Genomic DNA, 113,325 nt, shown 5'->3' on the forward strand with positions numbered 1-113,325 from the left:
GACCCGAGCGCGTCCAGCCCTTCGATCAGGCCGATCGCCATCAGGTCGTTGTAGGCGAGCACGGCGGTGACGCCGCTGCGGCGTACCTGTTCGGCCAGGGCGCCGCCGCCGGTCTCGGTGGGCTGGTTGGGTCCGAGGACGGTGAGGTCCGCTCCCCCGCCCCGGGCGGCGGCGGTCGCGGCGCGGCGCATCTCCCGGGCGGTCCAGGAGCCGCGCGGGCCGCCGAGCAGCGCGATCCGGCGGTGGCCGAGCCCGAGCAGGTGCTCGATCGCGGCCCGGGTGCCCTGCCCGACGTCCATCATCACGCAGGGCAGGCCGGCGACCTGGCGGTTTATCACCACCACCGGGACCTCGCGGCTGACCTGCTCGATCAGGCTGTTGCTCATCCGAGGGCTGCACAGCAGCACGCCGTCGACCTGCTTGGCCAGGGCGTGGACCAGGTCCTCCTCGGCGACCGGGTCCTCGTTGGTGTCGGCCACGAACACGTGGTAGTCGCGGTGCCGGGCCTGCCCCTCCGCCGCCTTGATCAGTGGCGGGAAGAACGGGTTGGCGATGTCGGCCACGATCAGGCCGATGTTGTGCGTACGGCCGGTGATGAGGGCCCGGGCGGCCCGGTTGGGCCGGTAGCCGAGGTCCTCCGCGCAGGCCAGCACCCGGACCCGGGTCTCCGGGTTGACCAGGTGCGGGGCCGAGAACGTCCGGGACACGGTGGAGATGTGCACACCGGAGGCGCGGGCGACGTCCCGGATGGTGGCTGGCACGGCGGGCTCCCTCGTCCGATGTGGTGGGGGTCACGGGTGCCGCCCATTAATGCAAACGGTTGCGCCCGTGTCAACGGTCCATTGTTGCGGCTCGATTGCGGCGACGGTCCCGGTGGGCGCGCGAAACCTCATCAATGCGGATGGATAGGGCGGCTTGGCCGCCATCCGTTGACGACGCATCCACCGTCGTGGTTTCTTCGGCTGCAAACCTTTGCAGCCGACTGCCAGGGAGGCCGACGTCATGTCACCACCGGCCCGGGAACGGGTCCGCCACGCCCTGGTGGGTGCCGGGGCGCGCGCCGAGATGTTCGTCCGCGCCCTCGCGCTCGACCACGCCGACACCGCCGAGCTGGTCGCGTTCGCCGACGTCAACCAGCGGAGGATGGACGCGCACAACCGCTGGCTGGCCGAGCTGGGCCACCGGCCGGTGCCCACGTACGCCGCCGGTGACTTCGCGGCCATGCTCGCCAAGGAGCGGGTCGACGTGGCGCTGGTGACCAGCGTGGACGCCACTCACGACGAGTACGTGACGGCGGCGCTGCGCGCCGGCTGCGACGTGGTCGTGGAGAAGCCGATGACCGTGGACGCGCAGCGCTGCCGCCGCATCCTGGACGCGGTCGCCGAGACCGGCCGGCGCGTGACTGTCGCGTTCAACTACCGCTACAACCCGCTGCACGAGCAGGTCCGGCGGCTGCTGGCCGACGGCGCGGTGGGCGAGATCGGGTCGGTGCACTTCGAGTGGCTGCTCGACGTGCGCCACGGCGCCGACTACTTCCGCCGCTGGCACCGCGACAAGTCCGTCTCCGGCGGGCTGCTCGTGCACAAGTCCGGGCACCACTTCGACCTGGTCAACTGGTGGCTGGACGCGCGTCCGGTCGAGGTGCACGCGTACGGCCGGTTGTTCTTCTACGGCGCGGACGGCCGACGCCACGGCTACGCCCGCGACTACGACCGGGCGCACGGTTCCCCCGCCGCCGACGGCGACCCGTTCGCGCTGCGCCTGGCCGACCACCCGAGGCTGCGCGAGCTGTACCTCGACGCCGAGGCCGAGGACGGCTACCACCGCGACCGCAACGTCTTCGCCCCCGGCGTGACCATCGAGGACGACCTCGCGGTGCTGGCCCGCTACGACACCGGCGCCACAATGACCTACCACCTCACCGCGTACGCCCCCTGGGAGGGCTACCGGGTCATGGTCAACGGCAGCCGGGGCCGCCTCGAACTGGAGGTGACCGAGAGCGACCACGTCAGCCCGTCCGTCGCCGGTGCACTCAAGGGCTCGGCGCTGCACGGCGACGAGGCCGCCGTCGAGCAGGGCGCGGCCCGGCTCACGCTGCGCCCGTTCTGGGCGCCGCCCCAGGAGATCCCGGTCGAGGGCTGGACCCGGCGCGGGCACGGCGGCGCGGACGCCCGGATGACCCGGGTGCTGCTCGGCGGCGAACCCGACCCGCTCGGCCGGGCCGCCACCGCCCGCGACGGCGCGCTGGCGCTGCTCACCGGTCTCGCCGCCAACCGCTCGCTGGAGACCGGCGCGCCCGTCCGGGTCGCCGACCTGCTCACCCTGCCCTGACCGAGGAGCCCCCGCTGTGCCGATCATCCCCCGCGGCGACCTGCTGCTGCCCGCCGAGCCCGGGCTGCGCGCCCTGGCCCGCGAGCTGTACGCGCTCGCCGCCGAGCAGCCGATCATCTCGCCGCACGGGCACGTCGACCCCGGGCTGCTGGCCGAGGACCAGCCGTTCCCCGACCCGGCCCGGCTGCTGATCGTGCCCGACCACTACCTGACCCGGATGTTGCTCAGCCAGGGCGTACCCCCGGCCGACCTGGGCGTGCCCAGCATCGACGGCAGCCCGGTGGAAACCGACGGGCGGACCATCTGGCGGCGCTTCGCCGCGCACTGGCACCTGTTCCGCGGCACCCCGTCGCGACTGTGGCTGGAGCAGACGTTCCGGCACGTGTTCGGCGTCGACACGCCGCTGAGCCCGGCCACCGCCGACGCCGTCTACGACGCGCTCGCCGCGCGCCTGGCCGAACCGGGGTTCCGGCCCCGGGCGCTGTTCGAACGCTTCGGCATCGAGGTGCTCGCGACCACCGAGTCCCCGCTGGACGACCTGGGCCGGCACGCCAAGCTCGCCGCCGACGGCTGGGGCGGACCCGGCGGCCGGGTGGTCACCACGTTCCGCCCCGACGACGTCGTGGACATGGAGTTCGGCAACTGGTCGGCCAACGTGGACCGGCTCGCCGAGGTCTCCGGCGAGGACACCGGCACGTACGCCGGTTACCTGGCCGCGCTGCGGGCACGGCGGGAGGCGTTCGCCGCCGCCGGGGCCACCTCCACCGACCACGGGCACCCCACCGCCCGTACCCTCGATCTCGGCCCGGCGCAGGCCGCCGCGCTGTACGACAAGGGCCGGCGCGGCCTGGCCGACGCCGCCGACGCGGAGGCGTTCCGGGCACACATGCTGCTGGAGTTCGCCCGGATGTCGCTCGACGACGGCCTGGTCATGCAGCTGCACCCCGGCGCGGTCCGCAACCACAACCGGTGGCTGCACGCCCGGCACGGCCGCGACGTGGGCGGCGACGTGCCGCAGGCCACCGAGTACGTGCACGGCCTCGCCCCGCTGCTCGACGCGCACGGCAACGACCCCCGCCTCACTGTGGTGCTCTACACGCTCGACGAGGACACGTTCACCCGGGAACTCGCCCCGCTCGCCGGCGGGTACGCGGCGCTGCGCCTCGGCGCGCCCTGGTGGTTCCTGGACTCCCCCGAGGTGCTGCGCCGGTTCCGGGAGGCGGTCACCGAGACGGCCGGCTTCTACAACACCGCCGGGTTCGTCGACGACACCCGCGCGTTCTGTTCCATCCCGGTACGCCACGACGTGGCCCGCCGGGTCGACGCCGGCTTTCTGGCCCGCCTCGTCGCCGAGCACCGCCTCGGCGAGGACGAGGCCGCCGAGACGATCGTCGACCTGGCGTACCGGCTGCCGAAGCAGGTCTTCAAGTTCGGAGGCGGACCCGCATGACCACAATCGTCGACGTCGAGGTGCACGACGTGCGCTTCCCCACCGCCGCCAGCGGCGACGGCTCGGACGCCATCAACAGGGGCGACTACTCGGCCACGTACGTGGAGCTGACCACCGACGGCGGGCCCACCGGCGCCGGGTTCACGTTCACCAACGGCCGGGGCAACGAGATCACCTGCGCGGCGGTACGCGCGCTCGCCCACCACGTGCGGGGACGCACGATCGCCGAGATCGCCGCCGAACCGGTGGCGTTCTGGCGCTCGCTCACCGCCGACGTGCAGCTGCGCTGGCTCGGCCCGGAGAAGGGCGTCATCCACATGGCCACCGGCGCGCTCGTCAACGCGGTCTGGGACCTGCGCGCCAAGCTCGCCGGCAAGCCGATGTGGCGGTTCCTCGCCGAGGCCCCCACCGACGAACTGGTCGCGACGATCGACTTCCACCACATCACCGACGCGCTCACCCCCGACGAGGCGGCGGCCATCCTCGACAAGGGACGCGACGGCCTGGCCGACCGGCTCGCCGCGCTGGAGCGCGACGGGTTCCCCTCGTACACCACGTCGGTCGGCTGGCTCGGCTACCCGGACGAGCAGGTGCGCGCGCTGACCCGCGAGGCGTACGCGCAGGGGTGGCGCGCGATGAAGATGAAGGTCGGCGGGCGAATCGAGGACGACCTGCGGCGGGCCCGGATCATCCGGGCCGAGATCGGGCCGGACGCGCTGCTGATGATGGACGCCAACCAGGTGTGGGACGTGGACGAGGCGATCGCCGCGATGGGCGTGCTCGCCGAGGTCGACCCGTACTGGATCGAGGAGCCCACGCACGCCGACGACGTGCTCGGGCACGCCCGGATCGCCCGCGCGGTGGACGAGCTGACCGGCGGCCGCTGCCGGGTCGCCACCGGCGAGGTCGCCGCCAACAAGGTCATCTTCAAGCAACTGCTCCAGGCCGAGGCGATCGGCGTGATGCAGATCGACGCCTGCCGCGTCGGCGGCGTGGACGAGGTGCTCGCCGAACTGCTGCTGGCGGCCAAGTTCGGCGTGCCGGTGTGCCCGCACGCCGGTGGCGTGGGCCTGTGCGAGTACGTGCAGCACCTCGCGATCTTCGACCACCTGCGCGTCGGCACCAGCCTGGACGGACGCATGGTCGAGTACGTCGACCACCTGCACGAGCACTTCACCGACCCGGTACGCACCCGGGGCGGGCGCTACCTGTTGCCCACCGCGCCCGGTTACAGCGCCACCATGCACCCGGAGTCGATCGCGCGGTTCCGCTTCCCGGACGGCCCGGCATGGCGCTGACCACCGACCGGCTCGGCCTGGCCACGCTGCGCCGCCTGCCGCAGGAGTCCCGGCCACTGCTGCGCCCCGGCACCGTACCGGCCGGCATCGTCCACCTCGGCCTCGGCGCGTTCCACCGCGCCCACCAGGCCGTGCACACCGAGGCGGCGGTCGGCGCGGCCGGCGGCGACTGGGGCATCGTCGGCGTCGCGCCGCGCAGCACCGGCGTGGTCGACGCCCTCGCCGCGCAGGACTGCCTGTTCAGCGTCACCACGCTCGCCGCCGAGGGCGCGTCCACCCGGGCGATCGGCGCGCTGACCGGGGTACGGCACGCCGCGAGCGACCCGGACGCGGTGGTCGGCCTGCTCGCCGACCCGGCGATCCGGGTGGTCACGCTGACGGTGACCGAGAAGGCGTACCGGCTGGACCCGGTGACCGCCGCGCTCACTGTGGACGCGGACCTGACCGCCGACCTGACCACCGGCCGTCCCCCGCGTACCGTGCCGGGCCTGCTGGTCCGCGGGCTGCTCGCCCGCGCCGCCGCCGACGCCGGGCCGCTGGCGCTGGTGAGCTGCGACAACCTGCCCGCCAACGGGCGGCGACTGCGCGGACTGGTGGAGCAGTGCCTCGCGCTGGCCCGGGTGCCGGACGCCACAGCCGAGCGGGTGCTCACGGCCGTCACCTGCCCCGGCACCATGGTGGACCGGATCGTGCCGGCCAGCACCGACGAGACCCGGGACGCCGCCCGGCGGGCGCTCGGCGTGACCGACCTGGCGGCGGTCGCCGCCGAACCGTGGTCGCAGTGGGTGATCGAGGACGACTTCCCCGGCGGGCGACCGGCCTGGGAACGCTCCGGCGCGGTACTCACCGACGACGCCGGCCCGTGGGAGCGGCTGAAACTGCGGGCACTCAACGGCGTGCACTCCGCCACCGCGTACCTGGGGGCGCTGGCCGGCGCGGAGACGGTGGCCGAGGCGCTGACGCTGCCGCACCTGGACGCGGTGCTGCGGCGGCTGCTCGCCGAGGAGATCGCGCCGAGCTTCACCCCGCCGCCCGGCGCGGACGTGGCCGACTACGGCGAGCAGGTACTCGCCCGTTTCGCCAACCCGGCGATCCGGTACCGGACGACGCAGGTCGCGATGGACGGCTCGCAGAAGCTGCCGCAGCGGGTGCTGCACACCGTCGCCGACCTGCGGGCCGCCGGCCGGTCGGCGCGGTGGAGCGCGCTCGTGGTGGCCGCGTGGCTGCGGTTCCTGCTCGGGTACGCCGACGACGGCCGGCCGCTGCCGCTGGACGACCCGCTCGCCGACCGGCTGCGCGCCGCGCTCGCCGCCGGAGCGCACACCCCGGCCGGGGTGGTCGACGCGGTCTTCGCGGTGCGCGAGGTGTTCCCGGCCGACCTGGCCGACGACGACGAGTTCCGCGCCGACGTGACCGGCTGGCTCACCGCGCTGGAACGGCACGGCGTCCGGGCGACCCTGGCGGACGCCCGGTGACCAGCGGGTGGGCAGCGACCCGCCGGGGGTCGCCGGTGCGCGGCAACGACCCGCCGCGGGTGGCGCTGATCGGGGCGAACGGGCACGGCCGCTGGCACCGCCGGACCATCGCGGAACTGCACGCCGCCGGGCGGGCGCGCCTGGTCGCGCTGGTCGACGTGCGGCCGTTGGAGGCCGAGCCGGACGCGCCCGTCCCGCCGGAGACCGGCGTCTTCACCGACCACCGGACCATGCTCGCCGAGTCCCGGCCGGACGTGGTGGTGGTCTGCACGCCGCCGCACACCCACCTGCCGATCGCGATAGACGTACTCGCCGCCGGGGCGGACCTGCTGCTGGAGAAGCCGCCGGTGCTCGACCTCGCCGAGCACCTGACGCTCGCCGCCGCCGCGGACGTCGCCGGCCGCGCCGTGCAGGTCAACTTCCAGGCGCTCGGCTCGGCCGCGCTCACCGAACTGACCGGCGCGCTCGGGCGGCTCGCCCCGGTCACCGGCATCGCCACACTCGCCGCCTGGCAGCGCCCGGACGCCTACTACGCCCGCTCCCCCTGGGCCGGGCGGCGGTCGGTCGACGGCCGCCCGGCGCTGGACGGCGCGCTGGCGAACCCGCTCGCGCACGCGCTGATGCAGTGCCTCGCCGTCGCCGAATCCGTTACCGGCGCGCCGGTACGCCCGGCCCGGATCGAGGTCGAGCGCTACCGGGTCCGCCCGATCGAGGTGGACGACACCGCGGTGCTGCGGCTGACCCCGCACGCCGGACCACCGGTGCTGGCCGCGCTCACCCTCGCCGCCGAGGAACACGTCGCCGGGGAGGTGCTGGTCACCGGCGAGCGAGGGCGGGCAGTGCTGGAGTACCCGACCGACCGGCTACGCCTACCCGGCGACAACGCGCTCCGCCCGGTGCCCGGCCGCCGAGGGCTGCTGGCGAACCTGCTCGACCACCGCGCGGACGGCACGCCGCTGATCGCGCCGCTGGCGCGTACCGAGCCGTTCACCGCGGTGCTGGACGCGCTGCGGGACGCACCCGTTCCGGCGCTGCTCGACGGGGACCTGGTGCGCGAGGCGGGCGACGGCCCGCAGCGGGTGCGGATGGTGCGGGGCGTCGGCGCGGTGCTGCGGACCGCCGCGGAGACCGGCGCGCTGCCGTCGGAGGCGGGCGTGCCGTGGGCGCTCCCGCCGCACGTGGTGGACCTGCCCGCGCAGTGAATGTCCCCGAGAGAACGGAACGAGTCATGCGTACCCGAACCGCAGTCGTCGCGGCGCTGACCGCCGCGCTCGTCCTCACCACCGCCGCGCCCGCGCCGGCCGCACCCGGCGGTCCGTCCCGGGCCGCCGAACTGCTCGGCCGCCAGACCCTCCCGGCGAACGACGGCTGGGCCGCCGCGGGCACCGGCACCACAGGCGGGTCGGCCGCCGCGCCGGACCGGGTACGCGTCGTGCGTACCCGGGCCGAGCTGGTCGCCGCGCTCGGCGGCGACAACGCCACGAACGCCGCCGACGCCAGCCCCAAGATCGTGTACGTGGCCGGAACCGTCGACGGTTTCGAGGGCCCGGACGGCACCCCGCTGGACTGCGCGGACCTGGCCGACCCGGAGTACTCGCTGCCCGCCTACCTGGCCGCGTACGACCCGGCGACCTGGGGCCGGACGAACCCGAGCGGGCCGCTGGAGGCCGCGCGCGTGCGGTCGGTGGCCGCCCAGACCCGGCAGACCCAGATCAACGTCGGCTCGAACACCACGATCGTCGGGCTGCGCGGCGCCCGGCTCACCGGCCTGACGCTGATGATCGACAGGGTGGACAACGTGATCGTGCGCAACATCGAGTTCGCCGACGCCCGGGACTGCTTCCCGGCCTGGTCCCCGACCGACGGCGACACCGGCAACTGGAACTCCCAGTACGACCAGATCTCGGTCCGGCGCAGCGAGCACGTCTGGATCGACCACAACACGTTCACCGACGGCGACAACCCGGACAGCGCGCAGCCCGTCTACTTCGGCCGGCCCTGGCAGGTGCACGACGGCTCGCTGGACGTCACGCACACCGCCAGCCTGGTCACCGCCTCCTGGAACCGGTTCACCGGCCGGGACAAGGTGATGCTCATCGGCTCGTCGAACACGGTCGGCCCGGACGTGGGCCGGCTCAACGTCACCGTCCGGCACAACCTGTTCGACGGCACGCTGCAACGGCTGCCCCGGGTGCGGTTCGGCCAGGTCGACGTGCACGAGAACCACTACCGGCTCGGCGGTCCCGGCTTCGCGTACGCCCTCGGCGTCGGCGTGCAGTCCGCGCTGTACGCGGAGAACAACTTCTTCACGCTCACCGGCGACACCACCCCGGCCGACCTGCTGTACGACTGGGGCGGCACCGCGCTCACCGAGCGGGGCAGCTGGGTCCGGCAGGGTGACCGCCTGCCCCGGCCGGTGGACCTGCGCGCCGCGTACAACGCCGCCCACGACCCCGACCTCGGCGGCGACGCCGGGTGGACGCCCACGCTCCGCGCCGCCCGGCCGCTGCCGGCCCCGCTGGTCCCGTTCGTCGTGGACGCCTGGGCCGGCGCCGGCCGGCTGCCGCTCTGACCTCCGCCGGAGCCCACCCGGCGACCGGGCCGGCGTCCCCCGGGGACGCCGGCCCGGCGTCGTCACCGGCCCGCCGGCTGACACGCCGCCCCCGATGCGCAATGATCACGTTTGACGGACACCGCCGCCGGGGGAATGAACCGGCGGCCACCGGGGACAACAGGGTGAGAATCAGGCGGTGACAGCGCTAGTGGGCGCCCAGGTCCGGGGACGGGCACGGGACGGAGGGCCGGACGTGACGGGTGGGGCATCCGGCGACGTCGGCCCGGTTCTCACCATCGACCTGCCGGCCGACCCGGCCCTGCTCGCCACCACACGGGAACGGCTGCGCGGCTGGCTGCACGCCCAGGGCGTGAGCGAGTGGGACGTCGACACCGTTCTCATCGCCACCGGCGAGGCGTGCGCCAACGCCATCGAGCACGGCTACCGCTTCGCCCGGGAGGGCATCACCACGCTGCGGGCCGAGCTGCTCGGCGACCGGCTGGAGATCGAGGTACGCGACCGGGGCGGCTGGCGCGCGGCGGACGGCGACGACACCGGCGACCGCGGCCGGGGACGGCTGATCATGGCGCGGGTGATGGACGAGGCCACCATCGTCGGCACGCCGGAGGGCACCTGCGTACGCCTGGTCAAGCGCCTCACCGGCGACGCGAGCGGCCCGGCGGGCGCCGGATCTAGCGAAGATCAGCTATAAGGGACGCATGGAGTTCCCCGCCTACCTCGCCACCATGCCGATGCACGCGATCACCGAGATCCACGGTGAGCCCGGCCTGCTGGCCCGGTTCCGGCTGGAGATCGAGGCGTTCGACGAGGCCGCCCGCGACCGGCTGACCGAGGCGCTCGACCTGGCCGCCGACCTGCACCGCGACGACCGGCGGGTACGCGAGCCCTACCTCAACCACCTGCTACGCGTGGCGATCCGGCTGATGCACCACTACCAGGTGCGGGACGTGGACGCGATCGTCGCGGGTCTGCTGCACGACGCGGTCGAGGACCACCCCGCCGAGCTGGCCGGGCTCGATCCCGACACAGGGGCGGAGGCGACCCCGGCGGCGCTCGCCGCGCTGTCCGACCGGTTCGGCGCGCGGGTCGCCCGGCTGGTCGCGGCGGTCACCAATCCGGCGTACGACCCGGGCCGGGACCGCGACGAGCAGTACCGGGAGCACGTGGCGGCGAGCCTCGAACGGGAGCCGTGGGCGCGGGTGATCAAGGTGTCCGACTTCACCGACAACGGTGTGGGCGTGATCCACACGGTCGGGCCGAAGGTGACCCGCGCCGCCACCAAGTACCGCCCGCTGGTGCCGGTCTTCCGCGACCTGGTGGCCCGCCCGGACACACCACTGTCCCCACCGGTCAAGCAGCACATCCTCGCCCAGCTCGACCTGGCCGAGGAGCGCTTCAGCGCCATCCTCGACCACCCCGCCTGACCTCCGCCCCACCCCGTCGATCATGAAGTTAACCGCCCGGAGAGCGCTCTCCACCCCCGCCAACTTCATGATCACCCCCCCTCCCCGACCCTGCCCGGCCCGCCCCGAACCGCTGCCGCGGCGTTGATCAAGGAGTTTGTGGCTCTGCGGGAGCCTGATCCGGACGCAAACTCCTTGATCACCGCCTGGTGTGGGGGCCGGGCGGCACGCCGGCGACGGGCCCCGGCGCGGCGGCCAGGCGAGGGCGGGGCGGGTGGGCGCGCGGCGAGGGCGGGTGGTCCGGGGTGGGTGGCTGAGAGGGCGGGTGGCGGGGTCAGCCGGCGGAGGGTGGGGTGCCGACCCGTCGGCCGAGCACCGCGGCTACCCGGTCGCGCAGGGCGGACAGCCGGTCCGGGTGGTCGCGCAGCACCACCCGCAGCGTCTCGTGACCACCGGCGGCGACCGCGCCGAGCACGTCCAGCAGCGTGCCGAGCTGGGCGGACGGCTCGTCGGCGAGCAGGTCCGCCGCGTCGGCCACGACCACCGTCAGCGGGCCGGCGTCGAGGCGGTCGGCGAGCGCGTCCGCGAGGGCGTCCCAGTTGCGGCCGTACCAGCCGGGCAGCGCCAACGCCTCGGCCAGCGCCTCGTGCAGCCCGGCCCGGGTACGCGCCCGCGTGCCGGACATCAGCACGCCGCCCGGCAGCGCCCCGCCACCCGGCAGCGCCCCGCCGCCCGGCAGCGCCCCGCCACCCGGCAGCGCCCCGCCGCCCGACTGCGGGCCACCGTCCGACCCCGGTACGGTGGCGCCGCCGTCCGGCTCGGGCGGCGCGCCGTCGTACACGAGCCAGGCTGGTGCCTGCGGGGACGCCGCACCCATGGATCCGTCCTTTCCCGACGGCGCCGGCCGGGGTGGCCCGGCCGGCGCCGAGGCGGCTCAGAGCCGGTAGAAGTTGGCGTAGTGGTCGGGCGAGAACCAGGTCACGCCGGTGCTCTTGTTGACCACGATCCGGTACGCGTCCCGGGAGGCGTTGCAGGCGCGCGGGTAGACGTCGTACTCGTAGTAGGTGGCACCGGAGGGCAACTGGCCCTCGTAGTTGTAGAACCGGCCGCCGGCGAAGTTGCACTGCCCGCCGCTCCACGAGTACCAGCCGCGGCTCGTCGGGAAGCTCTTGGCGGACCAGCCGGAACGGGCGGTGCGCGCGTCGGCGCAGCGGGACTGCGTGCAGGAGCCGTAGACGGCGGCCGCGGCGGGCTCGGCGAGCCGGGTGGAGAGCGTGGACGGGGCGACGAGCGCGGCGGCGGCCACGGCGGTGACCAGGGCGGACGCGGCGAGGGCGCGGCGTACGCGGGTGACGGCGGCGCGGAACGGGGTCAAGGGATCCTCCTTGAGCGAGCCGGCAGGACATCGACCAGCATCGTTTCCTGGTCGCCGCTCAGTCTGTCGAGGATCCTGCCCGCCGTACAGCCCCGATCCGGCGACGGCGCCCCGAACCCCGCGTGAACACACGATGGCGGGTGCGGACGGGCGACCCGAGCCGCCCGTCCGCACCCGCCGCGTGGATCAGTGCGTGAACGCCTGGAACTCCGCGATCCGCACGTTCTGCGCCTGCGGGCTGGCGGTGGCGCAGTCGGTCGCCGCCCGCGGGTCGTCGTCCTGCTCACCGGCGTAGTCCGGCGCGCCGGTGCACTGGTTGGTCAGCACCTCGACCCGCAGGTGCGTGGCCTTGGTGCGCGGGATGTCGAACGACCGCATGATCAGCTCGGGCGCCCGGGGACGCGGCGCCACAGCCGGGAACGCGTCCGGCCGGCTGGTGTAGACCGGCCGGAAGTCCGCCGCGTCGGCGCAGGTCACCGGCCCCGTCGCGGTGCACGCCAGAACCCGGAACTGCCGCACCGCGGAGTACCGGCTCTGGGTGCCGGCATCCGCGTCACCGGTGACCGGCGGGCGCAGCATGGCACTCACCTGCACCCGGCGTACCTGCTGGACGTCACCGGCCAGGTCGACTGTGACCTGCCGGCCGGCGACCGGCGCACCGAGCGAGGCCCAGTTGGTGGCCTCGTCGTCGTCGGCGATCTGCGGCAGGTTGATCCCGTCGCCGCTGACCGCCGCGCCCGCGGTGGCCGAGGCCAGGTTGGGCCGCAACGTCACCGGCAGCGTCCGGTTCTGGCCCGCCTTGACCTTCACCGGGCCGATGCGGGTGTGGCCGTAGCCGGGCGCCCGCACCACGAACTCGTACGTGCCGGGGACGAGATCCACCCGGTCGGTCAGCGGGGTCGCCGCGTCGGTGTCCGCCACCGGCACCGCCCGCGCCTGGTAGCGCCCGACGAACAGCTGCGCGCCGGCGACCGGCCCGCGCTCGCCGACCGGCAGAAGACGCAGCGAGCCCTCCCGCGCGTACGGCGAGGTGAAGCCCGGCGTGGGGTCGGCGTCGGTGTGGCCGACGCTGGCCGCGGTCTCGCCGAGACCGCGCCCGGCGAACGCGTTCCAGAGCAGGTCCTGGTTGGCCCCGCCGAAGCGGATCCGGTCGGCGGCGAGCATCGCGTCCCGGGCGTCGACCATGCTGACCTGGCTGACCGACATGAGCAGGAACGAGTCGAAGACCAGCTGGATCCAGCGCCGGTTACCCGGGCAGGCGGTCACGTCGCGGGCGCCGGTGGCGCACGCCTTCTGCACGGCCGGGGTGCCGCTGCCCCAGCGGCGCATCATGGCCGCGCGGATGTCGGCGTTGGTGGCGCTCCACAGCTCACCGGAGGCGTGCACCTGGAGGCCGACGAAGTCGTAGTCGACCGAGCTGTAGTTCAGCGGGCTGTCGCTCATGTTGTAGTTGCGGATGCCCGCGTTCGGGTCCCCGGTGGTGTACTCGCCGATGGTGAAGCCGCGCCGGCCGGGTGCGGCGTACCCGTGCTCGAACAGGTACTCCATGGCGAGCTGGTCCGACCAGCTCTCGCTCATGCCCTGCGGCGAGCTGACCCCGGCGCTCGGGCCGGCGATCATGCGGTTGGTGACCGCGTGGCCGTACTCGTGGGCGATCACCGACATGTCGAAGTCGCCGTCCACGCAGGGCGCGTAGAACGAGCCCGCCATCGGCTGCCACAGGTACATGTTGGTGGTCGGCGCGACGCCGTCCGGCGGGGTGATCTGGTTGGCGTTGTTACGCGCCGCGAACGCGGGCGGACCGCCGCTGATGCCGCCGGCCTGCGCGTTGCCCTGCTCGGGGTCGTTACCGAGACCACCACGGCCGAGGTTGTCCTGCTGCATGTTCCAGGTCTCCTCGGTGAACCCGAGGTGATACGTCCAGTCGTGCATCCGGTTGTGCATGGCGAACAGGTTCGCCCGCGCCGCGTCGATGTCGTTCGCCTGCGGCGAGGTGAACACCTCCGGGTTGCAGCGCTGCTCCTGCCACTGGTTCGTCCACGGGTAGTCGTACCTGCGGTCCGGGCGGGGCGTCGCGGTCTCGGTGCCGACGCTGAACGGGTCGTTGCTGTTCCAGTTCTGCACCGCGATCGCGTTGTTGCCCTTGGTCGTGGTGGTGGACCGGCCGGTGGCCGGGTCCACGTCCCACGCCGGCTGCCCGGGTACGCCCACCACCTCGGCGCAGCCGCGCGCCGGCACGGCGCACCACCGCTTGCGGGTGTCGGCCGAGGACCCGTCGACACGCGGCGAGTTCGGGAAGACCTCCCACGAGGGGTGGTCGGCGTCGTGGTCGATCAGGTCCTCGCGAACGAGCACCGCGCCGTCGCGGGCGTCCACGTAGGTGGAGTAGGCGGCCGGGTCCGCGCCTGTGGTGTCCGCGCCGAGGACCACCTCCCACGCCGCGCGCGGCCCACGGTCCGCGGTGGGGACCGCGACCAACGAGGTACGCACGACCTGCGCGTCGGCACGGCCGGCGTCGGCGATGGCCGCCTTGCGGGCCTGCTCGGCGCTGATCGTCGCGGGGGCCGGCGTACCGGCGTCACGGGCCAGCGAGGAGCTGACGTGCCACACCGCTCCGTCGCGTACGCCGATCGACAGCATGCCGTCGACGGCGGCCGGCAGATCGCCGAAGCGCTGCCGGAACAGGACGGTCGCGCCCTGCCCCATCGGCGCCACGGTGAGCAGTTCCAGCGCGGCGGCGCCCTCGGCGGTCAGGCCCAGCACGTCCCGGTTGGCTGCCACGTACGCGCGCGCGGCGGCGGCCGGGTCGGCGGGCAGGCCGGTGGCGAGCGGCTTGCCGGTCGAGGTGAGGGTGGCCGGCGTACCGAAGTCGGTCCAGCGCACGCGCGCGCCGAGCGCGGCGGCCCGGTCCCGCTGCCGCTCGCTGGCGGCGACGCGGCCCTTGCGGTTGTCAGTGGCCTTGGTGTCGTGCCGGTCGCCCGGCAGGTGGTCGGGTGGCGCCTGGGTACGGGTCTGTTCCCGGGGTGCCGCCTGGCCGCCGCCAGCGGCGGTCAGGACCAGACCGGCTGCCAGCAGCAGCGCGGTGGTCCCCGTCAACGCACGGGATGGTGTGCGCACGGTCCCTCCTGTCATCGTCGAACGGCGATGTCCGTTCCGCCATCCGACCAGGACGATCAACCGTCCGACACCATCCGAACATCCATAAATGTTGCTGCGTCGATTTCTCGGCGGCACCCACGGCGCCTCCGGTCGAGCAGATCCGAGACTCATATCTCACCAGACGAGATACGAATGGATCTTGGTACGAAACGGCCCCTATGAGGGCCCTTTCGTACCAAGATCTCCACAGCGTCAACAGCTCTCAGGTCACGTTCTCTTCTCCTGGTGTTCGTCGTCGTCCCCGCGTCGGCGCAGTGCCCACCCGCCGACCCGGCCGGAGAGCTTGCCGGTCGCCCATTTGGCCCGGTCGAAGGTGTCGTTGCCGAGGCGCCGGGCCGCGTCCACGCCGTCTGCGCCGGTCTCGAGCGCCTTGTCTCTCGCCTCCTTGGCAGCGTCCGTCCATCGTCTCGCCTCCGAGGGCTGCCCATCACCCTCGATCCCGAGCCGCCCGTGGAAGTCGACGATGGCAGCCGAGACGTGGTTGCTCGACTTCACCACCGCCGGTGAGTCCATCGGGTTCAGCAGCACCTTGGCGTTCGCTCTGCCCGCAGCCGCTTCCATGCGAGCCAGCAGACGCTCGGTGCACCGGGAGATGAGTTCGAGCCGGTTCTGCCGGGCGTTCCTCAGCCCGACGCGATGCCCGTCCAACTCGTCCGGCGACGCATCGAGCACCCGGTCGAGTTCGAGCACGGCGATCGCGTCCTGCAGTTGGAAGCAGCGGGCCAGGACGACGAGCCACTCCTGTGCCTTGGACTCCGCTTCCCTGGCCGCCTTGGCGAGATCACCGATAGCGGCTTTACGCTCCAACTTCTCCGCGAGCGCGTCGAGTTGACGCAACGCGTACGCCTGGGTTTCCGCGATCGTCGCCGGCGCGCCCTGCACCTTCGACCACGTGACCTCGTCGACCCGGCCCCGCTGCTCGCGGATGGTCATGGACTCCTCGATGACGAAGCCCACGCCGATCATCCGGGCCAGCACCGCGTCCTTCTGGGCGCGGAGCACATCGTCGACCTTCTCGTCGATCGTGGCGAGATAGTCGGTGATCTCCTTCATGCTCTGCTGCATCGCAAGCTGCGCCATGAGTCCCGCAGCACCGGCCAGCAGCGCCGGATTGCCGGCCATTGACACCTTGTCGATCTGGAGCCATTTCTGGATCGAGCCTGGATCTCCCACCATCGCGTGGCTGACACCCGGGGTCTTGGTCGGCATCAAACCGTGTTTGTGCACGAGTTGGGCCGATTCCTTTGTCAGCTGCACCCAACGACCCGAGTGGGCGGCGATCTCGGAACCAGCCTGTGCCGCTGTCGCCCCGACCTTGAGGACAGATCCGAGCCGAGGCAGCCCGAGGTCTCTGGACGGCAGGCCCTCGGAGACGAGGAAGCGCTCGACAGCCGTCGGATCTCCGATGACCGCCAGCCCGTCGCCGTCGCTGACCAGCTGGATCTCGTTACCCATTCTCGGCTCCTGACAGGTGGGGAGGGTGGAGAGCGATGTTGTGCACCCTGTTCGCAGCTTGAGGTGCAGACGGTCAGTGGTCTCGGTGAGGAGTTGGGTGCTCGTCGGCGATCAGGTCGGCGATCACCTGGCCGAGATCCTGGCCGGGGGCGTGGATGCCCGCGACGGCGAGCACGTCGGCGTCGCGGCGCAGCTCGTCGGCGAGCTGGGCGGTGGTCAGCGCACGCGGCTGTTCGGGGCCGTCGACGTGGTGACACGACAGATCCCGTGCCCCGCACCGGTCGAGCAGCCAGTCCCGCAGCGCCTTGCGCTGCATCGCGTCCCAGCCCTCGGTGGCCCACCGCCGCTTGTACTCCGGCCGCTCGATCAGCCCGACGGTGCGGTTGCCCTCGATGACCGCGATCCGCCGTTCCACGATCGCCCGGTACTCAGGCCTCCAGTACGCCGGCAGCTCGGTGATCGGCTTCGACCGGTGGCGCTCGAACCACTGCGTCTCCAGGCCCTCGTCACGCATCTTGCGCGCGAGCACGATCTCGAACGCCCGCTCCCCCGGCGTTTGCATCGGAGGCCGGACGCTCTCCGGCGCGGTCAGGTCGTCGTCCAGCAGCCCGTAGAGCGAGTAGACCTGCCAGTCCAGCTCCTCCTGCAGTCCGATCATCACGCCACGAACGCAGTGCCACTCGTAGCCGGCGGCATCCAGCCGCTTGCGGGTCGGCACCCCGGAGGCGGCAACCGCCGCCGGGGTCACCCTGGCGAGCCGCCGCGCCAGATCGTCGATCTCCCGGCTCAGTTCCACCGGGTACGCCGCCGAACGGTCGAAGACCGTCTCTTCCGGATCGGGCAGGCAGTGGTGACGCGTCGCCACGAACGCGGCGGCCAGCGACCAGGAATGCGCACACTCGCCCTTCGGCAGCGGATGGTGGCAGCGCATCTCATCGACCGGACCGGCCCGCTCCCGCGGGTCCTTCTCCCGCCTCTCGGCCTGCTTCTGCAGGTCGGACAGGAGCAGTTTCCGGTCGATCACGCGACGACTCTAGCCGTCCCGCCGCCGGGACCGCGGCAGCCGTAAGTACCGATCTCCTCGACAGACCGCTACCGATGGCTTCCCTCTCAGCCTCGGACGTGGGCTCACGCCGTCGCATCGAGGAAGGTGGCCACCACCCGACGGAAGTCGTGCGGATTCTCGACCCACGGCAGGTGACCGGATCCGGGGAGGCTGACCCGCTCGCAGTTCGGCAGCGCCTGCTCCAGCGAGTCGACGCCCCAGCGGGGGCGGATGTCCTCGGGGCCGTCGATGATCAGCACGGGGAGGTCGAGTGCCCGGCACCGCACGGCGATGTCGGATTCCCTGAGCTCCTGCTTCACCTCGGCGTTGATCACCCGGTTGCAGTCGTGGTTGACGCCCAGCCACGGCGTGGCCATGCCCTCGGCGTGCGTCATCGCGGCGTCAGGATCGGCGAAGTCGGCCGACCACTGCAGGATCGCCCGTTCGCGTTCCTCGGCAGGAGTGCGGGTGCGTGCACCCAGCGCCTCCCACCGGTTCAGATGAGGCCCGAGCCGCCGCCTGAGATTCCGCTCGTAGTGCGGATGCCAGCCGCGTTCGGAGTCGATGCCGGTGCCGGACACGTAGATCAGGTGACTGACCCGCTCCGGGTACTCGATCGCGTACCGCAGCGCCAGGTGCGCGCCCCACGAGTGGCCCAGCACTGCCGTTCGCGGTCCGGCCAGGTGTTCGCGTACCGCGTCGAGGTCGGCGACGAAGCGGCCGATCGTGTACGGACCGCGCCGCTGGGAACGCCCGCAGCCACGCTGGTCCCACCGAACGACACGGGCGTGCCCGTCGAGCAGCCGGGCGACCGGGCCGAGGTAGTCCCAGATGCCCGGGCCGCCGTGGCAGAGCACCAGCGGCGCGCCGGCACCGACCCGGTCGGCCCACAGGCGACAACCGTCTTCGGTACGCACGTCCGCAGTCATCGACGACAGTATGGCGAGCCGGCGAGCCGACACCGTCCGGTCAGTCCTGGGTGCCGGCGAACAGGGTCCAGGCGTCTATCTCGGTCGGCGCCAACGGCCGCGCCGGCAGATACGACGCCAGGTCGCGGAAGTCCGCCACCGCGTTGTGCACGCACACCGCGAGCGAGAAGTGCAGCAGTTCCCGCACCGCCTGCGCATCGGGCGCGGTCACGTCGTCGAGCAGCGGACTGCGGACGTCGAGCGCGAACACCACGTGGCAGGCGCTCTGGTCGGACTTGACCACGCAGTAGTAGCGCCCGGCCTCCGCCAGCCGGTTACGGATGTTCGCCCAGGCCATCGCCCCGGAGATGTCGGGCACGTCGGCGCCGGCCACGCAGGCCATCCGGAAGACCCAGCGGGCCGGGTCTTCCGGTGACACCGCGCCGTAGACCAGCACCAGGCCGCCGCGGTGGAACACGGTGAAGCCCTGCACGTCCGGGGTCAGGTGCAGGAAGTCCGGGGTCCAGACCCGGTCGTACTGCCGCTCGGCGAGGGACCGCAGGAACTGCACGGTCTGGCCGGCGGCCTGACGAGCGTCTACGCCCATGCGTTCTGGTCCTCCCCCGAGGGATCACGGAAGCTCACGCTATGAAGCGGCACGGACACGGATCAAGGTGCGGCGATCGAGTCTGGATGGTCGGTCCCGTGAACGGGACCGAACCCGCTTCGAGTCCCACGGATAGGACTACAGGGCGGCTCGTCCGATCGGTCAACACCCGACGCGCGGCTGCGCGCGTACACCGGCCGGGGTTGTTAGCGTGGATTGCGGACCGCACGGCGGTCCGGCCACCCCTCGCCCGACGGCCCGCGCGTCCCGGTGACGCCGCGGGACGCGGTGCTGCGATCCGGCATGGAGGGGGTGCGATGACCGCGGTGCCGGAGGATCCGAGGCCGGGTGACCGCCGGCCCGCGCCCGGCGCGCCGGTCGACGGCTGGCGGCGGCGCTGGAGCGTACGGACGCGGGCGCTCGGCGAGGCGGCGCGCGTGCGGACCCGGCGCTTCTGGGACGGTGCGCAGCCGACGCTGCGGCAGCTCTGGTGGACCGAGGAACCGGTGACGCCGGTGACGACAGTCGACCGGCGCGTACCGGAGCCGCTCGCGGTGCCGGCGCAGGGCCAGGTGTACGTGTTCCTGGTCCGCGCCACCTACACCTGGTCGTCGGAGACCGCCCGGCCGGAGCTGTTCGGCTGGTACGTGGACTACTTCCAGCAGCAGGCCGCGCAGCGCCTGCACCGGCTGGCCGTCCGGTGCGCGGTGGAGGTGCCGCCGCACCGCCCGCGCGACCTGCACGCCGCGTTGACCGCCGCGCTGGCCGAGGACGACCCGTCGCCCTGGACGTACGCGCGCGGCGAGGTGACGTTCGCCTGCGAGCCGGACGTCACAGTGCACCTGGACGAGCGGGCGCGCAAGCTGCTCCAGCCGTACTGGGAGCAGCGCATCGCGCTGGAGTGCGAACGCGACCTGGCCCGGCGCCGCGCCGAGTACGCGGAGGAACGCGACCGGCGCGACCGCCCGCCGGAGCAGGCGAGGACGGCGGGCGAGGCGGGACGGGCGCGGCGTGGATCGCGGCCGGACGGACCGGTGGAGTCGTTCACCCCGCTGGAGCCGCTGCTCCCCCCGCCCGCACCGCGCTCGGCCCCGGGGCAGCGGCCCCGCGCCGGCGAGCCGGAGCCGCCCCAGGTCTGAGCCCGGCGGCGTCAGCCCGGAACGGCGGCCGTCTCGGGGCGGGCCTGCCGGGCGGCCAGGTACGCGGCGATCCCGGTGTTGTCCTCGGTGGCCAGGAACGCGCCGCGCGCGTTGACGAGCGCCTCGTCGGCGTGGGTCAGGCAGCCCCACACCGTGTCGCCCCACGGGTCGGCGAGCTTGACCTCGGCCGGCTCGGTGCAGGGCTCGCCTCGTGGTCCGCCGATCCGGCAGTGGCCGGGGGCGCCGTCGCGGCGGGCGGCGACCTGGGCGGCCCGGCGCACCGGGGCGGGCCGTCCGTCCGGCTCGACCTGCGGGGCGGGTACGCCCGGTGGGTGGGCGAACAGGATCGTGTTGCCGTCGGGGTCGACGGTGCGGCACTCGCCGCCGGGAGCGTTCTCGACCCGGTGGCCCGCCGCGACGAGGCGTTCGGTGGTCGCGGCGACGTCGTCGACGTGGAGGTACAGCGTGGCCGGGGCCGGGGCGCCCTCGACGATCAGCAGGGTCAGGTCGCCGCAGCGCAGACACGACCGGCCGTCCTCGCCGGGCTGCCGGGTGTAGCCGAACAGCGCGTAGAACCGGCCGGCCGTGGCGGCGTCACCGACGTTCAGCACCGGGGCCTGACCCTGAACTCCGCTGCGCACCGCGCCACTCTACCCATTGGTGCTCGTAAATCACGTCTTGCAGATCGGGTTTTCATCCCGGCCGGCGGGTGTCCCGGGTCAGCAGCCGTTGGTGCTGGTCTGGTTGCGCTTCAGCCCGTCGGACCAGGTGACGCCCTGGACGACCGCCACCACCACGCTGCCGTCGTGGATCTGCTCGTAGTGCAGGTGCGGGCTGAGGTCGTACTTCGCCGACGTCGCGCCGACCCGGCCGATGACGTCGCCGCGCTTCACGGTGTCGCCCTTGGCCACCGCGCGCGAGTTCAGGTGGGCGTACCGGGTGCGCCAGCCGTCGCCGTGCCCGATGACGATGGTGTTCCCGTAGCCGGAGGTGGTGGAGTAGTACGACTCCAGGACGGTCCCGGCGGCGCTGGCGACGGTCCGGCGGTTGAGGTCGTCGGGGCTGCCGTTGGCGTCGTAGTGGTTCCAGTCGATGGCGTGGGCGGGGCTGTGCCCGTTCCAGTTGCTGCCCTGCCAGGTCTGGCCGCACAGGAACGGCATCCGGAAGCCCGGCCGGGCGGCCTGCGCGGGCTGCACGCCGAGCATCGCCCCGGCGACGACAGCGGTCGTGAGCAGCGCCGGCACGCGCCACCGGGCGACGGTGGTCGTCAGCGACATCGTTCCCCTCCTCGCATCGAGTGATCCGGGTCGATGCTATGGGCCGCGCGGACGTCGGGTAAATAGCTACACGGATGAATGCCCGGCCAAAACTTTCCTACGGTCAGCCGACCAGGGCGGCGTACCGGCCGCGCCGGTCCAGCAACGCGTCGTGGGTGCCGGACTCGACGATCCGGCCGTGGTCGAGCACCGCGATGCGGTCGGCGTCGCGGACGGTGGAGAGCCGGTGCGCGATTGTCACCACGGTGCGGCCCCGGGCCAGCTCGTCCAGCGCCCGCTGGACCGCGCGCTCGGTCTCGGTGTCCAGCGCGCTCGTCGCCTCGTCCAGCACCAGGATCCGCGGGTCGCGCAGCAGGGTCCGGGCGATCGCCAGGCGCTGCTGCTCGCCGCCGGAGAACCGGTGGCCGCGCGAGCCGACCATGGTGTCGTACCCGTCGGGCAGCGCGGCGACGAGGTCGTGGATGCGGGCGGCGCGGGCGGCGGCCTCGATGTCGGCATCGGTGGCGTCCGGGCGCGCGTACCGGAGGTTGTCCCGCACGGTGCCGTGCAGCAGGTACGTCTCCTGGCTGACCACGCCCACGACGGCGGCCAGGTCGGCCGGGCGCAGGTCGCGCAGGTCGATCCCGTCGATGGTGATGCGGCCGGCGTCCGGGTCGTGCAGCCGGCTGATCAGCGCGGCGAGCGTGCTCTTGCCGGAGCCGGTCTCCCCCACCAGGGCGAGGCTGGTGCCGGCCGGGACGTCCAGGCTGACGCCCGCGAGGGCGGCGGTGTCGCTGCCCGGATAGCTGAAGGTGACGTCCTCGATACGTAGGTGGCCGCGGGCGGTGGCCGGGTCCAGCGGGACCGGGCGGGCCGGCTCGGCGACCTCGACGGGCAGGTCGAGGTATTCGAAGATGCGGGCGAACAACGCCAGCGACGCGGTGAGCGTGACGCCCACGTTGAGCAGGCCCATCAGCGGCCGGAACAGGTTGCCCTGCAGGGCGGTGAACGCGACGAGCGTGCCGATGGTGAGCGTGCCGGCGGTGCCGGGCAGGCCGGCGCCCAGGTAGATCACCGCGGGGATGGCGGCGAAGACGATGCTCATGGCGGCCATCCGCCAGCGTCCGGCCAGCTCGGAGCGCAGCTCCAGGTCGACCAGGCGGCCCGAGGAGGCGGTGAACCGGTCGACCAGGGCCGGGCCGGTGCCGAGCGTCTTGGCCAGCCGTACGCCGCTGACCGACAGCCCTTCCTCGATGGTCACGGTGAGGTCGGCCAGTTCGCGCTGGCGCTGGGCGGTGATCTCCCGGCGCAGCCGGGCGACCCGGCGGGTGAGCCAGAGCGCGGGCGGCAGCACGACCGCCGAGACGAGGGTGAGGCGCCAGCTCAGCGCCAGCATGGCGATGGTGGTGGCGACCACTGTGGTGAGGTTGGCGGCGATCGAGGTGGCGGTGGAGGTGACCACCGCCTGCATGCCGCCGATGTCGTTGGTGATGCGCGACTGGACCTCGCCGGTGCGGGTGCGCACGAAGAAGCCGATCGACTGCCGCTGGAGGTGGGCGAAGACGTCGGCGCGCAGCCGGTGCATGACCTCCTGGCCGACGCGGGTGGAGATCCAGGTCTGGGCGACGCCGAGCACGGCGGTGACCGCCGCCACCACGACCATGCCCGCGACCAGCCAGGCAAGCAGCGTCAAGTCACGCTCGGGCAGGGCCCGGTCGATCACGGCACGCAGCAGGAACGGTGTGGCCATCGCGATGATCGAGGACGCCACGATGATCGCCACGACGGTGGCGAGCGGGCCCCGGTGGGCGGTGAACAGGCCGCCGATCCGGCGCAGGGACACGTCGCGGGCCTGGGCCTTCTCGGCGAGGGAAACGGTTCGGCCGTCGCGGCGGCCGTCGGGGATGCGATCCAACTGTGCTCCTCATGTGGGGGACGAATGCCGAAGTACCAACAATGCTGAGGTTACCTCAACATGAGGGAACAACACGAAAGGCTGTTACCGTATTCCCCGTGGACGGCAGCGACGAGAGCCTGGCCGAGACGTTCTGGGCGGTGACCCGCCGGCTGCGGCACCAGACCAAACGCGCGCTGGAGCCGTGGGAGATCAGCCCCGGGCAGGCGCGGGCGCTCGGCGTGCTGATGCGCCACGGCGCGCTGCGGCCCGGCGCGCTCGCCGAGCACCTGCGCATCGCGCCGCGCTCGGCCACCGAGGTGGTCGACGGGTTGCAGGAACGTGGCCTCGTCGAGCGCCGGCCCGACCCGGGCGACCGGCGGGCCACGCTTGTCGCCCCCACCGCCGAGGGCGAGCGGGTGGGCACCGCCATCCGGCAGGCGCGGGCCACCGAGGCGGAACGGTTCTTCGGCGCGCTCGGCCCCGACGACCGGGCCGAGCTGGCCCGGATCCTGCGCCGCCTGCGCGAGGACTGAGCGCACCCGGGGCGCGGCCCGGCGAGGCCGGAGGCGGCAGTCGGAGGACCGGCGCCCGGGGCCGTCAGCGCAGGCCGGCGGCGATCGCGTCGACCAGCAGCGCGCCGAGCGTGCGGGCCATCACGGCGCGGGCGGCGTCGACGTCGAGCCCCATCGAGTCGCGCATCATCGACCAGGCCGACCAGGTGCCGGCCACCGTGAGCGCGTCGAGCAACTGTTCCCGGCCCGGCCCGGCCTGCGCCAGCTCCGGGGCGAACACCGCCTCGATCTCCTGCCGGACCCGGGCGACCGCCGCCTCCCGGTTGCGGCGCAGCTGCGGGGAGAACGGCTCCCGCAGCGCCGACGCGCGGGCCGAGGGCGCCAGCACCTCCAGCAGCCGGGCACGCTGGTCGCAGAACGCGGCGATCCGGGCGGTCAGCGGCAGCTCCGGCGGCACCGGCCGCCAGAGCGCGGCCTGCCGCTCGCCGACCCGCCGCCCGGTCGCGGCGAACAGCGTCTCCATGTCCTTGAAGTTGGTCCAGAGCGTACGCAGCGACACCCCGGCCCGCTCGGCGATCCGTTCCCCGGTGGGCCGCAGGTCACCGGAGTCGATCAGGGCGAGGTGCGCCTCCACGATCGCGGCCCGGGTCCGCTCGGCCCGCGCCGCCCGGCCGTCCACCCGCTCCGGCGGGTCGGTCTCCAGCTCGATCATGGGTACGGGCTCTCCTGTTGCTCGTCTGCCGGCGGCCACTCTACGTGCGTGCCGCCGGGCGACCGGCACCCGGCCACCCGGCGACAGCACCGCGGTCAGGACGTCGGCACGGCGTCCGCCGGCGGGTTCGTCGGCGGCTCGGTGAACTCGGTGACCGCGCCGTCACCGTCGTCGGTGGTGTACGCGGGACCGAAGTACTCCTGCGCGCCGTTGCTCACCTTGGTCAGCCGGACGCCGCCGTAGCCGGCGTGCACGCCGTCGGCGTACCGGAAGGGGACCAGGCCGGGCCCGCGGAAGCCGCCCTTGCGCACGGCCTCGACCAGCTTCTCCCGGGTCGGGTCCGGCCCGGCGGCGAGCATCGCCTGGACGAACGTGTACGCCATCGAGTAGCCGTAGATCGCGTTGCCGTCGACCGGGTTGCCCGCGTTGTACTTCTGGTGGATCTTGGTGAACTCCTGGATCCACGGGTTCGCGGTGTCACTCACGTTCGGCAGGTAGTTGTCGGCCACCATGCCCTCGAGGATCACCTTCTTGTCGCCGAGCTGCGCGGACAGCGTGGTGTAGTCGGCGCCCACGTTGGACACCACCCACTGCGCCTTGAAGCCCTGCCCGGCGGCCTGGCCCATGGCGAGCGCGGTGAAGCCGGGGATGGTCGCCGAGATGACCACCTGGCAGCCGGCCGCGCGCAGCGCGCCGATGGCCGGGCCGACCTGCTGGTTGGTGGTGGTGTACGTCTGCTTCGCCGCGACCGGGCCGAGGACCTGCTCGACCCCGGCCAGCGAGTCCCGCCCGAAGTCGTCGTTCTGCCCGAAGTGGCAGACCTTCGCGCCGGGGAACTCCCGCTTGACGTAGCCGGCCAGGATCTTGCCCTCGACGGTGTAGTCGGGCTGCCAGCCGAACGTGGTCGGGTACTTGTCCGGCTGGTTCCAGTTGCGGCTGCCGGAGGCGACGAACAGGTCCGGCACCTTCTGCGTCTTGACGAACTCCAGCACGTTCGTGTGCGTGGGCGTGCCCAGGCCGCCGAGCAGCGCGAAGACCTTGTCGTCGAGCACCAGCTTGCGGACCACGTTCTCGGTGTTGGCGGGGTTGTAGCCGTCGTCCATGACCTTGTAGACGATCTTCCGGCCGTGCACGCCGCCCTTGCTGTTGACGTGCTCGAAGTACGCCTTCGTGGCGGCGGAGATCTTCGAGTAGCCGGGCGCGGCCGGTCCGGTGAGCGGTTGGTGGGTGCCGATGACGACCTCGGAGTCGCTGACGCCGGGGACGTTCTCGGCGGCTTGCTTCTCGTCGTCGGCGCAGGCGGGCAACGCGGCCAGCAGGGCCAGGCCGGCGGCGGCCGCGAGAACGCGGCGGGTGGTGGGGCGCATGGTTCTCCAATCCGGTGCGACGGTGCGAACGGTGGGTGGAACCGGTGGGGTCAGCGGTCCGGCGACCGGCGGGGCGCGCGCCGGCTGCGGACGGCCGCGCGCAGCCGGGCGCCGACGGCGCGCACGCCGCCCTGGAGGCCGCCCGGGGCGGCGAGCATGACGACGATGAGGATCAGGCCGAACACGGCGAGCGCGAGGTTGCCCTCCAGCCGCTGGGCCAGCCCGGCGGAGAGGTCGAGGTGTTCGGTGAGCAGGCCGGGCAGGTCCTGGAGCGCCACCAGCAGCACCGCTCCCCAGACCGCGCCGGCCAGGCTGCCCAGGCCGCCGATCACGATCGCCATGAGCAGGAACAGCGACAGGTCCAGCGGGAACTTGCCGGGCGCGACGGTGGCGGTGAGCATGGCGTACACGCCGCCGCCCAGGCCGGCGCAGGCGGCGCTGACCACGAACGCGAGCACCTGCGTGCGGGCCACCGGGATGCCGGCGAGCCGGGCCGCGACCTCGTCGTCGCGGACCGCCCGCAGGGACCGGCCGAAGCGGCTGCGCACCAGGTTGGCCAGCAGCAGCATGGTGAGCAGCGCGGCGGCCAGCGCGATCCAGGCCAGCCAGCGTTCCGGCTGGAAGTAGGCGCCGAGTGCCGCCGGTGGCGTCTGCGCCGGGAACGGCAGTCCCTGCTCGCCGTTGAACACGCCGGTGAAGATCGTGGTGACCGCCGGGACGAGCGTCGCCACGGCCAGTGTCACGCCGGCCAGATAGGGCCCGCGCAGCCGGGCCGCCGCCAGCCCGACCACGAGCCCGCCGAGCGCGGTCACCGCTACGGCGGCGAGCAGCGACGCGGGCAGCGTCCACCAGCCGCGTACGGCCCGCTCGTCGAGGGCCTGCTGGGTCAGGGCCATGGTGTACGCGCCGGTGGCCATCAGCGCGCCGTGCCCGAGGGAGAGCTGGCCGTTGAGCCCGACCAGCACGGTGTGCCCGGCGGTGACGCAGAGGAACGCGCAGACGCGCGCCACCTGGAGGTTCTGGTACGGCGCGAGCTGGTTGGTGACCAGCACGACGAGCGTGCCGAAGAACACGGCCACCGCCAGGTGACGCAGCAGTGTGGAGCCGCGCGCCTCGCGTCCGGCCGGTGCGCCGGGGAGCAGCCGCCGCAGCGCCGACGGTGCGGCGGGGGCGACCTCGGTGGGGGTGCTCGTCACACGTGCCTCGCTCTCGCCGCGGAGAAGAGCCCGCCGGGGCGGACCAACAGGACGGCCAGCAGCAGCACCAGGACGGCCAGCGGGGTGGTGTCCGGCCCCAGGTAGCCGGTGACGTAGGACAGGATCAGCCCGACCAGCAGGCCGCCGACGACGGCGCCGACCGGGCTGTCCAGGCCGCCGACCACGGCGGCGGTGAACGCGACCACGAAGACCAGGTCCATGGCGTGCGAGTGCAGGCCGAGTCCGGTGGGGACGACCAGCATCCCGGCCAGCGCACCGACCCCGGCGGCGAGCGCCCAGCCCAGGGTGAGCATCCGGCCGACGCTGACGCCGAGCAGCCGGGACACCTCGGGGGCGAACGCGGCGGCCCGCATCCGCAGGCCGACCGGGGTACGGGTGAACAGCAGCGCGAGCAGCGCCACCACCGTGAGCGCCGAGCCGAGCACCCACAGGTCGTACGGGGACAGCGCGGCCACCCCGGCGATGGTGAGCGCGTCGGTGTCGAACGGCGCCGGGGCGGGCCGGTAGTCGTTGCCGAAGACCATGCCGAGCACCGCCTGGATGACGAGCACCAGGCCGAGCGCGACGATCACCTGGTTGAGCGGGCCGCCGGGGCCGGCGAACCGCATCAGCACCCGCTCCACCAGCGCGCCCAGGGCCAGTCCGGACAGGATCGCGGCGGCCAGGCCCAGCCAGTACGAGCCGGTGGCGGAGACGACCGCGTACCCGACGTAGGCGGTGGCCACGGCCATCGCGCCCTGGGCGAAGTTGACCACCCGGGCGGCCCGCCAGATGAGCACCAGCGCGAGCGCGAACGCCGCGTAGACCGCCCCGGCGGCGAGCCCGTCGAAGGTGAGGAACCAGAACCGCTCCATCCGCGCCCCTTCCTAGAATCCGAGGTACGCGTGCCGGAGCTGGTCGTCGTCGCGCAGCCGGGCGGCCGGCGCGGCCGTCACGACCTGCCCGAGCGACATGACGATGCCCTGGTCGGCGACGGACAGCGCGGTGCGCACGTTCTGCTCGACGAGCAGCACGGTGAGCCCTCGTTCGTCGCGCAGCCGCCGCAGCAGCGCCATGATCTGCGCGGCCACCTTGGGCGCCAGCCCGAGCGACGGCTCGTCGAGCAGCAGCAGCCGGGGCCGGGCGATCAGCGCCCGGCCGATCGCGAGCATCTGGCGTTCCCCGCCGGAGAGCTGGTGTCCGGCGTGGTCGCGTCGGCGGGCCAGCGCGGGGAACAGCTCGTACACCTCGTCCAGCGCGCGCCGGGCGTCGGCCCGGTCGCGCCGCCACAGCCCGCCCAGGCGCAGGTTCTCCGCCACCGTCAGCTCGGTCACCACGCCGCGCCCCTCCGGCACGTGTGCGAGGCCGCGCCGGACCAGGTGTTCCACCCGGACGCCGCGCAGGTCCTCGCCCGCGTACCGGATCCGGCCGCCGGTGGGCCGCAGCAGGCCCGAGAGGGTACGCAGCAGCGTGGTCTTGCCCGCGCCGTTGGCGCCGAGCACGGCGGTGACGGTGCCGGCCGGGACGGTGAACGCGACGTCGCGCAGCACCGGCACCGGGCCGTAGCCGCTGCTGAGCGACTCCACCTCCAGCACGGCGGTCACAGCGTGCTCCCCTCGGCCGGCACGTCGGCGCCCAGGTACGCCTCGGTGACCCTTGGGTCGTCGCGGATGCGCTCCGGCGGGCCGGCCGCGATCACCTTGCCGAAGTCGAGCACCACCAGTTCGTGGCAGACGGACATGACCAGGTCCATGTGGTGCTCGACGAGCAGCACGGCACAGCCGGCGTCGCGTTCGGGCAGCGCGCGGACCAGGTCGGCCAGCTCGGCCACGTCGTCGGCGCCGAGACCGCCGGCCGGCTCGTCGAGCAGCAGCAGCCGGGGACGGGCGATCAGTGCGCGGGCCAGCGCGACCCGCTTGCGGACCGGGTACGGCAGGGTGGCCGGCGCCGCCTGGGCGTACTTCCCGATGCCCAGCTCGGCGAGCAGGTCCAGCGCCGCCGCGCGTAGCCGCCGCTCGTCGTTGTCGCTGCGGGGCAGGCCGAACAGCGCGGAGGCGAAGCCCGCGCGGGCGGTGTGGCTCGCGCCGGCGACCACGTTCTCCAGCACGGTGAGCCCGGCGAACAGCCCGACGCCTTGGAGCGTGCGGGCGATGCCGAGCCGGGTGAGGGCGTGCGGGCTGGGCCGGAACGGCCGGCCGTCCAGGGTGAGCGAACCCTCGGTCGGCCGGACGAAGCCGCAGACCACGTTGAACAGGGTGGTCTTGCCGGCGCCGTTGGGCCCGATCACGCCGACGACCCGGCCGGGCGGCACCCGCAGCGAGACGTCGTCGAGGGCGACCAGGCCGCCGAAACGTACGCCGACGTGGTGCAGTGCCAGGCCGTCGACGGCTGTGGCCGGTGGGCTCATCGTCACCTCGTGCCGGTCGACGGAGCGGGAAAACTAATTACACCGGGAGTGTACTTTTCTCTGCCGCCGCGTCAATGCCTCGACGATCACGGTTCATCTGCCGGGGTTACCGGCCTCCAACGTGCACTGTCTGTGTGATCATCTCGGCATGCGGTCGCGGGCGCGGCGCAGGAACGTCTGCTCCGCCGCGTTGCCCGTACCGGCGATCGCCGCGTCGTACGCCGCCCGGGCCTGCGCCGGGCGGTCCAGGCGGCGTAGCAGGTCGGCCCGGATCGCGTGCCACACGTGGTAGCCGCCCAGGTCCAGACCGTCCACAGCGGCCAGCCCGGCCGCCGGTCCGCGTACCTCGGCCAGCGCGACGGCCCGGTTCAGCGCCACCACCGGCCCGGGCGCGACGGCCGTCAACTGGTCGTAGAGCGCCAGGATCTGTCCCCAGTCGGTGGCGGCGGCGGTGGGCGCGTCCGCGTGCACCGCGCCGATCGCGGCCTGGATCTGGTACGGGCCGGGCCGGCCCCGCCGCAGGCACCGGCGGACCAGGTCCTGCCCCTCGGCGATCAGCTCCCGGTCCCACCGGCCGCGGTCCTGCTCGGACAGCGACACCGGCACCCCGTCCGGGCCGGTCCGGGCGGCGCGGCGCGCCTCGGTGAGCAGCATCAGCGCGAGCAGGCCGAGCGCCTCCGGCTCGTCCGGCATCAACGTCACCAGCAGCCGGCCCAGCCGGATCGCCTCGGCGCCCAGCTCGGCGCGGCCCAGCCGCTCCCCCGCGCTCGCCGTGTGCCCCTCGTTGAAGATCAGGTACACCACGGCGAGCACCCCGCGCAGCCGGTCCGGCAGGTCCGCGTCGCGCGGGACCCGGTACGGGATACCGGCGTCGCGGATCTTCGCCTTGGCCCGGACCAGGCGCTGGGCCATGGTCGTCTCCGGCACCAGGAAGGCCCGCGCGATCTCGGCGGTGCTCAGGCCGCCGAGCAGGCGCAGCGTCAACGCCACCCGGGCGGGAGCGGCGAGCGCCGGGTGGCAGCAGGTGAAGATCAGGCGCAGGCGGTCGTCGGGCACGGGCCCCTCCTCGGCGGGCGGGTCGGCGGCGTGCAGCAGGGCGGCCTCGGCGTGCCGCGCCTCCCGGGTCGCCTCGCGCCGCAACCTGTCGATCGCCCGGTTCCGGGCGGTGGTGATGATCCAGCCGGCCGGACTGGGCGGCGGTCCGTCGGCGGCCCAGCGCGTCACGGCGATCGCGAACGCCTCCTGGACCGCCTCCTCGGCGAGGTCGATGTCGCCGAGGAGACGGACCAGGACGGCTACCGCGCGGCCGTACTCGGCCCGGAAGACGCGTTCGACGTCGGTCATCCCTCGCCCTGGAACGGGCGGACCTCGATCGGCAGCGTGGTGGCCAGGGCGTAGCGGCGGCCCCAGTCCAGCGCGGCGTCCAGGTCCGGCGCCCGGATGACGGTGACGCCACCCAGGTACTCCTTGCCCTCGGCGAACGGCCCGTCGGTGACCAGCACCTCGTCACCGGCCGGGCGCAGCACGGTGGCGGTCTGCGGGTCGTGCAGGCCGTTGCCGAACACCCAGCACCCCGCCTCCCGCAGGTCCCGGCCGATGGCCTCGACCTCGCGCATCACCCCGGCCAGGAACTCCGGGTCCGGACGGCCCTGGCCCGCCGGCTGGTACATGCTGATCAGGTACTGCTTCATCGGTTTCTCCTCGTCACCGCCGGACGGCCCCGCGCCGTCCCTTCACCCTCCACACGAACGGTGGACGCCCGTTTCGACACGCCGGGCCGGGTGAATCCGGCCGGGAGCGGGGTACGCCGACGCGTGCGCCGCCACCGGGTCGTCGTCGTGGGCGCCGGGTTCTCCGGCCTGGCCTGCGCGCTCGCGCTGGACGCGGCGGGCGCGCAGGTGCGGGTGCTGGAGGCGCGGGACCGCGTGGGCGGCCGGACACTGAGCCACCCGCTGCCCGGCGGCGGCTGGCTGGATCTCGGCGCGCAGTGGATCGGCCCGACCCAGGACCGGATGTACGCGCTCGTCGCCGCGTACGGCCTGACCACGTTTCCCTCCCCCGCGCACGGCGAGCCGACGCTGCTGCTCGGCGGGCGCCCGGCCACCGGCGAACCGCCCGGGCTGTCCGGGCTGCTCGGGACGCTCGACGAGATGGCGGCCGGGCTCGACCCGGCCGCGCCGTGGCGGGCGGACGACGCCGTCCGGTGGGACCGGATCACGCTGGGCGGCTGGCTCGACGCGAGCGCGGCCGACCCGGTCACCGCCCGGTACGCGGGCCGGCTGCTCGCCGGTGGGCTGCTGGCCGCCTCACCGGACGAGGTCTCGCTGCTGCACATGCTGTTCTACCTGCGCAGCGGCGGCGGCACCCGGTCGCTGCTCGGCATGGCCGGTGGCGCCCAGCAGGACCGGCTGGTCGGCGGCCCGGCCGTGCTGGCCGAGCGGATGGCCGCCGCGCTGCCGCCGGGGAGCCTGTGCCTGCGCGCGCCGGTGGACGGCGTCGCGCAGGACGGCGACGGCGTGCGGGTGCGCGCCGGCGGCGAGACGTACCGCGGCGACGCGGTGGTGGTCGCGCTGGCGCCGGCGCTGGCCGGGCGCATCCGGTACGACCCGCCGCTGCCGCCGCTGCGCGACGGGCTGACCCAGCGGATGCCGATGGGTGTGGCGCTCAAGGTGCACGCGCTCTACCCGGAGCCGTTCTGGCGCGCCGACGGCCGTTCCGGCGTGTCCAGCACCGACACGGGGCCGCTCACCGAGACGGTGGACAACTCGCTGCCGGACGCGCCGGGCGGGGTGCTCACCGCGTTCAGCTACGGGGCGCAGGCCCGGGCGCTGCGCCGGCTGCCGGACGACGCGCGCCGGGACGCGCTGCGCGAGGCGCTCGCCGCGATCTTCGGCCCGGCCGCCGCGCGCCCCGACGACCTCGTCGAGTACGACTGGTCGGCCGACGAGTGGACGCGCGGCTGCTTCTGCGGAGTGCTGCCGCCCGGCGCGTGGTGTGCGTACGGCCCCGAGTTGCGGACGCCGGTGGGCCGGGTGCACTGGGCCGGCACCGAGACCGCGACCCGCTGGAGCGGCTACCTGGAGGGCGCGGTGACCGCCGGCGAGCGTGCCGCCTCCGAGGCGCTCGCCCAGCTCGGCTGAGCACCCTGTTCAGTGAAATTCTTCGATGCGCTCTATTGAAAAGTTTCTCCGCCCTGTGACCTAATGACGACAGTTCCTTTCGTCATACTCCCGCCGCCGGAGCGCGGCAACCCCCAGGGAGGACAGATGCACAGTTCGATCCGATCGGCGCTGCGCGCGGCCGGAGCCGCGCTGCTCGCCACCGCCACCGTCGCCGCGGCGACCCTGTTCGGGGCGGCCCCCGCCGGCGCCGCCCCGGCCGGGCTGCCCGGCATGGACGTGTCCAGCTACCAGGGCAACGTGAACTGGTCCGGGGCGTGGGCCAACGGCGCCCGGTTCGCGTACGTCAAGGCGACCGAGGGCACGTACTACACCAACCCGTACTTCGCCCAGCAGTACAACGGCTCGTACAACGTCGGGATGATCCGCGGCTCGTACCACTTCGCCCGCCCGGACACCACGAGCGGCGCCACCCAGGCCAACTACTTCGTCGACCACGGCGGCGGCTGGTCGAAGGACGGGCGGACGCTGCCCGGCGCGCTGGACATCGAGTACAACCCGTACGGCGCGACCTGCTACGGGCTGAGCCAGGCGTCGATGCGCAGCTGGATCGCCTCGTTCGTCAACCAGTACTACGCCCGCACCGGCCGGTGGGCCACCATCTACACCACCACCGACTGGTGGAGCACCTGCACCGGCAACACCTCGCAGTTCGCCGCCAACAACCCGCTGTGGATCGCCAGGTACTCCAGCAGCGTCGGCACGCTGCCGGCCGGCTGGGGCACGTACTCGTTCTGGCAGTGGTCCTCCTCCGGCCTCTTCCCCGGTGACCAGAACGTGTGGAACGGCTCGCTCGACCGGCTGCGCGTCCTGGCCTGCAACGGACCCTGCTGACCCCGGCCCGGGCGTGGCGGGCGGTGCCGGTCCCGCCACGCCCGGCCGTCTCTCTTCCCCAGGAGGCTGCGATGCCTGCCCATGTCCCCCGGCGGACCGTGCTGCGCGGCGCGGTCCTGCTCGGCGCCGCCGCCGGCGTCGGCGCGCTGACCCAGATCGGCTCCGGCCCCGACGCGCGGGCCGCCGCCACCCGGGTCGACCAGCCGACCATCGCCAACTGCGCGACCTGGGGCGCCCGCCCGCCCTCGTCGCCGGTGAGCGTGCTGTCCAGCCGACCCAACAAGATCATCGTCCACCACACGGCGTTCCCGAACACCACCGACTACAGCCTCGCCCAGGCGTACCGCAACTCCCGCGACATCCAGAACCTGCACATGGACAGCAACGGCTGGCTCGACTCCGGGCAGCACTTCACCAACAGCCGGGGCGGCTACCTGACCGAGGGCCGGCACGGCAGCCTCTACGCGCTGCTGCACGGCCAGACCATGGTGCAGGGCGCGCACTGCGTCGGGCAGAACAGCCAGGCCATCGGCATCGAGAACGACGGCATCTACGTGGACGTCCAGCCGCCCCAGGCGCTCTGGAACAGCCTGGTCACGTTCTGCGCGTTCACCTGCCAGCAGTACGGCATCGCGCCCACCGAGATCTACGGGCACAAGGACTTCAACGACACGCAGTGCCCGGGCCTGCTGCACGGCCGCCTGCCGGAGCTGCGCCGTACCGTCGCCGCCCGTCTCGGCGGCTGACCACGGGGGTACGCGGGGCGCCCGGGTGCGACGGGCGCCCCGCGTCGTGTCAGCGTTATTCCTCGCTTATATAAGCGTCGCCTGATATACATGGGTCGTGCACGCCTTCGACGTCCTCGGCGACCCGGTCCGCCGCCGGATCCTGGAACTGCTCGCCCACGGCGAGCAACCCGCCGGCGCGCTCGGCGAGACCGTGCGGCGCGAGTTCGGCATCAGCCAGCCCGCCGTGTCCCAGCACCTCAAGGTGCTGCGCGAGCACGGCTTCGCCACTGTGCGCGCCGACGGCACCCGCCGGCTCTACGCCGTGGACCCCGGCCCGCTGCGCGAGATCGACGCGTGGCTGGACGGGTTCCGCCGCTTCTGGACACCGCCACTGGCGGCGCTCGCCACCGAGCTGGCCCGGGGCCGCCGCGAACGACGGCTGCGCGAGGACACCACCGACGACGAGAGGACCGACCCATGATCGACGTGAGCGGACAGATCAGCGCCGTCGAGCGCCACATCGGCGCCCGTACCCTCCCCGCCGGGCAGGCGCGGGTGCTCACCATCGCCCAGACGTACGACGCGCCGGTCGCCGACGTCTTCGACGCCTGCACGAACCCGGAACGCATACCCCGCTGGTTCCTGCCGGTCTCCGGTGACCTGAGGCTCGGCGGCCGCTACCAGCTGGAGGGCAACGCCGGCGGCACCGTCGAACGCTGCGACCCGCCGCACGGCTTCGCCGCAACCTGGGAGTTCGGCGGCGAGGTGAGCTGGATCGAGGTGCGGTTGCGCGAGGCGGGACCGGGGCGTACCCGCTTCGAGCTGGAACACGTCGCGCACGTCGACGACCAGCGGTGGGCCGAGTACGGCCCGGGCGCGGTCGGCATCGGCTGGGACCTGGCGCTGGTCGGCCTGGCCTCCCACTTCGCCGCGGACGGCACGGGCGTCGACCCGGCCGCCGCGGCAGAGTGGATGGCCTCACCCGAGGGCCTGCGCTTCGTCACCGAGTCCAGCAACAGTTGGACGGCAGCAAGCATCGAGGCCGGCACCCCCACCGAGCAGGCACAAACCGCAGGCACCCGAGTAACCGCGTTCTACACAGGCACCCCCACCCCCTAACCCCCTCCCCCGCTCCCTCTCCCCGTTGATCTTGCAGTTTGAGCCCGCAGAATGCCCGGTAGGCGCGTTATGCGGGGCACCAAAGTGCAAGATCGACGGGGAGGGAGGGCGGCGCGTGGAGATCTTGGTAGGAGATGGCCCTCATGGGGGCCTGTTCGCTCCAAGATCTCTTGGGATCTCGTGATGCGGGACGGCTTTCTCTGCGGTCGAGAGGCGGGATCGGCTCGGGCCGGCGAGATGCGCCTCGACGTCGTGAGGCGCGTGGTCGGCCTGTCGGCGCGAGCGGACGGGTCGAGGCAGCGGGCGGGGAGTGCGGGGAGGGGCGGAGGTGTCCGTGGTGGACGGTGATGTCGGTGCGCCATCCCCCGGCGAAAAGTGCGGGGTGGGATGTCGGTGGGGTGGGGCAGACTGCGGGCATGCCGATCCGTTCCGTCGCCGACCTGACCGCCGCGCTCGACGCCGGCGAGACGTTCAAATACCTGCACTTCTGGGGGCACCGGCCACGGCCTGACGGCAGCATCGGCGCGAGCTGCCTGAGCCAGTGGTGGCCGGCGGCGTTCACGGTGGACGGGCGCGAGTTCGCGACGGCCGAGCACTGGATGATGTGGCACAAGGCCACCCTCTTCGGTGACCACGCGATCGCCGAGCGCGTGCTGGCCGCCGGGCATCCGCACCGGGCCAAGGCGCTCGGGCGGCAGGTCCGCGACTTCGACGAGGCGACCTGGACGGCCCGCCGCTACGAGATCGTGGTGGCCGGCAGCGTCGCCAAGTTCGCCCAGCACGAGCCGCTGCGGCGGTTCCTGCTCGGCACCGGCGACCGGGTGCTCGTCGAGGCCAGCCCGACCGACCGGGTCTGGGGCATCGGCCTGACCGCCGACGACCCGCGCGCCGCCGACCCGGCGACGTGGCGGGGCGACAACCTGCTCGGGTTCGCCCTGATGGAGGCGCGCGCCACGCTCGCCGGCCGGAGCGGGTGACGCCTGATCCGGGGCCGGGGGTGCGGGTAACGTGCTGCGTCGTGACCGCGTACTCGCACTGCTCGTTCTGCGGCGCGGCCTACCCGGCGGGCGCCGGGTGGCCGCGTGTCTGTTCCTCCTGCGGGGAGACGGTGTGGCGCAATCCGCTGCCGGTGGCGGTGGCGGTGCTGCCGGTCCGCACGCCGGAAGGACTCGGCGTGGTGGTGGTGCGCCGCGACATCGAACCGGCGCGTGGGCAGCTCGCGCTGCCGGGCGGCTTCGTCGAGTACGGCGAGGAGTGGTCCGAGGCGCTCGTCCGCGAACTGCGCGAGGAGACCGGGCTGCTGGCCGAGGCGGGCGAGGCGCGGCTGTTCGCGGTGCACGGCGCCCCGGCGGGCGGCACCATGATGGTCTTCGGCGTGCTGCCCGAACGGCCGGTGGGTGACCTGCCGCCGTCGGCGCCGACCGAGGAGGCCACCGAGTGGCTGGTGCTCACCGATCCGGTCGAGCTGGCCTTCTCCACGCACACCCGGGTGCTGGCCGACTTCCTCGCCGGCCAACGCCCGCTCTGACCTGGCGGTCAGCCGCCCGCCGGGACGGGCTGGGGTGAGAACGGCACGGCGGCCGGCACCTCGATCTCCGGCTCGCCGGCCGGGTGCCGCCACAGCCCGCGCCGCCGCAGGATCGGCAGCACGCCCTCGCCGAACCAGTACGCCTCCTCCAGGTGCGGGTGGCCGGAGAGGATGAACTCGTCCAGGCCGAGCGCGTGGTACTCGGCGATCCGGTCGGCGACCTCGGTGTGGCTGCCGACCAGCGCGGTGCCCGCGCCGCCGCGTACCAGGCCGAATCCGGCCCACAGGTTCGGCGAGACCTCCAGCCCGTCGCGGGAGCCGCCGTGCAGGTCGAGCATCCGCCGCTGCCCCTCGGACTCGCTGCGCCGCAGCCCTTCCTGCACCGCGCGCACGTCGGCCTCGGGGATGCCGTCGAGCAGCTTGCGCGCCTGGGCCCACGCCTCCTCGGCGGTGTCCCGGCTGATCACGTGCAGCCGGATGCCGTACCGCAGCTCGCGACCGGCCTCGGCGGCGAGCCCGCGGATCCAGTCCAGCTTGCCGGCCACCTGCGCGGGCGGCTCGCCCCAGGTCAGGTAGACGTCGCTGTGCCGGACCGCCACCGGCCCGGCCGCGCCGGAGGACCCGCCGAAGTAGACCGGCGGCACCGGGTCGGGCACCCGGCCGAGCCGGGCGCCCTCGACCCGCAGGTGGGCGCCGTCGTGGTCGACCGTCTCGCCGCGCCACAGCGCCCGCACCACGTGCAGGAACTCGTCGGTACGCGCGTAGCGGGCGTCCTTGTCCAGGAAGTCGCCGTACGCGCGCTGCTCGGCGGACTCGCCGCCGGTGACCACGTTGAGCAGCAGCCGCCCGCCGGACAGGCGCTGGAACGTGGACGCCATCTGCGCGGCGAGGGTGGGTGAGAGCAGGCCGGGCCGGAACGCGACGAGGAACTTCAGCCGCTCGGTCACCTCGGTGAGCATCGCGGTGGTCAGCCAGGCGTCCTCGCACCACGCGCCGGTCGGGGTGAGCGCCCCGGCGAAGCCGAGCTGTTCGGCGGTGCGGGCGATCTGCCCCAGGTACGCCACACTGGCCGGTCGCGCGCCACCGGCCGTGCCGACCGGTACGCCGTGACCGCCGCCCACGATGTCCCGGCTGTCGCCGTAGGTCGGCAGGAACCAGTGGAAGGTGAGCGACATGGTGTACCTCCGGTGCGCGGTCGGGCGGGCCGCCTCCTGAGGGGTGGGACGACCACGCCGACACCCTACCCATAAAACCTATCGGGTTGGTAGGTTGCTGTCGCCCGTCAACGCCGGGCCCTTCCCCTCCCCGAGGAGTCGTCATGCGTACCCCCAGATCCCGCCGCCGGCCGCTGGCCGCGCTGCTCACCACCCTCGCGCTGCTCGCCGCGACGGCGTTGACGGCCTGCGGCGGCGAGGCGGCCGACGCCAGCGGCGGCGGCGACGGCCCGCTGCGGATCGGCTACCAGCGCTTCGGCGGGCTCAGCCTGGTCAAGGCGCGCGGCGACGCGAAGAACGTCACCTGGTCGCTGTTCGAGAGCGGACCGGCCCTGACCGAGGCGCTGAAGGCCGGCTCGATCGACATCGGCCAGGTCGGCGAGGCGCCGCCGGTGTTCGCCGCCGCCGGGAAGATCCCGTTCTCCGTGGTCGGCACCTCTCAGCCGATCCCGCAGGGCGAGGCGGTGCTGGTCAAGGCGGACAGCCCGTATCGTGGATTCGCCGACCTACGCGGGCGCACCGTCGCGCTGAACAAGGGCTCCAACGTGCACTGGCTGCTGGTGAAGCTGCTGGAGGCGAACAAGATGACGCTCTCCGACATCAAGGTGAAGTACCTCAAGCCCGCCGAGGGACGGCCCGCGTTCGACAACGGGCAGGTCGACGCGTGGATCATCTGGGACCCCTACTTCGCGCTGGCCGAACAGCCGGGCGTCCGGGTGCTCGCCGACGCCACCGGCCTGGCCGGCAACCGCGAGTACGTGCTGGCCGCGCCGGAAGCGGTGAAGAACCGCACCGCCGACGTACGGGCGTTCCTGAACACGTACCGGCAGACCACCGACTGGGGCATCGCCCACCCGAGCGAGCGGGCCGCCGTCCTCGCCCCGGAGCTGAAGATCCCGCTCGACGTGACCACCCGGGCGCTGGCCCGCAGCGCCAAGCCGCTCGCCCCGGTCACCCCGGAGATCGGCGCGGAGTTGCAGGCCATCGCGGACAGCTTCGTGGAGCTGAAGCTGGTGCCCGGACCGGTCGACATCGCCGGCCGGATCGACGGCCGGTTCAACGAGGCGTTCCAGTGAGTGGTCCGGCGCTGGCCGAGGCGACCGCTCCGGTCGTACCCGATCGGGCGACGCCGCGGCGGTCGCGGGCCCGCGTCTCGCGGCGGTGGCGGCGCGCGGTGAGCCCGGTCGTGCTGGTGCTCGGCTGGGAGGTCGCCGCGCGGACCGGGCTGCTCGCCCCCGAGAAGCTGCCCGCGCCCAGCGCGGTGCTCGCGACCGGGTGGCGGCTGGCGCGCGACGGGACGCTCGGCGTGCACCTGCTCGACTCGCTCACCCGCGCCGCGCTCGGCCTGCTCATCGGCGGTGGCCTGGCGCTGGTGCTCGGCGCCGCGGCCGGGCTGCTGCGCCTCGGCGACGACCTGGTCGACCCGCCGGTGCAGATGGCCCGGATGCTGCCGCACCTGGGCCTGGTGCCGCTGCTGATCATCTGGGTCGGCATCGGCGAGTCGCTGAAGGTCACGCTGGTCGCGCTCGGCGCGTTCTTCCCCATCTACTTCAACACGTACGCCGGCATCCGCGACATCGACGAGCGGCTGGTGGAGGCGGCGCGCACCTGCGGCCTCGGCGCGGCGGCCCGGCTGCGGCACGTGGTGCTGCCCGGCGCGCTGCCGGCGCTGTTCCTCGGGCTGCGGCTGGCCATCGGCGCGGCCTGGCTCAGCCTGGTCGTCGGTGAGCAGGTGAACGCGCAGACCGGCGTCGGGTTCCTGATGATGGAGGCGCGCGAGTTCAGCCAGACCGACGTGGTGGTGCTCGGCCTGCTCATCTACGCGCTGCTGGGGCTCGCCTCCGACCTGCTCATCCGGTACGCGGAGAGGAGGACGCTGGCGTGGCGACGCGGACTGCGCGCGACCTGACCGGGCCGGTGCTCACCGCACGGGCGGTGACCCGGTCCTTCGGCCCGGCCGTGGTGCTGGCCGGGGTGGACCTGACCATCGCCGCCGGCCAGACGGTGGCGCTGCTCGGCGGCAGCGGCTCCGGCAAGAGCACGCTGCTGCGCGTGCTCGCGGGGCTCGACGGCGACGCGGGCGGCGAGCACGCGGTGCACGGCACCGCCGCCGTGGTGTTCCAGGAACACCGGCTGCTGCCGTGGAAGCGGGTGGCCGACAACGTGGCGCTCGGCCTGACCGGGCCGGACGTGGGCGGGCGGGTCGGCCGCGCGCTGGCCGAGGTGGGGCTCGCCGACCGGGGCCGGGCCTGGCCGGCGGAGCTGTCCGGCGGGCAGGCGCAGCGGGTCGCGGTGGCCCGCGCGCTGGTCCGCGAACCGGACCTGCTGCTGCTCGACGAGCCGTTCGGCGCACTCGACGCGCTGACCCGGCTGCGCATGCAGGGGCTGCTGCGGCGGCTGCGCGCCCAGCACGGCTTCGCCGCGCTGCTGGTCACCCACGACGTGGAGGAGGCGCTGCTGCTCGCCGACCGCGTCCTGCTCCTCGACGACGGCGTGATCGCCGAGGAGGTGCCGGTACGCCTCGGCCCGTCCCCGAGCCCCGACGACCCGGCCCTCGGCGCGCTGCGCCGCCACCTGCTCGACCGCCTCGGCGTACCCGCTGGCTGACCGTGAGGGAGACCCGATGACCCGCTGGACGCCCGACCCGACCTTCTACCCCTCCCCCGCACTCGCCGCGACCGCGCCGGCCGAGAAACTCGCCTACGTCGCCGCGTTCGACCGCGCCGGGCAGCGCCCCGACGCCATCGCGGTGCTCGACACCGACCCGGACTCCGGCTCGTACGGCCGGGTGGTGGGCTGGACGGAGCTGCCGAACACCGGCGACGAACTGCACCACTTCGGGTGGAACGCGTGCAGCAGCGCGCTCTGCCCGACCGCGCCGCACCCGCACGTGGAACGCCGCTACCTGATCGTGCCGGGCCTGCGCTCGTCCCGGATCCACGTGCTGGACACCAAGACCGACCCGCGCCGGCCCGAGCTGGTCAAGGTGATCGGGCCGGAGGAACTCGGCAAGCGCGCCGGGTACTCCCGTCCGCACACCGTGCACTGCGGGCCGGACGGCATCTACGTCTCCGCGCTCGGCGGCGCGGACGGGCAGGAGGGGCCGGGCGGCATCGCCGTGCTCGACCACACCACGTTCGAGGTACGCGGCGCGTGGGAGGCCGACCGGGGGCCGCAGTTCCTGGCGTACGACTTCTGGTGGCACTACACGCAGGACGTGCTGGTCACCAGCGAGTGGGGCACGCCGTCGATGATCGAGGACGGCATCGTCGGGGAACTGCTGCTGGGCCGCGGGTACGGGCACGCCATCCACTTCTGGGACCTGGCGAAGCGCCGGCACGTGCAGCGCGTCGACCTCGGCGACCAGTACCAGATGCCGCTGGAGTTGCGCCCCGCGCACGACCCGACGAAGTCGTACGGCTTCGTCGGCGTGGTGATCAGCGTCGAGGACCTGTCCGCCTCGATCTGGCTGTGGCACCGCGACGGCGACGCCTGGGCGGTGACCAAGGTGATCGACATCCCGGCCGAGCCGGCCGACCCGGCCGACCTGCCGGACCTGCTCAAACCGTTCGGGGCGGTCCCGCCGCTGGTCACCGACATCGACCTGTCGGTGGACGACCGGTTCCTGCACGTCTCCTGCTGGGGCACCGGCGAACTGATCCGCTACGACGTCAGCGACCCGTTCCACCCGGTACGCGTCGGCTCGGTGCGCCTGGGCGGCATCGTCAACCGCACCCCGCACCCGGCGTTCCCGGACGAGCCGCTGGCCGGCGGGCCGCAGATGGTGGAGATCAGCCGGGACGGCCGCCGCGTCTACGTGAGCAACTCGCTCTACGGCGCCTGGGACGACCAGTTCTACCCCGACGGGGTGGGCGCCTGGGTGGCGAAGCTCGACGTCGACCCGGAGCACGGGGGCCTGGTGCCGGACCCGCGGTTCTTCCCGCGCGGGGAGGAGTTCCGCGGCCTGCGCGTGCACCAGACCCGGTTGCAGGGCGGCGACGCCTCGTCCGACTCGTACTGCTTCCCGTGACCGGCGCGACCTGGGCGGCGCTGGCCGGCCTCGGCGCGTTCCACGGCCTGAACCCGGCGATGGGCTGGCTGTTCGCGGTGGCCCGGGGCCTCCAGGAGCGCCGCCGGGCCGCGCTGCTGGCGGCGCTGCCGCCCATCGCCGCCGGTCACCTGGCCTCGGTGGCGGTGGTCGCCGCCCTGGTCAGCGCCACCCGGTCGGTGACGGCGAGCACCCTGGTCGCGGTGACCGGCGGGGTGCTGCTGGTCGGGTTCGGGCTGTGGCGGCTGCTGTCCGACCGGCACTTCCGGTGGGCCGGGATGCGGCTGTCGGCGGCGCAGCTCACCGCCTGGTCGTTCCTGATGTCGGCGGCGCACGGCGCGGGCCTGATGCTGCTGCCGGTGCTGCTCGCCGAACCGGCGGCCGGCGGAGGCCCGCACGCCGGGCACCTCGCCGCCGCGCCGGCCGGCGCCCTGACCGGCCTGCTCGCCGCCGCCGTGCACACCGCCGCCATGCTCGCCGTCGCGCTGGCCGTGGCCCTGCTGGTGTACGAGGTGCTCGGCGTCGGTGTGCTGCGCCGCGCCTGGTTCAACGTCGACCGGCTCTGGGCCGGTGTGCTCGTGGCGGCCGGGGTGGTGACACTGCTCGGCGCGGCGTGAGTCGTCGCCCGCCACCTGCGACGGATCGATGATAAGTCCTACTGATTGAATAGGAAAGGCAGCGTCGCCCACCCTGGAGGTCAGTCGTGAGTCAGTCCCCGTCCTCAGCCGAAGCCGTCCACGACGCCGACCGGAGCCGGCAGTGGCTCGCCGGGCAGGCGCACGGGCCGGGCGTCGACCGCGACCGGCTGCTGGAGGTGGGCGCGGCGATGGCCGCGGTGACCGCCGCCGCCGCGGAGCGCGAGCCGGTCGCGGTGGCGTCCGCGCCGGTCGGCGTCGACCCCGGCGCGCCGATCGTCAAGCCGCTGCCGCCGGAGCTGCTGCGCCCGCTGGACACCAACGCCGAGATGCGCTGGCCGTCGATGGCCGGCCAGGGGTACGTGGTCCCGACCGACCGCTTCTTCGTCCGCAACCACACGGTCACCCCGCACCTGGACGCGGCCATCTGGCGACTGCGCCTGTTCGGCGACGGCCTGCGCGGCGCGCCCACCCGCGAGAACCCGGTCGAGTTCGACCTCGACGAGCTGCGCCGGCTGCCCGCCGAGGAGCACGCGGCGCTGCTGGAGTGCGCCGGAAACGGACGGCGCTACTTCGCCGAGCAGCAGGACGAGCCCGCCCCGGGCGTGGCGTGGGGACTGGGCAGCGTCGGCGTGGCCCGCTGGCGGGGCGTGCGGCTCGGCACGGTGCTGCGCCTGGCCGGGCTGCGCGACGAGGCGGTCGACGTGATGCCCGAGGGCCTCGACCCGGACTACGTCAGCGGCGGGGTCGACCTCGGCCGGGTACGCCGCCCGATGCCCGTCGCCAAGGCGCTCGACGACGTGCTGCTGGCGTACGAGATGAACGGCGAGCCGCTGCCCCCCGACCACGGCTTCCCGGTGCGCGTCGTGGTGCCCGGCTGGGTCGGCATCTCCTCGATCAAGTGGGTGGGCGCGATCGAGGTCTCCACCAGCCCTCTGTTCTCGCCGTGGAACACGCAGTTCTACCGGATGTTCGGTCCCGGCCACCCGGCCGACGGCACGATGCTCACCGCTCAGCCGGTACGCAGCGCGTTCGAGCTGCCCTGGGACGCCCGGGTGCCGGCCGGGGAGGAGATGCTGCTGACCGGCCGCTCCTGGTCCGGCAACGGCCCGATCGAGCACGTCGAGGTGGACACCGGCGACGGGTGGCGCCCCGCCGACCTGGTCGCGGCCGACCGGGGCGGCGCCTGGCAGCGCTGGACCGCCCGCTGGCGCCCTGAGGCCGCCGGACGGCACGTCCTGCGTGCCCGCGCCACGGACTGCACCGGCGCGGTCCAGCCCGACCGGGCCGCGCCGAACGACCTCGCGTACCTCTTCGACGCCGTGGTGGCCCACCCCGTGACCGCCTGCTGACCGCCGCTCAGGTGGTGCCGAGATAGGGCGGCGGCACGGTGTCGGTGAGCCACACCCCGTTGGCCGAGCGGTAGAACAGGTACCCGGCCTCGGCCATCGCCGCCGCGTCCACGGTCAGCACCACCACCGCGCCGCCCCGGCGCGCACCGACGCGCCGGGCCGTCGCCACATCCGGCGACAGGTGTACGTGGTGCCGCCCGCCCCGGCGCAGCCCCTGCACCCGGATCGCGTCCAGCACGGCCTCGCCGGTGCCGTGGAACAGCCGGGGCGGCGGCGCGGCCGGAGTCAGGCCGAGGTCGACCGGAACGGAGTGCCCCTGGTTGGCGCGGATCCGGCCGCCCCCGTCCGGGCCTGCCTCGATCGCGAAGCGCTGCTTGTCGTTGCCCGCGACCACGGCGTCCAGCTGGGCGCGGCTGATCCGCAGCCCGGCGAGCACGTCGGCGACGGGCACCCACCCGGCCCGGTCGAGTCGCAGTCCGAACGCGTCGGGCCGGTGCCGCAACGCCAGCGACAGCCGCTTGCTCACCCGAACGAGATCCCGGTGTTCCACCCGCCCAGTGTGATTCCGCAGCCGTCCCCTGTCGACGCAGTTCCCCTGCCCGCCCTCCCCCTCCCCCTCGCCCTCCCGGCCCCACCTCCCCGTCGATCTTGCGGTTTCGGCCCCTCGGGTGCCCGGTTCGCGCTCTTTGCCGGGGCAGGAAGCCCATGATCGACGAGCCGAGGAGCCGAGGGTCGGGACGGAGGCGGGACGTGCGGAAGGGCGGGTGAGCGGGCGGGACCGGGCGGGCGGGAAGGGCGTGGGTCAGGCGGCGGCCCGCTCGGGGAGGGGGCGGCGGCGGTGGGACGGGTCGGTCAGGGTGGGCGGGGACCAGGCGCCGTCGGGCTGGTAGAGGTTCGTGCCGGGCGGGACGATCTCGTCGATGCGGTCCAGCACCGCGTCGTCGAGCGTCAGCTCCGCCCCGGCCAGCAGCGCGTCCAGCTGGTCCATGGTGCGCGGTCCGATGATGGTCGAGGTGACAGCCGGATGCGCGGCGGTGAACGCCACGGCGAGCTGCGGCAGCGTGCAGCCGACCTCGTCGGCGAGCGCGACCAGTTCCTCCACGGCGGCGTACTTCGCGGCGTTGCCCGGCAGCGCCGGGTCGAACCGGCCCGGGGTGAGTGCCGGGCGGCCGGCGCCGAGGTCGACGGGCTTCCCCTGCCGGTGGCGGCCGGACAGGAACCCGGAGGCCAGCGGGCTCCACACCAGCACGCCCATCCGGTAGCGGCGGCACACCGGCAGCACCGACGTCTCGATGCCGCGGGCCAGGATCGAGTACGGCGGCTGCTCGGTGCGGAACCGGCCGAGCGCCCGCCGTTCGGCGACGTGGTGCGCCTCCACGATCTCCTCGGCGGGGAAGGTCGAGCAGCCGAACGCGCCGATCTTCCCGGCCCGGACCAGGTCGGTGAGCACGCCGAGCGTCTCCTCGACGTCGGTGGTGTGGTCCGGACGGTGCACCTGGTAGAGGTCGATCCAGTCGGTGCCCAGCCGGCGCAGGCTGTCCTCGACCTCCCGGATGATCCAGCGCCGCGAGTTGCCGCCCCGGTTGGGCCCCTCCCCCATCGGGAAGTGGACCTTCGTGGCGAGCACCACGTCGTCGCGCCGGCCGCGCAGGGCCTTGCCGACGATCTCCTCCGACTCGCCGGCCGAGTACATGTCGGCGGTGTCCACGAAGTTGACTCCGCGGTCGAGTGCCGCGTGGACGATCCGGGCGCAGTCGTCGTGGTCGGGGTTGCCGACCGCGCCGAACATCATGGTGCCGAGGCAGTGGACGCTGACCTCGATGCCGGTGCCGCCGAGGACGCGATAGCGCATGTGAACTCCCTGGGTTGCACCGCGCCGGCCGGTTGGCGCGCGGTCCGGTCACGGTAGGAGTTCGAGTGCGCTGGAGGTCAACCGTCGGCGGGCTCCGCGCTGCCGGCGAGGTAGCCGGCCGCCTGCAGCTCGAACAGCTCGCGGTAGAGCCCGCCCTGCGCCATCAGCGTGTCGTGGTCGCCGGACTGCACGAGCCGGCCGTGGTCCATCACGAAGATCCGGTCGGCGTGCCGGACGTTCGCGAGCCGGTGGGTGATCAGGACGACGGCCCGGTCCGGGTGCCGCCGCAGGTGCTGGAAGAGGGCGTGCTCGGCACGAGCGTCCAGCGCGGCGGACGGCTCGTCGCAGATCAGCAGCCGGGCGTCGCGGTAGAGGCCGCGTGCGGCCACCAGCCGCTGCCACTGCCCGCCGGACAGGTCCTGCCCGTCCTTGAACTGCCGGTCCAGCAGCGTGTCGTACCCGAACGGCAGCTCGCTGATCATGTCGTGGGCGGCGGCGTCGCGGGCGGCGGTCTCCACGCTGGGGCCCTGCGCGCCGGCGCGGTCGTGGCGGCCGACGCGGATGTTCTGCCGGGCGGTGAACGGGAACCTCCACCAGTCCTGGCTCATCACCGCGACCTGGGCGGCGGTCTGGCGTGGGTCCAGTTCGGCGGCGTCCACGCCGTCCCAGCGGATCGTGCCGCCGGTGGGCCGGTAGAGGCCCGCGATCAGCTTGGCGAGCGTGGTCTTGCCGGAGCCGTTCTCTCCCACCAGCGCGATCACCTCACCGCGCCGGAACGTGAGGCTGACCTCGTCGACAGCCGCGCTGTCGGTGTCCGGGTAGCGCAGGCTGACCCGGTCGACGTCGATGCGCGCGAACCCGTCGACCGGCAGGTGCCCGCCGGCCGGGATCCGCCTGGTCGCCCGGTCGAGGAAGTCGCGGTAGTCCTGGTAGTAGAGGGCGTCCTCGTAGAGCGAGTTGGTGGCGAAGATCGCGGTGCGCAGGCTCGTACGCGCGGACTGGAGCGCGAGCAGCGCGGTGGCCGCCGCCGCGAGCGCCACCACGCCCCCGACGAGCAACGCGCCCAGCACCACGTAGAGCCCGAACGTGGCGATGCCCGTGATGGACAGGCCGATCGCCCGGGTGACCGTCTGCGCCCGGGCGAGGCGCAGCTCGGCGCGGGTCTCCAGGCGCGTCATGAGGTGGTATTCCGAGAGCAGGAAGTCGCGCATCTGGTAGGCGCGGATCTCGGCCGCGGTGTGCCGGTTGGCCATCAGGTCGCCCAGCATCCACTTGCGTCGCCGCCGGGTGATGCGGGCGAGCCAGTCGACGTGCTGGCGGCGGGCCATCCGCACCGCCGTCACCGCCTCCGGCGCGGCGGCGACGACCAGGCAGGGCAGCAGCAGCGGGTGGATGATCGTCACGGCGGTAGCCGTGGCGATCACGCCGACCACGCCGGTGACGAGGTTGACCGTGTCGTTGACCAGGGAGCCCGCCTCGGCCAGTCCACGGTCGCGGGCGCGGTCCATCTCCTCGGCGAAGCCGGCGTCGTCGAAGGCCGCCAGTTCCACAGCGGACGTCGTCTCGAACAGCCGCCGCTCCACCGTGAAGTTGATCTGCGGGACGAGCCGGGCCTGCGCCCATCCGGCGGCGATGGTCAGCGCGCCGCGCCCGGCGACGGCGGCAGCCGCCAGCGCCAGGGCGGGCAGCGCCGCCCGGATCCGGTCCGGTGTCGGACCTGCCGCGAAGAGCTGGTGGAGCACTCCGGTGGTGGCGAGCAGGCCCAGCGTGGTGAGGACACCGGCGGCGACGTTGAGGCCCAGCGAGGCGGCGGTGTCCCGGCGGCTGGTCGCCCAGGCGAGGCTGATCGCCTCGCGGATCAGCGCGGGCAACCGGCGCGCCACCGACCAGAAGCCGGTGTGGGCCAGTTCGGTGGCCCGGTGCATCCAGTGCGGATCGACGAGCTCGGGCAGGGTCGTCTCCCCGGCCGGCTCCTCCGGGTCGGACGCCCGACGAGGACGGATCACCCCGGCCATGGCACCTCCTCGACGCGTTCGGACAGCAACGCTGGATACTACGGTCCGCTATCGAAAGCTGTCATTCCGTGACCGGCGTGTCGTACAGCTGTCCCAACGGCGTGTCCCGCAGCGGTGGCCGGAAACACCCGCCCGCACGGTGATCGCCGCCGGGTCGCGTCGCGCGCGACCGGTCCGGGTGGCAGGCTTGTGGGGTTCGCCGGCGCAGGCCGGCCGACCGCCCGTCGTGAAGGAGAAGATCGACCCGATGGCTGTGGACGTCACCACCACCGACGAATGGCAGGCGCTGCGCAAGCACGCCGAGGCGATGCGCGCCACGCACCTGCGCGACCTGTTCGCCGCCGACGGGCAGCGGGGTGAGCGGCTCACCGGTGAGGTCGCCGACCTGCACGTGGACTACAGCAAGAACCTGGTCACCGACGAGACGATCGCGCTGCTCGGCGCGCTCGCCGAGCGGGTCGGGCTGGCCGACCGGATCGCGGCCATGTTCGCCGGACGGCACATCAACACCACCGAGGACCGGGCGGTGCTGCACACCGCGCTGCGCCTGCCCCCGGACGCGTCGCTCACCGTGGACGGCCAGGACGTGGTCGCCGACGTGCACGCCGTGCTGGACCGCATGACGGCGTTCGCGCAGCGGGTGCGTTCCGGCTCGTGGCGGGGCCACACCGGCGAGCGGATCACCACAGTGGTCAACATCGGCATCGGCGGCTCCGACCTCGGGCCGGTGATGGCGTACGAGGCGCTGAAGGCGTACCGGGACGCGGGCATCAGCTGCCGGTTCGTGTCGAACATCGACCCGACCGACATCCACGACAAGACCGCCGACCTGGACCCGGCGAGCACGCTGTTCGTGGTGGTGTCCAAGACGTTCTCCACCCAGGAGACGCTCGCCAACGCCGACCAGGCGCGCCGCTGGCTGCTCGCCGGGCTGGACGCGGACGACGACGCGGTCGCCCGGCACTTCGTCGCGGTCAGCACCAACGAGCAGCGAGTTCGGGACTTCGGCATCGACCCGGAGAACATGTTCGGCTTCTGGGACTGGGTGGGCGGACGCTACTCGCTGCCCTCGGCGGTCGGCCTGTCGGTCATGCTGGCGATCGGGCCGGACCGCTTCCGCGAGATGCTGGCCGGCTACCACGCTGTCGACGAGCACTTCCGGTCCGCGCCGGTGGAGCGCAACGTGCCGGCGCTGCTCGGCCTGCTCAACGTCTGGTACACCGACTTCCTCGGCGCGGAGACCCACGCGGTGCTGCCCTACTCGCAGTACCTGCACCGGTTCCCCGCCTACCTCCAGCAGCTCACCATGGAGAGCAACGGCAAGTCGGTACGCCTCGACGGCTCGCCCGTGACGTACCCGACCGGGGAGATCTTCTGGGGCGAGCCGGGCACCAACGGTCAGCACGCCTTCTACCAGCTCATCCACCAGGGCACCCGGCTGGTCCCGGCGGACTTCATCGCGTTCAGCCGGCCCAACCACGACCTGGGCGACATGCACGACCTGTTCATGTCGAACTTCTTCGCCCAGACCGCCGCGCTGGCGTTCGGGCGGACCCGGGAGCAGGTGGAGGCCGAGGGCACCGCGCCCGAGGTGGTGCCGCACCGGGTGATGGCGGGCAACCACCCGACCACGTCGATCCTGGCGCCGAAGCTCACCCCGGCGACGCTGGGCCAGCTGATCGCGCTCTACGAGCACATCGTGTTCACCGAGGCCGCGATCTGGGACATCAACGCCTTCGACCAGTGGGGCGTGGAGCTGGGCAAGGTGATGGCCAACCAGCTCGCGCCGAAGCTCACCGGGCCGGACCCGGACCTGGCCGACGTGGACACCTCGACCGCCGAGCTGATCCGCCGCTACCGGGCCGAGCGCGGCCGGAGCTGACCGCACGCCCGTGGCGTCCCGCGTACACCCGCCGGGACGCCACTGGTCAGCGGCGCAGCAGGTCGGCGTGCGCGGCGCGCAGCCGGGTCAGCGCCGCGTCGCCGGCCGGGGCGCGGCGGTCGAGCTCGGCCCACGCCTCGGCGAGCGCGTCGGCCAGCGCCCGCAACTCGGCGGCGTGCCGCCGGCTGGACTGCCGGTGCAGCTCCTCCAGACGGCGGGCCCAGCCGGCGCTGATCGCGGCGACGCGTTCGGCGTCGGCGCGTGCCTGGGCGCCGGTGCGGGCGGCGGACGCGGGCACGATCGCGGCCACCGGCCGGGGATCGCCGTCGCGAGTGACGAGCGTGACGGTGTCGGTCAGCTCGGCCAGGGAGACGAGCTGGGTGAGCCGGGTGCGGACCTCGCGCAGCGGCAGGGCGCGCGGCTGGGGGGACCGGTCGGCCAGTGCGGGGACAGCCATGGACACATGTTCACGTCCGGGTACGACAAATTCGGCGGTCAGGCGGTCCACTCGGGTGCCAGCACGGACCAGACCTCCAGGTCGGCGCGGCCGCCGGGCGTCGGTGCGGCTCCGCGCATGACGCCGTCGCGGCTCATGCCGAGCCGCCGCGCGACCGCGACGCTGCGCTCGTTGCCGGCCTTCGTGACCCACTCGACGCGGTGGATTCCGCGCTCCCGTACCGCCCAGTCGATGACGAAGCGGGCGGCGCGGGTGACCAGGCCCTGCCCCTCGGCGCCGGGTTCCAGCCAGCAACCGGCCTCGCACACCCCGCGGTCGGTGCTCAGCGACACGAACAGCACGCCGCCGACGAGCGTGCCGCGCTGCCAGATGCCCCAGATGCCGCCGTCGTCGCGGGCCCACCGGTCGGCGTATGCCTGGAGGACCTTGCGGGCCGACTCGGCGTCGGTGGCGACGAAGGACGCGCCGACCCAGGGCGCGATGTGGTCGCGGCAGCGGTCGAGGTTGGCCAGGAACTCGTCGGCGTGCCAGGGCGACAGTGGACGCAGCTCGGCGTCGTCGGTGAGGGCGTGGGCGAACATCCGAGGAAGCTAGCAGGACCATCGCGGTTTTGTCGGTCGGTCCCTCTACGGTCTGCGCCGTGAACGCCGTCCAGACGTACCGATATCTTCAGCCGTCCACGCTGCGCGCCGCCGGTCTCGACCTGCAGACCTGCGGCGGCCCGGCGGCCAACCCGCGCTTCTTCGCCGGGTTCCTCACCGCCCCGGCCGCGGCGGCGGCCGGCCTGCTCGCCGTCGCCGAGGTGGCCCGCACCCGCTACCACCAGCCGGTCAGCCCGGCCAGCCTGGACCCGGTGGTCACCGGCAGCCGCGGTCGCCTGCGGTTCGAGTCGTTCTCCGGCTGCTGCGGGGTGTACGCGCGGATGGACGTCCTGCCGGCCGGGCTCGACGGCGAGATCAGCGGCCACGGCACCACGAACGTGGACGTGAACCCGCCGCTGCGCGAGGCGCTGGCCCGGGTGGGCGGAATCGAGCCGCTGCACGTGGCGGTCGGCCCGGACGACCTGACCGTCTCCACCATGGACGGCGCGGTGGTCGAGCGGAAGGTGCCGCTGCCCGGCCGCTGGCTGCGCGGCTTCGCCGAGGTGCACGTGCTCACCGCCGGCTTCGAGCCGCGCGCCGAGATCGCGGCGGCGGAGGCGGCGGCGTTCCTGCGGAGGCTGCCGGCCGCCGGCGACCGGAGCGTGCTGTGGGCGGTGCCCGCCGGGCGGACGCTGCGGCTGACCTCCCGCCCGGCGCCGGGCGCGGTCTGCCTGGCCGGCGCGGGCCGGCTCGCGGCGCTGCGCGGCGTGCTGCGGCACACGCGCACCCTGCGGGCGTACGGTCCGGCGGTGCGGGCCGGCTCCCCCGCCGTGCCGAGCACGTGGGAGCTGGACACCGGGGCGTTGCGGCTGTCGCTGACGCTGTCCCCCGAGCCGTACCGCGGCTTCTCCGGTGAGGGCGCGGCCCTGGCGGCGCTGGCGGGCGACGACGTGGTCGACGACGCGGAGCTGGTCGGCGCGCTGCTCAACTGGGATCCGACGATCGACGTGGCCGCGCTGGCCGACGCCGCCGCGCTGCCCGACGAGCGGGTGCGTGCCGCGCTCGCCCAGCTGGGCACCGCCGGCCGGGTCGGGTACGACGTGGCGGACGGGGCGTACTTCCACCGGGTGATGCCCTACGACGCGGGCCGCGCGGAGCGGGACAACCCCCGGCTGGTCGGCGCGCGTGCGCTCGTCGAGCGCGGCGCGGTCGAGCGCGACGGCGAGAACGCGACGGTACGCACCGACGCCGAGACCTACCGGGTACGACGGCACCCGGACGGCGCGTACTCCTGTTCCTGCCGCTGGTGGGCGCGGCACCGCGGGCAGCGGGGGCCGTGCCGGCACGCGCTGGCCGTGTCGATGGTCGCGGCGCCGGTGGGGGCACTGTCGTGACCGGCTTCGCCGAGGCGGCGGTGCGCGGCCGGATGTCCGAGGTCCGGTCGGCGCTGGCCGGGTTGGACGAGCCGGCCCGGCGGGCGCTGGGCGACGAACTGGTCGCCGTCGTCCGTCGCAGGCGGGACGACTGGTGGTGGCGGGGCGAGGCGGCGACGCTGGCGGTGGCCGCGGTGGGCACGCTGAGCACCCCGACCAAGGTGGCCGCGCTGCTCGGCCGCCGCTCGGTCTGGCTGGCGGGCGTCGACGCGGCGCCGGTGGTCGACACCGCCCGGGAACGCGGGGTGACCTGGCTGGCCGACGTGGCGCACAAGCTGGCCGACCGGCTGCCCCGGGACCGGATGGTCGCGGGCTGGCCGTTCGTCGCCGGTCTCCTGCTGGCGGAGAAGGCGCCGCCGCCGACCGGGGACGACTTCGTGCGTGGCTGGGCCACCGCGCAAGGATCGCCCGGCCCGCGCGGAAACCGTCCGCCGACAGTGGACCGGCTGCGCGCGGACCCGTTCCTGGACCCGCTGCTGCCGCGCCTGTTCGAGGTGGACGGCGTGGGCGCCGAGCTGGCCCGCGGTGACGGCACCGGCACCGAGGCGCTGCCACGGGCACTGGCGGCGCTGGCCGCGGAGGGCCGGCTCGACCGGGCGGTGCTGCTCAACGGCGTCCTCGGCCGGCTGCTGCGCGGCGACCGGCCGGGCGCGCTGCGCCCGTTCCTGATCCTGCACGACCTGCTGGCGCCGACCCCGGACGAGGTGGCGGTCCGGTCGAGCGCGTACCTGCGGCTGCTCGCCGACGGCCCGGGGCCGGTGGCCCGCACCGCCCAGCGGACGCTGCGGGACGCCGGTGACGCCGCCGAGCCGGAGGCGCTGTGGGAGGCCGCCCGGACGGTGCTGGCCCGGCCGGAGAAGGCGCTGGTCCGGGCGCAGGTGTCGTGGCTCGACCGGCTGGCCCGGCAGCACCCCGACCAGGCCCCGGAGATCGGCGCGGTGCTCGCCGTGGCGGCCGACCACCCGGACGCCGGCCTGCGCGAACGCGCGCTGACGCTGGCGCGGCGGCACGGCCACCGGCCGGTTGCCGTAGCCACGGTGGTCGAGGCTCGCGACGACCTGCCGCCGCCGCTGCCGGCAGCGGCCGCCCCGCCGCCGATCGCCGGGGTGGACGAACTGGTCGAGGAGATCGCGGCGTCGCTCGGCCGGCGCTGGCCCGCGCTGACGACGGAACGCGTCATGGACGGCCTGGTCCGGCTCGGCACCGCCGACCGCGAGCGGCTCGCGGCGGCGCTGCTGCCGGTGGTACGCCGCGAGCAGGTCGGCGCGTACGACCATCCCTGGGCGGTGTTCAACCAGTCGGTGCAGATGCACGGGCTCCTGCTGGCCGTCTGCGGTACGCCCGAGGCGGCGACCCGCCGCGACCAGTGGAGCACCCTGCTGGCCGATTCCCGCCCACGCGCGCCGCTGCCGTTGCGGGGTGGCCCACCGGTTCCGGCCACACGCCGACCCGCGCCCGTCCAGCTCGCCTGCGCCCGGCTGGCCGAGATCGGGCAGCGGCTGGACGGACGCGACGATCCGGGCCTGCTGTCCGCGCCGACCTCGGTCACCGGGGCGATCGAGCCGGTGGCGCTCTACGAACGGCTGGCCGCGCTGGGTGACCGTCCGGTGTGGCGCTGGGATCTCGCACAGGCCCTGCTGCGCCTGCCGGCCGGGGTGGACGAGCCGCTGGCCGAACGCGCCGCGGCGCTGCGCACGCCGGCCGGTGACGAGCTGGCCCGCTGGCTGCGCGGCGACGCCGTGCCGGCCCCGGCCCAGCAGGTGGTGACAGTGGGCCGGCGGGCGCGGTCGGCCGGGTACGACTGGGGCTACGACCAGCTGCCCGAGTGGCGGACGCTGGTCGCGCTCACCCCGCCGGACGGCGTCGAGGACCGGCTCGGCCTGCTCACCCTGAAGCCCACGCCGATCGGCCGGTGGACCGACGGCTGGGGCGACGTCTGGCCGGCCGTCCTGCCCGGGCACCGGGGCGTGGTCGCCGCCCACGTGCTGCCCGAGGTGGCCGGCGCGGCGCAGGAGGACACCCTCGGGCACGGCGCGGTCCTGCCGGTGCTGGCCGAGTGCACGGGCGCGGGCGGCCCGGCCCTCGATCTGGCGCTGGCCTACGGGCTGTGCGCCCGCCACGAGGCGGACCGGGTGGCCGCGCTCGACGCGGTGCTGATCCTCGCCGCCGCCGGTGACCTGGACGCGCCCGCGACCGGCGGGCATCTCGGCGCGCTGGCGGCCGGCGGGCAGGTGACGCTGACCCGGGCGGTCACCCCGCTGCGCGACGCGGTCGCGGCGGGTGCCCGGCTGAGCGTGTGGCGGCTGCTCGCCGCGGCGTTGCCGCCGCTGCTGGCCGCCCCGACGCCACCCCGGGGCACGCCGGACCTGCTCGCGCTGGCGGCGGAGACGGCGACGGCGACGGGCGTCCGGATCGAGGTGCCCGGCCTGGCCGACGTGGTGGCCCGGGGCGGCGGCAGCCGGCTGGTCGCCGAGGCCCGGCGACTCGCCGTCGCCCTGACCGCCTGAACGTACGCCTCGTCACCCGAGCGGGCGGCGGACCGGTACGCGGACGCGGCCCGGTTGTCAGGCGCGCCGCCCCGGGCGGCGGGTGAGCGCCACCCCGAGGGCGATCATGCCGACGCCGAGGAACAGGTGCAGCCAGTTGTCGGCGCCGTTGAGCGGCACGAAGTTGGCGCCGCTGTCGTGGTCGATCACCAGGCCGTAGAGCCAGAGCACCAGGTAGATGGCGCCGCCACCGATCAGGTACGCGCGGGCGCCGGAGACCGTCCGGGACAGCGCCAGCCCGGCGACGCCGAAGAGCAGGTGCACGATGTTGTGCAGGACCGACACCTGGAACAGGCCCAGCAGCTTCGCCCGGGACTCGTGCCCGGCGAACATCATCGTGTCGTAGTTCGTGGTGATGCCGGGGATGAACCCCAGCACGCCCACCACCAGGAAGACGATGCCGACCACCTGGGCGGCCCGGCGTACCGGGGACGCGGGCGCGTTGCGGGCGACGCGGGAAGAACCGGCCATGACTGACACCTCCGTTGGCGAAGTCTTCCGCGCCCACGGCGGCCGGGAAGCCGAACCCGTCCGGATCCCCGGATCGAGATCAGCAACTCGGCCGGACGGGCAGGTGGCCGCGCAGCGCCTCGAACTGGGCCACGGTCAGGTAGGACGGGTTCGCCGCCTGCGGCTGCCGGAACACCTCCGCGCCGGCCAGCCGCGGGTCGGCGCGCAGCAGGTCGCGGCGTACCCGCAGCGGCTCGTCCAGGATCGTCAGGTCCAGCGGCGCGGTCCACGGCCGGCCCGGCGCACCCGGCTCGGGAGCGGCGGCGATCCGGCCCACACCCCAGACGCCGTACGGCGCCCGGCCGCGGCTGCCGCTGGCCCAGAACACCACCGGCTGGCCGGGGCGCATCAGGCGTACCCGGTAGCCGGGGCGGACGCACCAGCCGGTCACGCGCGGGTCGGCGGCGAAGCGGGCCGTCAGGTCCACCGCGTCCGCGTTGCCCTTGATCAACCAGGCGCCGAGGTCGTCCAGGGTCACCCGCCGGTCGGTCATCAGCCCATTCTGCGGCCCGTCCGGCCGTCCCGCCGGACGGCGCCCACGGCGACGGCGACGGCGACGGCGACAGCAACCGCGACGGCGGCGGCAACGGCGGCGGCGACAGCCACCGCGGCGGCGGTCAGATGATCAGGTGGGTCCAGTAGGTGAGCCACACCGCGAACAACGCGCCCTGGAGCAGCGCCAGCGCGGCGGTGAGCCAGCCGTCGAGGCCGGGCCGCCGCGCCCAGCGGGCCAGCACGAACGCGACCGGGAAGGCGGCCAGCAGGTAGCGCAGCAGGCTCTTGTACACCGGCGTCCCCATCGACAGCGGCACCAGCACCACGACCAGCGTGTAGACCAGGTACGGCCAGTCGGCCCGGCGGCGCAGCCCGACGGCCGCGACCGCCACCATCGCCACGGTGATCCAGACCCGCAGCGCGTCGGCGGAGTTGCCGCCGAACAGCGCGGAACCGGCCACTCCCAGGGGGTTCTGCAGCCGGATCCCCCAGCCGGTCTCCTGGGCGTGCTGGTAGGCGAACCAGTCGCCGCTCTGCCAGCGGCAGAACGCCATGAACGTGAGCCAGCCCGCCGGGACAAGCAGCAGCGGCCAGCCCTGGCGCAGCAGGCGCGGCCACGCCCGGGGTCCGGCCCGCCAGCCGTGCTCGCGCAGCAGCACCAGCGCCAGCGGCACCACCACGAGGAAGCCGACCGAGCGGCTCATCGCCAGGAAGTAGCCGATCACGCCGACGAGCAGCCAGCGGTTCCGCTCGGCGTACCAGAAGGCGGCCAGCGCGAGGCAGACGAACAGCGACTCGGTGAGGGCCGCCTGGAACAGGAACGCCGTCGGCAGGAGCATCAGGTACCGGACCGCTCGCCGGCCGTCGTCCGGTCCGGCGCCGCCGAGCAGCCGGCCCCCCAGCCGGTACGCGAAGTAGAGCTGGAACACCAGCGCCACGTTGCTGATCAGCAGCAGCGCCCAGGCGGTGTGCCCGCCGAGCAGCGGCGCGATCGGCCGGGCCAGGAACGGGTAGAGCAGCGGGAAGCCGAAGTCGGTCCAGGGCCGGTCCAGCGGCAGCCGGGCCAGGTGGTCGTAGAGGAACGAGTCCCAGGCGAACCAGAGCGAGATCCAGCGGTGCGACGAGATCGCGTCCTGCTGCTCCCGCATGCCGGTCTCGTCGGCCGGCGGTGCGCCCGGCACCCCGTCCCAGGCGGTGAGCACCAGCACGCCGACCAGGGTGAGCACGAGCTTCGAGCCGACGAAGACGGCGAACACGAATCCCCAGGGCTCGGGCACCCGGCGGACGACCTGGGCCCCGCGCGCCCACCACCGGGTACGCCCGGAGCGCGCAACGTCGCGGGGGCCGCCCGCGCGGCCGGCCCCGGCCGTGCCGCCGGCGTCGGCCCGCCGCTCGTCCGCCATCACGCTCCCACCGGTCGGCCCCTGGCCGACATGTCCGGCCGGAAACCCGGCCCGCATTCCCCATCCGGCCCCGCCCACACCCACCCCTCCGGCCCGCCCAGGCCACGGCCACGGCCACGGCCACGGCCCCGTCGATCATGAGGTTGGCGGCGACAAATCGGACGCCAGACACCGTCAACTTCATGATCGACGGGGCCGGGCCGGGCGGGGCGGTGAGCGGGCGGGGCGGTGAGTGGGCGGGGCGGTGAGAGGGCTGAGCGGCCGGCGGATCGGTGCGGGCCGGCAGGTGAAGTTGCCGGCAGGACGGGTAAGGGCGGTGCCGCATCGGCAGGCTGGCGGCGGGGGGCGCGGACGGCATGGGTGACGGCGACGGAACCGTGATCATCGGGGCGGGACCGGCCGGGTTGACCGCCGCCTACGAGTTGCTGCGGCACGGCGAGCCGGTCCGGGTCTACGAGGCCGACGACGTGGTCGGCGGGATCAGCCGGACCGTGGAGCGCGACGGCTGGCGGTTCGACATCGGGGGGCACCGCTTCTTCACGAAGGTGGCCCGGGTCGAGGACTTCTGGCACGAGATCCTGCCGGACGAGGACTTCCTGCTCCGGCCGCGGATGAGCCGGATCTACTACCGGGGCGCGCTGTTCGACTACCCGCTCAACGCCGGCAACGCGCTGCGCAACCTCGGGCTGCTGGAGGCGGCGCGCTGCCTCGGCTCGTACGGCCGGGCCCGGCTGCGCCCGCCGAAGGACCAGTCGCACTTCGAGGGGTGGGTGTCGGCGCGGTTCGGCTGGCGGCTCTACTCGATCTTCTTCAAGACGTACACGGAGAAGGTCTGGGGGATGCCGGCGGACCAGTTGCAGGCCGACTGGGCCGCCCAGCGGATCAAGAACCTGTCGCTGGCGACGGCGATGCGCAACGCGCTGCTGCCCCGGCGCAACCGCACGGACGTGACCAGCCTGATCGAGGAGTTCCAGTACCCGAAGCACGGCCCGGGGATGATGTGGGAGCGCTGCGCCGAGGAGGTCGCCATGCGCGGCGGCACGGTGCGTACCGGCGCCTGGGTGACCGAGGTGCACCGGGATCCGGCCGCGCGGCGGGCGACCGCCGTGACGGTGACCGACGCCGGCGGGGAGCGCACCGAGCCGGCCGCGCACGTGATCTCCTCGATGCCGATCTCCGCGCTGGTGCGGGCGATGCGCCCGGAGGCGCCGCCCGAGGTGCGGGCCGCCGCCGACGACCTGCGGTACCGGGACTTCCTGACCGTGGCGCTCGTGGTGCCGGAGGAGTTCTCGTTCCCGGACAACTGGATCTACGTGCACGACCCGGCGGCCCGGGTGGGCCGGATCCAGAACTTCGGCTCGTGGTCGCCGTACCTGGTCAAGGACGGGCGGACCTGCCTGGGGCTGGAGTACTTCGTGTTCGAGGGCGACGAGATGTGGCGGACGCCGGACGCCGAGCTGGTCGCGTTCGCCACCGCCGAGCTGGAGCGGCTGGGCCTGGTCAAGCCCGGGTGCGTGGAGGCGGGCTACGTGGTCCGGATGCCGAAGGCGTACCCGGTCTACGACGAGCGGTACCAGCGCAACGTCGACGTGATCCGGGGCTGGCTGGCAGCGAACGTGCCGAACGTGCACCCGGTCGGCCGCAACGGCATGCACCGGTACAACAACGCCGACCACTCGATGCTCACCGCGATGCTGACCGCGGAGAACATCGCGCACGGCGCGGAGCACGACGTCTGGACCGTCAACGTGGAGCAGGACTACCACGAGCAGCGCAGCCCGTCGCGGCACGGCACCGGCCGGGACGCGCCGGTCGTCCCGGCCCGGCGGTGAGACGCCGCGCGTGAGGGTGGTCATAACGGCTGGACGGCAGCCACGGCGGTGCTGCTAGCCTTCTGGGCAGGTCATGAGCGCCAGCGCGAAGCCCCGGCTCGCTGGCCGGCAACCCTCCTCCGCGGTGGGGTGCCCCGGGTGAAGACCAGGCACCGGCAGCCGCCGGTGCAAGCGTGGCCTGGCACCCAGGTCAGCAACAGACCAGGGAGACCGATGTCCGCACCACCCTCCACCCCTTCCGGCGACGTCGCCGCGTACCCGGCCCGCTTCGCGCTGGTCAAGCGCCGTCACGTCGACCTGATGCGGGTGTGCAGCGACGCCTGTCGCCTCGCGCGCTGAGCGAACGCCACCCTCCTTTCCCCGATCCACCCTTCTCCGGCCCGGCCGTCCGTCCGGCAGGCCGGCGTCGACGCGCGCCGCGCGTCCATCCACTCTGGAGAGACATCGTGCGTTTCCGTACCGTCCTGACCCGTGCCGCCGCCGTCGGCGCGGCCGCCCTGCTCGCCGTCACCGCGCTCACCGCCTGCGGCAACGACGACACCGCAGCGGCCGACAACCCGTACGGCCTGCTCCAGCCCGGCGTGATCCGCGCCGGCACGCTCACCGACGCCCCGCCGAACGTCTTCCTGAAGGACGGGAAGTTCACCGGCTTCGACAACGAGCTGCTGCGTGCCGTGGCCGACAAGATCGGCCTGAAGGTGGAGTTCGTCGGCACCGACTTCTCCGGCCTGCTCGCCCAGGTCAACAGCGGCAAGTTCGACGTGGGCAGCTCCTCGATCACGATCACCGAGGCCCGCAAGAAGACTGTGGACTTCGGCAACGGCTACGACTTCGGCTACTTCGGCCTGGACGTGCCGGCGGGCTCCCCGATCACCGGCTTCGACCAGCTCGCCGGCAAGCGGGTGGTGGTCGTCCAGGGCACCGTGCAGGACGACTACGCCACCAAGCAGAACCTCGACCCGGTGCGGGTGCCGGACTACAACAGCGCGATCAACCAGCTCAAGGCCGGCACGGCCGACGCCTGGATCGCCCCGGCCGAGATCGGCGACAAGTCCGCCGCCGACAGCAACGGCAAGATCAAGGTCGCGGCGAAGCAGCTCAGCCCCACCCCGACCGCGTACGCGGTGGCCAAGGGCGACGACAAGCTGCGCGAGGCGCTGAACAAGGGCCTGGACGAGGTGATCGCCGACGGCACGTGGAGCCGCCTGCAGGCCGAGTACTACCCGGGACGGCCGATCCCGGCCGACTTCAAGCCGGGCAGCGGGTCGGTGGCGGTGCCGTCGCCGTCGGCCGCCTCCTGAACCGGTAACCGAGCACGAGCGGGGCGGACGGAGCGGACATGGATCCACTGAGCACCCTCTGGGAGACCTTCTTCGACTGGGACTCGATGCGCGAGGCGCTGCCCGAGATGCTCACCGTCGGGCTGCCCAACACGCTGACCCTGGCGGTCTCCGCCGCCCTGCTCGGCTCGGTGCTGGGCATGCTGCTGGCCGTCGCCGGCATCTCGCGTACCCGATGGTTGCGCTGGCCGGCGCGGGTCTACACCGATGTGTTCCGCGGCCTGCCGGCCGCGGCGACCATCCTGCTCATCGGCGTGGGCCTGGCGCCGCTCGGCATGCAGGTGTGGGGGCCGAACCCGTATCCGCTGGGCGTGCTGGCGCTGTCCCTGATCGCCGCCGCCTACCTGGGTGAGATCTTCCGGGCCGGCATCCTGAGCGTGGAGGCCGCCCAGTTGGAGGGCGCGCGGGCGCTGGGCTTCTCCTGGGGCGAGGCGATGCGCCTGGTGATCATCCCGCAGGGCGTACGCCGGGTGCTGCCCGCCTGGGTCAACCAGCTCATCGCGCTGATCAAGGACTCCAGCCTGGTCTACTTCCTCGGCCTGCTGGCCAGCCAGCGGGAGTTGTTCCGGATCGGGCAGGACTACGCGGCGAACACCGGCAACCAGTCCGCGCTGCTGCTGGCCGGTTTGTTCTACCTGTTGCTGACCGTGCCGCTGACCCACGCGGTCAACTGGCTGGACCGGCGCCTGCGGCAGGGCCGGCCGGTCGCGCCGCCCGAGCCCGAGCCCGACGCCGAGCCGGCGGATCTCACCCCGTCCGGAAAGGACCCGCGATGACCACCACCACGACCTCGGTCAGCCTGGCCGTCCGCGACGTGCACCTGGCCTTCGGCGCGCACCGGGTGCTGCGCGGCGCGGACCTGGACGTGGCCCGGGGCCGGGCGGCCTGCGTGATCGGCCCGTCCGGGTCCGGCAAGTCGACGCTGCTGCGCACCGTCAACCGGCTGATCGAGCCGGACCGGGGCGACGTGCTGCTGGACGGGCGCAGCGTGCTGCGCGACGACCCGGACGCGCTGCGCCAGCGCATCGGCATGGTGTTCCAGCAGTTCAACCTGTTCCCGCACCTGAGCGTGCTGCGCAACATCACGCTGGCGCTGCGCAAGCTGAAGAAGCTGAGCGAGGACGAGGCGGTGGCGCTGGCCCGCGCCCAGCTCGACCTGGTCGGCCTGGCCGGCAAGGCGGACGCGCGGCCGGCGCAGCTCTCCGGCGGCCAGCAGCAGCGCGTCGCCATCGCGCGGGCGCTCGCGCTGCGCCCGCAGGTGATGCTGTTCGACGAGGCGACGAGCGCGCTGGACCCGGAACTGGTCAAGGGCGTGCTCGCGGTGATGGCGGACCTGGCCGCCGCCGGGATGACCATGGTCGTGGTGACGCACGAGATGGGGTTCGCGCGCAGCGTCGCCGACACGGTGGCGTTCATGGACGCGGGCGTGGTGCTGGAGGCCGGGCCGCCGGAGGCGGTGTTCGAGGCACCGGAGCACCCGCGGCTGCGGCGTTTCCTGTCCCAGGTGCTCTGAGCAGGCCGGTCAGCCCTTCACCGCGCCGATCAGCACGCCCTTGACGAAGTGCCGCTGGATGAACGGGTAGACCGCGACGATCGGCGCGACGGTCAGCACCACCACGGCCATCTTGATCGCCTCGGTCGGCGGCATGGTCACCCCGCTGCTGGCGCCGGACGTGTGCGGGGCCTGCCCGGCCAGCAGGTAGCTCTGGAGCACCCGCTGGATCGGGTACATGTCGTTGCGGTCGATGAACAGCAGCGCGTCGAACCACACGTTCCAGTAGCTGACCGCGTAGAACAGGCCGACCACGGCGATCACCGCGCGGGACAGCGGCAGCACGATGCGCGCGAGCGTACGGAAGTCACTCGCGCCGTCGATGCGGGCGCTGTCCAGCAGTTCCGACGGGATGCCCTGGAAGAACCCACGCACCACGACCAGGTTGAACACGCTGATCGCCGGCGGCAGGACCAGCGCCCAGATGGTGTCCTTCAGGCCCAGCCCGGTGACCACCAGGTAGCGCGGCACCAGCGGCGGGTAGACCAGGAACGGGATCAGGAAGTACGCGAGCAGCCAGCGGTGGCCCAGCGTGCCCGGCCGGGACAGCCCGTACGCGGCGAGCACGGTGACGGTCAGCGCGATGGCGGTGCCGAAGACGGTGACGAGCGTGCTGATCCACAGCGCCCGGGTGACCGCGCCACCGGCGAAGATCGTCTCGTACGCGGACGTGTCGACGCCGCGGGGCACGACCACCAGGCCGCCGGCCCGCGCGATGGTCTCCCGGGAGGAGAGGCTGGTCACCAGGATCACCCAGAGCGGGAACAGCACGCCCGCCACCAGCACGGTGAGCGCGACGGCCTTGAGCCCTTGCCCGAGGCGGGTGGGCGGCTCCTGCCACACCGGCCGGCGGGATCGGTCGCCGGCGGCCCGGCGGATGAGCGTGGTCATGACTTCGAGTAGATCCCTCGTTCGCCGAGCATGTGCGCCACGCGGTTCGCGGCCAGGATCAGCACCAGCCCGATGACGGCCTTGAACAGTCCGGCCGCCGCGCCGTAGCCATAGTTCCCGGTGGCGATGGAGAAGTGGTAGACGAAGGTGTCCAGCACCTCGGCGGCCTGCCGGCCGACGGCGTCGCGTTGCAGCAGGAACTGCTCGAAGCCGACCGAGAGCGCGTCGCCCAGCCGCAGGATGAGCAGCAGCACGATCACCGGGCGCAGGCCGGGCAGCGTGATGTGCCAGAGCCGCCGCCACCGGCCGGCGCCGTCCGCGGCGGCGGCCTCGTAGAGGTTCTGGTCGATCGTGGACAGCGCGGCGAGGAAGACGATGGTGCCCCAGCCGACGTCCTTCCACACCGCCTCGACGGTGACCAGGACGATGAACGTGTCCGGGTTGGTCATCACGTTCCACGGCTGCATGCCGGCCTCGCGCATGCTCTGGGCGAGCAGCCCGGCGCCGCCGAGCATCGCGACGAAGAACGTGACCACGAGCACCCAGCTGAAGAAGTGCGGCAGGTAGACGATGGTCTGGATGAGCCCGCGCAGCCGGCTGGACAGCAGGTTGTGCAGCGCGATCGCCAGCAGGATCGGCAGCGGGAAGAAGAACACGAGCTGGAACGCGGTGATCGCCAGCGTGTTGCGGAACGCGTCCCAGAAGGCCGGGTCGTCGAACAGCAGCTGGAACTGCCCGAAGCCGATCCAGTCGCTGTGCAGGAACGCCTGCCACGGGTTGTCGCCCAGGTAGGGGTTGTAGTCCTGGAAGGCGATGACGTTGCCGGCGATCGGCAGGTAGCTGAAGATCAGCAGGACGAGGAAGCCGGGCGCCACCATGGCGAGCAGTTGCCAGTCCCGGCGCAGCCGGGTGCGCAGCGGCACCCGGCTGCGGGACGGGCGGCGGCGGGGCGGGCGGCCGGGTGGGGCCGGCGCGTCCGGCCGGGCCCGCTCGGGCCCGGCCAGGACGGCCGGCTCGTTCACCGGCCCTCCTTGGGCAGCGAGTCGGCGAGCAGTTTGCGGGCCTCCTCGCCGCCGTTCGCCTTCCACTCCGCGACGATGGCGTCCACGTCGGCGAGCGGGCGGCGGCCGCGCAGCACGTCGGTGAACTTGTCCTCGGTGGGCACCTGGTTGGCCTTGTAGGCGGCGGGCATCTCCAGCTTCACGCCGGCCCACGGGTTGGGCTCCAGGTGCTTCACCATCTCGTTGGAGTAGGCGAGCGCGTCTGGCACGAAGCGCGGGGTGTCCGGGAACGGTCCGATGGTGGGGTTGCGGCCGCTGATGAAGAAGTACTGGTTGGCGATCTCCTTGAACGCCAGGTCGGTCTTCACCGGCCCGTTCGGCGACGGGGTGTGGTGCTTGCCCGCGACGCCGAAGTCCCGTAGCTGGGCCTCCTGGCTGCCGAGCGGCGCGGAACACCAGTTGATGATCCGCAGCAGCTCCTGGACCCGGTCCTTGCCGAGGCCCTTCTTGACGAACGTGTAGGAGATCGGCTCGTCGTCGCCCCAGACCAGCGGGTCGCCGCCGGTGGCGGAGAAGACCGGCACCGGCTGGATGTTCAGCGCACGGTTGGTCTTCTGGTGCTCGGCCTGGGCGCCCTGCCAGAAGCCGAAGCCGTCCTGGAGGAACACGATCGCGCCGTTCTTGGCGAACAACTGCTTGGCGTCCGCGCCCTTGCTGGCCACGATGTCCGGATGGACCAGGCCGTCCGCGTAGATCTTGGCCATCACCTCCAGCGCGCGGCGGAACTCCTGGGTCTCGTACTTGAACTCGGGGGTGCCGTCGGACTTGACCCGCCATCCGCCCTTGTGGCCCGGCACCCGGTGGAACATCTGGATCATGGCGAAGACGTCGTTGAACGCCCACACCTTGCGCGCCGGGTCGGTGACCTGCCTGGCCACGGCGAGCAGGTCGTCCAGGTTCGCGGGCACGGCGAGGCCGCGCGCGTCGAGCAGGTCCTTGCGGGTGAACAGTGCCCAGGGGAACGGCCCGTCCGTGGGGTTGGGCACGGACATGATCCGCTCGTTCCAGACCGCACGCCGCCAGGCCCCGGTGGGGAAGGTCGCCAGCATCGGGTACGCGGCGGCGGCGTCGCCCTTCAGGTGGTCGGTCAGGTCCTCGAAGAGCACCTTGATCGCCTCGGCGAAGCGCGGGATCTTCTCCACCTCCCACCCCGGCACGCACAGCAGGTCCGGCACGTCCCGCGCGCCGAGCATCGCGTTGAGCTTGTCGGCGTACGTGACGCCGTCCTGGATGGTGAAGTTGACCGGCGTGCCCAGCTCGGCGTTCACGGCCTGGAGGTAGGCGCTCTGCGCCACGCCGGGCGGCGCCGGGCCCCAGGCCGGGGTCATCGCGGTGACCTGCTTGCCGCTGGTGCCGGGCTTGCCGGTGACGGCGTCGACGAGGCTCGCCGGATAGCGGGTGTAGCCGTCGGGCACCGGGCGGGTGCCCGCGATGTCGGGCTTGACCGCACCGGGCAGGTCCTTGCGGGTGGGCAGCAGGCCGGAGACGGCGTCGAGGTCCTGGGCGGCGCCGGAGCCGGCCGGCTTCTCGGAGCAGCCGGCGAGCAGCGGGCCGGTGGCGGTGGCGGCCACGCCGAGGCCGACCAGGCCGAGGAAGCGGCGGCGCGAGGAGCCCGGGTCGGGGTGGTGCGCGGTCATCGGTCCCCCTTCGGGAAGGGAAGCGCAGTGGATTAGTTCGTATGGATGGTCAACAAACTAATCACGTCGATGAGCTTGCACAAGGGCGGACCGGATCGACGCGGCGGTCAGGCCGGGCAGCGGTCGGACAGCGCGTACCGGGTGAGCACCACGTCGCCGATCTGGCGCACCTCGACCACCCGGGCCCGGCGCCCCGGGTGCCACGGGAAGCGGCCGTCCCCGACGAAGCGCGGCGCCCGCCGGTCCCCCACGAAGAACGGCGCCACCACCAGGTGCAACTCGTCGGCCAGGCCGGCGGTGAGGAACTGGCGGTGCACCGAGCCGCCGCCCTCCACCATCAGGCGCGACACGCCGCGCCCGGCCAGGTCGGCCACCACCGCCTCCGGAGTGGCCGGATCACCGGCGTCGACCACCGTGGACACCGCGCCCACCTGCTCGCGGGCCTTGTCCACCACGCCGCTCGGGCAGTACACCAGCTTGAGGCCGTCGCCGGCGGTGAAGAACCGGGCCCGCGGATCGAGGTCGCCGCTGCCGGTCACAGTCACCTTCACCGGCGACGGCGGCAACCCGCGCGCCACCCGCTCGGCACGCCGGCGCTCGCTGCGCACCAGCAGGCGCGGATCGTCGCGGCGGACGGTGGCCGCCCCCACCATGATCGCGTCACACCCGGCCCGGGTCGCGTCGACCCGGTCCAGGTCGTCGTCGTTCGACAGCAGCAACCGCTCGGCGGTCGCGTCGTCGATGTAGCCGTCGATCGACATCGCGCAGCTGAGCAGCACGTACGGGCGGGTGGTCACGGCACGAACGGCAGGTCGAGGGCATGGTCGGCACGGGTCACCTTGGCCGCCAGGTAGCCCGCGTTGGCAGGCGACAGGTGCACGCCGGTGGAGACCCGGTCGGCCACCGTCACGCCCAGCCGTTCGAGCTGGGCCGCCTTGTCCGGGTTGTTGCTGAGCAGGGCCACCCGGTCCACGCCCAGCGCGGCGAGCATCTGCGCGGCCACCGTGTAGTCGCGCTCGTCCGCGCCGCGCCCGAGCGCCAGGTTCGCCTCGTACGTGTCCAGGCCGCCGTCCTGCAGGGCGTACGCGTCGAGCTTGGCGTACAGGCCGATGCCGCGCCCCTCCTGCCGCAGGTAGAGCAGGTAGCCACCGGCCTCGGCGATCCGCTCGACCGCCTCGCGCAACTGCGGGCCGCAGTCGCAGCGCTGGCTGCCGAACACGTCCCCGGTGAGGCACTCGCTGTGCGGACGGACCAGCGGCGGGTCGGCGTCGGCGTGCTCACCGAGCCCGAACGCCAGGTGCTCGCGGCCGTCGACGAGACCGTGGAAGGTGTTCACGCGGGCCGTGGTCACGTAGCCGTCGGGGAACCGGAGCGGAACCGTCACGCGGGTCCGGACCGTCGCGGTGGGCAGCGTTTCGTCCATGGTTCTCCTGTCGTCCGGTCGCCGGGCGGACCCGGCGACGCACACCTCGCTCCCCCACCGTAGGCGGGATCACCGACAGTTGCCGGGCTCGCGCCGGGGCATCCGCCGTGCCAGCAGCACCGCGGCGCCCGGCAGGCTGGCCACGAGGACCAGCGCGCCGTACACCGTGCCGGTCGCCACACCCTGCGCGGCGGTCAGCCCGGCCGAGGCGAACGCCCACGCGGCCACCCCCTCGCGCGGCCCGAATCCGCCCACGTTCAGCGGCACCGCCATGGCCAGCAGCGCGAGCAGCGTCAGCGGCAGCAGGTGCGACAGCGGCGCGTCCGCGCCGGCCGTGCGCGCGGCCACCACGAACGTGGCCAGGTGACCGGCGAACACCACTGTCGAGGCGATCACCACACCGGCCCAGGTCCGGCGGCCCAGCACCCCGGAGCGCACGTCGGTGAGCGCCGTCCGGGCCGCCCGGGCGAAGCGGGACGCCCCGGAGCGGGGCACCGCGCGGGCGGCCAGCACCAGCGCCAACGCCACCACTGCCAGTACGGCGGCCAGCGCCGGCAGGTACCGGCGCACCGGCGACGGGAACGCGGCCAACAGCGCCACCGCGATGACCACCTGCACCACCTGCCCGGCGGTGCGCTCCCACACCACCGCCCGGACGCCGCGCGCCACGTCACCGGCGTCGCGGCCGTGCCGTACCGCCCGGTGCACGTCGCCGAGCACGCCGCCCGGGAGCGTCGAGTTGAGGAAGACCGCCCGGTAGCAGTGCGCCACCGCGGCGCGCATCGGCAGCCGTACGCCCAGCCCACCGGCGACGAGCGACCAGCGCCAGGCGCAGCAGACGGTGGTGACCACGCCGATGCCGAGCGCGGCGGCCAGCGCCGGCGCGTCGATCAGCCGCAGCCCGGCCAGGAACGGGCCGGTGCCCACCGAGGCGACGAGCGCGGCGAGCACCGCGAGCCCGAGCAGCGGGCGTACCCATGCCCGGCCGGTCCGGGCCCGGCGCGGGGCGGGCGTGACGGCCGGTACGGGCCCGGCGACGGCGACGTGTGACAAACGGTCCTCCCTTGTTCCCACCGGTTGTCACGTGCCGACGGCCGGTACGGTTCAGCCGGCGAGCAGGTCGGCGTGATGCAGCACCACCTCGAGCCGGCCGGCGGCGGCCTCGGTGAGCCGCCACTTCTGATACGTCGCGGCGGGCCCGGACAGATGCGGTCGTTCCTCGACCGCAGCGCCGACCCAGCCGGTGAGCCACTCGGCGGCCAGTTCCGCCTGCTCCGGCCCGAGCCGCCACGGGGTCGGCCGCACGCGCGTCTCGACGCCGTGACGGCGGAACGCGGCCACGGCGACGTCCACCGCGTCCGGTCCGAGCAGCGTCCGGCCGTCGACGGTGCGGCGCTGGTGGGCGTTGAACGCGGCGGTCAGCTCGGCGTCGAGCGGATCCGGCGGGGTGAACTCGGCCCGCCCGGTCACGGTGAGCGCGAACAGCGTCGGGTGGCCGGCGCACACCGCCGCCATCCGTTCGACCTCCTCGGCGGTGAGCATGTCCAGCAGCGCGGACGCGGTGACCAGGTGGGCGTCGGCCAGGTCGGCGGGGGTCAGCCTCGTGACGTCGGAGCCGCGGGTGGTCACTGTGACCTCGGCGCCGTCGGCGGCGGTGAGCCGTCCGGCCCGGGCCAGCGCCAGCAGGTCCGCGTCACGTTCGTGCAGCACCCAGTGTTGCGGGCCGGGCAGCCGCGGGGCGAGCCAGCGGGCCATCGAGCCGGTGCCGCTGCCCAGGTCGTGCACGACGAGCGGACGGTCGGCGGGCAGCCGGTCGCGGACCGCGTCGGCCAGCTCGGCGCTGCGGGCCGCCGCGTCGGCGGGCTCGCGCAGCCGCAGCCAGTCCGCGAAGCCGGGCGGGAGTGAGGTGGTCATGCCTCGGTCGCCTCCTTGAGCGCCGTCGCCAGCCGGTCCACTGTGGCCGGCCAGCCGGTGAGGGTGTGCCGCCGCTGCCGGGCGGCGCGGCGCAGCCGGTCCCGCAGGCCCGGGTCGGTGAGCCAGCGGCGCAGCGCCGCGGCGGTCGCGCCCGGGTCGCCCGCCGGCACCAGCAGGCCGGGCCGGTCGCCGCCGGGGGCGTGCCCCAGCGTGTCCGGCAGGCCGCCGGTGTCGCTCGCCAGCACCGGCACGCCCCGGGCCAGCGCCTCGGTGACCACCATGCCGTACGTCTCCCGCCGGGAGGGCGCAACCAGCAGATCGGCGGCGGCGTACGTGGCGGCCAGGTCGGGGCCGGTGCGTGGACCGGTGAGCCGGACCCGGCCGCCGAGACCGGTCGCGGCCAGCCGCTCGCGCAGCCGGTCGGCGAACGCCCGGTCCCGGTCCGGCGGACCCACCCAGTCGCAGGTCCAGTCCAGGTCCGCGACCTCGGTGAGCGCGGCGGCGAGCACGTCGTGGCCCTTGACCGGGGTGACCGCCGCGACGCAGAGCAGCCGTCCCCCGCCGGGCGTGCCGGAGGCGACGGGCGCCGGGTCGACGCCGGGCGGGGCGACGGTCACCCGTCCGGGTGGCAGCCGGTAGCGGTCGAGCAGCCGGTCGCGGGTCCACTCGCTGGTGGCGACCACGGCGGTGGCCGCCGCCAGCGACCGCGCCTCCGTCTCGCCCTCGATCGGCAGGTGCACCAGGATCACCAGACGCAGCCGCGCGGCGTGCGGGGCGAGCACGTCCGGCACGGTCGAGGCGACCAGACCGTCGAGGAGCACCGGAACGCCGTCGGGCAGCCCGCCGAGCAGCCCGGCCAGGTCGGCGCGTTCCCGTGGCCCGGGGTGCGGCCAGCCGCCCGGCACCTGGTGTTCGCGTACCGTCCAGCCGCGCCCGGCCAGGCCCCGGCAGACGTGGCGGTCGTAGGCGTTGCCGCCGCTGGGTTCCGCCGGGTCGTCGATGTCGCCCGGCAGCACCACGTGGACGACTGTCATCCGGTCAGAGCGACCGCTCGTAGCTCGCCCACGCGATGTGCGACTCGTGCAGCGTGACGGTGATCCCGGCCAGGCCGCGCGCACCCTCCCCCAGCCGGCCGTCGTGCACCCCGTCGGCGAGCCGGTCGGCGATCGTCCGCGCGAGCACCTCCGTGGTGGTGTTCACCCCGGCGAAGGCGGGCTCGTCGTCGAGGTTGCGGTAGTTCAGCTCGGCGAGCACGGCCTTGAGCTGCTCGGTGGCCAGCCCGATGTCGACCACGATCCCGTCGTCGTCCAGCTCGGCGCGGCGGAACGTGGCGTCGACGACGAACGTCGCCCCGTGCAGCCGCTGGGCCGGGCCGAAGACCTCGCCGCGGAAGCTGTGGGCGACCATCATGTGGTCCCGGACGGTCACGCTGAACACGATCACTCCTCGCCGTAGGTGATGAGATGGCACAGCGCCGGCAGCTCGCCAGAGGCGAGCCGGTCCAGCACGTCGGGCAGGTCGTCGAAGCGGGACCGGCCGGTGAGCAGCGCGTCGAACACCGGGTCGGCCAGCAGGTCCAGGGCCAGCGCGAGCCGGTCGGCGTAGCTGCGGTCGGCCCGCCGGGGCGACACGGTGCCGACCTGGCTGCTGCGGATGCCCAGCCGTCGGGAGTGGAACGCGCCGCCCAGCGCGAGCGTGACCGGCCGGTCGCCGTACCAGCTCAGCTCCAGCACCGTGCCCTCGGGACGCAGCAGTTCCAGGCCGCGTTGCAGCCCGTCGGCGGTGGCGCTGGCGTGCACCACGAGGTCGCGCTCGCCGGTCGCGTCGGCGGGCGTGGCGAAGCCGGCGCCGAGCGCGGCGGCCACGTCGGCGCGGGCCGGGTCGGCGTCGACGAGTTCGACCCGGACGCCGGGGAAACGGGCCAGCAGCGCGGTGACCGCGCAGCCCACCATCCCGCCGCCGATCACCGTGACCCGGTCGCCGACCAGCGGCGCGGCGTCCCAGAGCGCGTTCACAGCGGTCTCCACGGTGCCGGCCAGCACCGCGCGCTGCGCCGGCACACCGTCCGGCACGACGGTCACGGCGTCGGCCGGGACCACGTACGCGCTCTGGTGCGGGTAGAGGCAGAAGACGGTGCGGCCGAGCAGCCGCTCGTCGCCCGCCTCGACGGTGCCGACGCTCAGGTAGCCGTACTTGACCGGGGCCGGGAAGTCGCCCTCCTGGAACGGCGCCCGCATCGCGTCGTGCTGGTCGGCCGGGACGCGGCCGGTGAACACGAGCGTCTCGGTGCCGCGGCTGACGCCGGAGAAGCGCGTGCGCACCAGCACCTCACCGGGGCCGGGTTCGGCGAGCCGGACCGGCCGGATCTCGCCCGCACCGGGGGCGCGGAGCCAGAACGCGTGGGCGTCGACCGTCACGAACTCTCCTCTTCCCCGCATTCCGACCGAGTTGTCGATCATAAACACGGAAGCGGGGCGTCCGCGGTTCGAACCGCCCGCGACCCGATGCTCAGGCGGCGCGCCGGCGCTGCTCCGTACGCCAGGTCTCGGGCTCGGCCCGGTCGGCGTGCCGGTCCCCGGCCAGTTCCATGGCTCGGTGGGCGGCGGTCAGCGCGTCACACGGCGCTACCTGGCCGTCACACAGCAGGCTCTCGCACCGGCCGGACTCGTCGGGCCGGTGGGCGACTGCAACGTCGTACGCGGCCCGCCAGAGCAACGGGTCGGTGACTCCCCGTGGCAGGTCGGCGTCCAGACTGGACCTGTTGCGGATCGTGTCGGGCACCGTGTCCCCCTTTGCGTCGTCGCTACCGTCCCAGTGACCGGTTGAGCGCAGATCAAACCTCTCACCTGCGCACATGTCGCGACCAGCGGTGTTTGTCACGCCGGATAGGCGCGCGTCTCGGCTGCCTTGACCGCGGCCCAGACCGGCCGGCCGGGGATCAGTCCGAGATGGGCCGCGGCGGCGGGCGTGACGTCGGCGGCGACCTCGACCGGCCCGGCCAGTTGCACGCGCAGGTTGTCGCCGTGGCGTTGCACGCCGGTGACGGTGGCCGCCCAGACGTTGCGCGGGCTGCCCTCGGGCCGGGACGGGTGCAGCGCGACGGCGGCCGGCGGGTAGGCGACGAACGCCTCACCGTGGACGGTGTCGGCGGTGGTGAGCGTCAGCTCACCGACGGTGACGGTGTGCCCGTCGGCGTGGCCGCGGTGCAGGTTGAGGCCGACCAGCCGGGCCACGTAGTCGGTGCGAGGCCGGGCCGTGACGGTGGCGGCGTCGCCCTCCTGCACGACGCGCCCGTCCTCCACGATGACCAGTCGGTCGGCGAGCACCAGGGCGTCGAGGGGGTCGTGGGTGACGAGCAGCGTCGCCCCGGGGTGCGCGCCGAGGTGGCGCTGGAGTTCGGCGCGGGTGTCCAGCCGGGTCCGGGCGTCGAGCGCGGCGAGCGGCTCGTCGAGCAGCAGCAGCGCCGGGTCGACGGCGAGCGCGCGGGCCAGCGCGACCCGCTGCGCCTGCCCGCCGGAGAGCTGCCGGGGCCGGCGCCGGGCCTGGTCGCCGAGGCCGACGCGGTCCAGCCACTCCTGGGCCCTGGTGCGGGCGGCCCGCTTGTCGGCGCCCCGTCGGCGCGGCCCGAACGCCACGTTGTCCAGCGCGCTGAGGTGCGGGAACAGCAGGTAGTCCTGGAACACCACGCCGACCGGCCGCCGCTCCGGCGGCGTCCACACCCGGCGGTCGGGCCGGTCCAGGTCGGCGCCGTCGAGCGTGAGGTGCCCGGCGGCGAGGGGGTGCAGCCCGGCGAGTACCCGCAGCGCTGTGGTCTTGCCGGCGCCGTTGGGGCCGAGCAGCGCCACCACCTCACCGGCGGCGATGCGCAGCCGCACGTCGAGGGTGAACCCGTCCCGCTCGGCGACCAGATGCGCGTCCAGCACACTCATGTCGTCCCGACCCATTTGTCGCGCAGCGCGGCGAGGATGACCACGGAGACGGTGAGCAGGATCAGGCTGAGCACGATCGCGGCCTGGAGGTCGGTCTCCAGCGCCAGGTAGACCGCCAGCGGCATGGTCTGGGTGCGGCCGGGATAGTTGCCGGCAAACGTGATGGTGGCCCCGAACTCGCCGAGCGCGCGCGCCCAGCAGAGCACCGCGCCGGCCGCCACGCCCGGGGCGACGAGCGGCAACGTGACCCGGGTGAAGGTGGTGAACCGCCCGGCGCCGAGCGTGGCGGCTGCCTCCTCGTACCGGGGGTCGGCGCCACGGAGCGCGCCCTCGACGGCGATGACCAGGAACGGCATGGCCACGAACGCCTCGGCCAGCACCACCCCGGCGGTGGTGAACGGCAGCGTCACGCCGAACGTCTCGTCCAGCCACGACCCGATCAGCCCGCGCCGGCCGAAGACCAGCAGCAGCGCCACGCCGCCGACCACCGGCGGGAGCACCAGCGGCACCGTGACCAGCGCCCGGACCAGCCGCCGCCCGGGGAACTCCACCCGGGCCAGCAGCCACGCCAGGGGTACGCCGAGCGCCACGCAGAGCAGGGTGGCGACGGTGGCGGTCTCCAGCGACAGCCGAAGCGCGGTGAGCACACCCGGTTCGGTCAGCCGCCGGGGCAGCGTGGTCCAGGGTGCCCGGATGAGCAGACCGGCGAGCGGCAGGACGAGGAAGGCGAGTCCGAGCCCGGCGGGCACGAGCAGGGCGATCGGCACCCGCTGCCGGCGTACGGTGCGGCTCATGCGCCCGGCGGCGCCTGGAACCCGGCGGCGGTGAGCACGGCGAGCCCGGCGTCGGAGCGGACGAAGTCGACGAAGGCGCGGGCGCCGGCCGGGTTGCCTGCGGCGCGAAGCACCACGATCGGATAGTCGTTGACGGCGCGCGCCGACTCGGGGAACTCGACCGCGTCGAGCCCGGGAGCGGCGCGTACGTCGGTGCGGTAGACCAGCGCGGCGTCGACCTCGCCGAGGCGCAGCTTGGCCAGCGCGCCCTTGACGTCCTGTTCGAGCGTGGCGGGCGTGAGCCGCACACCCGCCGCGTCGAGCGCGGTGCGCGCGGCGGCGCCGCAGGGCACCTGCTCCGCGCAGAGCGCCACCTTGACGCCGGGGCGGGCCAGGTCGGCCAGCCCGCCGACCCGCGCCGGGTTGCCAGAGGGTACGGCGACGACGAGCTGGTTGCGGACCAGCACGGCCGGTTCGCCGGCGGCGTCACCGGCGTCGGTGACCGTCTTCATGGTGGCCGGGGAGGCGGCGGCGAACACGTCGGCCGGCGCACCCTGGGTGATCTGGGTGGCGAGCCCGGAACTGCCGCCGAAGTTGAACGTGACGGTGCGGCCCGGGTGCGCGGCCTCGTACTCCTTGCCGAGCCGGGTGAACGACTCGGTGAGCGAGGCGGCGGCGAACACGGTCACCGGGCCGGCGCCGTCGGGCCCGGCCGGTTCGTCCGCGCCGCCGCAGCCGGTCAGGCCGAGTGCCGCCACCAGCGCGGCGGCGAGCGCGGCGCGGCTCCACCGTACGGTCACGGGCTGGTCCTTCCCCTGGGGGTGGAGGCGCGCTCGACCACGACGGTGGTCGACTTGATCACCGCGACGGCGACGGAGCCGACCTGGAGGTCGAGGTCGTCGACGGCCTCGCGGCTCATCAGCGACACCACCCGGAACGGCCCGGCCTGGATGTCGACCTGGGCCATCACGGTGTCCTTGACGACGGCGGTGACGATGCCGCGCAGCCGGTTGCGGGCCGAGGACAGCTCGGGGTGGCCGGGAGCGCGGACGAACGCGGCCACGTCGGCGCCGTCGAGCACCCGGTGGCCGTGCTCGTCGCGGGTGGCCGGCAGCTTGCCGGCGTCGATCCAGCGGCGGACCGTGTCCGCGCTGACCCCGAGCAGCTCGGCCGCCTCGCCGATCCGGAACACCGTCACGCGCTCACCCTAGCCGGACGCAGGTGCGGGCCGGAAGGGGCATTGTCGCTCGCAACCGCGAGCCTCCGGGCGGTCGCCGGGCCGGAACTGCGGCTCAGTCGGCCGGGGCGATCCGGACCCGGCGCAGCAGTTGGGCGTTGAGCGCGACCACGATCGTGGAGGCGGACATCAGCACCGCGCCCAGCGCCGGGCTGAGCGCGACGCCCGCCCACGCGAGGACCCCGGCGGCGAGCGGGATCGCGACCACGTTGTAGCCGGCCGCCCAGGCCAGGTTCTGCCGCATCTTCCGGTACGACGCGCGGGACAGCCGGATGACGCCGCCGACACCGCGCGGGTCGGAGCCGGCGAGCACCACCCCGGCGGACTCGATCGCCACGTCGGTGCCGGCGCCGATGGCCAGCCCGACGTCGGCGCGAGCCAGCGCCGGCGCGTCGTTCACGCCGTCGCCGACCATCGCCACCGTCAGTCCCCGATCGCGCAGCTCGGCCACCGCCTTGTCCTTGTCGGCGGGGAGCACCTCGGCGAAGACCTCGTCGACGCCGGGCCGGAACCCGAGGTCGGCGGCCACCGCCTCGGCCACCGGGCGCGCGTCCCCGGTGATCATCACGATCTTGCGTACGCCGAGTTCGCGCAGCTCGGCCACGGCGGCCCGCGCCTCCGGGCGGACCTGGTCCTCCATCCCGAACGCGGCGGTCACCTCGGGCCGGCCGCCCTCGGGCAGGCGGACCAGGTGCAGCACCGCGGCGCCCCGGCCCGACCACTCCCGCGCGGCCCGGGCCAGGTCGTCCGGCACCGGGGCGTCGAGTTCGCGCAGCAGCGCCGGCCCGCCGACCGCCCAGTCGACGCCGTCCACAGTGGCGCGCACGCCCCGGCCGGTCAGCGCGCGAAAGCCGTGCGCCGCCGGACGCGCCGTCCCCGCTTCCCGGCTGCTCCGGCCCGCCTCCCGCGCGTCCGGATGCCGGTCGGGCTCGGCCGGACCCGCCGCGCGCGCGTCGGCGGCGGCGACCAGCGCCCGGGCCAGTGGGTGCTCGCTGTCGGCCTCCACCGCGCCGGCCAGGGCCAGGGCGGCGTTCTCGTCCAGCCCGCCGGTGGTGGCCACGCCGGTGACCGTGTGCCGGCCGGTGGTGAGCGTGCCGGTCTTGTCGAACAGGACGGTGTCCACGGTGCGCATCCGCTCCAGCGCCAGCCGGTCCTTGACCAGGATGCCGGCGCGGGCCGACAGCGCGGTCGACAGCGCCACCACCAGCGGGATCGCCAGGCCGAGGGCGTGCGGGCAGGCGATCACCAGCACCGTCACGGTGCGTACCACCGCCTGGTCGGGGTCGCCGAGCAGCGCCCAGACCGCGAACGTGGCCAGGCCGGCGAACGCCGCCAGGTAGAACAGCAGCGCGGCGAACCGGTCGGCGAGCACCTGCGCGCGCCCGCCGGAGGCCTGCGCCTGCGCCACGAGCCGCCCGATGCCGGCCAGCGCGGTGTCCGCGCCGACCGCCTCGACGCGTACCCGGAGGGTGGAGTCGGTGGCGACGGTGCCGGCGACCACCCGGTCTCCGGCGGCGCGTGCCACCGGCCGCGACTCCCCCGTGATCATCGACTCGTCCAGCTCGGCGGCACCCTCGACGATCCGGCCGTCGGCCGGCACCCGCCCGCCGGGGCGCACCAGCACCAGGTCGCCCACCCGCAGCTCGCCGACCGGCACCGGATGCGGCCGCCCGGCGTCGTCCAGGCGCTCGGCGTCGTCGGGCAGCAGCGCTGCGAGCGCACCGAGCGCGCCGCGCGCCTGCCCGACCGCCCGCATCTCCTGCCAGTGGCCGAGCAGCATGATGGTGACCAGCGCGGCCAGCTCCCACCAGAAGTCCAGATCGAACAGGCCGATGCTGGTGGCGGCCGAGGCGAGGTACGCGACCACGATCGCCATCGAGATCAGCAGCATCATCCCGGGGGTGCGTTCGCGCAGCTCACGCAGGCCGCCGGTGAGGAACGGCCAGCCGCCGTAGAGGAAGACCACGGTGCCGAGCACCGGGCCGACCCAGCGCACGCCCGGGAAGTCCAGCGTGTAGCCGAACCAGTCCATCACCATGTGGCTGGTGGCGACGATCGGCACGGTGAGCGCCAGGCTCAGCCAGAACCGGCGGCGGAACTGCTCCGGGTCGTGCCCGGCGTGCGCGCCGTGGCCGCCGCCATGACCGCCGCCGTGGTCGCCGTGGTGGCCCGTGTCGTGACCGGATCCGTGCTCCATCGCACCACCATACCCCCTGGGGGTACCGGCCGGCATCGGCTCGGCGAAGTGGCGAGGGCGACAGGCGGAGGTCACTACCGGTCGTAGACGGTCACCGGGATGCCGCGCTCGGACAACGCGCGCCGGATCAACGGCTCGATCCGCTGCCACGAGCCGCCGGCCAGCCCGCAGCCGATGCGCGGCATGTGCACCGACGCGCCCAGCTCCTCGGCGCGGTCGGCCACGGCTGCGAGGCAGCGCTCCACCGCGTCGTACCGGATCGGCGGCCCGGCGCTGCCCCGGCGCATCCCGCGCTGGCCCACCATGTTGGCCACCCACAGGTCCGGCGCGACCCGGACCAGCCGGACGGCGCCCAGCCCGAAGTCGTTGCCGGCCCGGTGCCGGTGCCACTCCCGGTAGTCGCGTTCCGGCTCGGGCCACCGCCGCGAGACGGCGAGGACGAAGCCCTTTCCCCAGCCGCCCAGGTCGTTGCAGACGTGCGCGACGATCTTGGGGCCCTTCGCCTGCGGGCTCGTCGCGTCACCGCGCACGATCCGGAACTCCGCCATGCCCGGCATGCTGCCGCAGGGGTACGACGCTCAGCGCTGGGGGCGGGCGCCGACGCTCGGCCGCTCGGCGGGAGTCCGGCTCTGCCAGGGCCAGCGGCCGTCCAGCTCCACTTCGAGGGAGAAGCTGAGGAACGTACGGACCAGCACGATCAGCGCCAGCACGCCGACGCTGGTGAACGTGGGCGACACCGCGACCGTCCGGATGATGTCGCCGCCGACCAGGAACTCCAGGCCGAGCAGGATGGCCCGGCCGACCCCCTGCCGGTACGCCCGGTAGTGCGCGACCACCTGACGGGTCCGGGCGCAGCGCACCGCGAACACCGCCGAGGCGACCGCGACGCCGACCGCGATGACGAGCACCCCGGCCAGGTCCAGCAGCGTCCCGACGTGCTGGACGATCTCCTTCGTCGACACCCGGCACCCCCGCACCAGCCTGGCGTACGGCCGGTCGCGGGGGCGGCGTTTCCGCGCCCCCGCCACCCGGTGGGCGGGGACGCGGATCGGGTCAGTCCTGGGCCTGCCAGCGGTAGAAGACGGTGGCCACCGAGTCCTGCGGGCCCTGCCACCGGTCCGGCCGGTACGGCTCGATGTACGGGCCGAGGTCCTGCATCACCTTCCCGAAGGCCGGCTTGTCGCCGTGCTGGTCGCGGGTGGCCTCGGCCGCCGACGACTCCTGTTCGAGCAGGTGCACGTAGACGTCGTCGATCGAGTAGAGCCAGCGGCCGGTGACGCCGAGGTCGGCCGGGAGCGACCCGGCGTCGGACTCGCCGAAGACCCGTGCCACGTCCGGCTCCGCGCCCGGCTTGATCCGCCCGACGATCACGGTGAGCGTGGTGTCGGCGGGCGGCTCGCCCTCGGGCGCCCAGTGGTAGAACTCCTTCGCCACCGAGTCCGACGGGTTCTTCCAGTAGCGCGGGTACGGCGTCACGTACGGGCCGATCTCCTCGGCGATCTTCTGGAAGGCGGGCAGGCCGCGGGTCTGCCCGGAGATCCGCGGGTCCTGCTCCCGCTCGATCACGTGGATGTAGAGGTCGTGGTGCGACAGCAGGTACCGGCCGATGACGCCCAGGTCCTGCGGCCGGGTGGCCTGGTCGTAGTGGCCGAACACGCCGCCGACGATCTGCTCGCTGCCGGGGACCATGTGACAGACGATCACGTTGCGGAAGACCATGACTGCTCCTTGATGATGAGCCGCGACGGCGGCGCCGTCAGGCGGTGAAGGTGACCGGCAGTTCCAGCAGGCCGCGGAACGGCGAGGCGGCGGGGAGCCGGCGCACCTGCGCGAGCGGTACGCCGAGACGCAGTCCGGGCAGCCGCCGCAGCAGCGCGCCGAGCGCGAGTTCGGCCTCCATCCGGGCCAGCGAGACGCCCAGGCAGTAGTGGACACCGTGACCGAACCCGAGGTGCGGGCCCCGGACCCGGCGCAGGTCCAGCCGGTCCGGGTCGGCGAAGTGGGCCGGGTCGTGGTTCGCCGCGTTGATCGCCACCCCGACGATCGCGCCGCGCGGGATGCAGACGCCCTGGTAGTCGACGTCCTCGGTGGCGATGCGCGGGCTGGCCACGGGCAGCGGCCCGTCGAAGCGCAACAGCTCCTCGATGGCGGCCGGCAGCAGGCGGGGCGTGGCGCGCAGCAGTTCCATCTGCGCGGGGTGGGTGAGCAGGGCCAGCACGGCGTTGCCGAGGAAGTCGGCGGTGGTCTGGTGCCCGGCGAACAGCAGCAGGAACGTGGTGGTGACCAGTTCCGCCTCGGACAGCGTCCCGTCCTGGTCGACGGCCTTGATCAGCGCGCCGATGATGTCGTCGGCCGGGTCGTCGCGCTTGGCGCGGACCAGCCCGGCAAGGTACTGGTGCAGCCGGAGCTGGGCCTCCTGCACCGCTGCCCGTTCCTCGGCCGGGGGCCGGCTGGTGGAGCCGGAGGTGCGGATGACCTGGGTCCAGTCGAGCACCCGGCCGTGGTCGGCCGGCGGCACGCCGAGCAGTTCGCAGATGACCGTCATCGGCAGCGGGATGGCGAAGTCGTGCATGAGGTCCGCCTCGCCGTGCGGCGCCATCTTGTCGATGAGCTGGTCGACGATCGACGCCACCCGGGGGCGCAACGCCTCGATCCGCCGGGGCGCGAACGCCTGCGACACGACCCGGCGCAGCCGGGTGTGCTCCGGCGGATCGGAGTTGAGCATGTTGCGGTTCAGGCCCTCGGAGTTCGGACCGAAGATCTTCAGGTAGTGCTGCTCCGGGCCGTACAGGTCCTTGGACAGGCGCGGGTCGGTCAGCGCGGTGCGCGCGTCGTCGAAGCGGGTGATCAGCCAGGAGTCGAAGCGCGGCGAGCCGACCGGGCAGACCGGCCGCTGCGCGCGCAGCCGGGCCAGCGTGGGGTACGGATCGGCCGCGAACGCGTCGGTGTAGAGCTCGCTCGCCGGCACCACGTCGTCGGTCATCGCCCCTCCCCCGGCTCGCCGGCCACGCTGTGCAATACCTGGTAGGTGTGCCGGTCGGCGGACTCGCGCAGCTCGCGGATGATGCTCAGCAGCCGGTCCCGGTGCGTGCTGCGGCCGAACGCGTCGAGCCGTTCGCGGTCGGCCCAGTCGCTGATGATCAGGTAGCTGCGCGGGTCGTCGGCGTCGCGGACCAGGTCCTGGTGCAGGCAGCCGTCCAGCGTGCGGATCTGTTCGGCCGCGGTGAGCCACTCCGCCTCGAAGCGCTCCTCGCAGCCCTCCCGGGTCCGCATCGACAGCACGGTCCGGACCCGGCTCACCTCGCGCTCCCGAAGACCAGGTGCAGGTGCTTGCGCAGCGCGTCCGGGTCGACCGGCGCACCCCGGAACCCGACGTGCCCGTCCGGCCGGATCAGGTACAGGCCGGTGCCGTCCAGCCCGTACGCGGTGCGGAAGCGCCGCTCGGCGTCGCGCACCACCGGTGGGTCGAGCAGTCGCGGTTCGTCGGCGTCCGGGTCGAGCAGCAGGTACGCCTCGATCTCCCCGCCGGCCAGCCTTCGCACGTCGGCGCACAACCCGGCGAACGCGGCCAGTTCCCCCGCGCCGGCCGTGCGGTCGGCGTAGAGCAGCAGCGTGTGCCGGGTGCCCCGGGTCAGGTCGCGCAGCCGCAGCGGGTGGCCGACGCCGCGCCGGCGCAGCCCGTCGACGTCGGGCGCGATGTCGCCGGGGCGGGGCGCGTCACCGAGCGCGGCCGGGTCGGCGACCGTCTCCCCGACCAGTGGGCTGCCCGCGTAGCTGAGCAGCATGGACATCTCCTGGAGGAACTGGCGTTCCAGGTCGGCGCGGTCCACCTCCTCGGTGCCGGCCATCCGGACCGCCCGGCCGACGATCTCCTCGCCCTCCGGGCGCCGCTCGGTCTCGTAGCTGTCCAGCAGGCCGGGCGCGGCCAGCCCGCGTACCGCCAGGGCGAGCTTCCAGGCCAGGTTCCAGGTGTCCTGGATGCCGGTGTTCATGCCCTGCCCGCCGGCGGGCGGGTGCAGGTGGGCGGCGTCCCCGGCGACGAACACGCGGCCGTCGCGGTAGCGGTCGACGATGCCGTGGCTGATCCGGAACACCGACGACCAGCGCAGGTTGCTCGCCCGGGTGCCGGGTGGCGCGAGGCGGTCCAGCGCGGCCTGCACGTCGGAGATGGTCGGTTCGTCGAGTTCCTCGCTGAACCCGGGCGGGGCGTCGCGCCCGCCGGTCTGGGCGAAGAACCGGGGTGGCGCGAGCGTGGCGATGCGGTAGCGGTGCTCGCCGCGCAGCGGTACGCAGACGAGCATCCCGTCCATCTGCCCGTCGGTCATGTGCAGGAACCGCAGCAGGTGCCCGTCCGGCATGTCCCAGTTCATGTCGACGTCCACCAGCATGAACAGCTGCGGGAACCGGCCCAGCCCGCCGGTGAACGTGAGACCCAGCCGCTCCCGTACCCGGCTGTGCGCGCCGTCGGCACCGACCAGGTACGCCGCGCGTACCGTCTCGGTGCCGCCGTCGGCGGTGCGGACGGTGGCGGTCACGCCCTCGGCGTCCTGGGTGAAGTCGACGAGTTCGGCGCCGCGCTGCGGACGCACCCCGAGCGTGGCCAGCCGGGCGGTGAGGATCCGCTCGGTCTCGTACTGCGGCAGGCCGAGGTGGGCGTACGGCAGGCCGGGCAGCTCCCAGCTCATCCGGTGGGTCTGCTCGCCGTTGACGAAGACCATGTTGCCGGTGAGCCAGATGCCGGCGTCCATGGCCTCCCGGACGACGCCCTGCTCCTCCCAGATCTCCATGGTGCGGCAGTGCACGCCGATCGCCTTGTCCGCGTGACCGGGCGGGGTGACCTGTTTGTCGATCACCAGGCAGTCGATGCCCCGCCGGGCCAGTTCGACGGCGGCGGTCAGCCCGGTGGGCCCCGCCCCGACGACGAGTACGTCTGTTGTCCTGTGCACGTCGGCCTCCCAGCCCGTGGTGGGGTGTCGGCGGTCGTCCGCGTCGGGCACGACGTGGAACAGCCGGCGCCGGATGTCGAGAAGGAACGGTGCGATCGGTCCGGCCTGCGCCGAGGCGTGGGCCGGGTCACCGATCCAGGCGAGGAACGGCGCGGCGCCGTCCCACTCGGCGAAGATGTGGTGGATGTCCGAGCCGGGTTGGCGCAGCAGCTGTTCGCGGCGGTAGCCGGGTATCGCGGCCATCCGCCGGACCACCTCGGGGTAGCCCCGGTGGAACTCGGCGAGCCGGTCGAGCGGCACGGTGAGCTCGACGTCCACGTAGACCGGGCCCGTTCCGTCCCCGGTCTCGCGCATCAGCGGGTACTCGGGGCCGTCCGCCGGCTCGGTCAGCGGCCGGAGCAGGCCGGCCAGGCGGGCCGCCACCGGCCCGCGCCGGTACGCGCGCAGCGCCGCCTCGTCGGCCCACTCGGTGACGACGACGAAGCCGCGCGGATCGAGGGCGTCGCGCAGCAGCTCGTGCCGCAGGTTGCCGGCCAGCGCGCCGAGCTGCCCGGCGACCGTCTCGAAGGCCGGCCCGACCGCGGGCTCGCAGCCGGTGCGCGCGCGCAGCCGGAGCATCGTCCTGATCATGCAGCCCCCTCGAACGGTGCCGTCGTCGTGCCGCGACCCTGCCGCAGCGCGCGTCACCCGCTCGTCACAGTCGACCCGCCGCACGTCCGGTCCCGGTGACGCCGCCGGGACGCCCGTCGCTTATTGCAAAACTTTGGCAACAAGCCTCGACAGGGTCGCCTGCCGGTAACTATCGTGAGCGGCATGACTCCTTACGATTTGGATGTGCGCGCCTGGCAGGAGAGCTGGGACCGGCAGCAGGAGGCGTTCATGCCGGACCGGGAGCACCGCTTCGACGCGATGCTCGACGCCGTCGAGGCGGTCACCGGCGACCGGCCGCCACGGGTGCTCGACCTGGCCGGCGGCACCGGCTCGATCAGCCTGCGGACGCTGGCCCGCCGGCCCGACGCCGAGGTGACGGTGCTCGACCTCGACCCGGTGCTGCTCACCCTCGCCGAGGCGGCGCTGGCCGGGCGGGCCGCTGTGGTGACCGCCGACCTCAACCGGTCCGACTGGGCCGCCACGCTGCCGCACCGCGACTACGACGCGGTACTCACCGCCACCGCGCTGCACTGGGTGGACGGTCCGCGCCTGGCCGAGCTCTACCGCGAGATCCGCGACGTGTTGCGCCCCGGCGGCGTGTTCGTCAACGCCGACCACATGCCCGACGACGCGATGCCGACGCTCACCGCACGGCTCGGCGAGCGCGCGCGGGCGCGCCGGGACGCCCGGCACCGTGCCGGCGCGGCGCTGTCCTGGCCGGACTGGTGGGCGCAGGCGGCCGACGACCCGGTGCTCGGCCCGCTCGTGGAGAAGCGGCGGCAGATCTACCCGACCGGGCACAGCCCGGAGTGGAGCCCGCCCGCGGCGTGGCACCTGGACGCGCTGCGCGCGGCCGGCTTCGCCGAGGCCGGCGTGCTCTGGCGCGGCGGCGGGGACGCCGCGGTGGCCGCGCTGCGCTGACGGCGTCGCGGCCGGACCCCGCTCCCCCCACGGCCCGGCCCGACTCGCGCCGCCGGGGCTCGGCACAGCCCGCGCGTGGCCGGCCCGACGACCGCCGCGACACGACGCGTACCGAACCGGCCCGCCCGGTCAGGACAGCAGGCGGGCCAGTTCGGTACGCGAGCGCACACCGAGCCGGTGGAAGACGTTGCGCAGGTGGTGGTCGACGGTCCGCGTGGACAAGCACATCCGGGTGGCGATCTCCCGGTTGGTCGCCCCCTCCGCGACCAGCCGGGCGATGTGCAGCTGCTGCCCGGTCAGCAACTCCTCCGGACCGTGCCGCACCGGCCCGACCGACTCCCCCGCCGCGCGCAGCTCCTCCCCCGCCCGGTCGGCCCAGACGGTCGCGCCGAGCAGCGTGAACGCCTCCCGGGCCCGGTGCAGGTGCGCGCGGGCGTCCCGGGGCCGGCGCCGGCGGCGCAGTTCGCGGCCGAACAGCAGCTCGGTGCGGGCGCGCTCGAACCGGTCGGTGTCGGCCGGGTGCAACCGCAGCGCCGCGTGGAACTCCCGTTCGGCCTCCGGGCCGCCGCGGGGCGCGAGCAGCGCCCGGCAGCGCGCGGCGAGCGCCCGCCGCGACGGGCTAGCCGTGCTGCTGGCCCAGTGGTCGAACACGGCCAGCGCGGCGGCCGGCCGCCCGCCGTCCTGGGCGGCGGCCTCCACCAGGTACGGCGTGGCCATCACCTGGACCAGCACCTGCCCCCGGCCGGTGCCGGTACGGGCCAGCGCGGACAGCCGGGCCACCGCGTCGGCGTACCGGCCGTCGATCAGGTCCAGCACGCCGAGCGCCCAGCGGGCGTACGCGTCCGGCCGGCTCCCCGGCGCGGCCCCGTCACCGATCTCGGCGATCCGGGCCAGCGCGGCGTCCCGGTCGGCGCGTACCGCGGCCAGCACGGCGAGGATGCCGAGGTGCACCTGGGCGCACACGTGCTGGCCGCCGGCGCGGGCGGCGCGTACGCCCTCGCGGGCGGTTTCCGCCGCGGCCTCGTGCCGGCCCAGCCAGTATTCGGCGACGGCCCGCAGCTCCAGCGCCCGGGGCAGCAGCGACAGCTCGCCGCGTGCGCGGGCCACCTCCACCGCCCGGCCGGCGAGCCGGTGCGCGGGACCGTCCACGGCGACCAGCAGGGCGGCCGCGGCGGCGCAGACGAGCGCGCCGGGGGTGAGCGCGGGCCCGGTCAGCCGGCCGCCGATGACGACGACCCGGCGCAGCGCCGGGCCGCCGCGCGCGTGGTCACCCCGCAGCGTCGCCCCGACGCCCGTGGCGAACGTGGCCAGCAGGTCGAGTTCGGGCGGGTCGCCGGGCCGCCGCAGCGCATCGGCCCGGCGGGCCACCTCGGCGTACCGGTACTGGTCGCCGGTGACGCAGATGGCCTCGCCGGCCCGGACCAGCGCGAGCAGCGCGGCCCGCCGGTCGGCCGGCGCGATCGCGTCGGCGGCGCCCAGCAGCGTGGCGACCGCGGCGGCGGGCGCGTCGCAGCGCAGTTGCATGTCGCCGCGGAGCAGGTCGGCCCGGCTGTGCGCCGGTCCGGCGGTCAGGCGGCGCAGCAGCCCTCGGGCCTGGTCCGGGTCGCCGGCGGTCCAGGCACATCGCGCGGCGGCGATGGTCAGCTCGGCTGCGCGGCCGGGGTCGGGGCTCAGTTCGGCGGCGCGGCGCAGCACGACCGCCGCGGCGGCGCGGTCCGGCACCTCGTCGACCGCCGCCGTCAGCTCGGCGGCGAGCACGTCGGACGGACAGTCGGCGGCGGTGGCGTGGCGCAGCGCCCGGCCCAGCGCGCCCTCGGCGAGCGTGCCGGCCAGCAGCAGGTGGGCCGCGCGCAGGTCGGCGAGCGGCGCGACGGCGGTGATCATCGTGCGGGCGAGCGGGTGCGGGAACGTCGCCCCGCCGGGCCCGGTGCGCAGCAGGCCGGCGGCCTCGGCGGGGGCGAGCGCCTCGACGGTCAGGCCGGCCGCCCACGCGGCGCGCACCAGCGTGCCCGGGTCGTCTCCGGGGTCGAGCGCGGCGAGCAGCACCATCCGCCGGGTCGGCACCGGCAGCCGGTCCAGGCGGGCCCGGTACGCGGCGGCGAGCGCGCCGTCCACCGGCGGCGCGTCGGGCAGTGGCGCCTCGCCCCGCCACTGGGCGGGGGTGAGCGTGCCGGCCAGGTCGGCGAGCGCGGCCGGGCTGCCCCGGCTGAGCGCGGCCAGTGCGGCGGCCACCGGCGCGGGTGGCCGCTCCCGCAGTCCGGCGAGCATCGCGTGGCACTCGTGGGCGTCCAGCGGACGCAGCCCGTGGGCCGGCACACCGTCGACAGTGGCCGGGGCGGTCGCGGTCAGCAGCATCGCCACCGGCAGCCGGCGCAGCCGGCGCGCCACCACGGCGAGCGTCCAGGCGCTCTGCGGATCGCCGGTGTCGAGGTCGTCCACCGTGCACAGCAGTGGGCGGTCCGCCGCCACGGCGGCGAGCAGGGACCGCACCGCCGCGGCCAGGGCCAGCCGCTGCTCGGCCGGGCACCCGTCGCCGCCGATCGCGCGGCGCAGCAGCCGCCGCTGCCGCACCGGGAGGGCCGCGTCCGCGTCCAGCACCGGGTCGAGCAGGCGGTGCAGCCCGGCGTAGGGCAGTGTCGCCTCGTCGGCCAGGCCGGCGCCGGCGAGCACCGCGCGCTGCCCGGCCCACCTGCGGGCGTACGCCAGCAGGGCGCTGCGCCCGGAGCCGGGCGGCCCGTGGAACAGCAGCGCGCCGCCGTCGTCGCGGTCGAGGAGGCGGCGGATCGCGTCGCACTCGTCGTCCCGGCCCCACAAGGCTATATGCACTGTCGATGCAGAAACCATGCATCTAGTGTCACCTATGGGCAACCCGCCGGAAAAGAGGCGGACACGCTGTCGGGGTGGTCGCCGCGCGGCGACCACCCCGACAGCGGTGGGGATCAGGAGCTGGGGCAGGTGTTGCGGTACTCCTGGATCGCCGACCCGCTCGGGCCCGGGCAGAGGAACTGCTCGTAGCGGGTGTCGTCGTCGACGAACCGCTTCAGCCAGGCCACCATCTGCTTCGCCGTCGGCGTGTTCGTCGTCTGCGGGAAGAAGTGGCTCGCGCCGTCCAGCTCCAGGTACGCCTTCTCCGACGACGCCGGGATGCTGTTGTAGAACGGGATCGAGTGGGTCGCCACCGGCGCCACGCTGTCGGTCTCGCCGCCGATGATGAGCGTCGGCACCCGCACCTCGGACCAGGTCTTGTCCAGGTTCCAGGGCGCGAGCGGGACGGCGGCCTGCAACGACGGCCGGGCCGCCGCGGCCTCCAGGCTGCCGCCGCCACCCATCGAGTGCCCGGCCACGGCGAGCCGCGAGGAGTCGATCCGGCCGCGCACCGAACTGCGCTGGGTCAGGTAGTCCAGCGCGGCCAGGAGCTGGCGGCCCCGGCTGTCCGGCTGGTCCAGCCGGGTGTTGGTCTCGATGCCGATCACCACGAAGCCGTGCGAGGCGATCCGCGGTCCGAGCCAGCTCAGGCTGGACCAGGAGGCGGTGTAGCCGGGCGAGATGGCGACCGCGCCGAAGGTGCCCTCGGCGGTGCTGGTCGGGTAGTAGATGACGCCGCCGCCGAAGCCGGTCACGCTCAACGAGGAGACGTTGATCGACGAGGTGGCGAACGGGCCGCGGCTGGCCTCCAGGATGGCGCTCGTGGGCGCCGGGCCGCGCTCGTAGGGGCTGGCCGCGCTCGCCGCGGCCGGGACGGCGAGGGCGCCGCCGGTGGCGAGCAGTGCCGCCACGGCGAGACGGGCGAGGGCACGGACGGGGGTACGGGAACGGGTGGTGGGCACGTCGGTCACTCCTTGCGCCGGAATTACATCGACATGCGTCAGCATCCGCGTCCGGGCCACCGGCGCGCATCGGTGAAATCACCGGTCCCAGGGCGGTGACCCGGCCGTGACATGCACGGCGGACGATTGACCCCATGCATCCGACCCGACGGCGCCTGACCCGGCGGCACCTGCTCGGCGCGACCGCGGCGGCGGGCGTCACCGGCCTGGCCACCGGCTGCGACCCGGACCGCCCGGCGGGCGGGACCGCGGTGTCCGACGACGCGCCCGCCCTGGATCCGGCCAGTTGGGACAGCGTTCGCGCCCAGTTCGCGCTCGACCGCTCCCGGGCGCACCTGGCCACGTTCGTCTTCGCCCCGCACCCGGCCCCGGTACGGGCCGCCGTGGCCACCCACCGCGCCGGCCTCGACCGGGACGCCTCCGGCTACCTGGCCGCGAACGAGGAACGGCTGGACCGGGCGGTGCTCGCCGCGGCGGCGGGGCACCTCGGCGCCCGCTCGGACCACATCGCGCTCACCGACTCCACGACCATGGGCCTCGGCCTGGTCTACAGCGCGATCCGGCTGCGACCGGGCGACGAGGTGCTGACCACCGAGCACGACTTCTACGCCACCCACGAGTCGCTGCGGCTGCGCGCCGAACGCGACGGGGTGACCGTGCGCCGGGCCCGCCTCTACCGCGACGCGGCCACGGCCGGGGCGGACGAGATGGTCGCGGGCCTCACCGCGGCGCTCACGCCGCGTACCCGGGTGGTGGCGCTGACCTGGGTGCACTCCAGCACCGGCGTGAAGCTGCCGGTACGCCGGCTGGCCGAGGCGGTACGCGAGCGCAGCCCGGAGGCGTTGCTCTGCCTCGACGCGGTGCACGGCTTCGGCGCCGACGCGTCCACGCCCGAGCAGCTCGGCTGCGACGTGCTGGTCTCCGGCTGCCACAAGTGGCTGCTCGGGCCGCGCGGCACCGGCCTGGTCTGGGCCGCCGAGCGGGCGTGGGCACGGATGACTCCGGTGATCCCCAGCTTCGACGGACGCGGCATCGGTCGCTGGCTCGCCGGCGGCACGGGTGGGCAGCCCGTGCCGCCGGGCCCGGCGCACACGCCCGGCGGCTACCACAGCTTCGAGCACCGCTGGGCGCTCGCCGACGCGTTCGCGTTCCACCGGCGCATCGGCCCGGCCCGGGTCGCCGAGCGCACCCGGGAGCTGGCCGACCGGCTCAAGGAGGGGCTCGCCGGCATCCGGGGCGTCCGGCTGGTCACGCCGCGCGCCGCCGACCTGTCAGCCGGTGTGGTCTGCTGCGAGGTGACCGGCGTGCCGGTGGGCGAGGCGGTGAACCGGCTGTGGTCGGCCGGTGTGGTCGCCAGCAGCACCCCCTACCGGCCGTCGTACCTGCGCTTCGGCGCGACGATCGCCAACGGGGAGCAGGACGTGGAGGCGGCGCTGCGGGCGGTCCGCACGCTGGTGTGAGCCGGCACGGTCGTCACTCGGTGAACTCGCAGAAGGACAGCGCCCGGTCGAACCGCCCGGCGGCGAGGTCGTCGTGGCGGATCAGGAACCGCGCGTTGACGAACTCCTCGTCCGGCACGCCGAACTGGGCCAGTGGCACCCACTCGCGCATCACCCGCTGCCGTTCCTCGTACAGGGCCACCATCCGCTCCGGGCGGGGCAGGGACCTCGCCTGCCGCCGCTCCCGCTCGGGATCCACCATGATCACCTCAGGGGGGTCCTGCGCCGAGATGGTGTAGCCGCCGATGAAGACGTCCTCCGGCAGCCACCAGTTCCGCTCCGGCCAGAGCTGCTCGAGCAGCGCGCTCATCTCCGTGCGGTGCGGCATGTCGCGCAGGAGCTGGATCTGGGTGGCGCTCAGCCACTCCTCCGAGCGGTCGAGCCAGTCCGGCAGCTCCGCCTGGAGCCCCGCGTACATCTCGTGCTCGGGGGCGAGGAACGGCTCCATCTCGGTGTCGGCGGGCACGACGTACTCACCGTCCACCGTCTCGGCGCCGGCCGGGACGTACACGACCCGCGCGAACTCCTGCTCGGGCTCGATGCCGCAGGCGTCCAGTGCGCTCTCCTGGTCGAGGAAGAACAGCAGCGTGCCGTCGGCCGGCAGGGCGAGGTCGGGAACCCGAGGCAGCGCCGCGCAGTCGAGCCGCAGCAGGAACGGCAACGGGAAACCCTCCGAGCACGTGGGCCACGGCATGCCCACCGGCAGCCGCGGCCGCCCGCCCCGCCGCCCGACGTGCACACCTTCCTCGCGCTGGCAGGCGTGGATCTGGAACCGGATCAGCTCCGCGAAGCGGGCCACCTCGTCCTCGGGCACACCCTGCCCGATCGCCGCCCGCCGGAATTGATCTCTCTCGTTCATGATCGTGGAGAGTAGCCGCACCGTCCGACATGGAGCCTGTACGGCACGGGCGGGATCAGGGCCCGGCTCGCGGCCGCACCGCCGGTGACCAGGTCACGTCGTAGCGCTCGGCGGCCACCGCCTCGGCGAACGCGGTCGCCGCCGCCGGCGAGCCGGCGATGCGCCAGTCCTTCTCCTTGTCCACCTCGAACCAGATCAGCCCGATCAGGTTCGGATAGCGGGGCAGGGTGCGGAACGTGTCCCGGATCCACCGCGCCTTGTGCCCGGCGGCGTCGGCGGCGCCGGTCTCGGTGACCACGAGCGGTTTGCCGGTGACCTTGCGGATCTCCGCGATCGTCGGGCCGAAGATCTGGTCGAACGACCAGTACGTCTTGGTGAACGCGCCGCTGCCGTAGTAGCCGGTGACGCCGACCCAGTCGACGTACTCGTCGCCCGGGTAGAGGCCGGTGAGCCCGGCGGTGGTCTTGTCCCAGCGGGCGTTCGGGCTCCACACCCAGGTGACGTTCGTGGCGCCGGCCTCGGCGAAGAGGTCGTGCACGTGCCGCCAGGCCCGGACGTAGTCGCCGGGGCGGTTGCCGTTGGCCCGCTCGCACCACGGGTACCAGTCGCCGTTCATCTCGTGCGCGAAGCGGATCGCCACCGGGTAGCCCAGCGACCGGACGCCGTCGGCCCAGGAGCGCACGTACGCGTCGAAGTCACCGCGCGCGATGCGGGCCAGCCGGTAGTCCGGCTGGGTGGCGCGCAGCCGGTCGATCTGCCGATCGGTCAGGCCGGTGCGGCGGGCCGCCTTGTCGACCGTGTGGTCCCACGGCTCCCAGCCGAGCATCGGCATCATGCCCCGCTCGGCGATCCGGTCGAACAGGCTCCGGTCGAACGCGGCCGACGCCCAGTCGGCGCCGAAGAGCATCACCTGCGGCGACCGCCCGGCCGCCTCGGCGAACCGGTCCACCGGCGCGAAGTCGTACGGGCCCTTGTCCGTCATCACCCCGAAGAACGCCTGCCCGGCCGGGGGGAACGGGCCGCCGCGCGGGCTCGGCACGACCGCGGCCGGCACGTCGGTGCTGGCCTGCGGCGTCGCCCGGGCGGGCCCCTGCGCCGAGGCGCCCGTCCCCGGGTCGTCGCGCCACGCGCCCGGTGCCACCACGAAGGCGTACGCGAGCAGCAGCAACCCGGCCAGTGCCAGGCCCATCCGGGGCAGCGTCGGCCTCAGCACGGCACACCGCCGTCGGTCACGGGCCGGGGCACCACCTGGGGCTCCCGGGCCGGTTCGGCGGCCCGGTCCCGGCGGGCCCGCAGACTCTCCACCCAGGAGATCAGCGGCGGCGCGAGCCCGGTCAGCAGCGTCAGCGCCGGCCAGACCCGCAGCAGCGGGTAGTCGTGGTCGAGCGCGAAGCTCGCCGCGAGCAGCCCCGCGGCGGCGAGCGCCCAGCCCAGGTGCAGCCGGAACGTGCGCGGCGACTCGACGGTGCGCAGCGCGCCCTTGGCGGTGACCACGAACCCGAGCTTGCGGCGCAGCAGCGCGCCCACCGCGGCGGCCACGTAGACCGGTCCAGCGAACAGCGCGAGCGCCATGCCGACCATGCCCACCTCCTCCCGCTCGTGCGGGGCGATGTTGAAGCGGCGCAGCCACAGCCAGAGCAGGAACCAGGTGCCGATGGTGGAGCCCCACAGCGTCGCCCAGACCTGCGGGTCGAGCCGTCCCGCGTCGACGCCGGTCAGCAGGTACAGCGCGGTCGCGGCGTTGCCCAGCAGCAGGCTCACGGCCACGCTCGGGTAGTAGAACTGGAGCAGGCGGTACTGCCAGCGACGGCGCGACGGCAGGTCGCGTGGCGTGCGCAGCTCGCGCCGGAGCAGGATCTCGCAGATCCCGGCCGCCCAGCGCTTCTGCTGGTTGAAGTAGTCCGCCCAGGAGGTCGGTCCCTCGCCGAGCGCCACCACGTCGGGGGTGTAGACGCCCTTCCACCGGTTGCCGGTGGCCGGGTTGACGGCGGCGTGCACGCGGATGCTGGTGAGGTGGTCCTCGATGATCGAGTCCTGGTAGCCGCCGATGGTCCGCCAGGCCGCCGGACGGTAGAGGTGCCCGGTGCCGGTCAGCAGCGGCGCGTCCAGGCCGTTGCCGCCGCGGGCGATCAGCCCGTTGTAGAGGTACTGCTGCACCGAGGCGCCGTGGGCGACGAAGTTCTGGTGCATGTTGCCGTACACCTGGGGGGTCACCACGAACGCGACGTCCGGGTCGCGGAAGTAGCCGAGCGTGCGCTCCAGGAAGTTCGGCAGCGGCACGTGGTCCGGGTCGACGTTCGCGACCACGTCGTAGCGGTGCTCGTGCTCGGCCCGCCAGGCGTTGTGGTTGCCGGACTTGGTGCGGGCCCGGAACTCGCCGCCGGGCCGGTTGTACTCGGGCCGGCCCTTGCGGGTGAAGTGGCGTACGCCCAGCCGCGCGGCCATCGCCCGGACCGCCGGGTCGTCGCCCTCGTCGAGGATCCACACGTCGACGTGGCCGCAGTAGACGATCTCCCGCAGCCGGCGCAGTGTCCGCTCGGCGACCTCGATCGGCTCCTTGCTCGGCACGATGGTGGTGAGCAGGGCGACCCGCAGGCCGACCGGCGGGTCGACCGGCACCGGGTCCCGGGCGTGGTAGGCGAAGACCCAGACCACCACGTTCTGCGCCAGGCGGATCAGCTCGACGCCGACGACGACGCAGAACGCGAGCCGGGCGGCGACGGTCTGCCAGCCGCCGAGCCCCACGACGCCGGGGCCGGGCACGTGCTGGGGCAGCAGCAGCCAGCCCACGAAGACCAGTCCGGCGGCGCTGTTGACGAGCACCAGCAGCGTCAGGACCAGCCGCGCGGCGACCGAGGCGGTGGGGCGGAACTCGACCGCCGCGTCGGGGCGGCGGGGTGGTCGCAGCGGACCGGCGGTGGCGCCGCAGCGCGCGTACGCGAGGCGGGCGCGGACGTTGCGCTGCCGGCGGTCCGGATCGGCCCGCGTCCCGGGCGGGACGGGCGCGATCGGGCGGGCGCCCGGTGTCCCGGCCGTCGTGGCGCGGGACGGGCGTGTATCGGCGGCGACGGCCACGTTTCCCCCATGGTCTGCAGGCTCTGGAGCCGACAGAATGCTAAGCCGACAATAAACCGCAAAAAGGGCGAATCAGGCAGACATCGCCCGTTCGTCGACGGGTCACCGGGTCACGCGGGAAGCTGGGCCGCCACGGCGAGCAGCGCGACGAGCGCCAGCACGGCGACGACCCCGGCGGCACGCGCCCGGGACAGCGCGATCCCGCCGAGCACCGCCCAGGCGGGCACCGTGAACAGCAGGTTCCCCGCCGACCAGACCGGCACCGCCTGCGCCAGCGCCAGCAGCCCGAGCGCGGGCACCAGCGCCCAGGCGGTGCAGATCGCGGCGGCGTACCGCAGCGGGAGGCTGAACAGGGCCAGCCCGGCCAGCACGCCGCCGAACGCGGCGACGCCGAACAGGTCTCCGGGCGTGGCCGCCAGCACGGCGGCACCGGGCCGCACGCCGGACGCCAGATGACCGCCGTCGCGCAGGGCGTAACCGAGCAGCGCGGCGACCGGGAGCAGCCCGAGGACCACGGCGGCCAGCCATCTGACCGAGACGCGGCGGCGGAACGCCAGCACGACCCAGCCGTGGCCGGCGAGCAGCAGCAACGCCACCGGCTGGCACAGGCCCAGCAGCAGCACCGCGCCCGCGTAGGGCACGAGCCGCCGCGGGCCCGGCCGGTCCAGCGCGGGCACCAGCAGCCAGGTGGCGAGCACGGCGGCGAACACCGCCGGGGCGTACGGCTGCGCCTCCTGCGCGTACCGGATCGAGGTCGGCAGCACCGCGAAGATCGCGCCGGCCGCCAGGCCCGCGGCGGGCGTGGCGATCCGGGCGGCGAGCGCGCCGACGAGCGCCGCGGCCCCGATCATGGCCAGCAGCGACGGTACGCGCAGCGCGAGGTCCGTCGCGCCGAACAGCGCCGCCCAGCCGCGCACGAGCAGGTGGTACGGCCCGAGCGCGACGTCGTCGCCGGTCAGCGCGGCGCCGATCCCCGGCCACTGCGACGTGGCCGCGCGCCGGGTCGCCACCTCGCCGGCACTCGGCCCCGATGTCGTGATCCGGGCGGCGCCGAGCGCGCCCATCAGGAGCGCGGGCACCAGCCACGCCGCGATCCGCCACCGGAGCACGCCGGTCGCGGAGCGGACGGCGACCCGGTGCGGCCGGGCCTCGCCCCACGGGTCCTCGACCGCGGCGTCCCCGAGGCGGGGCAGGACCATGGTGTCCGCGTCCATCATCGTGACTCACGTATCCCTGTGGGTGCCGGCGACCGGGACCAGCCGGCCGGGCGGCGAGACGCGACCCGCGCGTGGCGGGCGGCACCGTCCCGGGTCACGGGCTGGATGACATCCTGGAGCCTACTGAGTCAAAAACGACATAACGCCAATATGAGCTGAAAGGGTCCGCCGGCCGCCCCGTGGACGACCGGCGGACCCGGCTCAGCGGAGGTCGGTCGTCGTCCAGCGGGGCGATTCGGCGGTGATCGCGACGGTGTCGCCGGTCAGCGTCGTCCGCGCCTGGACGTCGCGCCGGGCGCTCGTGCCGACCCAGACGTCGACCTCACCGGGCTCCACCACACGGGTCAGCGTGCGGTCGCTGAACGCCAGCCGCGTGGTCGGCACGGTCAGCTCGACCGTGACCGAGGCGCCCGGCTCCAGGCTCACCCGCCGGTAGCCGAGCAGCTGCGCGACCGGCCGGGTCACCGAGGCGACCAGGTCGCGGCCGTAGAGCTGCACCACGTCGTCACCGGCGACCGGGCCGGTGTTCGTCACGCGCACCGACACCCGCAGCGTCCCGTCGGTCGGCACCTCGGCCGGCACGGTCAGATCGGTGTACGCGAACGTGGTGAAGGACAGCCCGTGCCCGAACGGCGCCACCGGGGTCGCCGGCAGGTTGGTGCCGTTCATGCCCTCCCCCAGCTCGGGGTGCAGGTACGAGTACGGCTGCGCGCCGGCCGAGCCGGGCAGGGTGACCGGCAGCCGGCCGGACGGGTTGACCCGCCCGGACAGCACGCCCGCGATCGCTCCGGCGCCCTCCTCGCCCGGGAAGAACGTCTGCACCACCGCCGCGCAGCGGGACAGCGCCCAGCCGAGCGTGTACGGGCGGCCGGTGAGCAGCACCAGGACGACCGGGGTGCCGGTGTCCAGCACCGCCTCGACGAGCTGGCGCTGCACGCCGGGCAGCTCCAGGTCGTCCCGGTCGCAGCCCTCGCCTACGGTGCCGCGGCCGAACAGGCTGGCGTGGTCGCCCATCACGAGCACCGCCACGTCGGCGGCGGACGCGGCGGCGACCGCCTCGTCGAACCCGGACCGGTCCGCCGAGTCCACCTCACAGCCGGCCGCGAAGGTGACCGAGCCGGCGCCGAACTCGGCGCGCACCGCCTCCAGCACGGTCGGCACCTCGAAGCCGGTCTCCACACCCGGGTGGTGGGCCAGCACGTGGTTGAGGAAGGAGTAGCAGCCGAACAGCGCGCCCTGCCGGTCCGCGTTCGGGCCGACGACCGCCACCCGGCGGCCCGCCGGCAGCGGGAGCACACCCTCGTTGGCGACCAGGACGACCGACTCCTCGGCGAGCCGGCGTGCGATCGACCGGTGCTCCGGCGAGTCGAGGTCGATCGCGCCCGGCGGCTCGTCGTCGAACGTGGCGTCGAGCAGTCCGAGTTCCCGCTTCTGGCGCAGGACGCGCAGCACCGCCCGGTCGACCAGCGCCTCGTCGACGGCCCCGGCCCGCACCGACTCGGTCAGGGTCAGGTAGGCGTCACCGGTGGGCAGCTCGATGTCGAGGCCCGCGCTCAGCGCCTGCACCGCCGCCTCCGCGTTGTCGGCCGCGACGTGGTGCAGCAGGTTGAGGAAGGCCACCCCGTAGTAGTCGGCCACCACCGTGCCGTCGAAGCCCCACCGGTCCCGCAGCAGGTCGGTGAGCATCGTCGGGTCGGCCGCGACCGGCACGCCGTCGATCTCGGCGTACGAGTGCATGACGCTGCGGGCGTCGCCGTCGAGCAGCGCCATCTCGAACGGCGGCAGCAGCACGTCGGCGAGTTCCCGGGGACCGGCGTGCACCGGGCCGAAGTTGCGCCCGGCCCGCGAGGCGGAGTAGCCGGCGAAGTGCTTCAGCGTGGCGAGCACGCCCTGCGACTGCAGTCCCCGCACGTACGAGGTGCCGATGGTGCCGACGAGGTAAGGGTCCTCGGCGATGCACTCGTCGACCCGGCCCCAGCGGGGATCCCGGATCACATCCAGCACCGGGGACAGTCCCTGGTGGATGCCGAGCGCGCGCATCGAGGCCCCGATCGCCGCCGCCATCTCGGTGACCAGGTCGGGATCGAACGCGGCGCCCCAGGCCAGCGGCGTCGGGAAGGTGGCCGCCTTCCACGCCGACAGGCCGGTCAGGCACTCCTCGTGCACGATGGCCGGGATGCCCAGCCGGGTGCCCGTCACCAGGTCCCGCTGGAACTTCCACAGCCACGCCGCGCGGGCGGCGGCGTCGACCGGGCGGGTGCCGTAGGCGCGGGTCAGGTGACCCAGCCCGTGCCGGGAGAAGTCCTCGAGCCGGCCGGTGTCGGCGAACTCGCCCTGCAGGGGCGCGACCGCCTCACCGTCCTCCTTCTCCCAGAACCCGACGAGCTGCGCGACCTTCTCCTCGATCGTCATACGAGCGAGCAGTTCCCGTACGCGCGCCTCGGCGTCGGGCCCGTCCGGCCGGTCGTGGCCCGAACCTGCCTGAGCCGGTACCGGCCCGTCCACCAGCGCGTGGACCTCTGTCATGGTGTGCCTTTCCACTGGTTGTGCTGGTACCGCTGCCGCTCAGCCCTTGACCGCGCCCTGGAGACCGCCCACGATCTGCTTCTCCGCCAGGGTGAAGAACAGCAGCGCCGGCAACATCGCCAGCGACGTGAAGGCGAGGACTCCCGCGGTGTCGGTGGTGTACTGGCTGGAGAAGTTCTGCACGCCCAGCGGCAGGGTGTGCAGGTTGACGTCCCCGAGGACGAGCAGCGGCAGGAGGAACGCGTTCCAGCTCGCCACGAACGCGAGGATGCCGACGGTGACGACCGCGGGCCGCGACAGCGGCAGCACGATCCGCCAGAGGAAGCCGAGCCGGCCGGCGCCGTCGATGGCAGCCGCGTCCTCCAGCTCCCGCGGGATGGCCGACAGGAACGGCCGCAGGATGACGATCGTGAGCGGCAGCGAGAAGGCCACCTGCGGAAGGATCACCGCGTAGTAGGAGTTGATCAGGTTCAGGTCACGCAGCAGGAGGTACAGCGGCAGGATCGCCGCGCCGGCCGGGAACAGCAGGCCGAGGGTGAAGAAGGTGTAGAGCGCCTCGCGTCCCCGGAACGTGTACCGGGCCAGCACGAACGCCGCGGCCATGCCGAGCACCACCACGCCGAGCGTGGTGCCGAACGCGACCACGGCGCTGTTGAACGCCTGCCGCCAGAACCCGCTCTGCGTGAGCACCCGGTAGTAGTTCTCCCAGACCCACGGGTCGGGCAGGCCGGCCGGGTCGTCCACGATCTGCGGCGTGGTGCGGAAACCACCGACGATGACGTACACGACGGGCGCGATCGACACGGCCGCGACCGCGAGCGCCAGCGCGTACGTCAGCGGCGTGTTCCACTGCACCGGCCGGCGCCCGGCGGAGGGGGCGGGTACGGAGTTCACGGCCACTGTCACTTCCCCTTCCGGGTGATGGCGCCCTCGATGTCACGGCGGAGCAGGAACCGCTGGAACAGCAGCGCCGCGACGAAGGAGATGGCGAACAGGATCACGGCCACCGCGTTGCCGTAGCCCCACAGCCGGGCGAAGAAGCCGTTGTCCACCATGTACGTGGCCATGGTGGCCGAGGCGCCGAGCGAGCGCACCGCGGGCACCGAGGTCACCCAGACCATGTCGAAGACCTGCAACGAGCCGATCATCGACAGGAACATCCAGATCCGGATGGTGGGGCCGAGCAGCGGCAGCGTGACGTGGCGCTGGATCTGCCACCAGCTCGCGCCGTCGATCTCGGCCGCCTCGTTCAGCTCCGGCGGCACGTTCGACAGGCCGGCGAGCAGGAGGATGATGGCGAAGCCGACGTACTTCCAGGTGAGGACGAACAGCAGCGTCCAGATGACCACGTCGAGGTCGGCCAGCCACGCCTGCACGAAGCCGCCCAGGCCGATCGACCGCAGCAGCGCGTCGAGCGTGCCGCCGTCGGTCAGGATCAGCTTCCACATGATGCCGACGGTGACCTCGGCCAGCACGTACGGCACGAAGACCAGCAGGCGGAACGCCGAGCGTCCGCGGAAGCGGCGGTTGAGCAGCAGGGCGATGCCGAGTGCGACGGGGCCCTGGATGAGCAGCGATCCGAACACGATGATCGCGTTGTTGCGCAGCGCGTCGAGGAAGATCGGGTCCTGGAACGCGAGCGTGTAGTTGCGGAAGCCGACGTACTCGGTGGGCGGGCCGACGCCGCGCCAGCGGAACAGGCTGTAGTAGAACGCGAAGCCCATCGGCACCAGCACGAACAGCACGTAGATGAGGACCGCCGGCGTGGTCAGCCCGATGATCTCGTACCACTTGCGGCGGGTCTCGGCGCGGCGTGAGGCGGCTCGTGCGCCGGGCCGGAGGCCCGCCGGCGGCGCGGTCACGCCGCCGGCGGGCATACGGGTCTGCGATGCGGACGTCACTTGCTTGCGGCCGCCTTCATGGCCGAGACGACCTTCTCAGGTGTCCCGTTGCCGGCGAAGATCGCGACGATCGCGTCGTTCATCGCGTTGCCGACGGTGCTGCCGAAGGCGGTGTCGAGCCAGAGCTGCACGTAGGTGGCCGAGGAGGTGGACTCCAGGATGGACTTCAGGGCCGGGTCGGTGACGCCGTCGGCCGCGCCCTTGGCGACCGGCAGGCCGGTGCCGGTGGCGGCGTAGCCCTTCTGCACCTCGGGGCTGACGAGGTACTTGAGGAACTCGACGCACTCGGCCGGGGCGTTCTTGGAGCAGGCGAAGCCGTCGCCGCCGCCCAGGGCGGCCTTCGGGTCACCGGCGGAGCCGGAGATCGCCGGCACCGGGAACCAGCCGAGGAACTTGCCCAGGGCCGCCTTGTCGGTGGCCACGGTGTCCAGGGTGCCGCGGTTCCAGTCGCCCATCAGCTCCATCGCGGCCTTGCCGTTGGCGAGCAGGCCGTTGGCGCTGGTCGGGTCGTTCTGGCCCGGCGTGGCGATGAAGTTGTTCTGGAACGGCTTGGTGTCGATGAACGCCTTCAGGTCCTGGCCGGCCTTGACGAAGCACGGGTCGTCGAAGGTCCGGTCGGTGGTGGCCTTCTTCAGCGTGTCGACCGAGCAGGCACGCAGCGCGAAGTTGTACCACCAGTGCGCGGCGGGCCACTTGTCACCGGCGCCGAGGGCGATCGGGACGACGTTGATGGCCTTGAGCTTGGTGACCGCGGCGTTGAGCTCCTCGAAGGTGGCCGGCGGCGCCGTGATGCCCGCCCTCGCGAACATGTCCTTGTTGTACCAGATGCCCTCGATGCCCATCCGGTACGGCAGACCGTACTGCTTGCCGTTCACCTGCCAGATCTCCGAGGCGCTGCCGATGTCGGCCACCTCGTCCTTCACCTGGTCGGTGATGTCCTTGAGGTAGTCGGCCTCGACCTGCTCGCGCATCTCGCCGCCGCCCCAGGCCTGGAAGACGTCCGGCGGGTCGTTGCTCAGCAGCGCGGCGGGGAGCCGGGTGCGCTGGAGCTGGTTCGTCTCGATCGCCTCGATCTCGATCTTGACGGTCGGGTGGGCTGCGGAGAAGTCCTTGGCGACCTTCTCCCAGTACGTCTTGCCGGGCCCGTCCTGCGAGGCGTTGTGCCACCAGGTCAACGTCACCGGGTTCTTGTACAGCTCGCTCTCGGCGGCCTTCTCCTCCTCGCCACCACCACTGCACGCGGAGGCCAGCAGAGCGCTTGTCACAAACAGTGCCAGGACGGCACCAGCACGGCGCTTCATCGCCATAGATGTCTCCTCGACCACTTAGCCGGGTTACCTGCGGGGGAGTTTTACAGGGCCGTAACGTGAAGTCAATCGGTATCGATAACGTTTTCGACATCGTCTTCGATCCCGCCGGAGGAGCCCTCTATCATCGTCCGCGTGGTGTTCGAGCAGCGCGTCAAGATGTCGGACGTGGCACGTACGGCCGGCGTCTCGGTGGCAACCGTATCCAAGGTTGTCAATGGAAGGTACGGCGTCGCGCAGGCCACCGTCGAGCGCGTCCAGCAGGTCATCCACGAGCTCGGCTACGAGGCCAGCCTCGGGGCGCAGAGCCTGCGCAGCCATCGCACGAACGTGCTGGGCATCCTGGTCGCCGAGTTCGAGCCGTTCTCCACCGAGTTGCTCAAGGGCGCCTCCCGGGAGGTCGCCGGCAGCGGCTACCAGCTGCTCGCCTACTCCAGCGGCGACGGCGAGGGCGCGGCCATAGGGTGGGAGCGGCGCTCGCTGGCCCGGCTGTCCGGGACGCTCATCGACGGCGCGGTGATCGTGACGCCGACCGTGGTCGAGACCAAGCACGGCTTCCACGTGGTGGCCGTCGACCCGCACACCGGCCCGTCCGGCCTGCCCACCGTCGACTCCGACAACTTCGCCGGTGCGGTGCTGGCCACCGACCACCTGCTGTCGCTCGGGCACCGGCGGATCGCGCACATCAGCGGCCGGCCCGACCTGGAGTCGGCCCGCCTGCGCGAGGCCGGGTTCCGCAAGGCGATGGCCGACGCGGGCGTGCCCGTCGACGAGCAGCTCGTCCGGGTCGGCGGCTTCCGCACCGAGACCGCGGCCAGCACCGCCGCCGAACTGCTCGCGCTCCCCGACCGGCCGACCGCGATCTTCGCCGGCAACGACCTCTCGGCGATCTCCACGGTGGACGTCGCCCGCGGCCTCGGCCTCGGCGTACCGGACGACCTGTCGGTCATCGGCTTCGACAACATCCCGGAGTCGGCACTCGTCGACCCACCGCTCACCACGATCCGGCAGCCGCTGCAACGCATGGGCGCCGAGTCGCTGCGCCTGCTGATCGACCTCATCGCCGGCGTCGAGCGGGACACGCACATCCAGCTCCCCACCGAGCTGGTCGTCCGGGCCTCCTGCCGCCCGCTGCGCTGAGGCGTCACCTCACCCTCCCGATCCGGTGATTGACGGACGGCTATCGGCGTCCGTAATGTTTCGGGCTACTTCCGGAAGTGATACCGGAAGTTTCGGAAGCCCGCACCGTCCGTCCACCCGGGCGCCCGCCGGTCCGTTCCACGCCGCGGCGTTCCCGGCACCGCCACCGCCGGCCCCCGGCCGTGCGCACCCTCCCGAAAGGAACGACCATGAAGCTGAGACGTTGGCTCGCCGCCGGCGCCGTCGCCGTCGTGACCGCCACCGCCCTCAACGTCGTCCCCGCGACGGCCGGACGGCCGTACGACCCGGCCGCGCAGAGCCTGCGCGAGCTGGCCAAGCGCCACGGCCTGTACGTGGGCACCGCAGTGGACATGGCCGCCCTCAACGACGCCAGCGAACCGCAGTACCGCCAGATAGCCGCGTCCGAGTTCTCCACTGTCACCGCCGAGAACGTGATGAAGTGGGAGAGCCTCGAACCCACCCGCGGCACATACAACTGGGGCCCGGCCGACGAGCTGATCGACTTCGCCCGCAAGAACAACCAGCGGGTCCGGGGCCACGTGCTGGTCTGGCACAACCAGTTGCCCGCGTGGCTGACCAGCGGGGTCGCGGACGGCTCGATCAGCAAGGCCGAGCTGCGCCAGATCCTGCGCGACCACATCACCGCTGTGGTCACCCACTTCAAGGGCAAGATCTGGCAGTGGGACGTGGTGAACGAGGCGGTCAGCGACCCCTGGGACACCCCGTCCACCCTGCACTACAAGGGGTTCTGGGCGCAGAACCTCGGGCCCGGCTACATCGCCGACGCGTTCCGCTGGGCCCGCGCCGCCGACCCGAAGGCGCTGCTGTTCTACAACGACTACAACATCGAGGCGTTCGGCTCCGGCAACCCGGCCGACGACAAGACGCAGTTCGTCTACAACATGGCCCGTGACCTGCGGGCCAAGGGCGTGCCGATCGACGGCGTGGGCGCACAGGGCCACCTGGGCACCCAGTACGGCAACTTCAGCACGCTCCAGGTGGCCGCGGCGCTGCGCAAGTTCGCCGGGCTCGGGCTGGCCACGGCCCTCACCGAGGTGGACGTGCGCAGCCAGATCACCGAAGGGGTGGAGGGCGGCGACTCCGCGGAGATCAACCCTCGCCTGCAGGCGTCCGCGGCGAACTTCAGCGTGCTGATGCAGGCCTGCCTGGCCGAGCGGCACTGCCTGTCGTTCACCCTCTGGGGCTTCACCGACAAGCACTCCTGGGTGCCCGGGGCGTTCTCCGACCCGCCGGAGGGCCTGGCCACCGTCTACGACGAGAACTACCAGCCGAAGCTCGCGTACCACGAGCTGAAGTCGGACCTGATCTTCTCCGGTCCGCCCTACGTGCTGCCGCGCATCCCGCAGCACCCGCGCCGCTAGACGACCGGCGCACCACGGCGGGGCCGGTCCGGTGACCGGCCCCGCCGCCTGTGTCCGGCCGGTCCGCGCTCACGCCGCCCGGCGCCGGCCCAGTTCCGACTCCAGCCGTCCGATGAGCGTCTTGCGGGCCTTGCCGCCGCGCTCCCGGCGCAGCGCCGCGCCGAGCTGGCGGGTGTCGAGGTCGCGGACCAGCTTGACCGCCTCGGTCACCGGCAGCTCGTTGATCTGCTCGGCGGCCGTGGCGTCCCGGCGGGCCCGCTTCGCCGGGCCGGTGTTCGGCACGTACTGGCGGCCGGAGCGCGACGCGCGGCGCTTGCGGGTGTCGGTGGCGCGCCGTTCGTTCTCCGACAGCTCCTTCCACGCCTGTTCGGGCAGGTAACGGCGCGTTTCGCCACCGTTGCGGGCGCGCGTGTCACCGCTGCGGGTCTGCCACTTCTCGCCGCCCCAGCGTTGCAGCGAGCGCTGCCGTGCGTCCTTCGGGCCCTCGAATCCCCCGCCGGCCTTCTTGTACTCGTTCGTCAGCAGCTGCGACTTGCGGGCCGACCACTGCCCCGGCCGTCCGCCCCTGTCGGAGGCGCGGATCTCGGCCTTGAGGCGTTCCCGCAGTTCCGGCTCGGTGTACTTCGCCATGACGCAGCGTTACCCGGACCGGGAGCGGCCATGCCGGTCAGCCGGTCAGCCGGACGCCGGCCGGTACACCAGATCCATCGTGTCGGTGCGCCCCGACCAGTCCAGCCGCAGCCGCCAGCACCCGGCGGCCGGCAGGTCGACGATGGACGGCCCGGGCCCGCCGTCCACGCGGCGGACGACCGGACTGTCCGTCCCGTCGCGCGTCGCGGTGATCACCAGGGGTGTCCGCTGCGCCGGCTCGGACCGGCCCGGCTCGGGGCGCGCCACCCAGAGGATCTTGTTGTTCGCGCCGTCGCCGCGCGCGTGCACCAGCGGGTACGCGAACAGGATCGCCACGATGTCGCCCCGGGTGCCGAAGACGTGCCGCACCCGGGTGTCGCCGGTGAACCCGGCATCCGCCCAGTCCGGCAGCCGGCCGGTCTCCAGCCGCTCCGCGCAGGCCGCCGGCACGGCCGGTTCCGCGGCGGGCGTGGTGGCCGGGACCGTGGCCGGCGCGCCCGCCGGGACCGCGGCCGGGCCGCTGCAACCGGCCAGCAGCAGGACCGGCACCAGCAGGACTCTTCTCCGAACGGACATCCGGCCTCCCCCGTCGACGACTCTCGTCTTCCCGACACCGCCCGGCGCCCCGAGGTTCCCGCCGCGCTCACTCCACCGAGGACGCGACGTCCAGCGCCTGCTCACGGGTGAGGTCGCCCTCCAGCCGGTAGCTCACCCCGGCCCGCTCCCAGATCAGCGTGGCGGCGGACAACCGCGCGGTGGCGACCCGTTCCGTCCCTGAACGGTCCACGTACGCCAGCGCGTGCGGACCGCCCACCCAGATCGCGAACTCGCCGCCGACCTGGGTGAGCGTCACGTCCGCCCCGGCGGACCGCTTGTGGAACACGATGTCGAGCGAGCCGTCGAACGCGTCCAGCCGCACCGTCCCGCCCCGGTAGAGCAGGCTGACGACCCGGTGCGCGCCGGCGCCGTCCGGATCGGCGACGAGCACACGTTCGGGCGGGCCGAGGCGGGCCGGCACGCGGACCGGGAAGCGGACCTGCCGCTGCGCCTCGGCGAGCGCGACCTGGTGCTGCGCGGGCAGCGGCGAGGGCGTACCCGCCGGTGGCGGCGCGGGTGCGGTGTCGATGACGACCCCGGAGATCCGCAGCAGCCCGGTCACCGCGCCGGCGAGTGCGGCCCGGCCCGGCGGCAGCGCCGCCACGAGCAGGGCGGCGAGCGCGGCGGCCAGCACGTATCGCCACCGGCGGCGCGGCGCGGGCGCGTCGAGCCGGGCGCGGACCCGCGCGGTGAGGTCGGGCGTCCGCGCCGGCTCCAGCCAGCCGGTCAGCTCACGCAGCTCCCGTTCCAGGTCATCCACGGTGCGCCACCTCCCGGTCCAGCAGGGCACGCAGCTTCGCCAGCGCCCGGTGGGTCCGTGACTTCACGGTGCCCCGGGGCAGCCCCAGCACGGTCACCGTCTCGTCCTCGCCGAGGTCGAGCAGGTAGCGGCAGACGATCACCTCCCGATCGCGGACGGGCAGCCGGCGCAGCGCCCCGACCAGCGCGGCCCGGCGCTCGGCCGCCAGCACGGCGTCGAGCCCGTCGTCGGCGGTGACCGTCGCGACCGGGTCCACCGCCGCCGCGCGCAGCGTCAGCCCGTCGCGCCGGGTGCGCGTCCGGTGCAGGTTCCGGGTCTCGTTGGCGACGATCGCGAGCAGCCAGGACCGGAACGACGCCTCGGCCCGGTAGCGGGACAGTTTCCGGTACGCCTTCACGAACGCCTCCTGGACCACGTCCTCGGCGTCCGGACCGGCGCCGAGCAGCACCGCAGTCCGGTACGCGGGCGCGGTGTGCCGGGCGACCAGGGCGTCGTACGCCTCCCGGTCGCCGGCGCGTACGCGGGTGACGAGTTCGTCGTCGTCCAGGGCAGCCTCCGTCGGTCCGCTTCCATGACACCGCTCGCGCCGCCCGGGTTCCACCGGGAGTTTGGCCGGGTGCCGGGGCGGAAAGAGTGGCGGGATGAGCTGGGCGAAGAGAGCCGTACCCGCAGCCGTCGCCGCCGTCGCCGCGCTGGCGGCGCGGGACCTGCTGCAACGCGACCACGCGCTGCGCCGCAACTTCCCGGTGCTGGGCCGGGCCCGGTACCTGATCGAGTCGATCGGCCCGGAGCTGCGGCAGTACATCGTGGCCGGCAACGACGAGGAACGGCCGTTCACCCGCGACCAGCGGCGCTGGGTGTACGCCTCGGCCAAGCAGGAGAACAACTACTTCGGTTTCGGCACCGACAACGACATCGAGCACACGTCCGGCTATCCGATCATCAAGCACCGCACGTTCGGCCGGGCGGTCCCGCCGTCGGCGCCGACCGCCGGGCACGACGTGACGCTGCCCTGCGCCAAGGTGCTCGGCGCGGCGCGCGGCCGGGCGCACGCGTTCCGGCCGGAGTCGGTGGTGAACATCTCCGGGATGAGCTTCGGGTCGCTGTCCGGCAACGCGGTCGAGGCGCTCAACCGGGGCGCCGCGCTGGCCGGGTGCCTGCACAACACCGGTGAGGGCGGGCTGTCGCCGTACCACCGCAACGGCGGCGAGCTGGTCTTCCAGCTCGGCACCGCGTACTTCGGCTGCCGCGACGAGCAGGGCCGGTTCAGCCTGGAACGGCTCAAGGACCTGGTGGCGTCGGCGCCGGTACGCGCGCTGGAGATCAAGCTCAGCCAGGGCGCCAAGCCGAGCCTCGGCGGGCTGCTGCCGGCGGCGAAGGTCTCCGCCGAGATCGCCGCCACCCGGGGCATCCCGGAGGGACGCGACTGTGTCAGCCCGTCCCGGCACGCCGAGTTCTCCGACTGCGACAGCCTGCTTGACTGGGTGGAGCTGCTCGCCGCCGAGACCGGGCTGCCGGTCGGCATCAAGTCCGCCGTCGGCGACCTGGGGTTCTGGGAGGAGCTGACCACGCTGATGCGCGACACCGGCCGTGGCGTGGACTTCGTGACCGTCGACGGCGGCGAGGGCGGCACCGGCGCCGCGCCGCTGATCTTCAGCGACTCCGTCTCGCTGCCGTTCCAGCAGGGCTTCTCCCGGGTCTACCGGACGTTCGCCGAACGCGACCTGCACGAGAGCGTGGTGTTCGTCGGCGCCGGCAAGCTGGGCCTGCCGGACAACGCCGTGGTGGCGTTCGCGCTCGGCGCCGACATGGTCAACGTCGGGCGGGAGGCGATGCTGGCGATCGGCTGCATCCAGGCGCAGAAGTGCCACACCGACACCTGCCCGACCGGCGTCGCCACGCAGAACGCCTGGCTGGCCCGGGGTCTGGACCCGGCCCGCAAGTCGGTCCGGGCCGCGAACTACATCCGTACGCTGCGCCGCGACCTGGTCAAGGTGGCCGAGGCGTGTGGCGTCGAGCATCCCGGGCTGATCGGCACCGACTCGGTGGAGATCCTCGACGGCCGGACCTCCTCGATCCCGCTGGACCGGGCGTTCGGCTACCGGCCGGAGTGGGGAATGCCGTCGGCAGCCGACCGGTCGGAGATCGTCCGGCTGATGACGGCCGAGGCGCCGCAGGGCGGCAGCGCGCCGCCCTCCCCCACCGCCGTCGGTTGACCCGGGCGGCGGAAACTCGGTCGGCCGCCGCACCGCCGCCGCGTACAGTCCGCCGCATGGCTGTGGACACGAGGCCGGCGGTGCGCGCCGGCCGATTCCGGCTGCTCCCGCTGGGTGTGGTGTTCCTGACCGTCGGCCTCTCCACCGCCGTGGTGCTGCCGTTCCTGTCGCTGTTCCTCGACCGCGAGGTCCACGCCAGTCCGTTACGGGTGACCGTGTTCCTGGTCGTCGCCCCGCTCTCCGGGGTGGTCGCCTCGGCGCTGATCGGCCGGCTGTCGGACCGCCTGCCGATCCGGCGCGCGCTGCTCGTCGGCGCCGCGCTGGCCGGCGTGGTGGGCGCGGGTCTGACCGCGTACGTCCGCGACTACTGGATCCTGCTGGGGCTCACCGCGACCGCCACGGCGCTGGCGAACTCGCTGTTCCCGCAGTCGTTCGCGTACACCCGGGCGCTGTTCGACAGGGACGATCCGGCGCGGGCCGCGTTCGGCGTCAGCCTCATGCGTACCGTGTTCTCGCTGGCCTGGGTGGCCGGGCCGGCGCTGGCCGCGGTGCTGCTCGACGTCGGCGGCTTCCGCCTGGTCTACGGCATGGCCGCCGTCATGTACGCGCTGGCCGCGCTGGTGGCCGCGTTCCGGCTGGAGGAGCTGCCGCTGCCGGCGCGGCCGGTCGCGGGCGATCCGGACGGCGCCGCGCCCGGCCCACCCGGCGCGTCCCGGCTGCGGCTGGCGCTGACGGTGCTCGCGTTCGTCCTGCTCCAGTGCCCGCTGACGGTCGGTGTGCAGGCGCTGCCGCTGTTCATCGACACCGAACTGAACGACGACCCCTCCCGCGCCGGACTGGTGCTGGGCCTGTGCGCGGCACTGGAGATCCCGCTGATGCTCGGGCTGGGCGCGCTGACCGCGCGGGTCCGGCTGCGGACGCTGGTCCTGGTCGGCGGTGCCTGCGGGGTCGCCTACTACGCGACCGCCGCGCTGGCGCCGAACGTGCCGGTCCTGCTGTTCACGCAGCCGGTGAACGCGCTGTTCATCGCCGCGGTGTCCGGCGTCGGCATCGCCTACGTGCAGGATCTGCTGCCGGGCGAGCCGGGCCGGGCCACCACGCTGTTCACCAACACGTTCCCGATCGGGGCCATGCTCGCCGGGCCGCTGCTCGGGATCTCCGCGCAGGTCGGCTACCGGTGGGCATACGGCATGAGCACCGCGCTGTGCGCGACCGGGCTGCTGGTGCTGCTGCTGACCCGGCCGGCGGCGCGGGCCGAACCGGTGCCCGTGGGCGGGTGACTCACGGGCACCGGTGATCAGCTCGGCGCCGGCGGGTGACCGGCGGTGGCCGCGATCAGGAGGGACAACTCCCGGACGAGGTCGTCCATGCTCTGCCCACTACCAGCCCGCACCAGGCCGAGAGCCAGGTCGGCGAGCAGGTAGAACCCGAGGGTCCGGGCCTGCTCGCCGGGGAACGCGGCGAGCAGATCCTCGGCGCCGGCGAGGTCACCCCGGTGCTTGGCCGCGATCACCCCGGCGGCGCGCTGCACCAGTTCCGCCGCCTCGGGGATGGGCCCGCTCACCGGATCAGATCTTCGGCGTCGCGGCGCGGGCGGCGTCGAAGCGTGCGATCACGTCCGACCAGTTCACCAGGTTCCACAGCCGGTCCACGTAGTCCGGACGCACGTTGCGGTACTGCAGGTAGTAGGCGTGCTCCCAGGCGTCGAAGACCAGCAGCGGCGTGGCGCCCTGGCCGACGTTGCCGTGGTGGTCGTAGACCTGCTCGACGATCAGCCGCTGCCCCAGCGGCTCCCAGGCGAGCACACCCCACCCGGAGCCCTGCACGCTCTTCGTGGCCGCCGACAGCTGGCCGGCGAACGCGTCGAACGAGCCGAAGTGCTCGTCGATCGCCGCGGCCAGCTCGCCGTCCGGACGGTCACCGCCGTCCGGCGACAGGTTCCCCCAGAAGATCGTGTGCAGCACGTGCCCGGACAGGTTGAACGCGAACGTCTTCTCCAGCCCGACCAGCCGGCCGAAGTCGCCCTTCTCGCGAGCCTCCGCGAGCTGCTCCAGACCGTCGTTGGCGCCCTTGACGTACGCCGCGTGGTGCTTGCTGTGGTGCAGCTCCAGGATCTCGCCGGACATGGCGGGCTCCAGGGCGCCGTAGTCGTAGGGCATGTCGGGCAGGGTGTAGAGCGCCATCGATCCTCCATGTTCTTGCCGGTTCCTTGCTGTTGCCAACATAGTGCAACAAGGTGCCGACGGCGCTCCTGTCCCGCCGCGCGGTCAGCGGCGCCGCACCAGGACCACGTGGTCGATCAGCTCGCCGGTCTGGCCGTCCGGGCCGGTGGCGATGCGGCGCGCCGCGCCCAGCCGCTCGGTGTCCCAGCCGTCCGGGTCGAGGCTCATCGCGGCCAGGATCTCCTCCGGTTCGGCGAACCGGTGGTGGCCGGTGTCGGACCCGGCCCACGGCGGCGGCGCGCCGTGCTCGACGACGAGCAGCCGGCCGCCGGGCGCGACCGCCTCGGCCGCCGGGGGCAGCACCGTCTCCCGGGGCAGGACCAGTGGCGACTGGAAGAACTGCGCGGACACGAGGTCGTACCGGCCGGGCGGGAAGCCCTGCGTCAGGTCGTGCCGGACGGTGGTGATCCGCTCCGCCACTCCGGCCCGCTCGGCCTCGACGGCGAGGCGGTCCAGCGCGACGGACGAGATGTCCACTGCGGTGACCCGCCATCCCTTCGACGCCAGCCACACCGCGTCGCCGCCCTCACCGGACCCCAGGTCGAGCACGGTGCCCGGGGGCAGCGCGGCGGCCACCTCGGCCAGGACCGGGTTCACCCGGCCGCTCCAGATCCGGTCCCGCTGGCCGTACCGCTCGTCCCAGAACCGGGCCGGGTCGGTGTCCGCCGCCGGATGCTCGTGGTGGTGCCCCGTCATGTCTGCCTCCTCGCCGCCGGTCGTCTCCCGACCGGCCCCGCCATCGTGCGTCGCCTCGGACCGGACAGCAAGGAACCTTGCCGTTCCGGCAAATCATTGGGCGACCGCAGGATTAACGCACCGCGCCCGTGGGCAGACATTTGTCATCGGACACGCGAACGAGGGAGCTGACGGCATGGCGAAGGGCGACATCGACACCTACCAGCAGGACGGGCAGTGGAAGAACCGCCCGGAGGGCAACGAGCGCGCGACCAGCCGCCACGACACCAAGGCAGAGGCCGAGGCGGCCGGCCGGGAGATGGCGGCCGAGCGCGGCGCCGAGCACGTGATCAAGAAGCAGGACGGCACGATCGGCGAGAAGAACACCTACCCCCGCAGCCGCGACCCCCGGGAGATTCCGGGCTGAGCACTCAGCGCAGACGCGATACGGCGTCGGATCCGAACGGGTCCGGCGCCGTATCGCGTACCGGCGGGTAGTGAGTGGCTGGCTAAAAACTTTTGTTCGGTTCCTACAACGGTCCCCGCTCAGGCTTCGGCCGTTACGACATGGCGCCGCCCGCGCACAGGCGGAAAGGTGAGGCAGGCCGGGGGCATCGCCGCGCCCGGCGCACAGGAGTGGGTCAACCGAAGGGGACGGTCACGTGTTCACCCGTGTCGCCATCGTCAACCGTGGTGAGGCCGCGATGCGGCTCATCCACGCGGTCCGGGAACTGGCCGCGGAGACCGGCAGCCGGATCGAGACCGTCGCGCTGTACACCGACGTCGACCGTACCGCCACCTTCGTCCGCGAGGCGGACGTCGCCTACGACCTGGGCCCAGCGTCCGCCCGCCCGTACCTGGACCTCAAAGCCCTGGAGCGCGCGCTGGTCGAGACCGGCGCGGACGCCGCGTGGGTGGGCTGGGGTTTCGTGGCCGAGGACCCGGCGTTCGCCGAGCTGTGCGAGAAGATCGGCGTGACGTTCGTCGGGCCGAGCCCGGACGCCATGCGCAAGCTCGGCGACAAGATCGGCGCGAAGCTGATCGCCGAGGAGGTCGGCGTGCCGGTCGCGCCGTGGAGCCGCGGCGCGGTGGAGAGCCTGGAGGACGCGCTGCGCGCGGCGGCCTCGATCGGCTACCCGCTGATGCTCAAGGCCACAGCCGGTGGCGGCGGACGCGGCATCCGGGTGATCCGCAGCGACGCCGAGCTGGCCGACGCCTACGAGCGCACCAGCCAGGAGGCCGCGCGGGCGTTCGGCAGCGGCGTGGTGTTCCTGGAGCGCCTGGTCACCGGCGCCCGGCACGTCGAGGTCCAGGTGATCGCGGACGGCCAGGGCACCGCGTGGGCGCTCGGGGTACGGGACTGCTCGGTGCAGCGGCGCAACCAGAAGGTGATCGAGGAGTCCGCGTCGCCGGTGCTGAGCCCGGAGCAGACCGCGGAACTGAAGGCGTCGGCCGAACGGCTGGCGGTCGCCGTCGGCTACCGGGGCGCGGCCACAGTCGAGTTCCTCTACCACCCGGGCGACCGGCTGTTCGCGTTCCTGGAGGTCAACACGCGCCTTCAGGTCGAGCACCCGATCACCGAGTCGACCACCGGGTTCGACCTGGTCAAGGCCCAGCTGCACGTGGCCGGCGGCGGCCGGCTCACCGGCGAGCCGCCGGTCGAGCGCGGGCACGCGATCGAGGCGCGGCTCAACGCCGAGGACCCGGACCGCGACTTCGCCCCCTCCCCCGGCTGGATCACCCGGCTGGACCTGCCCGCCGGTCCCGGTATCCGGGTCGACACCGGGGTCAGCGAGGGCGACACCATCCCGGCCGACTTCGACTCCATGATCGCCAAGATCATCGCGTACGGCCGGGACCGGAACGAGGCGCTGGGCCGCCTGCGCCGGGCGATGGCGAACACCACTGTGGTCATCGCCGGCGGCGCGACGAACAAGAGCTTCGTGCTCGACCTGCTCGACCAGCCCGAGGTGATCGACGCCAGCGCGGACACCGGCTGGATCGACCGGGTACGCGGCGAGGGCCGCCTGGTCGCGCACCGGCACTCCGCCGTGGCGCTCGCCGCCGCCGCGATCGAGGCGTACGAGGAGGACGAGACCGCCGAACGGCAGCGGCTGCTGTCCACGGCGGCCGGTGGACGTCCGCAGGTGCAGCACCGCAGCGGCCGGCCGCTGGACCTGAAGCTGCGCGGCGTGACCTACCGGATGCGGGTGGCCCGGGTCGGCGCGCACCGGTTCCGGGTCGGTGTCGAGGCCGGTGGCGACGTCCGCACCGCCGACGTCGAGCTGGACCGCTTCGACCGGCACACCGGCCAGATCGCCGTCAACGGCGCCCGGTTCCGCCTGCTCACCGACACCCACGGCCCGGTCCACCTGGTCGAGGTGGACGGCGTGACGCACCGGATCAGCCGCGACGAGGGCGGCGTGCTGCGCTCCCCCATGCCTGCGCTCGTGGTCGCCACGCCGCTCGCCGTCGGCGCGGAGGTCGAGGCCGGCGCGCCGGTGCTGGTGCTGGAGGCGATGAAGATGGAGACGGTGCTGCGGGCACCGTTCCGGGCCCGCCTCAAGGAGTCGTCGGTGGCGGTGGGCACCCAGGTGGAGGCCGGCGCGCCGCTGCTGCGCCTGGAGCCGGTCGCCGACGACGACGCCGAGGCCGCCGACGGCCCGGCCGGACCGGCGGTCGAGCTGGACCTGCCCGCCGCGCCCGCGGACGTGCCGGCGCGGTCCCGGGCCGAGCGCGGCCAGGAGGACCTGTGCGCCCTGCTGCTCGGCTACGACGTGGACCCGCACGACGAGCGCCGGGTGCTCGACGACTACCTGGACGCGCGGCGCGCGGCCACCGAGGCCGGGCACCGGCCGCTGGCCGAGGAACTGGAGCTGGTCGGCGTCTTCGCCGACCTGGCCGAGCTGAGCCGGAACCGGCCCGGCGGCGACGACGGGCCGGGCGGGCACGTGCACAGCGCCCGCGAGTACTTCCACACCTACCTGCAGAGCCTCGACGTCGAGCGGGCCGGTTCCCCCGAGTCGTTCCGGGCCCGCCTGGCGAAGGCGCTCGCCCACTATGGCGTCACCGAACTGGACCGCTCCCCCGAGCTGGAGGCCGCGGTCTTCCGGATCTTCCTGGCCCAGCAGCGGGCCGCCGCCGACGCCACGGTGATCGCCGCGCTGCTGCGCTCCTGGCTGCGCGAGCCGCCGCCGGACGAGGCGCTGCGCGAGCCGGCCGGCCTCACGCTGGAGCGGCTCGTCGCGGCCACCCAGGTCCGCTTCCCGGTGGTCGCCGACCTGGCCCGGGGCGTGGTGTTCGCCTGGTTCGCCCAGCCGCTGCTGCGCCGCAACCGGGCCCGGGTCTACGCCCAGGTCCGTACCCACCTGCGGCACCTCGACGCGCAGCCGGACGCGCCGGACCGCGCCGAGCGGATCGCCGAGATGGTCCGCAGCACCGAACCGCTGGTCCGGCTGCTCGGCCAGCGCCTGGTCCGCAACGACCTGGACAACGCGGCCATGCTGGAGGTGCTGACCCGCCGCTACTACGGCAACAAGGCGCTCACCGAGGTGCGTACCCGCACCGCCGGTGGTTGCACGTTCGTGGTGGCCGGGCGGGACGGGTCGAGCGTGGTCTCGGCCGCCGTACGCTTCGACGCGCTCGGCGACGCGCTGCGCGGCCTGGCCGAGGTGGCCCGCGACTGCGAGGCCGTCGACGCGGACGTCTACCTGGCCTGGGAGAACCAGCCGGAGGACCTGGACGCCACCGCCGCCGCGCTGCTGGACGTGGTCAACGCGCACCCGCTGC

Annotated in this window: 106 protein-coding genes and 1 riboswitch (2 of these 107 only partly in view); of the genes, 39 read left to right on the forward strand and 67 right to left on the reverse strand. The window is 73.9% G+C overall.

What is annotated here, in order from left to right; all coding sequences use genetic code 11:
- Positions 1-761, reverse strand: the 5' portion of a protein-coding gene (locus tag ACN27D_RS33825) for a LacI family DNA-binding transcriptional regulator (RefSeq protein WP_421500963.1). The gene continues 286 nt to the left of window position 1, outside the view; 761 of the gene's 1,047 nt are visible here — the first part of the coding sequence; it begins with the start codon at positions 759-761; its stop codon lies off the left edge, out of view.
- A gap of 241 nt (positions 762-1,002) precedes the next feature.
- Between ACN27D_RS33825 and ACN27D_RS33830 the strand changes: the two genes are divergently transcribed.
- The 8 genes from ACN27D_RS33830 (at position 1,003) to ACN27D_RS33865 (ending at position 10,553) form a co-directional block, all read left to right on the forward strand.
- Positions 1,003-2,331, forward strand: coding sequence for a Gfo/Idh/MocA family protein (locus ACN27D_RS33830; protein WP_421500964.1), 1,329 nt, complete (start codon positions 1,003-1,005; stop codon positions 2,329-2,331).
- 16 nt (positions 2,332-2,347) lie between these two features.
- The gene (gene uxaC, locus ACN27D_RS33835; protein WP_421500965.1) at positions 2,348-3,781 is read left to right on the forward strand and encodes a glucuronate isomerase; all 1,434 of its coding nucleotides are present in this window, start codon (positions 2,348-2,350) and stop codon (positions 3,779-3,781) included.
- Positions 3,778-5,079: an enolase C-terminal domain-like protein gene (locus ACN27D_RS33840; protein ID WP_421500966.1), complete on the forward strand. Its 1,302-nt coding sequence runs from the start codon at positions 3,778-3,780 to the stop codon at positions 5,077-5,079. The genes uxaC and ACN27D_RS33840 overlap by 4 nt, the downstream gene beginning before the upstream one ends.
- Positions 5,070-6,554: a mannitol dehydrogenase family protein gene (locus ACN27D_RS33845; protein ID WP_421500967.1), complete on the forward strand. Its 1,485-nt coding sequence runs from the start codon at positions 5,070-5,072 to the stop codon at positions 6,552-6,554. The genes ACN27D_RS33840 and ACN27D_RS33845 overlap by 10 nt, the downstream gene beginning before the upstream one ends.
- Complete coding sequence (locus ACN27D_RS33850) at positions 6,551-7,756, forward strand: Gfo/Idh/MocA family protein (RefSeq protein WP_421500968.1); 1,206 nt, start codon at positions 6,551-6,553, stop codon at positions 7,754-7,756. Before ACN27D_RS33845 ends, ACN27D_RS33850 begins: the two co-directional genes overlap by 4 nt.
- Positions 7,757-7,782: 26 nt before the next feature.
- Positions 7,783-9,126, forward strand: a complete 1,344-nt coding sequence (locus ACN27D_RS33855; protein WP_421500969.1) for a pectate lyase family protein — start codon at positions 7,783-7,785, stop codon at positions 9,124-9,126.
- Between the two features lie 235 nt (positions 9,127-9,361).
- Positions 9,362-9,820, forward strand: coding sequence for an ATP-binding protein (locus ACN27D_RS33860; RefSeq protein WP_121686086.1), 459 nt, complete (start codon positions 9,362-9,364; stop codon positions 9,818-9,820).
- A 7-nt stretch (positions 9,821-9,827) separates the two neighbouring features.
- Positions 9,828-10,553, forward strand: coding sequence for an HD domain-containing protein (locus tag ACN27D_RS33865; RefSeq protein ID WP_421500970.1), 726 nt, complete (start codon positions 9,828-9,830; stop codon positions 10,551-10,553).
- Positions 10,554-10,866: 313 nt separating this feature from the next.
- Here the strand turns inward: ACN27D_RS33865 and ACN27D_RS33870 are convergent, their stop codons facing one another.
- The 7 genes from ACN27D_RS33870 to ACN27D_RS33900 form a co-directional block, all read right to left on the reverse strand.
- Positions 10,867-11,409, reverse strand: coding sequence for a barstar family protein (locus ACN27D_RS33870; RefSeq protein ID WP_421500971.1), 543 nt, complete (start codon positions 11,407-11,409; stop codon positions 10,867-10,869).
- Positions 11,410-11,466: 57 nt separating this feature from the next.
- Positions 11,467-11,907, reverse strand: coding sequence for a ribonuclease domain-containing protein (locus ACN27D_RS33875; RefSeq protein ID WP_357894679.1), 441 nt, complete (start codon positions 11,905-11,907; stop codon positions 11,467-11,469).
- Positions 11,908-12,093: 186 nt separating this feature from the next.
- Positions 12,094-15,003, reverse strand: a complete 2,910-nt coding sequence (locus ACN27D_RS33880) for a M36 family metallopeptidase (protein ID WP_421500972.1) — start codon at positions 15,001-15,003, stop codon at positions 12,094-12,096.
- A gap of 270 nt (positions 15,004-15,273) precedes the next feature.
- Positions 15,274-16,521, reverse strand: a complete 1,248-nt coding sequence (locus tag ACN27D_RS33885) for a hypothetical protein (protein ID WP_421500973.1) — start codon at positions 16,519-16,521, stop codon at positions 15,274-15,276.
- Positions 16,522-16,594: 73 nt separating this feature from the next.
- Positions 16,595-17,545, reverse strand: coding sequence for a DUF7008 domain-containing protein (locus ACN27D_RS33890; protein ID WP_421500974.1), 951 nt, complete (start codon positions 17,543-17,545; stop codon positions 16,595-16,597).
- A gap of 104 nt (positions 17,546-17,649) precedes the next feature.
- A complete protein-coding gene (locus tag ACN27D_RS33895) occupies positions 17,650-18,495 on the reverse strand; it encodes an alpha/beta fold hydrolase (RefSeq protein WP_421500975.1) in 846 nt (281 codons plus the stop codon).
- A gap of 40 nt (positions 18,496-18,535) precedes the next feature.
- Positions 18,536-19,081 carry a hypothetical protein gene (locus ACN27D_RS33900; RefSeq protein WP_421500976.1) on the reverse strand — a complete coding sequence of 182 codons (546 nt, stop codon included), beginning with the start codon at positions 19,079-19,081 and terminating at the stop codon, positions 18,536-18,538.
- 317 nt (positions 19,082-19,398) lie between these two features.
- Between ACN27D_RS33900 and ACN27D_RS33905 the strand changes: the two genes are divergently transcribed.
- Positions 19,399-20,220 (forward strand): hypothetical protein, encoded by an 822-nt coding sequence (locus ACN27D_RS33905; RefSeq protein WP_421500977.1) that lies wholly within the window; start codon positions 19,399-19,401, stop codon positions 20,218-20,220.
- An 11-nt stretch (positions 20,221-20,231) separates the two neighbouring features.
- Here the strand turns inward: ACN27D_RS33905 and ACN27D_RS33910 are convergent, their stop codons facing one another.
- The 3 genes from ACN27D_RS33910 to ACN27D_RS33920 all read right to left on the reverse strand — a co-directional run bounded on the left by ACN27D_RS33910 (position 20,232) and on the right by ACN27D_RS33920 (position 23,382).
- Positions 20,232-20,861: a VOC family protein gene (locus ACN27D_RS33910; RefSeq protein ID WP_421500978.1), complete on the reverse strand. Its 630-nt coding sequence runs from the start codon at positions 20,859-20,861 to the stop codon at positions 20,232-20,234.
- Positions 20,862-20,939: 78 nt separating this feature from the next.
- The gene (locus ACN27D_RS33915) at positions 20,940-21,497 is read right to left on the reverse strand and encodes a M23 family metallopeptidase (RefSeq protein WP_421500979.1); all 558 of its coding nucleotides are present in this window, start codon (positions 21,495-21,497) and stop codon (positions 20,940-20,942) included.
- A gap of 103 nt (positions 21,498-21,600) precedes the next feature.
- Complete coding sequence (locus ACN27D_RS33920) at positions 21,601-23,382, reverse strand: ABC transporter ATP-binding protein (RefSeq protein WP_421501229.1); 1,782 nt, start codon at positions 23,380-23,382, stop codon at positions 21,601-21,603.
- A 107-nt stretch (positions 23,383-23,489) separates the two neighbouring features.
- On the opposite strand from ACN27D_RS33920, the gene ACN27D_RS33925 reads away from it, so the two are divergent.
- Complete coding sequence (locus ACN27D_RS33925) at positions 23,490-23,906, forward strand: MarR family winged helix-turn-helix transcriptional regulator (protein ID WP_421500980.1); 417 nt, start codon at positions 23,490-23,492, stop codon at positions 23,904-23,906.
- Positions 23,907-23,970: 64 nt separating this feature from the next.
- Here the strand turns inward: ACN27D_RS33925 and ACN27D_RS33930 are convergent, their stop codons facing one another.
- The 8 genes from ACN27D_RS33930 to ACN27D_RS33965 all read right to left on the reverse strand — a co-directional run bounded on the left by ACN27D_RS33930 (position 23,971) and on the right by ACN27D_RS33965 (position 31,258).
- A complete protein-coding gene (locus ACN27D_RS33930; RefSeq protein ID WP_071094679.1) occupies positions 23,971-24,597 on the reverse strand; it encodes a TetR/AcrR family transcriptional regulator in 627 nt (208 codons plus the stop codon).
- A 95-nt stretch (positions 24,598-24,692) separates the two neighbouring features.
- Positions 24,693-25,964, reverse strand: coding sequence for an ABC transporter substrate-binding protein (locus tag ACN27D_RS33935; protein ID WP_071094678.1), 1,272 nt, complete (start codon positions 25,962-25,964; stop codon positions 24,693-24,695).
- A gap of 50 nt (positions 25,965-26,014) precedes the next feature.
- The gene (locus tag ACN27D_RS33940; protein ID WP_071094676.1) at positions 26,015-27,160 is read right to left on the reverse strand and encodes a branched-chain amino acid ABC transporter permease; all 1,146 of its coding nucleotides are present in this window, start codon (positions 27,158-27,160) and stop codon (positions 26,015-26,017) included.
- Positions 27,157-28,035 carry a branched-chain amino acid ABC transporter permease gene (locus ACN27D_RS33945; RefSeq protein WP_071094675.1) on the reverse strand — a complete coding sequence of 293 codons (879 nt, stop codon included), beginning with the start codon at positions 28,033-28,035 and terminating at the stop codon, positions 27,157-27,159. The genes ACN27D_RS33940 and ACN27D_RS33945 overlap by 4 nt, the downstream gene beginning before the upstream one ends.
- Before the next feature lie 12 nt (positions 28,036-28,047).
- Positions 28,048-28,764 carry an ABC transporter ATP-binding protein gene (locus tag ACN27D_RS33950; RefSeq protein ID WP_421500981.1) on the reverse strand — a complete coding sequence of 239 codons (717 nt, stop codon included), beginning with the start codon at positions 28,762-28,764 and terminating at the stop codon, positions 28,048-28,050.
- Positions 28,761-29,567: an ABC transporter ATP-binding protein gene (locus ACN27D_RS33955; protein WP_421500982.1), complete on the reverse strand. Its 807-nt coding sequence runs from the start codon at positions 29,565-29,567 to the stop codon at positions 28,761-28,763. The genes ACN27D_RS33950 and ACN27D_RS33955 overlap by 4 nt, the downstream gene beginning before the upstream one ends.
- A gap of 138 nt (positions 29,568-29,705) precedes the next feature.
- Complete coding sequence (locus ACN27D_RS33960) at positions 29,706-30,911, reverse strand: RNA polymerase sigma factor (RefSeq protein WP_421500983.1); 1,206 nt, start codon at positions 30,909-30,911, stop codon at positions 29,706-29,708.
- Positions 30,908-31,258, reverse strand: coding sequence for a YciI family protein (locus tag ACN27D_RS33965; RefSeq protein WP_071094667.1), 351 nt, complete (start codon positions 31,256-31,258; stop codon positions 30,908-30,910). The genes ACN27D_RS33960 and ACN27D_RS33965 overlap by 4 nt, the downstream gene beginning before the upstream one ends.
- Before the next feature lie 60 nt (positions 31,259-31,318).
- Between ACN27D_RS33965 and ACN27D_RS33970 the strand changes: the two genes are divergently transcribed.
- From ACN27D_RS33970 to ACN27D_RS34000, 7 genes are all read left to right on the forward strand, one after another.
- Positions 31,319-32,707: a flavin monoamine oxidase family protein gene (locus ACN27D_RS33970; RefSeq protein WP_421500984.1), complete on the forward strand. Its 1,389-nt coding sequence runs from the start codon at positions 31,319-31,321 to the stop codon at positions 32,705-32,707.
- 126 nt (positions 32,708-32,833) lie between these two features.
- On the forward strand, positions 32,834-33,580 hold the full coding sequence (locus tag ACN27D_RS33975; RefSeq protein WP_421500985.1) for a lysozyme: 747 nt from the start codon (positions 32,834-32,836) through the stop codon (positions 33,578-33,580).
- Positions 33,581-33,651: 71 nt separating this feature from the next.
- Positions 33,652-34,326 (forward strand): peptidoglycan recognition family protein, encoded by a 675-nt coding sequence (locus ACN27D_RS33980; protein ID WP_421500986.1) that lies wholly within the window; start codon positions 33,652-33,654, stop codon positions 34,324-34,326.
- A gap of 97 nt (positions 34,327-34,423) precedes the next feature.
- A complete protein-coding gene (locus tag ACN27D_RS33985; RefSeq protein ID WP_120569558.1) occupies positions 34,424-34,789 on the forward strand; it encodes an ArsR/SmtB family transcription factor in 366 nt (121 codons plus the stop codon).
- Positions 34,786-35,427 carry an SRPBCC family protein gene (locus tag ACN27D_RS33990; RefSeq protein ID WP_421500987.1) on the forward strand — a complete coding sequence of 214 codons (642 nt, stop codon included), beginning with the start codon at positions 34,786-34,788 and terminating at the stop codon, positions 35,425-35,427. Before ACN27D_RS33985 ends, ACN27D_RS33990 begins: the two co-directional genes overlap by 4 nt.
- A 416-nt stretch (positions 35,428-35,843) precedes the next feature.
- Positions 35,844-36,404, forward strand: a complete 561-nt coding sequence (locus ACN27D_RS33995; protein ID WP_421500988.1) for an NADAR family protein — start codon at positions 35,844-35,846, stop codon at positions 36,402-36,404.
- Between the two features lie 41 nt (positions 36,405-36,445).
- Positions 36,446-36,955 carry an NUDIX domain-containing protein gene (locus tag ACN27D_RS34000; RefSeq protein WP_120569555.1) on the forward strand — a complete coding sequence of 170 codons (510 nt, stop codon included), beginning with the start codon at positions 36,446-36,448 and terminating at the stop codon, positions 36,953-36,955.
- Between the two features lie 8 nt (positions 36,956-36,963).
- Here the strand turns inward: ACN27D_RS34000 and ACN27D_RS34005 are convergent, their stop codons facing one another.
- Positions 36,964-38,130, reverse strand: coding sequence for an LLM class flavin-dependent oxidoreductase (locus ACN27D_RS34005; protein WP_357798728.1), 1,167 nt, complete (start codon positions 38,128-38,130; stop codon positions 36,964-36,966).
- A gap of 143 nt (positions 38,131-38,273) precedes the next feature.
- On the opposite strand from ACN27D_RS34005, the gene ACN27D_RS34010 reads away from it, so the two are divergent.
- The 6 genes from ACN27D_RS34010 (at position 38,274) to ACN27D_RS34035 (ending at position 44,204) form a co-directional block, all read left to right on the forward strand.
- A complete protein-coding gene (locus tag ACN27D_RS34010) occupies positions 38,274-39,245 on the forward strand; it encodes a sulfonate ABC transporter substrate-binding protein (protein ID WP_421500989.1) in 972 nt (323 codons plus the stop codon).
- On the forward strand, positions 39,242-40,078 hold the full coding sequence (locus tag ACN27D_RS34015; RefSeq protein WP_252448149.1) for an ABC transporter permease: 837 nt from the start codon (positions 39,242-39,244) through the stop codon (positions 40,076-40,078). Before ACN27D_RS34010 ends, ACN27D_RS34015 begins: the two co-directional genes overlap by 4 nt.
- A complete protein-coding gene (locus ACN27D_RS34020; RefSeq protein WP_071094656.1) occupies positions 40,051-40,776 on the forward strand; it encodes an ABC transporter ATP-binding protein in 726 nt (241 codons plus the stop codon). Before ACN27D_RS34015 ends, ACN27D_RS34020 begins: the two co-directional genes overlap by 28 nt.
- 16 nt (positions 40,777-40,792) lie before the next feature.
- Positions 40,793-42,199, forward strand: coding sequence for a selenium-binding family protein (locus ACN27D_RS34025; RefSeq protein ID WP_421500990.1), 1,407 nt, complete (start codon positions 40,793-40,795; stop codon positions 42,197-42,199).
- Positions 42,196-42,834: a hypothetical protein gene (locus ACN27D_RS34030; protein ID WP_421500991.1), complete on the forward strand. Its 639-nt coding sequence runs from the start codon at positions 42,196-42,198 to the stop codon at positions 42,832-42,834. The genes ACN27D_RS34025 and ACN27D_RS34030 overlap by 4 nt, the downstream gene beginning before the upstream one ends.
- Before the next feature lie 86 nt (positions 42,835-42,920).
- Complete coding sequence (locus tag ACN27D_RS34035) at positions 42,921-44,204, forward strand: sulfite oxidase (protein ID WP_421500992.1); 1,284 nt, start codon at positions 42,921-42,923, stop codon at positions 44,202-44,204.
- Positions 44,205-44,211: 7 nt separating this feature from the next.
- Here ACN27D_RS34035 and ACN27D_RS34040 read toward each other — a convergent pair whose 3' ends face one another.
- From ACN27D_RS34040 to ACN27D_RS34050, 3 genes are all read right to left on the reverse strand, one after another.
- Positions 44,212-44,754, reverse strand: a complete 543-nt coding sequence (locus tag ACN27D_RS34040) for an RNA 2'-phosphotransferase (protein WP_421500993.1) — start codon at positions 44,752-44,754, stop codon at positions 44,212-44,214.
- 252 nt (positions 44,755-45,006) lie between these two features.
- Complete coding sequence (locus ACN27D_RS34045) at positions 45,007-46,056, reverse strand: aldo/keto reductase (RefSeq protein WP_421500994.1); 1,050 nt, start codon at positions 46,054-46,056, stop codon at positions 45,007-45,009.
- 77 nt (positions 46,057-46,133) lie between these two features.
- Complete coding sequence (locus ACN27D_RS34050) at positions 46,134-48,071, reverse strand: ABC transporter ATP-binding protein (RefSeq protein ID WP_421500995.1); 1,938 nt, start codon at positions 48,069-48,071, stop codon at positions 46,134-46,136.
- Between the two features lie 247 nt (positions 48,072-48,318).
- Here ACN27D_RS34050 and pgi point away from each other — a divergent pair, with 247 nt between their 5' ends.
- Entirely contained in the window at positions 48,319-49,953 is a 1,635-nt protein-coding gene (pgi, locus tag ACN27D_RS34055) for a glucose-6-phosphate isomerase (RefSeq protein ID WP_120573747.1), read from the forward strand.
- A 46-nt stretch (positions 49,954-49,999) separates the two neighbouring features.
- Here pgi and ACN27D_RS34060 read toward each other — a convergent pair whose 3' ends face one another.
- Together ACN27D_RS34060 and ACN27D_RS34065 are read right to left on the reverse strand one after the other, a co-directional pair.
- Positions 50,000-50,410 carry a type II toxin-antitoxin system Phd/YefM family antitoxin gene (locus ACN27D_RS34060; protein ID WP_120569545.1) on the reverse strand — a complete coding sequence of 137 codons (411 nt, stop codon included), beginning with the start codon at positions 50,408-50,410 and terminating at the stop codon, positions 50,000-50,002.
- A 38-nt stretch (positions 50,411-50,448) separates the two neighbouring features.
- On the reverse strand, positions 50,449-50,991 hold the full coding sequence (locus ACN27D_RS34065; RefSeq protein WP_357894610.1) for a GNAT family N-acetyltransferase: 543 nt from the start codon (positions 50,989-50,991) through the stop codon (positions 50,449-50,451).
- A 59-nt stretch (positions 50,992-51,050) separates the two neighbouring features.
- On the opposite strand from ACN27D_RS34065, the gene ACN27D_RS34070 reads away from it, so the two are divergent.
- Both ACN27D_RS34070 and ACN27D_RS34075 read left to right on the forward strand, forming a co-directional pair.
- Positions 51,051-52,385 (forward strand): SWIM zinc finger family protein, encoded by a 1,335-nt coding sequence (locus ACN27D_RS34070; RefSeq protein ID WP_421500996.1) that lies wholly within the window; start codon positions 51,051-51,053, stop codon positions 52,383-52,385.
- Complete coding sequence (locus tag ACN27D_RS34075; protein ID WP_421500997.1) at positions 52,382-54,931, forward strand: hypothetical protein; 2,550 nt, start codon at positions 52,382-52,384, stop codon at positions 54,929-54,931. The genes ACN27D_RS34070 and ACN27D_RS34075 overlap by 4 nt, the downstream gene beginning before the upstream one ends.
- A 57-nt stretch (positions 54,932-54,988) precedes the next feature.
- On the opposite strand, the gene ACN27D_RS34080 is transcribed toward ACN27D_RS34075, so the two are convergent.
- The 3 genes from ACN27D_RS34080 to ACN27D_RS34090 all read right to left on the reverse strand — a co-directional run bounded on the left by ACN27D_RS34080 (position 54,989) and on the right by ACN27D_RS34090 (position 57,378).
- A complete protein-coding gene (locus ACN27D_RS34080) occupies positions 54,989-55,441 on the reverse strand; it encodes a DUF4383 domain-containing protein (protein WP_120569541.1) in 453 nt (150 codons plus the stop codon).
- 79 nt (positions 55,442-55,520) lie between these two features.
- Positions 55,521-55,973 carry a hypothetical protein gene (locus tag ACN27D_RS34085; protein WP_120569540.1) on the reverse strand — a complete coding sequence of 151 codons (453 nt, stop codon included), beginning with the start codon at positions 55,971-55,973 and terminating at the stop codon, positions 55,521-55,523.
- Positions 55,974-56,097: 124 nt separating this feature from the next.
- Positions 56,098-57,378, reverse strand: coding sequence for a hypothetical protein (locus ACN27D_RS34090; protein WP_357894601.1), 1,281 nt, complete (start codon positions 57,376-57,378; stop codon positions 56,098-56,100).
- Positions 57,379-57,734: 356 nt separating this feature from the next.
- On the opposite strand from ACN27D_RS34090, the gene ACN27D_RS34095 reads away from it, so the two are divergent.
- The 5 genes from ACN27D_RS34095 to ACN27D_RS34115 all read left to right on the forward strand — a co-directional run bounded on the left by ACN27D_RS34095 (position 57,735) and on the right by ACN27D_RS34115 (position 62,063).
- Complete coding sequence (locus tag ACN27D_RS34095) at positions 57,735-59,210, forward strand: NAD(P)/FAD-dependent oxidoreductase (protein WP_421500998.1); 1,476 nt, start codon at positions 57,735-57,737, stop codon at positions 59,208-59,210.
- Between the two features lie 69 nt (positions 59,211-59,279).
- A riboswitch (SAM riboswitch) is annotated at positions 59,280-59,390 on the forward strand.
- Between the two features lie 33 nt (positions 59,391-59,423).
- Positions 59,424-59,549: a hypothetical protein gene (locus ACN27D_RS34100; protein WP_013286752.1), complete on the forward strand. Its 126-nt coding sequence runs from the start codon at positions 59,424-59,426 to the stop codon at positions 59,547-59,549.
- Positions 59,550-59,656: 107 nt separating this feature from the next.
- Complete coding sequence (locus ACN27D_RS34105; RefSeq protein ID WP_121682949.1) at positions 59,657-60,511, forward strand: ABC transporter substrate-binding protein; 855 nt, start codon at positions 59,657-59,659, stop codon at positions 60,509-60,511.
- Positions 60,512-60,549: 38 nt separating this feature from the next.
- Entirely contained in the window at positions 60,550-61,326 is a 777-nt protein-coding gene (locus ACN27D_RS34110; protein ID WP_128137467.1) for an amino acid ABC transporter permease, read from the forward strand.
- Entirely contained in the window at positions 61,323-62,063 is a 741-nt protein-coding gene (locus ACN27D_RS34115) for an amino acid ABC transporter ATP-binding protein (RefSeq protein ID WP_120569536.1), read from the forward strand. The genes ACN27D_RS34110 and ACN27D_RS34115 overlap by 4 nt, the downstream gene beginning before the upstream one ends.
- Before the next feature lie 9 nt (positions 62,064-62,072).
- On the opposite strand, the gene ACN27D_RS34120 is transcribed toward ACN27D_RS34115, so the two are convergent.
- The 22 genes from ACN27D_RS34120 to ACN27D_RS34225 form a co-directional block, all read right to left on the reverse strand.
- The gene (locus tag ACN27D_RS34120; RefSeq protein WP_120569535.1) at positions 62,073-62,993 is read right to left on the reverse strand and encodes a carbohydrate ABC transporter permease; all 921 of its coding nucleotides are present in this window, start codon (positions 62,991-62,993) and stop codon (positions 62,073-62,075) included.
- Positions 62,990-64,015 carry an ABC transporter permease gene (locus ACN27D_RS34125; protein ID WP_421500999.1) on the reverse strand — a complete coding sequence of 342 codons (1,026 nt, stop codon included), beginning with the start codon at positions 64,013-64,015 and terminating at the stop codon, positions 62,990-62,992. The genes ACN27D_RS34120 and ACN27D_RS34125 overlap by 4 nt, the downstream gene beginning before the upstream one ends.
- Complete coding sequence (locus ACN27D_RS34130) at positions 64,012-65,691, reverse strand: extracellular solute-binding protein (protein ID WP_421501000.1); 1,680 nt, start codon at positions 65,689-65,691, stop codon at positions 64,012-64,014. Before ACN27D_RS34130 ends, ACN27D_RS34125 begins: the two co-directional genes overlap by 4 nt.
- A gap of 107 nt (positions 65,692-65,798) precedes the next feature.
- Entirely contained in the window at positions 65,799-66,488 is a 690-nt protein-coding gene (locus ACN27D_RS34135; protein ID WP_120569532.1) for a RibD family protein, read from the reverse strand.
- Positions 66,485-67,114 (reverse strand): GTP cyclohydrolase II, encoded by a 630-nt coding sequence (locus ACN27D_RS34140; RefSeq protein ID WP_421501001.1) that lies wholly within the window; start codon positions 67,112-67,114, stop codon positions 66,485-66,487. Before ACN27D_RS34140 ends, ACN27D_RS34135 begins: the two co-directional genes overlap by 4 nt.
- Before the next feature lie 69 nt (positions 67,115-67,183).
- On the reverse strand, positions 67,184-68,167 hold the full coding sequence (locus tag ACN27D_RS34145) for a lysylphosphatidylglycerol synthase transmembrane domain-containing protein (RefSeq protein WP_121684975.1): 984 nt from the start codon (positions 68,165-68,167) through the stop codon (positions 67,184-67,186).
- Between the two features lie 51 nt (positions 68,168-68,218).
- Positions 68,219-69,028, reverse strand: a complete 810-nt coding sequence (locus tag ACN27D_RS34150; protein WP_358171677.1) for a class I SAM-dependent methyltransferase — start codon at positions 69,026-69,028, stop codon at positions 68,219-68,221.
- On the reverse strand, positions 69,025-70,062 hold the full coding sequence (locus tag ACN27D_RS34155) for a glycosyltransferase family 4 protein (protein WP_121684977.1): 1,038 nt from the start codon (positions 70,060-70,062) through the stop codon (positions 69,025-69,027). The genes ACN27D_RS34150 and ACN27D_RS34155 overlap by 4 nt, the downstream gene beginning before the upstream one ends.
- 4 nt (positions 70,063-70,066) lie before the next feature.
- Complete coding sequence (locus tag ACN27D_RS34160) at positions 70,067-70,465, reverse strand: 6-pyruvoyl trahydropterin synthase family protein (RefSeq protein ID WP_120573745.1); 399 nt, start codon at positions 70,463-70,465, stop codon at positions 70,067-70,069.
- Between the two features lie 2 nt (positions 70,466-70,467).
- Positions 70,468-71,487 (reverse strand): zinc-dependent alcohol dehydrogenase, encoded by a 1,020-nt coding sequence (locus tag ACN27D_RS34165; protein WP_393380071.1) that lies wholly within the window; start codon positions 71,485-71,487, stop codon positions 70,468-70,470.
- A 49-nt stretch (positions 71,488-71,536) separates the two neighbouring features.
- Positions 71,537-71,809: a hypothetical protein gene (locus ACN27D_RS34170; protein ID WP_071094632.1), complete on the reverse strand. Its 273-nt coding sequence runs from the start codon at positions 71,807-71,809 to the stop codon at positions 71,537-71,539.
- A 95-nt stretch (positions 71,810-71,904) separates the two neighbouring features.
- Positions 71,905-72,957, reverse strand: coding sequence for an ABC transporter ATP-binding protein (locus ACN27D_RS34175; RefSeq protein WP_358171672.1), 1,053 nt, complete (start codon positions 72,955-72,957; stop codon positions 71,905-71,907).
- On the reverse strand, positions 72,954-73,751 hold the full coding sequence (locus ACN27D_RS34180) for an ABC transporter permease (RefSeq protein WP_252448126.1): 798 nt from the start codon (positions 73,749-73,751) through the stop codon (positions 72,954-72,956). Before ACN27D_RS34180 ends, ACN27D_RS34175 begins: the two co-directional genes overlap by 4 nt.
- Positions 73,748-74,530, reverse strand: coding sequence for a molybdate ABC transporter substrate-binding protein (gene modA / locus ACN27D_RS34185; RefSeq protein ID WP_421501002.1), 783 nt, complete (start codon positions 74,528-74,530; stop codon positions 73,748-73,750). Before modA ends, ACN27D_RS34180 begins: the two co-directional genes overlap by 4 nt.
- Entirely contained in the window at positions 74,527-74,928 is a 402-nt protein-coding gene (locus ACN27D_RS34190; RefSeq protein WP_121684982.1) for a TOBE domain-containing protein, read from the reverse strand. Before ACN27D_RS34190 ends, modA begins: the two co-directional genes overlap by 4 nt.
- Before the next feature lie 94 nt (positions 74,929-75,022).
- The gene (locus ACN27D_RS34195) at positions 75,023-77,164 is read right to left on the reverse strand and encodes a heavy metal translocating P-type ATPase (protein WP_421501003.1); all 2,142 of its coding nucleotides are present in this window, start codon (positions 77,162-77,164) and stop codon (positions 75,023-75,025) included.
- Between the two features lie 74 nt (positions 77,165-77,238).
- Positions 77,239-77,712 carry a macro domain-containing protein gene (locus ACN27D_RS34200; protein ID WP_184686367.1) on the reverse strand — a complete coding sequence of 158 codons (474 nt, stop codon included), beginning with the start codon at positions 77,710-77,712 and terminating at the stop codon, positions 77,239-77,241.
- 30 nt (positions 77,713-77,742) lie between these two features.
- Positions 77,743-78,126, reverse strand: coding sequence for a DUF1622 domain-containing protein (locus ACN27D_RS34205; RefSeq protein WP_421501004.1), 384 nt, complete (start codon positions 78,124-78,126; stop codon positions 77,743-77,745).
- A 91-nt stretch (positions 78,127-78,217) separates the two neighbouring features.
- Positions 78,218-78,883, reverse strand: coding sequence for a TcmI family type II polyketide cyclase (locus tag ACN27D_RS34210; protein ID WP_121684984.1), 666 nt, complete (start codon positions 78,881-78,883; stop codon positions 78,218-78,220).
- Positions 78,884-78,920: 37 nt separating this feature from the next.
- Positions 78,921-80,147: a cytochrome P450 family protein gene (locus ACN27D_RS34215; RefSeq protein WP_421501005.1), complete on the reverse strand. Its 1,227-nt coding sequence runs from the start codon at positions 80,145-80,147 to the stop codon at positions 78,921-78,923.
- Positions 80,144-80,464, reverse strand: a complete 321-nt coding sequence (locus ACN27D_RS34220; RefSeq protein WP_120569519.1) for a putative quinol monooxygenase — start codon at positions 80,462-80,464, stop codon at positions 80,144-80,146. Before ACN27D_RS34220 ends, ACN27D_RS34215 begins: the two co-directional genes overlap by 4 nt.
- On the reverse strand, positions 80,461-82,740 hold the full coding sequence (locus ACN27D_RS34225; protein ID WP_421501006.1) for an FAD-dependent oxidoreductase: 2,280 nt from the start codon (positions 82,738-82,740) through the stop codon (positions 80,461-80,463). Before ACN27D_RS34225 ends, ACN27D_RS34220 begins: the two co-directional genes overlap by 4 nt.
- A 183-nt stretch (positions 82,741-82,923) precedes the next feature.
- On the opposite strand from ACN27D_RS34225, the gene ACN27D_RS34230 reads away from it, so the two are divergent.
- A complete protein-coding gene (locus ACN27D_RS34230; RefSeq protein ID WP_421501007.1) occupies positions 82,924-83,682 on the forward strand; it encodes a class I SAM-dependent methyltransferase in 759 nt (252 codons plus the stop codon).
- A gap of 129 nt (positions 83,683-83,811) precedes the next feature.
- On the opposite strand, the gene ACN27D_RS34235 is transcribed toward ACN27D_RS34230, so the two are convergent.
- Together ACN27D_RS34235 and ACN27D_RS34240 are read right to left on the reverse strand one after the other, a co-directional pair.
- Entirely contained in the window at positions 83,812-86,526 is a 2,715-nt protein-coding gene (locus ACN27D_RS34235; protein ID WP_421501008.1) for a LuxR C-terminal-related transcriptional regulator, read from the reverse strand.
- Between the two features lie 95 nt (positions 86,527-86,621).
- On the reverse strand, positions 86,622-87,509 hold the full coding sequence (locus ACN27D_RS34240) for an alpha/beta hydrolase family protein (protein WP_393159110.1): 888 nt from the start codon (positions 87,507-87,509) through the stop codon (positions 86,622-86,624).
- Positions 87,510-87,643: 134 nt separating this feature from the next.
- Here ACN27D_RS34240 and ACN27D_RS34245 point away from each other — a divergent pair, with 134 nt between their 5' ends.
- Positions 87,644-88,969 carry an aminotransferase class V-fold PLP-dependent enzyme gene (locus ACN27D_RS34245; protein ID WP_358171656.1) on the forward strand — a complete coding sequence of 442 codons (1,326 nt, stop codon included), beginning with the start codon at positions 87,644-87,646 and terminating at the stop codon, positions 88,967-88,969.
- 13 nt (positions 88,970-88,982) lie between these two features.
- On the opposite strand, the gene ACN27D_RS34250 is transcribed toward ACN27D_RS34245, so the two are convergent.
- From ACN27D_RS34250 to ACN27D_RS34285, 8 genes are all read right to left on the reverse strand, one after another.
- Positions 88,983-89,867 carry a DUF1963 domain-containing protein gene (locus tag ACN27D_RS34250; RefSeq protein ID WP_421501009.1) on the reverse strand — a complete coding sequence of 295 codons (885 nt, stop codon included), beginning with the start codon at positions 89,865-89,867 and terminating at the stop codon, positions 88,983-88,985.
- Between the two features lie 55 nt (positions 89,868-89,922).
- Positions 89,923-91,056 carry a glycoside hydrolase family 26 protein gene (locus ACN27D_RS34255; protein WP_350816808.1) on the reverse strand — a complete coding sequence of 378 codons (1,134 nt, stop codon included), beginning with the start codon at positions 91,054-91,056 and terminating at the stop codon, positions 89,923-89,925.
- Between the two features lie 17 nt (positions 91,057-91,073).
- On the reverse strand, positions 91,074-92,942 hold the full coding sequence (locus tag ACN27D_RS34260) for a glycosyltransferase family 2 protein (protein ID WP_421501010.1): 1,869 nt from the start codon (positions 92,940-92,942) through the stop codon (positions 91,074-91,076).
- Between the two features lie 110 nt (positions 92,943-93,052).
- Entirely contained in the window at positions 93,053-94,159 is a 1,107-nt protein-coding gene (locus ACN27D_RS34265) for a glycosyltransferase family 39 protein (protein WP_421501011.1), read from the reverse strand.
- Positions 94,160-94,360: 201 nt separating this feature from the next.
- Positions 94,361-96,685, reverse strand: a complete 2,325-nt coding sequence (locus ACN27D_RS34270) for a glycoside hydrolase family 3 N-terminal domain-containing protein (RefSeq protein WP_421501012.1) — start codon at positions 96,683-96,685, stop codon at positions 94,361-94,363.
- Positions 96,686-96,724: 39 nt separating this feature from the next.
- Positions 96,725-97,591, reverse strand: coding sequence for a carbohydrate ABC transporter permease (locus ACN27D_RS34275; protein ID WP_121683748.1), 867 nt, complete (start codon positions 97,589-97,591; stop codon positions 96,725-96,727).
- Entirely contained in the window at positions 97,588-98,586 is a 999-nt protein-coding gene (locus ACN27D_RS34280; protein WP_121683747.1) for a carbohydrate ABC transporter permease, read from the reverse strand. Before ACN27D_RS34280 ends, ACN27D_RS34275 begins: the two co-directional genes overlap by 4 nt.
- Positions 98,583-99,851 (reverse strand): ABC transporter substrate-binding protein, encoded by a 1,269-nt coding sequence (locus tag ACN27D_RS34285; protein WP_233585521.1) that lies wholly within the window; start codon positions 99,849-99,851, stop codon positions 98,583-98,585. The genes ACN27D_RS34280 and ACN27D_RS34285 overlap by 4 nt, the downstream gene beginning before the upstream one ends.
- A gap of 177 nt (positions 99,852-100,028) precedes the next feature.
- On the opposite strand from ACN27D_RS34285, the gene ACN27D_RS34290 reads away from it, so the two are divergent.
- Positions 100,029-101,033, forward strand: a complete 1,005-nt coding sequence (locus tag ACN27D_RS34290; protein ID WP_120569507.1) for a LacI family DNA-binding transcriptional regulator — start codon at positions 100,029-100,031, stop codon at positions 101,031-101,033.
- A gap of 209 nt (positions 101,034-101,242) precedes the next feature.
- Positions 101,243-102,436, forward strand: a complete 1,194-nt coding sequence (locus ACN27D_RS34295) for an endo-1,4-beta-xylanase (protein ID WP_421501013.1) — start codon at positions 101,243-101,245, stop codon at positions 102,434-102,436.
- Between the two features lie 69 nt (positions 102,437-102,505).
- On the opposite strand, the gene ACN27D_RS34300 is transcribed toward ACN27D_RS34295, so the two are convergent.
- The 4 genes from ACN27D_RS34300 to ACN27D_RS34315 form a co-directional block, all read right to left on the reverse strand.
- Positions 102,506-103,066 (reverse strand): DUF5872 domain-containing protein, encoded by a 561-nt coding sequence (locus ACN27D_RS34300; protein WP_121683744.1) that lies wholly within the window; start codon positions 103,064-103,066, stop codon positions 102,506-102,508.
- A 45-nt stretch (positions 103,067-103,111) separates the two neighbouring features.
- The gene (locus ACN27D_RS34305) at positions 103,112-103,642 is read right to left on the reverse strand and encodes a hypothetical protein (protein ID WP_121683743.1); all 531 of its coding nucleotides are present in this window, start codon (positions 103,640-103,642) and stop codon (positions 103,112-103,114) included.
- Between the two features lie 67 nt (positions 103,643-103,709).
- Positions 103,710-104,423, reverse strand: a complete 714-nt coding sequence (locus tag ACN27D_RS34310) for a hypothetical protein (protein WP_252448099.1) — start codon at positions 104,421-104,423, stop codon at positions 103,710-103,712.
- Entirely contained in the window at positions 104,416-105,024 is a 609-nt protein-coding gene (locus tag ACN27D_RS34315) for an RNA polymerase sigma factor (protein WP_121683741.1), read from the reverse strand. The genes ACN27D_RS34310 and ACN27D_RS34315 overlap by 8 nt, the downstream gene beginning before the upstream one ends.
- 40 nt (positions 105,025-105,064) lie before the next feature.
- On the opposite strand from ACN27D_RS34315, the gene ACN27D_RS34320 reads away from it, so the two are divergent.
- Entirely contained in the window at positions 105,065-106,639 is a 1,575-nt protein-coding gene (locus ACN27D_RS34320; RefSeq protein WP_421501014.1) for an FMN-binding glutamate synthase family protein, read from the forward strand.
- Between the two features lie 56 nt (positions 106,640-106,695).
- Complete coding sequence (locus ACN27D_RS34325; RefSeq protein WP_421501015.1) at positions 106,696-107,919, forward strand: sugar efflux transporter; 1,224 nt, start codon at positions 106,696-106,698, stop codon at positions 107,917-107,919.
- A gap of 17 nt (positions 107,920-107,936) precedes the next feature.
- Here ACN27D_RS34325 and ACN27D_RS34330 read toward each other — a convergent pair whose 3' ends face one another.
- The 3 genes from ACN27D_RS34330 to ACN27D_RS34340 form a co-directional block, all read right to left on the reverse strand.
- Positions 107,937-108,203 carry a superoxide dismutase gene (locus tag ACN27D_RS34330; RefSeq protein ID WP_358171646.1) on the reverse strand — a complete coding sequence of 89 codons (267 nt, stop codon included), beginning with the start codon at positions 108,201-108,203 and terminating at the stop codon, positions 107,937-107,939.
- A gap of 4 nt (positions 108,204-108,207) precedes the next feature.
- The gene (locus ACN27D_RS34335; protein WP_358171645.1) at positions 108,208-108,822 is read right to left on the reverse strand and encodes a superoxide dismutase; all 615 of its coding nucleotides are present in this window, start codon (positions 108,820-108,822) and stop codon (positions 108,208-108,210) included.
- 84 nt (positions 108,823-108,906) lie between these two features.
- Positions 108,907-109,557 (reverse strand): class I SAM-dependent methyltransferase, encoded by a 651-nt coding sequence (locus tag ACN27D_RS34340; protein ID WP_421501016.1) that lies wholly within the window; start codon positions 109,555-109,557, stop codon positions 108,907-108,909.
- A gap of 175 nt (positions 109,558-109,732) precedes the next feature.
- On the opposite strand from ACN27D_RS34340, the gene ACN27D_RS34345 reads away from it, so the two are divergent.
- Both ACN27D_RS34345 and ACN27D_RS34350 read left to right on the forward strand, forming a co-directional pair.
- Positions 109,733-109,963 carry a DUF2188 domain-containing protein gene (locus ACN27D_RS34345; protein WP_013286814.1) on the forward strand — a complete coding sequence of 77 codons (231 nt, stop codon included), beginning with the start codon at positions 109,733-109,735 and terminating at the stop codon, positions 109,961-109,963.
- A 235-nt stretch (positions 109,964-110,198) separates the two neighbouring features.
- On the forward strand, positions 110,199-113,325 hold the 5' portion of the coding sequence (locus ACN27D_RS34350) for a carboxyl transferase domain-containing protein (protein ID WP_421501017.1). Its footprint extends 2,339 nt past the window's final position; 3,127 of the gene's 5,466 nt are visible here — the first part of the coding sequence; the start codon lies at positions 110,199-110,201; its stop codon lies off the right edge, out of view.

Origin of the sequence: Micromonospora sp. WMMD1274 (assembly GCF_049179035.1) — a bacterium.
Taxonomy (GTDB): Bacteria; Actinomycetota; Actinomycetes; order Mycobacteriales; family Micromonosporaceae; genus Micromonospora; species Micromonospora tulbaghiae.

Excerpts from the sequence above, each read along its gene's own strand:
- ACN27D_RS33830 (WP_421500964.1), top strand. The coding sequence starts at position 1,003 with ATGTCACCACCGGCCCGGGAACGGGTCCGCCACGCCCTGGTGGGTGCC.
- ACN27D_RS33840 (WP_421500966.1), top strand. The coding sequence starts at position 3,778 with ATGACCACAATCGTCGACGTCGAGGTGCACGACGTGCGCTTCCCCACC.
- ACN27D_RS33845 (WP_421500967.1), top strand. The coding sequence starts at position 5,070 with ATGGCGCTGACCACCGACCGGCTCGGCCTGGCCACGCTGCGCCGCCTG.
- ACN27D_RS33855 (WP_421500969.1), top strand. The coding sequence starts at position 7,783 with ATGCGTACCCGAACCGCAGTCGTCGCGGCGCTGACCGCCGCGCTCGTC.
- ACN27D_RS33865 (WP_421500970.1), top strand. The coding sequence starts at position 9,828 with ATGGAGTTCCCCGCCTACCTCGCCACCATGCCGATGCACGCGATCACC.
- ACN27D_RS33870 (WP_421500971.1), bottom strand. The coding sequence starts at position 11,409 with ATGGGTGCGGCGTCCCCGCAGGCACCAGCCTGGCTCGTGTACGACGGC.
- ACN27D_RS33885 (WP_421500973.1), bottom strand. The coding sequence starts at position 16,521 with ATGGGTAACGAGATCCAGCTGGTCAGCGACGGCGACGGGCTGGCGGTC.
- ACN27D_RS33895 (WP_421500975.1), bottom strand. The coding sequence starts at position 18,495 with ATGACTGCGGACGTGCGTACCGAAGACGGTTGTCGCCTGTGGGCCGAC.
- ACN27D_RS33900 (WP_421500976.1), bottom strand. The coding sequence starts at position 19,081 with ATGGGCGTAGACGCTCGTCAGGCCGCCGGCCAGACCGTGCAGTTCCTG.
- ACN27D_RS33905 (WP_421500977.1), top strand. The coding sequence starts at position 19,399 with ATGACCGCGGTGCCGGAGGATCCGAGGCCGGGTGACCGCCGGCCCGCG.
- ACN27D_RS33915 (WP_421500979.1), bottom strand. The coding sequence starts at position 21,497 with ATGTCGCTGACGACCACCGTCGCCCGGTGGCGCGTGCCGGCGCTGCTC.
- ACN27D_RS33930 (WP_071094679.1), bottom strand. The coding sequence starts at position 24,597 with ATGATCGAGCTGGAGACCGACCCGCCGGAGCGGGTGGACGGCCGGGCG.
- ACN27D_RS33935 (WP_071094678.1), bottom strand. The coding sequence starts at position 25,964 with ATGCGCCCCACCACCCGCCGCGTTCTCGCGGCCGCCGCCGGCCTGGCC.
- ACN27D_RS33945 (WP_071094675.1), bottom strand. The coding sequence starts at position 28,035 with ATGGAGCGGTTCTGGTTCCTCACCTTCGACGGGCTCGCCGCCGGGGCG.
- ACN27D_RS33955 (WP_421500982.1), bottom strand. The coding sequence starts at position 29,567 with ATGAGCCCACCGGCCACAGCCGTCGACGGCCTGGCACTGCACCACGTC.
- ACN27D_RS33960 (WP_421500983.1), bottom strand. The coding sequence starts at position 30,911 with ATGACCGACGTCGAACGCGTCTTCCGGGCCGAGTACGGCCGCGCGGTA.
- ACN27D_RS33965 (WP_071094667.1), bottom strand. The coding sequence starts at position 31,258 with ATGAAGCAGTACCTGATCAGCATGTACCAGCCGGCGGGCCAGGGCCGT.
- ACN27D_RS33975 (WP_421500985.1), top strand. The coding sequence starts at position 32,834 with ATGCACAGTTCGATCCGATCGGCGCTGCGCGCGGCCGGAGCCGCGCTG.
- ACN27D_RS33980 (WP_421500986.1), top strand. The coding sequence starts at position 33,652 with ATGCCTGCCCATGTCCCCCGGCGGACCGTGCTGCGCGGCGCGGTCCTG.
- ACN27D_RS33990 (WP_421500987.1), top strand. The coding sequence starts at position 34,786 with ATGATCGACGTGAGCGGACAGATCAGCGCCGTCGAGCGCCACATCGGC.
- ACN27D_RS33995 (WP_421500988.1), top strand. The coding sequence starts at position 35,844 with ATGCCGATCCGTTCCGTCGCCGACCTGACCGCCGCGCTCGACGCCGGC.
- ACN27D_RS34005 (WP_357798728.1), bottom strand. The coding sequence starts at position 38,130 with ATGTCGCTCACCTTCCACTGGTTCCTGCCGACCTACGGCGACAGCCGG.
- ACN27D_RS34010 (WP_421500989.1), top strand. The coding sequence starts at position 38,274 with ATGCGTACCCCCAGATCCCGCCGCCGGCCGCTGGCCGCGCTGCTCACC.
- ACN27D_RS34025 (WP_421500990.1), top strand. The coding sequence starts at position 40,793 with ATGACCCGCTGGACGCCCGACCCGACCTTCTACCCCTCCCCCGCACTC.
- ACN27D_RS34045 (WP_421500994.1), bottom strand. The coding sequence starts at position 46,056 with ATGCGCTATCGCGTCCTCGGCGGCACCGGCATCGAGGTCAGCGTCCAC.
- ACN27D_RS34050 (WP_421500995.1), bottom strand. The coding sequence starts at position 48,071 with ATGGCCGGGGTGATCCGTCCTCGTCGGGCGTCCGACCCGGAGGAGCCG.
- pgi (WP_120573747.1), top strand. The coding sequence starts at position 48,319 with ATGGCTGTGGACGTCACCACCACCGACGAATGGCAGGCGCTGCGCAAG.
- ACN27D_RS34060 (WP_120569545.1), bottom strand. The coding sequence starts at position 50,410 with ATGGCTGTCCCCGCACTGGCCGACCGGTCCCCCCAGCCGCGCGCCCTG.
- ACN27D_RS34065 (WP_357894610.1), bottom strand. The coding sequence starts at position 50,991 with ATGTTCGCCCACGCCCTCACCGACGACGCCGAGCTGCGTCCACTGTCG.
- ACN27D_RS34080 (WP_120569541.1), bottom strand. The coding sequence starts at position 55,441 with ATGGCCGGTTCTTCCCGCGTCGCCCGCAACGCGCCCGCGTCCCCGGTA.
- ACN27D_RS34085 (WP_120569540.1), bottom strand. The coding sequence starts at position 55,973 with ATGACCGACCGGCGGGTGACCCTGGACGACCTCGGCGCCTGGTTGATC.
- ACN27D_RS34090 (WP_357894601.1), bottom strand. The coding sequence starts at position 57,378 with ATGGCGGACGAGCGGCGGGCCGACGCCGGCGGCACGGCCGGGGCCGGC.
- ACN27D_RS34095 (WP_421500998.1), top strand. The coding sequence starts at position 57,735 with ATGGGTGACGGCGACGGAACCGTGATCATCGGGGCGGGACCGGCCGGG.
- ACN27D_RS34100 (WP_013286752.1), top strand. The coding sequence starts at position 59,424 with ATGTCCGCACCACCCTCCACCCCTTCCGGCGACGTCGCCGCGTACCCG.
- ACN27D_RS34110 (WP_128137467.1), top strand. The coding sequence starts at position 60,550 with ATGGATCCACTGAGCACCCTCTGGGAGACCTTCTTCGACTGGGACTCG.
- ACN27D_RS34115 (WP_120569536.1), top strand. The coding sequence starts at position 61,323 with ATGACCACCACCACGACCTCGGTCAGCCTGGCCGTCCGCGACGTGCAC.
- ACN27D_RS34120 (WP_120569535.1), bottom strand. The coding sequence starts at position 62,993 with ATGACCACGCTCATCCGCCGGGCCGCCGGCGACCGATCCCGCCGGCCG.
- ACN27D_RS34130 (WP_421501000.1), bottom strand. The coding sequence starts at position 65,691 with ATGACCGCGCACCACCCCGACCCGGGCTCCTCGCGCCGCCGCTTCCTC.
- ACN27D_RS34140 (WP_421501001.1), bottom strand. The coding sequence starts at position 67,114 with ATGGACGAAACGCTGCCCACCGCGACGGTCCGGACCCGCGTGACGGTT.
- ACN27D_RS34150 (WP_358171677.1), bottom strand. The coding sequence starts at position 69,028 with ATGACCACCTCACTCCCGCCCGGCTTCGCGGACTGGCTGCGGCTGCGC.
- ACN27D_RS34155 (WP_121684977.1), bottom strand. The coding sequence starts at position 70,062 with ATGACAGTCGTCCACGTGGTGCTGCCGGGCGACATCGACGACCCGGCG.
- ACN27D_RS34165 (WP_393380071.1), bottom strand. The coding sequence starts at position 71,487 with ATGATCGACAACTCGGTCGGAATGCGGGGAAGAGGAGAGTTCGTGACG.
- ACN27D_RS34175 (WP_358171672.1), bottom strand. The coding sequence starts at position 72,957 with ATGAGTGTGCTGGACGCGCATCTGGTCGCCGAGCGGGACGGGTTCACC.
- ACN27D_RS34180 (WP_252448126.1), bottom strand. The coding sequence starts at position 73,751 with ATGAGCCGCACCGTACGCCGGCAGCGGGTGCCGATCGCCCTGCTCGTG.
- ACN27D_RS34195 (WP_421501003.1), bottom strand. The coding sequence starts at position 77,164 with ATGGAGCACGGATCCGGTCACGACACGGGCCACCACGGCGACCACGGC.
- ACN27D_RS34200 (WP_184686367.1), bottom strand. The coding sequence starts at position 77,712 with ATGGCGGAGTTCCGGATCGTGCGCGGTGACGCGACGAGCCCGCAGGCG.
- ACN27D_RS34210 (WP_121684984.1), bottom strand. The coding sequence starts at position 78,883 with ATGGTCTTCCGCAACGTGATCGTCTGTCACATGGTCCCCGGCAGCGAG.
- ACN27D_RS34215 (WP_421501005.1), bottom strand. The coding sequence starts at position 80,147 with ATGACCGACGACGTGGTGCCGGCGAGCGAGCTCTACACCGACGCGTTC.
- ACN27D_RS34225 (WP_421501006.1), bottom strand. The coding sequence starts at position 82,740 with ATGATCAGGACGATGCTCCGGCTGCGCGCGCGCACCGGCTGCGAGCCC.
- ACN27D_RS34230 (WP_421501007.1), top strand. The coding sequence starts at position 82,924 with ATGACTCCTTACGATTTGGATGTGCGCGCCTGGCAGGAGAGCTGGGAC.
- ACN27D_RS34235 (WP_421501008.1), bottom strand. The coding sequence starts at position 86,526 with ATGGTTTCTGCATCGACAGTGCATATAGCCTTGTGGGGCCGGGACGAC.
- ACN27D_RS34245 (WP_358171656.1), top strand. The coding sequence starts at position 87,644 with ATGCATCCGACCCGACGGCGCCTGACCCGGCGGCACCTGCTCGGCGCG.
- ACN27D_RS34250 (WP_421501009.1), bottom strand. The coding sequence starts at position 89,867 with ATGAACGAGAGAGATCAATTCCGGCGGGCGGCGATCGGGCAGGGTGTG.
- ACN27D_RS34255 (WP_350816808.1), bottom strand. The coding sequence starts at position 91,056 with ATGGGCCTGGCACTGGCCGGGTTGCTGCTGCTCGCGTACGCCTTCGTG.
- ACN27D_RS34265 (WP_421501011.1), bottom strand. The coding sequence starts at position 94,159 with ATGATGGACGCGGACACCATGGTCCTGCCCCGCCTCGGGGACGCCGCG.
- ACN27D_RS34270 (WP_421501012.1), bottom strand. The coding sequence starts at position 96,685 with ATGACAGAGGTCCACGCGCTGGTGGACGGGCCGGTACCGGCTCAGGCA.
- ACN27D_RS34295 (WP_421501013.1), top strand. The coding sequence starts at position 101,243 with ATGAAGCTGAGACGTTGGCTCGCCGCCGGCGCCGTCGCCGTCGTGACC.
- ACN27D_RS34300 (WP_121683744.1), bottom strand. The coding sequence starts at position 103,066 with ATGGCGAAGTACACCGAGCCGGAACTGCGGGAACGCCTCAAGGCCGAG.
- ACN27D_RS34305 (WP_121683743.1), bottom strand. The coding sequence starts at position 103,642 with ATGTCCGTTCGGAGAAGAGTCCTGCTGGTGCCGGTCCTGCTGCTGGCC.
- ACN27D_RS34320 (WP_421501014.1), top strand. The coding sequence starts at position 105,065 with ATGAGCTGGGCGAAGAGAGCCGTACCCGCAGCCGTCGCCGCCGTCGCC.
- ACN27D_RS34325 (WP_421501015.1), top strand. The coding sequence starts at position 106,696 with ATGGCTGTGGACACGAGGCCGGCGGTGCGCGCCGGCCGATTCCGGCTG.
- ACN27D_RS34335 (WP_358171645.1), bottom strand. The coding sequence starts at position 108,822 with ATGGCGCTCTACACCCTGCCCGACATGCCCTACGACTACGGCGCCCTG.
- ACN27D_RS34340 (WP_421501016.1), bottom strand. The coding sequence starts at position 109,557 with ATGACGGGGCACCACCACGAGCATCCGGCGGCGGACACCGACCCGGCC.
- ACN27D_RS34345 (WP_013286814.1), top strand. The coding sequence starts at position 109,733 with ATGGCGAAGGGCGACATCGACACCTACCAGCAGGACGGGCAGTGGAAG.